This window comes from Flavobacterium sp. AJR (assembly GCF_002156885.1).
Lineage (GTDB): Bacteria > Bacteroidota > Bacteroidia > Flavobacteriales > Flavobacteriaceae > Flavobacterium.
Window position 1 is genome coordinate 1 of sequence record NZ_NCWQ01000017.1, and the last position, 83,048, is coordinate 83,048.

Sequence of the window (83,048 nt, forward strand, 5' to 3'; positions counted from 1 at the left end):
TTGAGCCGGCGGAGGGACTCGAACCCACGACCTGCTGATTACAAATCAGCTGCTCTAGCCAACTGAGCTACGCTGGCAATTTCAATAAAAAAGTCCGCTATTTCTAACGGACTGCAAATGTAGCTATTTTATCTTTGTATCAAAACTTTTTTTGAAAAAAATTTACATTAAATATGTGTTCTTACCTTTTCTTTCCTTTTTACTAACAATCGTTCAAGTGATTCCGCCGAAAGCTCAACAGCCTCTTCAAAAGTTTTACACTGTTTTTTTACCAAAAAATCATCACCAGGAACATTGATTTTTATCTCAGCAATTTTATTCTCTTTATCACTGGTTTTTTCAACTTTTAAAAAAACATCTGCCGACACTACCCTGTCGTAATACTTTTCTAACTTATCCATTCTCTCTTGAACGAAATCTACTAATTTTCTGTCAACAGTAAAGTTAACCGCATGAACATCTACCTTCATAATAATTATTTTAGAATTAAACATTTCAGAATTCTTATTTATTCCTAGGATGTGCATCGGCATATACTTTTTTAAGAGCAGTTAAACTGCTATGAGTATACACTTGTGTAGATGCCAAACTTGAATGCCCTAACAATTCCTTGACTGAATTTAAATCGGCCCCGTTATTTAATAAGTGAGTCGCAAATGTATGGCGGAGAACATGAGGACTTTTTTTCACTTTTTCGGAGACTTTACTAAAGTATGAATTTATTAATCGATACACAAAGGTTTCATTTAATTTTAACCCTTTTTTAGTAATAAAAAAATAATCTTTATCAATAATATTTTCAACACTTTCGCGCTCTTTTACATACAACAAAAACTGTTCGGTAATTACAGGCAAAACAGGAATAATACGTTCTTTATTACGCTTACCTAACACTTTAATAGTACAAGCCGACGAATCGACATTATTTACCTGCAACCCGATTAATTCTGCCCTACGTATACCTGTAGTATAAAACAAATCGACTATCAATTTATTCCTCACTTCTTCAAAACCTACAGAATTCCCCATTTGACTCATCAAATCAATCAATTCTTTTTCAGAAAAAGGAATCTGTATTGTTTTAGGAGTTCTCAACGCTTTATGTTTCAGCATTGGATTAACTTCTATTTGTTTGATTTTTAAAAGAAATTTATAAAACGCTTTTAAAGAAGCCATTTTGCGATTAACCGAAACGTTAGACACATTACTATCTACAAGCGAAACAATCCAAGACCTAATCTGACTATAATTTGCCTGATCAATATTTTCCTGTTCAAAATGAAGTTTATTAAACGACTCAAAAGAAACGATATCGTTCATATAAGCATTCAGGGTATGCGGAGAGTATTTTTTCTCCAACTGAAGATATTCCTGAAATGCTTGTTTATTTGTTTTCATAAAATAAAAAAACCGTTAGCATCAAAGTTATAAAATTTTGATGACTAACGGTATTTATTTGAATATAGATTTTATCTAACTCTCCAAGTTGTCTTTCATGTTTTGAATGTAAGCAGCTTTTTGAATTTTGATTCTATTTTTTACAGATGGCTTAATAAAAGCAGTACGTGCTCTTAACTGACGAACAGTTCCTGTTTTATCAAATTTTCTTTTATAGCGCTTTAATGCTCTATCGATATTTTCTCCGTCTTTAATTGGTATAATTAACATAATATTGACACCCCCTTTCGTTAAGTGTGCAAAAGTAAACATTATTTCCAATTACGAGTTATAAATTACGAATTATTTTTTTACAATATGTTTATTGAGAGAAGCGAGATGTAAAGTGTAAAATATTAAGACGTGAGTAACAACATCAATACAATTCTTTAATTTAATCTTTTCACATTTTACGAATCCCTTTTCACATATCTCTTTTTACGTATCTTAATCGTAATGGAGGATTGCGTGAGGGATTGCAGCGGAAATCCTTTTTTGTTCTTTCTTTTAGAACAAAAAAGATTATAGCGAAAAGCCCGACCTCAAAAAAAGAAGCCACTCAACGTAAAATGAATGGCTTCTTTTTTTGTGGGCACGCCCATATTATATAATTAGTCTTTTAGAATATTTCTTGAAATAACTAATTTCTGAATTTCGGTAGTTCCTTCTCCGATAGTACACAACTTTGAATCTCTGTAGAATTTCTCTACTGGAAAATCTTTTGTATATCCGTAACCTCCATGAATTTGAACCGCTTCATTAGCCACTTTCACACATACCTCTGAAGCATACATTTTAGCCATTGCTCCCATTGTGGTTACTGGCCTATGTTGTTGCTTTAAAAATGCTGCTTTGTGCAATAACAATTCTGAAGCTTCGATTTCGGTTACCATATCTGCCAACTTAAACGAAATTCCCTGAAAACTACTAATCGGTTGCCCAAACTGGTATCTTTCTTTTGAATATTTTAAAGCTGCTTCATATGCCCCTTTTGCAATTCCTAGGGATAATGCTCCTATTGAGATTCGTCCTCCGTCAAGAATTTTCATAGATTGTATAAATCCTTCTCCAACATTTCCTAAACGGTTTGCGTCTGGAATTCGGCAATTATCAAAAACCAATTCTGCCGTTTCACTAGCACGCATTCCTAATTTATTTTCTTTTTTTCCTGATGTAAATCCCGGCATTCCTTTCTCGAATACAAAAGCTGTCATTCCGCGAGAATCTCCTTTTTCGCCTGTACGTACAATTACTACTGCAATATCTCCTGATTTACCATGGGTAATGAAGTTCTTCGCTCCATTTACTACCCAATGATCTCCATCTTTTACCGCTGTCGTGTTCATTCCTCCAGCATCTGAACCTGTATTGTGCTCTGTTAACCCCCAAGCACCAATATGTTCTGCTGTGGCTAATTTAGGAAGCCATTTTTTCTTTTGTTCTTCATTACCAAATGTCAAGATATGATTTGTACATAATGAATTATGAGCAGCAACCGATAATCCTATAGATGGATCAACTTTTGAAATTTCTTCAATAATGGTTATATATTCATGATAACCTAATCCTGACCCTCCATATTCTTCTGGAACCAGAACTCCCATAAAACCCATTGCTCCTAATTCTTTGAATAGGGAGATTGGAAATGTTTGCGCTTCATCCCACTCCATTATATATGGACGGATGTTTTTTTCAGCAAATTCTTTTATGGACTGAGCAATCATAGACTGCGTTTCGTTATAATCAAAATTCATTAGTATATTTTTAGAACTCCAAATATAAACCAATTATTTTTGCTTTTTCAACAGGAAAGCCCTTAATTTTTATCAAATCCTCAATATTCTTTATATTTCCGTTCATACTTCGATAGGTGACGATTTGTTTTGCCAGCGCATATCCGAAATAAGGAAAGAGCGCCAGCTCTTTTAAAGACGCATCATTTATGGCTATTTTCTTGAAATTAGTGAGTTCTGAAATTTTAAAATGACTATTTAAATTTGAAATAACTTCTGGCGAAAGTCCCCAAATATCATCAAGCTGTTCCATAGAGACAAAATAACCATAACTTTCTTTCTGTTTTAAAATTCGCAAAGAAAGAACTTCTCCAATTCCTGAAACTTTAGTCAAATCTTCTTGAGTAGCACTATTAATATCTACCTGAATAATTTTTTCTTTTTTAGGGAATATCTTCTGATTTGGGTAATTTTTATATTCTTTTGTTTCTTTCTTATTGTTTACCCAATCTGGAAATTTAAAATACGGAGTCATTACATTTAATAATGAATCTGAAATTTTTGTTACATCCTGAAACTCCTTGGGAGAATTAACATATTTATTCTCTTTACGAAAAGCTAATAATCTATCTATTTCTTCTACTGACATACCTAGTTTATATCCTTTGTAATCTGTAATAAAATTAGGATTGAATAAATAAACTTTTTCTTCTCTATTATTATCTGCAGTTTTAATCGAATCTATTTCGCTTTGTAAAGACATCCATTTTTCTTTTTCGGGAAAAAACTGTGATGGGGAGCTAAAATCTGCAAAAAAGTAAACTAACTGCAAAATGATGATGATTGCAAATAGAAAAAAAATACCGATTCGTTGTTCTCGACTAAACTTAAAGTAAGGAGCAATTTTTCTAGAATTCATTTTTGATTAAAGCTTAATTCAACTTGGGGCTGTAAGTTATATCAAAAAACTTTATTTTCGTAGGAAAATATTTAAAATTTCATCACCAAATACAAAACAATTTAAATATCTTGCAAAGCAAAATATCCGATTAACAAACAATTTCGCAGAGTTTTAATTATTTTATAACTTAAAATGCACTAATTGTTTTTATTTTTTATAAAAAAGAATACATTTGGAGCTTAATAACAATTAACCAAAATAATATATGTCAATTTGGAAAACTAAACCACTTTCGGTATTGCTTAATGAAGCTTCCGAATCTGAAAAAGGCTTAAAAAGAACCTTATCTTCAGGGTCATTAGTGGCGCTAGGAGTAGGTGCAATTATTGGAGCCGGATTATTTTCATTAACTGGAATTGCTGCAGCTGAACATGCTGGGCCAGCAGTTACATTATCCTTCATTCTAGCTGCTATAGGATGTGCTTTTGCAGGTCTTTGTTACGCAGAATTTGCTTCGATGATACCTGTTGCAGGTAGTGCTTACACTTACTCTTATGCAACTATGGGTGAATTTATGGCATGGATTATAGGTTGGGATTTAGTTTTAGAATATGCATTAGGAGCCGCAACGGTCGGTGTAAGTTGGTCGCGTTATTTACTCGAATTACTTAATAAATATAATATTCATCTTCCGCATAATTTAATTTGTTCTCCCTGGGAAACATTAAAACTAAGTGACGGAACTATTATTGAAGGAGGAATAATTAACCTTCCTGCTATTATTATCGTTTCATTACTTTCTTTATTATTAATAAGAGGTACTAAAGAATCGGCATCTATAAACAATTTCTTAGTTATTTTAAAAGTAGCGGTTGTAATTGTTTTCATCGTATTAGGATGGAGCTTTATTGACAATGCTAACTATACCCCATATATCCCTAAAAACACTGGTGTTTTTGGTGAATTTGGCTGGTCTGGTATTGCTGCCGGGGCTGGAACTGTATTTTTTGCTTTTATTGGTTTTGACGCTGTATCTACTGCTGCTCAAGAAGCTAAAAATCCTCAGAAAGGAATGCCAATTGGTATTTTAGGTTCTTTGGTAATCTGTACTGTACTATATGTTTTGTTTGCTCACGTAATGACTGGTCTTGTGCCTTATTATGAGTTTGCTGGTGATGCTAAACCTGCTGCAACTGCATTTGCAAAAACCGGATATACTTTTTTACAAACTGGTTTAATCATTGCGATTTTAGCTGGATATACTTCGGTAATATTGGTTATGTTAATGGGACAAAGCCGTGTGTTTTATACTATGAGCAAAGACGGATTGTTACCTAAATTCTTTAGTGAAATTCACTCTAAATTCCGTACTCCTTGGAAAACTAACCTTTTCTTCTTAGTATTTGTAAGTTTATTTGCTGGATTCGTTCCTGTAAGTGACTTGGGTCATATGGTAAGTATTGGTACTTTATTAGCCTTTGTATTAGTATGTATTGGCGTTATGGTAATGCGTAAAAAATTGCCGGATGCTCCTAGATCTTTCAGAACTCCATTGGTTCCTTTTGTACCAATTGCTGGAATTGTAATTTGTTTGGCATTGATGTATTCTTTACCCAATGAAAGCTGGATAAGACTTGTTATCTGGATGGCTCTAGGTGTTGTTATTTACTTTACTTACGGCAAGAAAAACAGTAAATTAAACAATCCTGATAAATAATATATCTCTCAATACAAAAAAGGGATTATAAAGTAAGTTACTTTATAATCCCTTTTTTTATGGAATAAAATGAATTTACAAATCAAAAACAGAAGTTCTTTTAGCACGAACTAAATCTTTTAATCTAATCCAGAATGCTAGTGTTAAATATACTCCAAACCACAATCCAGCAGTAACAAAGGATATGTATATAAAAAACAAACGAACACTTGTTACTCGCATTCCTAATTTATCGGCTAGCCTAGAAGAAACATGAAAGCCGTATTTTTCAAAAAAGAATTTAAGTTTAATAATTGCTGACATATATTTGATAGTTGATTGGCAAAAGTACAAAATAAAAACAATTACCTAATTTTACATTTATCTCATTCTCTAACTTTCTAATTCCCCTTTAGTAATTCCATCCCTACAACACAATCAAGACATCTGCTTTTATTACAGTATTCATTTTTTAGTTGTAATAATGATTGAGTTTCAAAAGCATTTTGAGCATTAATTTTAAACAATTTAAACTTGTCTATGACGGAGTTTTTTTCTGGTTTAATTTCATTTAAAAGCGCAATCAAATCTTCCGAAATAGCTTCTCCTTGCTTTTTAGCATAAGCAAATTGCATCGGAATGATTGTATTTACGATAAGTAAATCGACAAAGGTTTGTGCCGTTTTTTTCGTCTTTACAGGGCTTATTTTATCAAACTGATAGTGGTTTTGCCAATATGGTGCAACGGAAACTAATAGTAAATCATAAATTTCTTTAACCGATTTTAAAGTAATAATCTTAGAAAATAAATTCTGATGTTTATGATATAAATTAGCTAATTGCGAAAGGCGAATCGTTGGAAAATTATCTGGTCTGAGTTTAAAAAACTGCACAGGCTCTATGTAATTTTTCTCCAGTTGGTATTTATGTAACAGATAAAAATATCTGAATTTTAAATCTTTAAAATAATTATCCTCTTTTTCAATATCTAACAAACCTGCATTTCCAAAAAGCAAGGCTTCTAAATTTTCAACTTCAAAGCTTTCTTTTCTTATTATAGTAAAGGGAATAGATAGGGCTATCTCTAAAAAGGAATTTCCGTTGATATTTAAGCCAAAGTTTTTAGCTAAAAAGCAAAACATTACTGCTTCCCAATCATTATTTGTTAATTCTAACAGCTCATAAATAGGCTGTGATTTACGCTCTAATCTTTCAAAAAACAAACGTTCTTGCCAATTTATGAATGAAAAACTATCAATATCTTTAATTTCTTTTTCGCAAAAAATCCAAGATTTAGGCGCAATTAAGGTTTTATAGTTTTTAATAATTTCTTCTGAAACGTAGTTTTTTAAAATCAAGACAGGGATTTCTGAATTGTTTCTATTAAAAATTTCACTATCATGCTCCCAAACTACATGAAGAATTACATTTTCGTACGCTTTATCTTTTTCATGATGATGCAAATACCAATCGGAAGATTTTAGGTGTATTTCAATATTTCCTGCCCATTTTTGATTTCCTATTATAACTTGTGCATTAAAAAAATCAGGACCAGCCAATTCCAGATACTGTCCTACATTAATAATGGTAAGTTCTTCATTATTATACGTTCTTAGATTTAAAGTATCAAACTTTTTATACTTCCATAGATAATGCAAAAAATCTTCTTTCATTTTTTTTAGCCATTTAAAGATTGACTAATGTAATTCAAAAAAAGCTAAAAATGAAAGAAAATTACTTCAATAAATATAATTTAGCACATGCCCGAGCATCTGACAATGCTTCGTGATGATTGAGCTGTATTTTCATTTCGCGACAGCAATCGCTCAATTTGGCAGGTTTTAATCCTTTGGCTTTATATATTTTAACTGTGCATTCCCAGCGTGAAGCGATATTTAAATCTTCATAGCTTAGTCCGCATAATTCCATAGACTTTGCTAAAACATTGCGATCAAAGCTTTCATTATGAGCAACCACGATTCTATTTTCTAAACGTTTCTTGATTTCCGGATATACTTGAGCAAATGATTTTGCATTTACTGTATCTCTTGGATAAATACCATGTACTCTAATTGTAAATGGTGAATATTCGTTATTAGGTGGCTTGATTAAAGTAACAAACTCGTCTACTATAACTCCATTCTCTACAGTAACTATACCTACTGAACAAGGATGATATCCTGTAGCTGTTTCAAAATCTATGGCGGTAAAAGTCATTATACTAAATTTATAAGCTAAAAATGCCACAAACTCAACGAGCTTTCTCGCTAGATTTGTGGCATTTTAATTTGTTTTGAATTATGTCCTATTTTATAGAACCTATAATATCGTATTTTGTTATAATATGATGGTTTCCGTTTTCTAAATCTACTAAAACTGCATCATTTTCTTTTGTAAACAATTTCGAAACTTCTTCTATCGGAGTCCCTAGTTTTACAATAGGGAATGGTTTCCCCATCACTTCTTTAATCGGTTTTTCGGCTACATTTTTATCGGCTACATAACTTCTAAATAAGTCTGTCTCATCTACCGAACCTACAAATCCAGTAATATCTACTACAGGTATTTGAGAGATTTTATATTTACGCATTCTTTCAATAGCATGCGAAACCAACTCTTCGGTACGTACAACTATTAATTGCTTGTCTAAATGATCTTTTATAACATCTTCAGCTTTTGTAACATTCTCTTCTAGAAAACCACGCTCACGCATCCAATCATCATTAAACATTTTACCTACATAACGGCTTCCTGAGTCATGAAAAAGCACCACAACGACATCATCTTTTGTAAAATGTTCTTTTAGTTGCAACAATCCTTTTATACAAGCTCCTGCTGAATTCCCTACAAAAATTCCTTCTTCGAGTGCAATTTTTCTTGTGTAAACAGCTGCATCTTTATCGGTTACTTTTGTAAATCCATCTATCAATGAAAAGTCAACATTTTTAGGTAAAATATCTTCTCCAATTCCTTCGGTGATGTATGAATAAATTTCGTTTTCATCAAAAATACCTGTTTCATGGTATTTTTTAAAAACTGAACCATATGTATCTATTCCCCAAATTTTGATATTTGGGTTCTTTTCTTTTAAGTATTTTGCTACTCCAGAAATTGTTCCTCCTGTTCCTACTCCAACGACAAAATGAGTTATTTTTCCATCTGTTTGTTCCCAAATTTCTGGTCCTGTTTGTTCATAATGTGCCAATGCATTTGATGGGTTATCATATTGATTTACATACCATGAATTTGGAGTTTCTTCTGCTAATCTTTTTGAAACAGAATAATAAGAACGCGGATCTGTTGGCTCTACATCTGTTGGACAAACTACTACTTTAGCGCCTACTGCACGCAAGATGTCCATTTTTTCTTTTGATTGCTTATCCGAGATTACACAAATAAGTTTGTATCCTTTTATAATTGCAACCAAAGCCAGTCCCATTCCTGTATTTCCTGAGGTTCCTTCGATAATAGTTCCTCCTGGCTTTAAGCGCCCATCTGCTTCGGCATCTTCAACCATTTTTACAGCCATTCTATCCTTAACAGAATTTCCTGGGTTAAAAGTTTCTACTTTTGCTAAAACCAATGCATCAATTCCTGCTACGGTTTTATTTAGTTTGACTAACGGTGTGTTGCCAATTGTTTCTAAAATATTTTTTGAGTAATTCATTATATTAAGTTTGGAAATTATACGGTCTGATTCCCATTATTATTAATTAATTTTATTGGAAGAAATTCCAAACTAAACCAAATCGGATGACAAAATCACGATATGGATTATTAGGTGCTGAATAGTAATTACTACTCGAAAACGATGAGTTAAAATGCTCTGCTTTTAAAAAGATTCGAGTTTGTCTAATTCTGGCGTTTATAAAAAAGTCAAAGTTCGGATAATTTCCGATTTCTTTCTTATTTTGAACAAAAAATTCACCAATTACAGGATTATAATCATTACCATAATAGCTGGTGAAATAATTAAACACAATTCCTGTTTGTAAGTAAAGTGCTTTCTTAAAGAAATAATTAGTGTAGTACAATGTATTTCTTGTAACAATTTCTGGCACATTCAAAATAGCATCTGTTTGATCTACTTTTTGGTATAAAACGGTATTATCTAATGCAAATCTGCCAAATTTAAATTCTTTACTTGCCTTTACCTCTAGATAATTAATTGTATTACTATATTGTGCTGGTCTTATAATTTGTGTTTTCAAAGCAGCTTCGGCAGCTGTTGATTGATCCTCAAAATACAAATGGTCATTCAAAACTGAATATTGAAATGACATATTAACCCATGGCGTAATAGCGCTAGCACTTAATGAATTAATTTTTTCGTTTTTAAAATTTTTCGACCAGTTATACTCTACATAACTACTTTGGTATAAATTATAGTTATTATTAGGTAGTTTGTTTATGTTTTGATACTCAAATAAAAATTTAATCTTATCGCTAAAATCATATTTAAGCTTTGCTTCTAAATCCGAAAGCGACTGACTTGTTATTGATCTTGAATATAAAAATCTTCCGTTCCATTTATTTTTTTGATATTCATATTGTCCACCAAAACTATTAATATCCTGACTTAATGAACTAGGGATAATTGTTCCATCATCAAAAAGCAAAACTCTTCCATAATACGAATTACTTCTAAAATCATCTACAAAAAAATGAAATTTCCCTAATAATACATTTTCATAAGCAACTCCTACCTTATTATACATTTTATTATAATGAGATTGATCATTGATATTACTTGTTACATACGAATTTCCAAATCGAAGTACATTTTCATTACCTACTCTTGATAAAACTGTTGGCTGATAGTATTCGAAAAATTTATTTTCATAATTAAACTGGTGCATTACATACAAATTATTATTTCCTTCTGTTTCATTTATTCTGTATGCGTGATCAAAAAACAGTCGCTTACCTTTTAAAAACGATTTTGCATCTGTTAAATACACTTCCAGCCTTTGTCGGTTTTTAAAATCTGGATCACCACTTTCAAAATCCTCAGGCGTTGTTATCCCTCCATTTTCTTCATTCGAAACATCTTGGTAGGTATAATGCGCATTAATATGATACTGTCCTTTTTTTGTGCTATAACTTGTTGTAAATTTAAAATTCCCTGTACTCGACAGTTGATTGATATAATTACCCTCAGACCTTAATCCCTTATATTCTGCGGACACATTAAATCGTTCTGACAGATTCAATGTTATAAAAGAATCTAATGTCTGCCCTTTATTAATCGTAGATTTAAAATACAATTCGGTTAATGGTGTTGCAACCGAGTAGTACTTAACATCATTCGCTTCTAGAAAATTAAAATGTTTGGCTTTGAACCCCATTTCTGGATAAGGAGTAAAGCTTGTTAAGCTATATTGTAATGTATTGTATGTTTGCCCGATATTAGAAAATGGCAAAAGGCCAAAATTATCCTTTCGTAAATAATTATGATTGTATTCATTTTGAATTGTAAGCGATGTATCTACGTAAGTTGTATCACGTTCCAGCGTTATATACCGGTATTGATCTATTCTTGCAACTTTCTTTTTGGCTTTTATAGTATCATTAAGACCACGATGTTCTCCATTCATGTCTAATGGTTTTACCTGAGAAAACAATAGTGTGGGTAGTACTAAAAGATAAATTAAAAAGAGAATTCTCATTTGAAAGGGTTATATATAGATATTATTTTTGACTATTTTAGTGTGGCAAAGGTAAATTATAAAAACGTATAAATAAAAAAACACAATAGATTAATATAAAAACGCAATGAATCCTATTTTATGCAAGAACCCCGATTACAAAAATGCAATCGGGGCTCTAAAAACTCAAAATATTTATTGTTTATTCTACCAAATCTATCCTTGATTTATTATAATCAAAACTAGAATTTATCCCAGAATATTTTAGTATTCATTAAATCACCACCAATAGCAGCAGCAGCTTTATTATAGTTTGTTCCGTTTATTGATTGCTCAACTCCTGGATATGTATATCTTACTGGAACAGTCAATATATTTTTATTTATAGCAGAAGTAGGTGATTTTAATTTTGGAAAATCTAACCTTCTGTACGAAGTCCATGCTTCAAATCCTCTGTTATAAAGAGCAAACCAAGCCTGTTTACCTATTTTTTCTTGCCAAGTTGCCCCACTTAGAATATTTAAATAATTCACATTCGGTTGACTTAAGTAAGTAGTAATACTAGCTGCTGGTACTCCCCAATCTGCCATTGAAGCCGTTATTCCTGCCTCATAATAAACTTTAGCCACAGCTGATCCTCCTGGAATTAAATTTTTCTCAGCAGCTTCTGCCAACAAGAATTGTAATTCTGAAAAGTCAAATATTGTTCCTGGAAATACAGGATTATTTAATGTAGCAGTTATGTGCGAATACGTTTCAAAAACGTTAGCTTCTCCATAAGTACCTCCTACAAAAGTTCTTCCTGGAGGAATAACTGGAGTTGGTTTTGTACCATTAACAAAATACTTCACCATTCTAGGATCTCCACCTGGAACAACAGCGTCCATTGCTGCAACAAAAGTTTCAGCTGGAATAAAATCATTTCTGTTTGCCGTAACTAAATCAGCATATAACGGATTTTGATTCCCTGATGTAGTTAAATATACCAACTTTGCATTTTCAGCATTACTTGTTAAAACACCTGAAGCCAAAGCTGCCTTAAGTTCTGTAGCTGCATAAGCAGGTTCTACATCCGAAATATTTACTGCTAATTTCACAATTAATGAGTTGGCAAATTTTACCCATTTTCCATTACTTGCTGCATCTCCTGCATAAATAATATCGGCACTACCAAAATTAGGGCTTGCAGCATTTTTTTTCAATATTACAACATCATCTGTCAATCTTTTTATAAGATCTTTGTAAATTGTTTTAGCATCATCATAAGCTGGCAAAGGATAATTTACAATATCTCCTACTTGACTATATGGAACATCTCCAAAAGTATCTACCAAGATACTATATGTATAAGCTTCTAAAATATCAATAAGAGTTAACCTATTTTGCTTAATAATAGCAGCGTCTTCAGTTTCAGTCACCTGACCATTAATCATCTTTTTAGCATCATAAAAATCAGCTAAAACATCTCTATACAAAATACGAAAATGATTATCTGGAATTTTTCTAGTCGTAAGATCAAACTGACTTTCACTAGGATAAGTAGTTTCTGCCCATTGTTGAGAAAACAATCTAAACCCGTTATTATTTACATTGGTACTTACCATCTGATCTACTAATTTCTTTTGAGCATTAGTAAACATATATTCTGGTTTGGTCGATGTTGGTTTTTTAGGATCAACATTCATATCTGTAATATCAGTACTACATGAGATAGCAATACTAACAAAAGATATTAATAAAAATATTTTTTTCATGATTTAGAATTTTAATGTTAGGTTACAACCAATGTTTCTTGTTGTAGGTAGTGAACCTCCTGAGTAACCTGAAGACAAGTTACCTGAACTAAGACCACTTTCTGGATCTGCATCTGGAAGATTTTTATGAATTATCCATAAGTTAGAACCTATTAAAGAAAGTCTTAAATCAGTTAAACTTAATTTAGAAACCAACGCTGATGGGAAACTATATGTAATAGTTACCTCTCTTAATTTTATATAACTTGCATCATAAATAAAAGCTTTCTGTGGATTTTTATTATATCCATAAATACCTCCTGCAACTTCTGGTCCTGGTGTTCTAGTTGTATTAGGAGTACCATCTACATTTACTCCTGGAAGTATAACTCCACCACCATTAGCTAATGTATTTCTTACTGGATTTCCTAACTCATTAAATCCTGCAGTAGACTCATATAAACCAGAGTTTTGTCCGTAGTATTGATCTAAAGAGAAAATATCTCCTCCTTTTTGCATATCAATTAAGAAACCTAATGAAACTTGCTTGTAAGTAAATTTATTACGGATTCCTCCAATCCAGTCTGGAGTAACATTTCCGATAACATTAGTAACCGACTCAGTCATTAAATAAGTACCTCCTTTAGTAACTTTTTGTCCATCGGCAGCATACACATAATCTTTACCAATAATATCACCAAAAGCGTTACCTGGTTTTGCAACTATACTCACACCCCCTTGAAAACTTCCTAATGTTAACACCTCAATTCCAGGTGCTAAATCTTTAATTGTATTTTCATTTTTAGACCAGTTTACAAAAACATCCCATTGAAAATCTTTCAATTTTACAGGAGTCAAATTAAACTGTACCTCGATACCTTTATTCTCAACAGAACCAGCATTTGCATATCTTGAAGAATATCCTGTTGCTGTAGAATAATCTACAGGGAATATTTGATCTGAACTTAAACTTTTATATACACTCACCTCAAATCCAGCTCTTCTATCAAAGAATTGCATTTCTAAACCAAGCTCTTCCGATTTAGTTTTTACAGTATGTAAGTCTGGATTAGCACTTATGTTTGGTCTTGAGTACAATGGATTTGAACCAAAATTATTGAATTTGCTAAAAACACTTTGTAATGAATACAAATCAATATTTCCTTGTGGGTTCTCAGCATAACTCGCTCTAAATTTACCGAAAGTTAACCATGGCTGATTAATATGATTTGTAAAAACATAACTCGCAGAAGTAGAGAATGTATTTACTGAGTTACTTCCTTTTGGTAATGTAGAGAATACATCATTACGTACCGTTCCATCTAAGAATAAAAAGTCTTTATATCCTAAAGAAACAGAAGCATAAGCACTATTTACTCCCGAATTATCTTCCTCTTCTACAGGATATGGAGAAGGGCTTAATGAATTTGATAATGCAAAAATTCCTGGTATAATAAGTCCACCATCCGTAGAAGCAAGTGTAGAAGTACGTCTTGTTCTTAAAGCGTTAAGACCTGCTAAACCATTTAATGAAATATCTTGTGTTATTTTCTTATTGAAATTCAAAGTAAGCTGATAGTTTTGCTCAGAAAACATACCCGCATATTTTTGATATCCTGAACCTACAGCTAATCTGTTTATTCCAAAAGTTGCATTTAAAGAACCAACTGCTTTTCTTTCTTCACGTAATTCAGAATAACTATCTGTACTAGCTTTTCCTGTTACAGATAACCAATTTGCTACCTTATAATCTAATTGAGCATATCCTATAAAACGGTTTCTCTCATCAGATTGGTAATTTTTATATCTTGTAAAATAAGGGTTATCTGCATACTTAGCACTAGTATTACCATTAGCAGGATTTGCCATATTCCAAGAAATGTTTTGTCCTCCAGAATTTTCAAAAACATCTTTTTGAGCCTGGATATCTACATTGGTAGCCCACCACTGACGGAATGACCCCATAATGTTGTCTCCTCCATATCCAGTTGTATTTCTACCAACCGTAGTTTGCGCCATATAATTTGCAAATGCACTAGCTGATAATTTATCTGTGAATTTATGGTTAATTTTAAGACTTATATTATTTTTCTTTAATTCACTATTTGGTAAAATCCCATTTTCTTTATAGTTGTTGTAATTCAAAACAAAATTTGTTTTTTCTGTACCATCCTCTATAGAGATCGAATTATTAAAGGTTGTAGCTGATTGAAAGAATGTAATAGGTCCATTCTCAGCTGCTTTCCATGTTGTTTTCTTTCCGTAATTTGGAGAATATTTAGTATAAGCATCCCATTGGTAAATAGAAAGATTTGGGTCAAAAGCAACACCGTAAGAAGCATCATCAGTTGTAGTAGCAACTTGATTTCCGTTACTATCTATAGTAAAGAATGCTCCTGTTGGTCCCACTGGAATTCCTTTTGGGTTACCAGCATCATCGTAAGTTGGTCCGTAACCTTGTCCGTATTTGTTTTGATAAACTGGGAAAGTTTTTTTATCAACAGTACCTACTGTAAATTCACTAGAAATAGTTACTCCCATTCCTTTTCTTGCTTTACCTTTTTTGGTCGTAATCATGATTACCCCATTTCCAGCTTGCCATCCGTATAATGCAGCAGCTGCAGCACCTTTCAGGATATTTAAAGTCTCAATATCATCTGGGTTAATATCCATCGCTGCATTTCCGTAATCATATGTATTACGAGCACCTTCTGTTTGTTTACCTACACTTGAGTTAGTGTTAGCATTATTAATTGGCATACCATCAATAACGATAAGCATTTGATTATCTCCTGTAAGGTTTTTAACCCCTCTGGATACTACGTTTGTAGAACCACCAAAGTTGGTATTCTTTCTGATGTTTACACCAGCTGCCTTACCAGAAAGTTCATTAAGAAAGTTTCCACTTGCAGCACCTGAATTTAAATCAGCACCTTTGATCTCTTGTGAAGCATAACCTAAAGATTTTTTCTCTCTTTTAATCCCTAATGCAGTTACAACAACGCCCTCAAGTTCGACTGATGAACTTGCTAACTTTGCATTTACTGTAGCTGAACTAGCTGTAATTTCTTGAGATTTCATCCCAATATAACTAAATACCAAGACTTGGCTTGGAGTTGCTTTGATAGAATATTTTCCATCAAAATCAGTTTGAGTTCCCGATTGTGTTCCTTTAACTAATACACTTACACCTGGCAAAGGCATTCCTGCATTATCGGAAACAATTCCAGAAACAGTTCTTTCTTGCGCAATGGTGAGTTGCGTCATAAGTACTACCAGTAGCACTAAGAATCCGTTAAACTTTAGTTTCATTTTTTAAATTTTGAATTAGTATGCCGCAAACATCATAATAATTTCTTAAAATAACAAGTAAAACCAAGCTCTTGAAAACTTTTTTTTTAATATTTCTTTAACACTACCACGTGTCAACTCAGTAAATTAGTAGATAAATAGCATTATCCCTAATTTTATCTTTAAAATACTAAACTTTATTTAATATTTATTTTAACAAATAATTAACAAATAAAGTAAGTTAATTCCTAGTTGTAAATTAAATATTTTAACACGTAAGTAGCTTTTAAACTACAATAAAATAGTAAAATTAAAACATTATAAACTGAAAATGTTTTTAATATAACTACTTTTAAAATTACATCTCTACTTTATCCTGAATCTGATTACTCAAATTTGTGGATCAATTTTCTAAGTCATGATATCTTCCTTAAAATATATTCTAAATATTACTATTTGAATTTGTACTAATTTTTATCCCAAAAAAAAACTGCCCAAAATATTTTGGACAGTTTTTAATAATTTAATTAAAACGTACTTAAAGTTCGTTTTGTTTTACCAACCTGGATTTTGACCTAATCCTGGATTAGTGTTCATTTCTAGTTGTGGTATTGGCCATAAAAATTTAAAACCTTCACTAGATATAGCTGCAACACCATAAGGTCCTGAATAAGCTGTCCCCAAAGTAAATAAAGTACCATCTGGTGTGCCATTAGCAATTTTTGCAGGAATTCCGTCAATTGGGGCAATATCATCATTTTGAAGTCTATGAATATCGGACCATCTACGTCCCTCAACTAAAAATTCAATTCGTCTTTCTATCAAGATTGCTTTAACCAAATCATTAGACGAACTAAATGAAGCTGCAGTGTATGCTTGTGTTTCTGGAATAGCAAGAGACCTATTTCTTACAGAGTTTAATAATGTCAATGAATTAACTAAATTAGGAGTTGCCATACGAGCCTCAGCTTCAGCCATATTTAAAACTACTTCTGCATATCTAATTACTGGAGCTGCATCAGTCATATTTGTGACATCTGTATATTTATTAGTATACTTTCTGCCAGAAACAGTTGTAACCATTACTCCATCTTCTCTTCTTTTATCATCTACTAACCAACTTGGGTTTCTCCAAATAATAGGACTAATAGCTACTAATTTTCTAGATTTAAAGACACTTGCTAAAGCACCATTAGTTTGAGGGTTGGATGTTGAAGAATGTTGTATAGAAAATATTGATTCTAAATTTGTCAAATTATTAGCCAATATAAATGGCTCAACTGGTTTTGCTGTTAAAGAATAAACTCCATTTAATTTATTTCCTTCAGTAATAACACTTTCCCAATCTCTTTTATGAAGATATACTCTTGTTTTAAAAGCGATTGCAGCACCTTTAGATGCCTTAGCAGTCGTTTTAGTTGTTATCAAGTTTTCAGCATCATTTAAATCTGCTAAAATTTTTGCATAACATTCTGCCACTGTATTTCTAGGTTTTAAAGCTTCCGAATCTATTTTCCCTTGAGTATTAATACCTACCTCTCTATATGGTATCCCAGGATGAGTGGCTGCTGGAGTAAAATTGTATGGTCTTGCAAAATAAGTTAATAATTCAAAATGTGTAATTGCTCTTAAAAACTTAGCCTGTCCAATATAATCATTTCCAACTGCTGCAGTAATAATTCCTTTTGATACAGCAGTATTAACTCCTTCAATCATTAAATTACATCTATTAATTAACCTGTAACCATCTACCCAATAATACACATTATTAGCAGTTGTAGCATCGTAAGTAGCCGTGTAAGTAAGTTGGTAAAATGTCGCTGTATTTACAACATCTTCACCTCTACACTCTCCTTGTTCCACAAAAGCAGCCCCCCATACATATCCTCTACCTCCATTTGAACTAGTTGAAGTGTACTGACCAATGGCCGCTGCATTATAAACTCCATTCATAGAAGACTCAATGAACGATGGTGTTGAAAACGCATCGCTCTCGGCTATATTATTTACAGGCTTAAGATCTAATATTTTCTCTTCTGTACATGCGTTCATCCCGAATACGATTACAGAAAATAGAAATGTTTTTATTACTTTTTTCATATATTTTTTATAAACTTACATTTATCCCCATTGAAATAACTTTACTACGTGGTGTACCATTAATGTCCACTCCCAATGTTTCCATTTCTGGATTGAGACCTTTATAATTAGTGATTAACCAAATATTTTGAGCCTGTGCAAAAATTCTAAAACTATCAACTTTTATTTTATCTAATAGCAATTTTGGTAAAGAATACCCAACACTTATATTATCCAGAGATATAAAATCTCCTTTTTCAACAAACCTAGAAGTTGCACTTCCTGAAAGATTCGTGAAAGTATTAGAGCTTGCATACAATCTAGGAGTCCAACCATCCCCAGGGTTATCAACGCTCTGCCATCTCCCTAAAATTTCAGTTCCATTATTATTTAAATTCTGGTTCATTAATTCTCTTCTTGTTCCATTAAATATTTTATTCCCACCGCTAAATCTAAACATGAATCCAAAATCAATTCTTTTGTATTTCATCGTTGAACTAAACCCTCCATAATAAGTTGGCAGCGTATTTCCTAAGATTACTTTATCAGTTGAAGCACTTAAAGAAGATGCAGTAGATAAATCAGTTGGATTATTTGGATCAAAAACTGAATAAGTTTCAGTAGAAATATTTCCTTGTACTAATGATCCATCTCCTTTATAGTAAACCGGATTACCATTTGCTTTATTCACTCCCCAATATTTATAGCCGTATAAAGAGTTTATTGATTCTCCCTCTCTGATTATTAAATTAGGGGCAATATTAACAAAATCGGTAGATGATCCTCCAATTATATCTTGTCCTTGATTCAAACTCACTACCTTATTTTTAGCAAGTGTCAAGTTGGTAGATATATCCCAAGAAAAATTCTCAGTATTAATTGCTTTAAAATTCACGCCGAATTCATACCCATCATTGTACATTTTTCCAACATTTTTATTAATCGTACTGCTAGGAATACCCAATGATGGCGCAGTCGGAACTGCCAAAACAATACCATCTATATTATTTCTATAATAATCAAACGTTAGATTAACACGATTTTTAAATAGACCTAAATCAATACCTAAATCTATTTTTTTACTAGCTTCCCATTTTAGTTGATCATTCCCGAATTGAGAATACCCTAAACCATTTAAATTTCCATAAGGAGAACTTATAGTAAGCCCTAAATAAGGATAATTAGCACCATCTAATATTTCAGTATTTCCTACTTCTGAATAAGATGCTCTAATCTTTAAATCTGAAACAGTACTACCAATTGAGTCCATAAAATTCTCCTTAGAAACTGTCCAACCAACTGAAACACCAGGGAAATTAGTCCATCTTGTATCTACTCCTAACTTAGAAATACCATCCCTTCTTATAGATCCCTGAATAAAATATTTCTCTTTATAATTATAGATGGCTCGTGCTAAATATGAAATAATTCCATTTTCTGTAACTGATCCCCCAGAATCTTTAGTTGTATAAGAATTAGTAACTAAATTCTCATTATAAAAATCACTTAATATATCACTTCCAGAACCATAAAAATATTGATACTTTTGTTTTTGGTATTCTGCAACTGCAGTAATTCCTATATTATGATTTTCAGCAAAGGTCTTCTTGTAGTTTAAGATATTCTGCCAGTTCCATCTAAAATATTCACTATTGTCATTTATTAAATATCCATTCGCATTACGTCCATCACCATGAATTGGATTCCAATACTGAAATCCTCCTGTATTGGAATCATCACTACTTAATTGTAATTTGAAGCTCAAATCAGAAGTGATTTTTGCATTTGCAAAAGCATTTACTAAGGTTCTGTTTACTTTTGAGTAATACTTATTATGGTCTAATATATATCTTATGTTTGTTATATTATCACCCGCTGGATCTGTATTCTCCCATTTTCCAACAGTAACATTATCATCTGAAAGATTATATCCAGTAGGATTCGCAGAGTTATAAATTGGTGTATTAGGTAATTGTCTAATGGCATTAAAAATGTTCCCTGAGATACCATTAGCACTAGTGCTTAATCCATTATATTCAGTTCTTGTTAAACTTATATTTGTACCAATACTTAGCCATCTATTTACTTCTTGATCAATATTAGCTCTTATAGAATATCTTTTCATTTCATTGGCTAAATTGATCCCTTTTTGATCAGTCAAACCCAAAGACAAATAATACTTTGTTTTGTCTGTACCTCCACTTAATGATAATGTATTATTAATTTGGGGTGCATTTCTTAAAACAGCACTTTGCCAATCTGTATTATAAGTATCTCCAATAGCCCACGGTGCTTGGCCACGGTTAGTTCTTTTTTCATTAGAGATTATTAAGAAATCAGGAGTTTGTAGTAAATCATATTTTTTAGCTGCACTTGCAACACCCAAAGTACTTGAATAATTTAGCTTCATCGTCCCTTTTTTACCAGTCTTAGTAGTTATTAAAATAACTCCATTAGCAGCTCTAGAGCCATAAATAGCTGTAGAGGCTCCATCTTTTAATATATCAAAAGACTCTATATCCTCAGGATTAATATCTGCCAATCCGTTAGTTGCAGATGCACCGCCAACATCTCCTGTAAATATTGGCATACCATCTACCACGATTAATGGATCTGTTTTTCCTGATATACTAGCAACTCCTCTTATTCTTATTTTTGGAGCTTGCCCAATTATACCTGTATTTGTTGTTACCTGAACGCCTGTCGCTCTTCCTGCTAACACTCCTTCAAAACTTGGAGTCACTAAATTTGCAATATCTCGACCTGCAATTTTAGATATAGAACCTGTTACTTCTCTTTTTTTCTGCACACCGTAACCTACAACAACCACTTCATCCAATTCATTCCCACCTTCTTGCATCTTTGTATTAATCACCGAAGAAGTTCCAACTGCAACACTCTTATCCTGTAATCCCATATAAGAAAACTCTAGCACATCTCCTGTTTTTGCCTTGATAGAATATTTACCATCAAAATCCGTCTGTACTCCATTTTTTGTTCCTTTAACGATAACATTCACGCCTGGTATAGGGCCTGTTGCATCTGAAACAATTCCAGAAATATTCCTTTCCTGTGAAAAAGAAAACTGCATGGTTAATGCTGTTAATAATGTTAAAATCCATTTAAATTTCACCCTCATTTTAAATTGTTTTTGGTTAATAATTCGTCAAAAATGATAAATTTTTCTTACAATAACAATTTTAACAATATTCTAATTATTATTTTTCCTACTTAAAAACGTTAACAAAAAAGAAAAAATTTACAAAAATAACAGTGATTTAGATTTTTTGACAATTATTGTGATAAATAACAATCCTTTAATAAGCCATATTAACAATAAAAAAAATGTTAAATTTTAACATTTACAGGTAAAAATGCTAGAAGATTAATTTGTCCTCATGTTATAAGTTTCGGTACTTTCATTAATCTATTTCCCAGAAAAAATTTAATCTTTGTAATTCTAAAAAAAGAACATGCTACAACTCAATTTTTCAGGATATGATTTAGAAACCGGAACCGACGAAGCTGGTCGTGGCTGCCTTGCCGGACCAGTAACCGCAGCAGCCGTAATTTTGCCCCTAAATTTTGAGAATAAAACACTAAATGACAGTAAGCAATTATCCGAAAAAACTAGAGAAAAATTAAAACCTATAATTGAAGAACAAGCCATTTCGTTTGCTATCACTCATTTACATCCCAATGAAATTGATGAAATAAATATCCTAAATGCTTCAATGAAAGGAATGCAGGAATGCATCCTGAAACTTAATCAAATTCCTGAGTTTATTATTGTTGATGGAAATAGAATGCTAAATGCAAAACTAGGTTTGAAAAATACCGTTGGGAAGCAATTTTCTGAAAAGGAAATTGAGTTATTAAAATCGATTCCAAATCAAAGCATTATAAAAGGCGATGCCAAATTTATGAGCATTGCTGCTGCATCTGTACTTGCAAAAACCTATCGAGACGAGTATATGGATAAAATTCATGAAGAGTTCCCGATGTACAATTGGAAACAAAACAAAGGATATCCTACCAAGGAACATCGCGAAGCAATTAAGAAATATGGACCTACTAAGTATCATAGAATGTCTTTTAGGTTATTGCCAGATCAATTGGAGCTACTGTTTGAAGATTAGTCTTTGTATAGAATTATAGCTTTAATTTGTATTTTAGTTTTCTAAATGCTACAATAATTTAAATCCCGTATATCGAATCTAGCTAAGCGCAACATTTACAAAAACCTCTTTGATTATTCTAGACAAAAACCAATAAAAAAACACTAATCATGACTAAACGCGCAAATAAATACAGACTTACTCTGGAACAAGTTTCTTTAATGAAAGAAGATGCAACTTTAGCTGAACCTTTATCATTGGAATTTGAAAATCACGATGAAATTTTTACAATTATCGAGAAAATTAAAGAAAAGAAACTATTTGGAGATGAGAATCAATCTACAGAATTTGCCATTGGTTTAAAAATGTTCAGTGAAGTAATGCTTAAAAACAGAAAGCATCCTCTTTTTGAAGATTTTTTCCCTGCATTTGGAGAATTTATGAAAAAACTAAAAAGTCAATAACAAACTATAAACCTAGATTATAACCTCAAATAAATCCTTAAAACTAAAATGCTTAAACAGAAATACGCTGCTTCAAAAAAGAAGAAAAACAAGCCATTTGAAATTAGGAAGGAATTTTATAGACGATTTCTTTATATTGGACTCTGTATAATTCCTATTTTTTTATTTGGAGACGAGAAGGGAACTTTTAGATTAGTTCCTCTGCCATTTTTTTTAGTTGGAATGTACAACTTACTCTTAATAGTAAGTTTTTCGCAACTAATAATTGATGATTTTTTCCCACCCAAAATAGCATTCGAAAAAACGGCTAAACCCTTTGATAAGTTTATATATTATTTTTCTTCAGCCTTGTTTTTTGCAAGTTTAGTATTTCTGCTTTTTGAAATAAGAAAAATTGACAACACTATAAACGGTACTCAACTATTTTGGAGAGCAGGTTTTGCAGGAATTGCTTTAGCCATATTGCTTACAATAATTTTAAAGATTACAAATCCTTCTGTATATTTTGAAAGCAAAAGAAGGTACACAGTCCACTTTGGGCTATTTGTCGGGTTGTTTTTATTTACAGCTGCTTCAACTAGTTTTATAAATCATTTCTATGCGACTACCGATAAATCATGTAAAAACTATACAATTATAAGAAAAGGAACCAGTGGATCGCGTAACAAAGAACACTTTATTCATATTATCACTGAAAATAATACAGAAGAACGCTTTTCGATAAAAAAAGCACTTCATGAAGAACTAACCGAAGGTGGCGAAATTGAATTATGTATGGTAAAAGGGAAACTTGGATATGATTATGTAACAGGATTTAATAAAATTAAAAACTAAAACAATTCATAATTTTCTATAACAAAGCTAACTTTAAAAAATGTTAGCTTTTTTTATGCCAAAGATTTAAAGTGAACTTTTCAACAAAGTAAAATTGGACTTTTAAACAAAGTGACACAATTTATTTTGATGCAATTTTGTACCATCAATTCAGATACTTATGGGGAATTTAATTAAAAAATGTTGCAACCACAAATAGTTTACTTGAATTTGATTCCATAAAACAAATCAAAAATAAAATAAATCGAATGAAACGATTTCTAAAAATCACAAAAAGAATTATGATTATAGTAATAAGCATTTTGGCTCTTTTAACCCTGGTTACTTTTTTATATATGATGCATCCAAAATTTGGTAAAGCACCAGAAGGTAATCGTTTGGAATTAATAAAAAAATCTAGCAATTATAGCGATGGAAAATTTCAAAACACGCATGACACACCTAATCTAACAAACGGCTACAGTTTTGGAGGTATTCTTTATGATCAATTATTTGGAAATCATCCAAGACGCGAACCTGTTGATTCTATCCCATCTATAAAAACCGATTTGCATAATCTTTCTCCAGATGCCGATGTATTGGTTTGGTTTGGGCATTCGTCTTATTTTATGCAAATAGATGGAAAACGTTTTCTGATTGATCCTGTATTTAGCGGAAATGCTTCGCCATTACCAGGAACTGTAACTGCATTTAAAGGATCAAATGGTTACACCGTGGCTGATTTACCTACAATTGATTATTTGTTTATTAGCCACGATCATTACGACCATCTTGATTATGAAACTATAGTTGCTTTAAAATCTAAAGTAAAAAAGGTTATTTGTGGTCTTGGAGTTGGAGGACATTTTGAACGTTGGGGATATCCTACAGATAAAATAATCGAAAAAGATTGGAATGAAACAATTGTCTTAGAAGATGGTTTTAAAGTACATACAACTCCTGCAAGACACTTTTCGGGAAGAGGTTTTTCTAAAAATAATACCTTATGGCTGTCTTATGTTTTACAAACGCCAAGTATTAAAATATACATTGGTGGCGATAGCGGCTACGATACACATTTTGCCAAAATTGGAGAACAATTCGGCCCAATAGATTTTGCAATTCTGGAAAACGGACAATATAATCTGGCTTGGGAAGCCATACATATGCTTCCTGAACAAGTACTTAAAGCAGCGCAAAATTTAAAAGCAAAAAGACTTTTCCCTGTGCATTCTTCAAAGTTTAAACTAGCAATGCATTCTTGGGATGAACCATTGAGTAAATTATCGACACTTAGCAAAACTGCTCATTTACCACTAGTAACACCTATGATTGGTGAAGTTGTAAATTTAAATGATAGTACACAAGTTTTTAAAGAATGGTGGAAAGGTGTAAATTAGCACTAACTTAAGCTGAATCAAGATGAAAATTACCGAAATAAAATCGTGTCATATTGGCCCTGAAATTTCACCTGAACAATTTGTTCCAGAGCATATCTTTTTATATCTGGCAGCGGGAGAAATCGAAGGTTATGACGGACATGAAATGCATACTATTAAATCGGGAGATTATTGTATTGTAAGGAAAAATCATCTGGCTAAATACAAAAAACAAAAAGATAACGGACAATTTGAAAAGGTTGTAATCATTTTTGATGAAGCATTTTTGACCGAATTTAAAAAAAATCACGCTATTGCGAATGTAAAATCAAACTCTAAAAATGCATTTGTCATTCTTAAAAAAGATGTTCTGATTCCCAATTTCATACGTTCATTAATGCCTTATTACAACGAAGGTGGAGTTATAGACGAAACGTTCTCTAAAGTAAAAAGGGAAGAACTTTTATTGATATTATTACAGACTAACCCCGAAATTTCGAGTATTTTATTTGACCAAAATATTCCCGAAAAACTAGATCTAGAAGCGTTTGTATATCGAAATTATAAGTTTAATGTAAGTCTGGAAAGATTGGCTTTTTTAACTGGCAGAAGTTTGTCTTCTTTTAAAAGGGATTTTAAAAAGATTTTTAATGACACTCCTAATCGCTGGTTGATGCAGAAAAGATTGCAGGAAGCACATTTTCAAATTCAAAGAGAAAGAAAAAAACCATCTGATATTTATCTTGATTTAGGCTTCGAAAACATTTCTCATTTTTCATTTGCTTTCAAAAAACAATTTGGATACAACCCAACAAGTCTTATAAAAGAACATACATAATTCTTGAGTCTTCAGAGTAAAATTATTCAAACGCGTTCCATTCTTAGACAATGTCTATTTTGGAACGCATTACGAAAATCATATTATTTTAAACAAATTCGGCTTCGAATAATTCTGTCAGATGCTTTAGGATTTTAGCTTTTACTTCGGCTTCATCTACTTTTTCTACACCAAGCTCTACCTGAAGTGAAGTAACGGCTTTACCGCGAATTCCACACGGAATAATATTATCAAAATAACCTAAGTCGGCATTTACATTTAATGCAAATCCATGCATTGTTACCCAGCGTGAAGCACGTACACCAAGTGCACAAATCTTACGGGCAAACGGCGTTCCTACTCCTAACCAAACACCCGTTTCTCCTTCGCTTCGACCGCATTCTAATCCGTATTCTTTTAGCGTAAGAATAATAGATTCCTCGAGGAAACGCAAGTATTTATGAATATCGGTAAAGAAATTTTCTAAATCCAGAATAGGATATCCTACAATTTGTCCTGGGCCGTGATACGTAATATCACCACCACGATTTATTTTATAAAAAGTAGCTCCTTTGGCTTCTAGTTGTTTTTCGGATAAAAGTAAATTGCTCAAATCGCCACTCTTACCCAAAGTATATACATGCGGATGCTCTACAAAAATGAAATAATTAGGAGTTGGTAAATCAAGTTCTTCTCTCCTATTTTTAATTTTTAAGTCAACAACATCCTTAAATAATTGTTCTTGATATTCCCAAGTCGATTTATAATCTTTTTGACCTAAATCTTGTAGTTGGATTTTTTTGTTCATTGTATTATTTTTCAAACTCTACCTCAAGTCCCAGTTTAGTTGGATTTTCCATATAATCTGTAAACGGATATTGGATAGTTATTGTTTTTCTGTCTTCACTAAACAAAGCATTTGCATTAGATACTTTTTTTACTTTTTTAGGGAAACGATATTTTATAACATAGTTCGAAGATGCAAAAATCATTTTATACATTCCTAATGAATCCTCTGCTGGTTTATTAGTTTCTTTTGGGTTCAAAATGACTTTACGATTAAACTTTTTCCCGTCATAGCTAAAACTTACGGTACTATTGTTACTGAAATCTCCGTTAAAAGGCATTTTATTATCTGAAGCTTTATTTTTCTCGATATTCTGAAGCGCACTCATAGTTTTCATCATATCCTGTAATTCATTTACATTTTTGAAATCAGTTTTTAAATCTAACATAAACTGTTTCTGTTCTGTATTCATTTTCATATGAACGACGAAATTCTCTAGTTTTTTTAGCTCTTTTTGCTCTTCGGGAGAAAGTTTTGCTATACTGTCTTTCTTGTTCTTGAACATTTCTTTAAATGAAAAAGTAGAATCTATACTTTTTGTTGCATCACCAACTTCATTTCCTAGTTGCTGTCCTGCCATTGCCATAAGTGCAGAACCATCCATATCTAACGAAAATTTACCCGACCCATTATCTGCAATATCAATGTTTTCGGTAAAAGTACAACTTGTTAACGTCGCTAATAAAAGGGAAAGACTGAGGAATTTTATTAATTTCATGAGTAGATTATATTTTTTCTCAAAGATACGAAGTCTATTTAAAAAAATAACGGCAAAGATTCTAAGATATAAAGACCTTATTACATCTAAATTTTACTCTAAAACAACTTCCAGATTTGTACTTTCAGGATTCTCTAAACAATCGGAAAGCTGGAATGTAATTGTTACTGTTTTTTTGTCTGAACTAAGAATTGCCGCTGAATTAGAAACCGACTTTATTTTACGAGGAAAATTGTACTTAAGTGCATAGGTTTGAGTAAGACTTAAGATATTGAATTTAGATTTAAAATTATTTATTTGCCTTTTATTCTTCTCAATTTCAGCCTCATTAATAACCTTAACAATACGTTTAAATGTTGTTCCGTCAAAGCTATATTTTAAATCAAAAAAATGACTTTCTGCCGCAAGTGCATAATTGTTTTCAAGATCATTTGCATAATCTTCAGTATTGTATAAATTAGGAACAGCATCTATTTTGGTAAAAGAAAATGTAATAGAAGTTTTAAATTCCTTATCGAAAGAACTCTTCTTTGCATGCACTTTTGCATTTGCATATTTTTGGAACAACTGCTGTTCTCGTTGGGTATATTTTAAAAATGTTTCGTTATATTTTATGATATAATCTCGAAAAATATAGGTTGTATCTTGAAATTTATCTTCTTTAGAATACTTTTCTCCCATCAAAAGCATATAACTATGTTCATCTCTAAGTTGTATTGCTTCGATAGTTCCACTTCCATCTTCGTTTAGATTTATTGTTTCGGTAACTTGACAACTTGTAAAAAGTATTGCGAGCAAAAAAGAGAAGAAATAATTTTTCATTTAAAAAGCTTAGAATTTAAAATGCTAATGTAAACAAGTTTTGTAAGAAAAAACTATTTCGCGAAGTTTCGCAAAGCTTCACAAAGAAAAAATACAGAGAGTCGCAAAGTTTTATTTCACGCAGATTTTAGAGATTTTAGCTGATTTTATCACACAAACATTATCCTCTTGAGCGGAGTCGAAGGATTGCGCGTTATAAAACCAATTACTCGTAAAAATAATCTGTGTTTTACACACAACCGGAATCTTTGCGCCTCTGTACCTCTGTACCTTTGCATCTCTGAACCTTTGAACCTTTGCACCTTTACTCCCAAGAGAATTGAAATACAATAAATTGCTGCTACAAAAAATCTAAAATCTGCATTCTAAAATCTACATTCTTTTCTTTATCTTTGCACTCTTATAAAAAAAGCGCAAAATGGCATTATCAGAACAAGAAATTATCCGAAGAGAAAAACTTCAAAACTTACGCAACTTAGGAATCAATCCTTATCCAGCTAATCTTTTTCCTGTAAATCATACTTCTAAGCAAATTAAGGAGTCTTTTGAAGAAGGTAAGAAGGTTATCGTTGCAGGACGTTTGATGAGTGTTCGTGACCAAGGAAAAGCTTGTTTTGCTGAATTGCAGGATAGCGAAGGACGTTTGCAATTATACGTTAATCGTGATGTTTTGTGCGAAGGTGATGATAAAACTTTATACAACACGGTATTTAAAAAATTAACCGATTTAGGTGATTTCATTGGTATCGAAGGAGAATTGTTTACTACAAAAGTTGGTGCACAATGTGTACGTGTAGATGGATTTACTTTCTTAAGTAAAACATTGCGTCCGCTACCTTTACCGAAAGTTGATGAAGACGGAAATGTACACGATGCATTTAATGATGCTGAGTTACGTTACAGAATGCGTTATGTAGATTTAACAGTGAATCAACACGTTAAAGAAACGTTTATTAAACGTACAAAGTTATATACTGCAATGCGTGGTTATTTTAACGATGCAGGTTATCTTGAGGTTGAAACTCCGGTTTTACAATCTATCCCAGGTGGTGCTTCGGCAAGACCTTTTATCACGCATCATAATTCGCTTGACATTCCGCTATATATGCGTATTGCAAACGAATTGTATTTAAAAAGATTAATTGTTGGTGGTTTTGAAGGTGTTTATGAGTTCTCTAAAAACTTTAGAAATGAAGGGATGGACAGAACGCATAATCCTGAATTTACCGCAATGGAAATATATGTAGCCTACAAAGACTACAACTGGATGATGGAATTTGCTGAAGGTTTGCTTGAGCATTGTGCAATTGCTGTAAACGGAACTAGCGAAGTTACTTTTGGTGAGCATAAAATAAACTTTAAAGCACCTTACGCTCGCGTTACAATGACTGATTCTATCAAACATTTTACTGGTTTTGATATTTCTGGAAAAACAGAAGAAGAGTTGTTTGAAGCTGCAAGAGGAATGGGAATTGAAGTGGATAATACAATGGGGAAAGGAAAACTAATTGATGAAATTTTTGGAGCTAAGTGCGAAGGAAATTACATTCAGCCAACTTTCATTACTGATTATCCTAAAGAAATGTCGCCCCTTTGTAAAGAGCACCGCGATAATCCTGAACTTACAGAGCGTTTTGAGTTAATGGTTTGTGGTAAAGAAATCGCAAATGCTTATTCTGAATTGAATGACCCAATTGATCAACGTGAGCGTTTTGAAGATCAAATGCGTTTGGCTGCAAAAGGTGATGATGAGGCTAATGGTATCATCGACGAAGATTTCTTAAGAGCGCTTGAATACGGTATGCCTCCAACATCTGGAATGGGTATTGGTATGGATCGTTTGATTATGTACTTAACAAATAATGCATCTATCCAAGAAGTATTATTGTTCCCACAAATGCGTCCTGAGAAAAAATTAGCTCAGATTGAACTTTCTGATGAAGAAAAATTCATCGTAGATTTATTGAAAGGAAATGAAAATAAAATGGATCTTCAGCAATTAAAAATTACTGCTAATTTAAGCGGTAAAAAATGGGATGCTTCTATGAAAAACTTATCTAAACACGGTTTAACTAAAGTTGCTGTTGAAGGTGAGTTTAAAACTGTAGAATTGGTAGGATAGTTTTTTACTCGTTACAATATTCAAACCCGACAGGTTTTAAAACCTGTCGGGTTTTTTATTCAAATTTAATGACTCAAAAATATTCATGTCAAAAATTAAAGATTATTTTATTTATACTATTTTCATCTTATTTACTATAATTAGTTCCTATCAATTAATCGATTCATTTATACATCCAGATATTGAATTAAATGATTCGTTTTTATTTAAAGACAGATTAAAACAACTTAGCGGAATAGTACTTTTCGGCGGACTTGGATTGATCTATTTTCTTATTAAGGAGAATAAATTTAACCCGAATAAAAATTCTATTAAAACATTTATCATCATGTTTTTTGGCTGTTTAATTTTTGTTATTAGTAGTTTATTCTTGATTTTATATCCTGAAGAATTTAGGAGAGGGAATAAATTTGTCAAAATAATTATTGGCTATTCTGGAATCCTGTTTTTTGGAGCTGGCTTAATTATGTCAGTATATAAATTAATTAAAGAGATTTTTAAACCTAATAAATACTAATGATATAATTAAGAAAATCATCTAATGAATAAACCTGAAAGCACTAATTCTATTAATCTATCCTCGGATAATTGAGTTAGAAAAAGTAAAGAAGATATAAAATATGGCAGGCTTATTTCGCAAGAAGACTTAGATGAAATGGATTTAAAATGGCTTTCAAAACAAGAAAAATCAAACTAATTCTAATCACATTTTTAAAAATATTAAGATAAAAAAAGAGCTTCAATTGAAGCTCTTTTTTATCTATTTCTCTAAGAATATTTTCTCTTTAAAAAGAAATTTTCTCTAGTTTTTTATTATCTATATCAAGGATTGCTTGAGATTGATCAGGAACAGCGCCTTTCCATTTTTCCTGAACTGATGGATTAGAAGGATACTTACCATTTTTCATTTTTACACTATAAAGAATTCCTTTACTACTCACTATAAGATCCTGGAATTTTTCGGAAGCAGTTGTTCCAACAAAAATAGGAAAATCGGTTACTGTAAATTTATTCAATAAGCTTCCGTCATTGTTCAAGATAAAACCAGAACATCCGCCTGTACCACAAAAATAAGGATTAGAGAAACCTACAAAGTACTCGTCTTTTTTATCATTATTTAAATCGAAAGCATCATAGTAAAAAAATCGATCTTCTTTTGTCATTGCTGGCAAATCCTTGTTTAACAAAACTGTGGTTAATTGCTTACGAATCATATCGACTACTTTAGAATCTATTGGAGCTGTTTTATTATTTACTGCCGTTGAGTCCTTATCGGTTTCCGTAGTTACTGATAAGTCAATGGCTGTTGAGTCCACTCCTTTTCCTGTATCTGTAGCCGTTTCTTTTTTCTGGCAAGAATATAAACTAAGCATTGCTAAGCCTATTAAAAATGTCTTTTTCATGATTTTATTATTTTTTTTATTACCGTTAAATTTACAAAAAAATAAAATAAATACGTTTGTTTTAGAGGGTTTCTTAAAGTCATTCATTGACAATAATCGTACTTTAAACCAATAAAGCCGATTTATTTTCGAGATCTTTTCTTATCAGCAATTCTTTGATATTATTATACGTTACAAGCGCAATTTGAGTTAATGCCTCGCTCGTAAAAAAAGCCTGATGTGCAGTTACCAATACATTCGGAAAACTCATTAATCGCTGAATTGCATCATCTTTTATAATATCTTCAGAAAGGTCTCTAAAAAACAATTTTTCCTCCTGTTCATATACATCAATTCCCAAATATCCTACTTTACCATCTTTTAGCGCTTCTATAACACTAGCTGTTTCTATAAGTCCGCCACGGCTAGTATTAATTATCATAACACTGTTTTTCATTTGCGTAAGCGAATCTTTATTTATGATATGCTTTGTTTTTTCGTTTAATGGGCAATGTAACGAGATAATATCACTTTCTTTAAAAACTGTCTCTAAATCGGTAAATACAACTCCCTCTTTTTCCATTTCGGGATTACTCACAATATCATAAGCAAGAATCCGGCAACCAAAGCCTTTTCCTATTTTAGAGAAAGCTTTCCCTATATTCCCTGTTCCTATTATACCAATTGTTTTACCATGCAAATCAAATCCTAATAACCCATTTAGCGAGAAATTTTGTTCACGAACTCTATTATACGCTTTATGTGTTTTGCGATTAAGTGTAAGAATCATTGCCATAGCGTGTTCGGCAACAGCTTCGGGTGAATAAGCAGGAACGCGACAAACATGAATTCCGTGTTTCTTTGCAGCTTCCAGATTTACATTATTAAAACCAGCACAACGTAAAGCAATAATCTTCACACCCTTTTCTGCCAATTGTTTTATCACCGCTTCATCCACAATATCATTTACAAAAACACAAATAATATTCGAACCCTGAATTAAACTTACTGTATGTTTATTAAGCTGTGTTTCAAAAAATTCTAAGTCAAAACCAAACTCGCAATTATGTTTATTAAAGAAAGTCTTATCATAAGGCTGAGCCGAGAAAAACGTTATTTTATTCATACCTGCTACTCTATCTAAATCCATATATGCTTTCTTTAAAATTATAATTGTTTATTCATTAAAATTAAACAAATAATCGCAAAGTAAATTTCCAGTCAAAAAAAAAAGAGCTTCAATTGAAGCTCGTTTGATACAAAAACTATAAATCAATCTTAAACACGAATTTCACGAATTGTCACTAATCCGTTTGTGAAATTAATTTCACAAACTAAGCTACTCATTAAGATTTGTGCAAATTCGTGAAATTCGTGTTTGTTATTTTATTTTCTTAATTACAATATGTTTCGATTTTAGTTTTTTATCGGTTGCATATTTTAATAGTTGTTTACCAGCTTCTACATTACGATCTGATGATAACACGTTAGCACCATTGGCAACAAGTTTATAATATAACTCATCTCCTTTTGCAGCAGCACTTTTATCTAGATTCCCCATAGTTCCTAGAATACAAGAAATTTTTCGGCTGTGTAAATACTCATATACTTCTGGTTTTGGTTCTGAAGTACCTACAAATGCAATCATTTTATTGGCTTTTACACCTAATTTCTCCATACGTTCCACATCTTCTTTTCCTCTTGCCGAAACCGAAATCATTAAGTCTGGTGCAAGTTTAGCAGCCTCAGCAGCTTGTGTCGCTGTATAAGTAATAATTACCGAATAAGCCTCGGCTTTATTTCTTCTTACAGCATCGATAATCATTTGCATCGGAACACCTTTCTTGATATCCAGATTGTAAATTACTTTACCCTTACCCCATTGTAGGATTTGATCTAAAGTTTCGATTTTATATGGAGTTACTTTTCCTTCAGTATCTTTTAAGAAAAGCTCTTGTAACTCTTTATACGTATATCCTTCGATAACACCCGTTCCAGTTGTTGTTCTGTCTAGTGTATTATCATGCATCATTACTAAAACCGAATCCTTACTCAAAGCAATATCAGTTTCTACAATCGTAGGATTATATTTTATTGCATTGGCAAATGTTGGTGTACAATTTTCTGGAAATCCAACTGTTGGACCACCTCGATGTGCACTTACCAATGGAATTGTTTTCTTAGAATAATTTAAAAACTTCTGTAATTCTTTAGAAGTTTTAAATTTTAATAAATATTCATTTTCCTGGGCAAAACCAAAACTAAAAACGAAAGAAACTAAAACTGCAAGCCACAAACTTTTATTCTGAAACATATTATATTTATTAAAATTGGATTGCAAAATTAAGCAATTCCTACTATGCAAAGCCCTATAAAAAGTGAAATTATTTTAACCATATAAGTAATTTAAGTAAATATAAGCGCGACTTAATCAGCCTAAAATTTAAATGGACTTACATTACTTATATGGTTACCTTTTTTTATTACAATCTTAAATATACAATTCTGTTGAAAAATTATAAAAAAAAATCAAATTTTAGTAAACTTTCGTCCAGGTTCAAATATTATAAATCAATTTTACTTAAAGATTTCTTTTCATTTCAAATTGCGAAATTGTATATGGTATATTTAAATTTTTTATAAATCCTTTTGCTTCTGCAGAACTATTCTGAACATTATATACTAATAATTCATTTTGATCCAAAGCATTGTTAATGTGATTAAATAAACTCGTACCAATTCCTTTACGACGATAATTAGGAGCTACAGCTACTTGATTAATTTTTTTGGATGTAGGATTATATATTGCATAACCTACCAATGCGTCATTTATATAAGCTCCAAGAATTTGGCTAAATTCTATACTATTGCTCACTGCCATAATATCGTTTTGCCATGAAGGTTCTATATCCCAAAAAGATTTAAACAATTCCCATTGAGTTTCTTTAAGATTCTTTATATCAACTTTAGGATTTATATCTAATGCCGGTACTTTACCTTTAAAACAATCTAGTTTTCTATGTATTGTATAACCCATCTTTTCGTAAACTCGTATTGCAGGATGATTTCCTTCTATAACTTCTAAAACCATTTGCTTTACGCCAAGATTTTCTAATTTCGGCACTAAAATATCATACATTTTACCAACTAAACCTTTTCCTCTATAATCTGGAACAACACCAGTTGCAGCATTATAAGCAACAAATTCTTCGTTTGTAGTATTTAAAGCATGCAGCATAAATCCAACTAATTTATCTTCGGCATAAACTCCGATAGACAAATCTAATTTAATATTTTCGGCAGAAATCTTAGTTTTAAGTTGCTCTAAATTAAGACTAAAAGGCACGATATAATCTGAAAAAGATAAATTAATAACCGCTAATAGATCTTTAATATCAATGTTTTCTAAACTTTTTACTTCCATTTTTTATGCAAAATTTTTTGAGTTTAAGATTGAGTTTCTCTAATTTATAAAGGTTTTCTAAATATTGAAATAGAGAAAATCAAATATACATTTTATGTAAAAAACAATGATGAACTATTTTAGATTTTATTAAAAAATAGAAGGTAACCACATGGATGTCGAAACATCGAGATATTGTTTTTTTACAAGAATCGTCTAGTTTTCAAATTGATATATTGTCATATTTTTAAATTTATTGGATATAAATGAAAATTATCAAATTAGCAGATTATACCCTTGTTTTATTGTCTTAATTGTAATTAAATTAAATAAGAACTTTTTTTCATAAACTTATGTTATATATTTGCTCAAAATTTTGGTCTACTTTTTCTTAAAATTTTAAGAAGAAATAGTTAAAAGGGAATCAGGTGTAAATCCTGAACAGACCCGCTACTGTAAGTTCTATATAAGTCTTTAAACGTTACTAATGCCATTGTCCCGATTCTCGGGATGAGAAGGTTGTTTAAAGATGGAACAAGTCAGGAGACCTGCCAAAATCACATAGTTTAAAACTTTCGAGGAATAAAGTTGAAGAACAAGAAAATTAGCCTGTTATTTTATAGCGGGACTTTCTTATTATGCTTCTTGATTATTACATCGCGAAAAGTTTTTATAATTTATTTAGTGATGTATAATACAAACAAAAAGCTTTTATTCGTTTTTATCTTATTTACTCCATTTTTGCTTCATTCGCAAGCAACCAATGATAGCATTCGCAAACTAAAAGAAGTAATTCTTAAGGCAAAACCATACCAGGAAGTAATTCCTGTGCAAAGTCTTTCGGGGAAATTACTAGAAAATCTTGCCAGTCATAATGTTGCTGATGCGCTTCGTTATTTTGCCGGAGTCCAGATTAAAGATTATGGTGGTCTTGGCGGACTTAAAACTGTAGATGTCCGTAATATGGGAACGCACCATGTAGGTGTTTTTTACGACGGAATCCAATTAGGTAATGCGCAAAACGGAGTTACTGATTTGGGTAAATATTCGCTAGACGACATGGAATCTCTTACCATGTATAACGGTCAGAAAAGCGAAATATTCCAGTCGGCAAAAGACTTTGCAGCTGCATCTACCATTTATTTAAGAACCAAACGTCCCGTTTTTGAAGGGGATAAAAAAACAAATTTATTGGTGCGGTTTAAAACCATGACTATAAATTATTTTGATCCGTCTTTTAGATGGGAACAAAAGCTGAGCAATAAAGTAAGCATGAGCGTAAGTTCTGAGTATATAAAATCTAACGGAGAATATAAATTTAGATACAAAAGAAACAATCAGGATGGTACTGTAGCTTACGATACTACTGCCACAAGACATAATAGTGATATTGAAGCTTTCAGATTTGAATCTGGACTTTACGGAAAAATAAATAATGGTTCCTGGGATGCCAAAGTTTATTATTACGACTCAGATAGGGGAGCACCAGGAGCAATTGTCGAAAATAAGTTTTCTGACGGATTTAGACAGTACGACAAGAATTTCTTCACACAGGCATCTATAGTAAAGGATTTTACAAAAAAATACAAATTTCAGGCAAAGGCAAAATACGCTTACGATTACACGCATTATGTTGCCAGAGATACTACCAATATTTTAGGAGAAACAGTAACCGAAGGAGCACAATCTGACGATAGTTATTACCAACAGGAAATATATTTCTCGGCAGTAAATATGTACAACATATTACCTACATGGGATGTTTCGTTATCTACAGATTTTCAATACAATAAACTAAATGCTACAAGAAAAGGAATACAAACTCAATTTTCTTTTCCGCAACGCTATACTGCCTTGTTTTCTTTGGCAAGTTCTTTCAGACTTGGGCAATTTAAAGCTTTAGGTAGTGTTGTGGGTACTTATGTTCAGGAAGAAGTGCGCTATAATGCAAAAGCTCCCGACAAAAAAGAGTTTACTCCTGCATTATTTCTTGGGTATACACCATTTAAAGACTACGATTTTAATTTACGAGCATTTGCAAAACGTATTTTCAGGATGCCCACTTTTAATGACTTGTATTATACCATGGTCGGATCCAGTACTTTGAGACCTGAATATATGAACCAGTACGATGTTGGGTTTACCTATAATTTACCTGTAAATAATTCTTTTTTAGACAAACTTTCTATTCAGGTTGATGGATATTACACCAATACCAAAGATAAAATTGTGGCTGCTCCAACAGGAAATTTATTCCGATGGATGATGACCAATATGGGACAAGTAAAAGGAAAAGGTATAGAATCGGTACTTAATATAGGAATGCATATTGGTAATGTAAATTTAGCTACAAATCTTACCTACACTTATTCAGAAAGTAGAGATTATACAAAATTTGCAGGTTTGGAATTATCCTCTTACGGAGATCAGATTCCTTATACTCCGTGGCATAGTGGTTCTGGGATATTAAATGCTGATTATAAAACCTGGAATTTTAACTACAGCTTTGTTTATGTAGGAAAACGATATAATGGTAATGTCAACAATATCAAAATCAACGAAATTCAGCCTTGGTACACACACGATTTAGCGGTACAAAAGTCTTTTGCTTTAAGCAAATATTTAATAAAAGGGACAATAGAGCTAAACAATGTACTTAATCAGCAGTATGAGGTTATATACAATTATCCGATGCCGGGACGTACAATGAAATTTATAATAAGTATTGCGCTATGAAAAAGATAACTACACAATTAATCCTCGGTTTATTTATAGCCCTTGCTTTTGCTTCTTGTAGAGAAGAAGAAACCATTTTCCCATCTTCAGATAAAAGCGTTGCTGCACCAAGAAGTGATGGTAAGATAGAAGGTTTTTATCTGCTTAACGAAGGTAATATGGGGATGAACCGGGCAAGCATCGATATATTTAATTATAGAACAGGAAACTATACAACCGATATTTATTCGGAACGAAATCCTACAGTTATAAAAGAATTGGGTGACGTAGGCAACGATATCAAAATTTATGGCAATAAGGTTTATGCTGTAATAAACTGTTCTAATAAAGTTGAAGTAATCGATAAATGGTCGGCAAAACGTATCAAAAAAATTGATATTCCTAATTGCCGATATGTAGCTTTTTACAAAGACAAAGCCTATGTAAGTTCCTATTCTGGTCCTGTAGCCATAGATCCTAACGCAGAGATAGGTTTTGTGGCTGAAATTGATACCACATCATTAGAAATAAAACGAAAAGTAAATGTAGGTTATCAGCCAGAGCAAATGGTGGTAAGTAACGGAAAATTATATGTAGCAAACTCTGGAGGTTATAGAGTTCCTAATTATGACAGAACCGTATCTGTGATTGATCTTGAGACTTTTACCGAAATAAAAAAGATAGATGTTGGTATAAATCTTTACAGTATGCAAATAGACAGTAGAGGAGATATTTATGTGAGTTCCAGAGGAGATTATTACAATACACCATCAAATCTTTTTGTAATTGATACCAAAACGGATGAGAAAAAAATGCAACTCGATATTCCGGTTCTAGGAATGTGTTTAGTAGATGATTTACTCTATTTCTATAGTGTATCGTGGAGCTATCTTACTAATAGTAATAAAGTAACCTACGGAATATTAGACACTAAAACCAAAAAGATAATAAGCGACAAGATAATCACTGACGGTACAGATAAACAAATAATGATTCCTTACGGACTACAGGTAAATCCCGAAACCAAAGAAATTTATATCACCGATGCACAAAATTATGTCGTAACAGGCTATATCTATTGCTTTACACCCGATGGAAAATTAAAATGGAAAACTACAGCAGGAAATATACCTGCACATATTGCTTTTATAACCAAAAACTAAAATAGTAAAATCATGTATAACAAATCTTTAAAACATTTCCGAACGCTATTGCTTATACTCGCAGCAGCATTGGTAACCAATTGTTCCAGTGGCGACGATAGTTCAGATAATAGCAATCCGCCAACAGGTGGTATTGGTAACAATGAGTACAATGCGCAAAGAGCTACAATTGTACCAATTACCGTAAATAGTACCGTAAGCGCAAATGCAACTTATAGCTGGAGTGTAACAAATTCTCCTTCAGAAAATTATTCTTTGGCAAACAACACTGCAAAAGAAGCCTTATTTGCAGCAACAGAAATAGGAACGTATGAACTTACTGTAGTTATAACTGATAACGGAAATACGCAAACACAAAAAATTAAAGTACACGTAAGCAAGGAAGCTAAGGATTATAAAACATTTATTGCCAAAGTATTTGATTTTAAACCTGCTCCGGGACAGTTTATAAATGATTTGCCTGCAGCGAATGACGGTGAAACGTATGATAAAATTTTAAGCAGAGCTAATACGTATCTAGCCAAGAAAAATGGAGATCTGATTTCGCTAGGAGCCTTTGGTGGTTATATTGTTTTTGGTTTTGATCATACAATTGTAAACGTAAAAGGCAAACGCGATTTTAGAGTTTTAGGGAATGCTTTTTGGGCAGAGGCCAATCCTAATCCTGATAAAACTATGCGTGGTGGGAGTAGTGAAGCTGGAGTTATAATGGTTTCTTACGACAAAAATAAAAACGGTCTTCCGGATGATGAATGGTACGAAATAGAAGGAGCTGGGCATAAAATGGAAAAAACAGTTCAGAATTATGAGATTACCTATTATAGACCTGATCCTAATAAAATTCCAGTTCCAGGAGGTGGTACAGGAACAGTACAATTTACAGATATAGAATATATATACTGGAAAGATAATCAAGGTAAAGACGGTTATTTAGCCCAAAACAACGCTTATAATCATTCCTTAGATTATTGGCCAAAATGGCTCAAAGATCAGGAAAAAATCACTTTTAAAGGTACGAGATTACCAGATAATGCTGTTGATGAAAGCGGAACTGGAAGCTATTTTGTTCAGTACGCATTTTTATACGGATATGCAGATAATGCCCCAAACAATGATAATGATTCTGCAATAGATATTGATTGGGCAATAGATAAAAATGGAAACAAAATTCATTTGCCAGGAGTTGATTTCGTAAAAGTTTATAATGCACTTAATCAGCAAGCCGGATGGTTAGGAGAAACTTCTACCGAAATAATGGGTGCTACAGATTTGCATCTTTTAGGAGAAAATATTCCTACCAGACCATAAAAAAAAAGGATTTTAAATTAAAACTATAATACCAGAAACCATGAAAAAAAATTTAACCCATTTATTATTCCTTGCATTCTTAGTTATAGGATGCAGTAGTAATGATGATGACTCAAAACCAGTAGACGAGGCTAAGAATACAATAGCAATTACACTTCAAGAAAAACATGAGATAGGGACATTTAGTGTCTTAAATATAAATGCTTCAGCTACTGCAACAAACCCAACATATCAATGGGTAATGACCAAAAATCCAGTTAATAAAACTACAGATTCTATTGTTGGAAATTCTAAAGATTTAAGATTCATAGCACTATACTCAGGTGCATATGAACTGACATTAAATGTATCGGCAGATGGGAAAAAAGGAAGCAAAAAAACACTAGTAAATGTTACTAATGAGACTAAAAATTACAATCCTTATATAACAGCAATCTACGATTTTGATCCTGCACCGGGAATGTTTGCCAATGATTTATTTAAAATTGGTTTTACAAAAGAAGATATAATGCGAGTAGCATTAGGCAGGATTAATGAAACCAGTGTTGGTTATCCATTAGACTTAGGTGGTTTTGGAGGATCTATTATTGTTGGGTTTGATCATACTGTTATTAATAATGCAGGACAAAAAGATTTTAGAGTTTATGGAGGAGATTTAACCGATAAAGGGAATCCCCCAGCTCCAGGATTACTATTTGTAGCCTATGATAAAAACGGTAATGGAAAACCAGATGATGATGAATGGTACGAAATAATAGGTAGCCAGCATACTAAAGAAAATACAACCAAAAATTTTAAGATTACATACCATAAACCTGCCATAGGAAAGCCTGTAGTAGTAAGTGGTCCTAATGATCCCTTTATAGATCGCGAACACATTTATTGCGAAAACAATAACTCTGAAACGTATTATTTACCACGATCTAAGACAAAAAAGGAATATTACCCTGCTTGGGCAACTCAAAATACAGCTGTATATGAAGGAACCAGACTAAATGTAAAATTTACACCACTCCGTCCCGGACAAACTACACTATGGAATTTTGAAGCTCCAGAATGGGGATATGTAAATGCTGTAAATCCTGATATTGATATAGACTGGGCTGTAGATAAAAATGGAAATAAAGCAAATCTACCAGGAATAAATTTTATAAAAATTGTAAACTGTGTTAGTGAGCCAATGGGTCTTTGTCATCAGCAATCATCAATGGCAACAAGATTCGCAGGAGCAGCAGATCTTCATATATTAAAAAAATACAATTTAAGAAAAGTAAAAGAATAAGAAAATGAAAAAATATTTAAAATATAGTTTGATTTTAGTAGCTATTGGTGCTTTTTATTGCTGTAGTAACGATGATGATTCAAAGCCTGAAATAACTCCTGAACCCGTTAAAAATGCTTCTGTTACATTAAAATTAGAACCAAATTTTACAGTAGAAAGATATAGCGTAGTAAATATAAATCCAGAAGTTGTTATTGAAAACGCTAGTGAAGCTGTTGCAAAATACAAATGGACTGTTAAAGTAACCGGTACTGATGGAATTGTCAAGGATTCTATTATTGGCGATGCAAAGACATTACAATTTATTGCTCCTAAAGCGGCTGATTATGCTGTAGAATTTACTGTAACATTGGATAAATTAGTAAAACAAGCTTCAACGAAAGTTAAAGTTTCAGAAACAGGTAAAACCTATACAGCAAAAGCGCTATCACTTATAGATTATTTACCAGCACCAAGTTATGCTCTTGATAATTATGAGTTTACTACTAAAACTGAAATTTTAGAAAATATTCAGGCAAGTCTTAATCAGGGAGAAGATATTAACCTTGGAACTTTTGGCGGGTACATTGTTACAAAATTTGATCATACTGTTATTAATTCTTATGGCAAACGAGATTTTACTGTTCAAACAGTTGCTAACAGTACTACTGTAAAAGTTTTCCCTGTAAGTGTATATGTAGCGTATGATGCCAATAAAAACGGTATTGCAGATGATAATGAATGGTATGAGATAGGAGGAAGTGAGCATAATAAATCTACGACAACAAAAAATTACGAAATCACTTATTTCAAGCCAGATCCAGCCAAAGTGGCTGTAACAGGCAAAGCCGATTGGCAGTTTGATAAAGAATATTTAAAATGGACAGATAATAAAAACACATCCAACTTTATTACTAAAACAAAAAAATGGAGACGTTTAAATTATTACCCACAATGGATAGGAGATTCTTATACCCTAAAAGGAACAAAACTATACTTGCCAGTAAAAGATGTAAGTGATGGAGAAGGGACTGCTTTTAATGTAGGAACTTTTGAATGGGGTTATGCTGGTATCAAAGATCCTTCGATAGATATTAGTTGGGCTGTAGATAGTAACGGAAAAAAAGTGCACTTACCTGGAATCGATTTTGTTAAAGTATATGTTTCAACATATACAGAGCTTGGAGCTTCAGATTTATTAACAAGTTCTTTTAAAGAAGCTGAGGATTTGAATTTTGCAAAAAGCAAATAATTAAAACTGCATATTCTTAAAAAGTATGCTATTGCAAAAACATTAAAGAAGAATTATTAACCCCTAATTTTATAAATAATGAAGAAAGTAATTTATTTTTTGACCGTTGGTTTACTTTTAGGACTTTCGTCCTGTAGCAACGAAGACAATGTTTTAATTGATGGTGGTGCAAATGCAACAGCAAACAGCGCAAATGCATCTACAAGCAGAATCCTTGCTGATCCGGCAATAGGAACTACAACAACTCTTAATCTAACGAGTTCTTTACTGGCAAGCGGAATCAGTACAACTGGTGGTAAGTATTGGGAAAACACTTATGTATCTAACACAAAACTAAATGTAGATATATTTACGTTTTCGCACACAGCTACATCTGCGGGATACAACTACTGGGATGGTTTTATAGTATCTAACGTAAATGATATTAAAGATTACGGTTCTGGTGCTGCTCCGGGTGGATCAGATGGTTGGGTGCCTCACCAATGGGGAACTATGGCAGGAAGTGGTTTTAATACTTCTTCTACAATTGCACCGGGAACTCCGGGAACAACAGGAGATCCTTATATTGTAGCTTATTGGTCTAGTTATTTAGATCCTAAAAATCCACAAGGAACTACTTTTACTGAAGGTGGTTTTTCAAACTGGGTAAAAATAGGAAATACAGGAACATACCAAGTTAAAGGATTGAAAATTAATATGCATCCGTGGCCTTATTATGGTTGTTTAAATGGAGATGGTTTTGCTAAGAAATTTGTTTCTGGTGATCATTTCGAATTATTAATTTATGGTGTTGATGCAAGCGGAGTTATCTCTGCTCCAGTAACACATACATTAGCAAATCATACAGGAACTTCTCTTGTAATGCCAACAGGCTGGGTAGATGTAACGGCTCTTAAACTAGCTAGTTTGGGAGATGTTAAATATCTTATTTTCCAGATGGCTTCAACAGACTCAGATCCCATTTACGGAATCAATACTGCAGCATACTTTTGTTTAGACAAACTTTCGGTAAAACGAATAGACTAAAACAAATTGTTTGTAATACAAAAAAGAGCCATTCAAAAGATGGCTCTTTTTATTATCTAATTTTTCATATCTGTTTAAAATGACCCGTTTTTAAATAATACTACCCGTAATAAGCAAATCTCCTGGGCAATTTACATCCTTTAATTCAATGTAATTTCCTTGCGGGAAAATCAAATTCTTTAATGCAAATACAGAAACATCATTAAAACTTACATTGAGTTGCTTCGTTAATTTTGGCGGAATTTGTTCATTCAATTGAATATTGAATAATGCCTGCAAATCATTCCCACAACCACAAGGGCCACCACCCGAAAGATGCCCGCTAATTTTAACATCCTGATTAGTCATTTTAAATGAAATATTTTGTTCTCTGCCAGTACCCGATATGGTAAGAGGCATAGAAGCAGAAATATTTAAGGTATAATCAGATGAATGGTCTTTAGTACCAGACTCAGTACGGAACCAAATAATTGTTTTCCAGTATTCTGTAAAATGTTGCGTGCGCTGCTGATTAAAATCTAATTTTATATTTGTTCCATTAGGAGTTAAAGTCATTCCTGAAATTGGTTCAGAAATTATTCCTCCATCAACAGCATACTTGGATATTTCAACAACACCTCTAGGACTTGTATAGCTACTATCCAGAGCACTTAAATTTACTTCTGCAGTAAGCGCACCTTGATTAAACTTTCCCGACCATGCCTTCGACTTATTAGTATCTTTAGGATTAGTACCTTCTAATTGCCAACCCGATTTATCCAAACTTTGTGGCAACACACTCTCAAATAAAACTTTACTACTTACAATCATACTCACATCTGATCCCATTGGGATAGGTTCGGGTAAATCATTAAGAAATGTTTGACTACTTTCCGCAATTCTATCATTAGTCATAATGAAAAGCTGTAAAATTTGATTAGCAGAATTGCGTGTAATCAGCGTTTTAAATAAAAATTGGTTAGGTTTCATATCGCTAATTTTACCAATCTTACTTTTATCTAGTGAGCTAACAACAAAAACTACGGGATTCTGCGTAAAATAAGAAATGAGTTCCAAGTTGAATCTTGCTTTTTCATCATTTCCTTCAATATTAATGTTTTTGGGAACAAAAGTTCCCTGTGACATGTCCAGAATTACGCTTAACACATTCTCGCTTGCAATTGTACCTGATCCTACAATTCCTTTTGCCTCGCTTAACGGAATCTGTGCTTGAATAAGAGCCCCAGGATTAGATACTTCTGGTTCATCCCATTCTATAGGTTCTGATTTGTATTGTGATCCTTTCGTTATCTTTCCAGAATGGATGATGCATTCCATCTTTACATTGGATGGATTGTTGGGAAGAAAAGAGAGTTTAGGATATCCATATTCGGCTTCAAACTTTACCCAGGTTTTCACTTTAGATGTGGCATCATAATGATACTCTAATTTAATTTTTCCTCCGTATGATTTATCTTTTTTTAATTCATCATACTGTTTGTTAATAGTTTCCTGAATTTTGGTAAGCCCCATATTAAAAACAACATCCCAACCATTTGTAACCGTTTTTCCTTGCATTAATACCAGCATATCCTGCAAAGAAGGAGCGGAGGTAAGAGCATTACCAAGAAGTCCTTTTTTAACTCCCGATAACAATCTACCAGGTAGATCCTCTATTCTTGCCTCAAGTACAAACTCTAGTGTTACGGGTACAAATGCATCTTCTAACTCTATTCCTTTATTAATTTCTGTTTTAGGAAAACTAATATTCCACTTACAGAATGGCGTAATCGGGCTAACCTCTTTAGACCATGTATCGCCGCCGTCTGTAAAATTAGGTGTGTTAGTATCACATTTATATTCATAGATGCGTTCACGAGAAGGCGTTTTAAACATACGCGGAATCCTATTGGGAGCACGATCAAAAAACGGATTACCTTCATACGTTAATTTTAAAAGGTATTTACCACTTTTTGTTTTTACCGAAGTTCCAACGCTTGCCACTACAGACTTAACACGACAATTAATGTATTCGCTAAAATTCACATTATCAAGACCAATATCCAGAATATAAGCATTACCATTGATTAATTTACCTACAGGCACTTCTACCGTTATACGTATCGGACTAGTTACAGATTGATGAATAGAATTTAGCAAATTCAAAGCAGTTAAGGTATTCTGGCTTTGCTTAACAATTGTACCTTTAAAACTCAGCAAATCAAATGCTGTCATTAATGTAGGCGCTTGAAGATTCTCATATTGAAGTGCCTGATCTTGTAAAATCAGTGTTTTAGAAAGCATGCTCAACATACGATTTCGTAAGAATTGAAGTGAAGCAGTCATACCAATCAAATCAAGATTAAGCGGTTCTAGCGACGGAATATTACCCGGTTTTAGTTGGTCTTTTATTCCATCGAGTCTTTTTTGCTGCGCTTCGCTCAATACGTTTAATCTTTGCTGATTATAAATATCTTTGGCGAGTTGGTTTGCTGCATCTTTTGCGCTAAGTAAAGCTTTTCCGCGAAGGAGCAAAATTTGGAATGCATTTATCAAATCATTCTTTTCTTGTACAGGCGGTCCAGAATCGATTATAAGCTTCATATTAGCACTCATTTCATCCCATGCCAGATTCGATTCGATAGCAAACGAAGCATTTTTTAGTTCATTAAGAGCTTTCTCCGCATTTAGCAATTCCTCAACACCTTTAACCCCTGTTGTAAATACTTTATAGGATGCATTCAGAATATTAAGTAATTTCTGCATCTGTTGCACTTTAAGTCCTAATTCCTCTACAGCTTTGATTGATTTGGCTGGAATAGCAATAGATGTAGCTACGGAAAAAATAGTCGTCGCCATATCAAGACCAAATTGTATCGCTTGTCGAGTTTGCCAATCTCTTACAGCCTGCTTATAGTTTAGTACGGCAGTTTGCAAATCAGATTTTTGACTGTCAACATTTTTCTGAAACGTAGCAATTTTAGCTTCTAGACTTTTGAGTTCTTTTTCTTTCTGACTAATAATTTCTTTGTAATACGAACTCAAATCACGTTGCTGGTCGGCATTTGCCTGAATGAACTTTGTAAGCAATTTACCCGATTCAATTATATTCTCATTCAGCGATTTACCTACATCTATAATTAGTTCCTTTGTCTTTCTTGCCTCAATAATATCCTGATATTTTTGTATCTCAAGAGCAATACCGTCAGAATATTGTATAATAGTTTCTATATGTTTTTTGTATTCTTTAGCCGGTAATAGTGGTACATAAGCAGCATATTCGGGATTCATAGCATTTCGGACACTATCCATTGCTCGTACTCTCAAATCTAGCACATTTGCATTACTACTTACTTGAGGAAGAATACTGGTAATCCAACCCATCGTGTCTGCCACAAAGTTTAATGCATTTTTTTGATTCGTATCGTTAAAATCAGTACAACCTGCCATAATAGATTCGGCAAAAGAATAAGCAAAAGATAAATTTTCTTCCATGTCTGGAAATACATCACTTTCTTTAGGTTCCTTACGAACATCATCTGTAATTAGTACAAGAGATCTACCGTGTATTTTGGCTGTATCATGCATAAATTTTAGTCCGTCTACTATGGTAAAATGCTCCGTAAAATCGTCTTTTGTAACAACCATTCCGCCATAAAAAACTTTACTATTGAGGTTAAATGATTTATAACCGTCTTTACTTAGTTTGCAAACAACAACGCCTTTATCAGTTTCCATATTAGTACTTTGAGTAAGTATATTAATATAGTTTCCGGGAATGCTTATCGTGCCAATTTTTGAATATAGATATTGCGAACAAAGTATGAATTTTAATGCCTTATTACTGGCTATAAACTGCATTTCATCCAATGCTAGTTTGGCTTTATACGTATTTATGTCTTTTGTTACAATTGTACTAAGAAATCCCGGAATTTCGGAGTCAGGGATAACATTCTTAATATCATACGGGAAATATTTTTCGAAGTTAGGAACAACACGATCCGTAAATTTTTGGATTAACGCCCCTTTTAAGATACGCTTCATTACCAAACGGCGGTTATACTCTGCAAAAATGGACAAGGTTGTAAGTTTGAATCTTGTAACTGCGTTTTCTTTATAGTTAGCAAGATTTATTTTTCCATCTAAAAACGGTTCAAAAATACTATTGGTTTCTGACCATCTTTGATCATGCCAAAGATTCTTTTTGATGTCGCTTTCTAAGAGTTTGCTATTACCAAAACTAATGAGTTTACTATATTCCTTTACAAAACCAAAAGCTCCTGTAAGGGCATTTGTTGTAAAATAGCAAAAATTAACAGAGTCTTCATCTGTGTATTTATTTTTAGAAAAACTAGCCGAAACCTTCTTAAAGGAGTCTTTATTGTATGCAAACACCTGAAAAATAATATCTCCCACATTTACACCAGATACAAAATGAGTTCCCCATTCGTTAAAATGCTTCATGCAAATATTTGCCTGATTTAAAGTCGTTTCTGCAGGATTGTATTGTCCTTTTTCATCATCAGAAGCTCTTACTTTAATCAAACTTTTGCGAAAATCTTCCTCAATCTGATATTCTGTCGAAGGTAATAACGGATTAGGATGTAATATTGTTCCAGATTTATTGATAGGATGAAAAGCCGCAGCTGATAAGCGTTCTAGCTTAACAAGAGCATACGAGGTATCTGATGCTTTTAAATCTAAACCTAGATTCTCAGAAAGTTTTTTTAGTGCTTCATCGCGATCCTGATCACGCAATAACATAGTTCCCGCAGCGACTTCAGCATCTGGAGCACCATCATTAGGGTTATCAATTTGATATGGAAATAGAGCATTTAAAAGATTTTCTGCATCTTCGTGAATAGAAACTATTGGGTAATTCCATTCCAGTTTTTTATCGGGATTTATATCTATTTCTAGCTCTTTCAAAGCTTTTTTATCTTGCAGAAACAAGCCTTGATTATCTACAGACGAAGGATTCCAAGAAGGGTTATATCCAAAGATTAAATTAGTTGTGGTACCTAGTGTAATTTTACTTTTTATAATTGCCATAATACTATAATTGGGGTATTAGTAAATAATCGCGTGCCACATATAAATCAATAATTTATAAGTAGCCGCTTAGCTCAAAGTAAATAAAAAGGAAGTGTTTTTTTATAGGTAAAAATACCTGAATAATTTACCGATAAAATAGCATATATTTATAATCTGTATCCGTATATAAATTGTTTTCTGTATCTGTACCTGTTTTTATTTAGTACGTAGGTTTGTAGTAAACAAATCCTCCTTATGAATACTCAAACAAATAACGCTCAATATCTAGAATTTGGAACTGTAAATATCTCGCACCTTGGTAGCATATTAAATATATGTAATCGTGCAAAAGAAAGGACTAAAAACAATCCAAATCTGATACAAAATATAGACGAAAACAATATGAATCATTTTGGACTTCCGCTAAGTGTTGCTCATTACGGAAACCAAATGTTAGGCTACGGATTTGTAACAATTAATACTTCTGGAGAAACTGAATTTAATTATTATTTTGAAGAAAAAGAACATAATGCATCACAAATAAAAGATGGTTTAGAACTAGAAGCAAAAAAAGCATTTAAAGTTTTATTTAATGATAATGCTACCAAAGAAAATGCAGTACAAAATGCGATTGATAAACTAGCAAACTGGATTGATCAGTGCTAGTTTTTAGAACAAAATAATTAAGCTTTGTTTACACAAAAAAGCGAACCATGTAAGTTCATTTAAACGAAGTGTTTTAAAACTTATATTTTCTTAAATCACTTACATGGTTTAAAATGTTTTTTAATAAAATATTAGTCAATAAGGTTATATAACTTGTTAAGATAAAATTAAAGAAATGGCTAAAGAAGTCTTATATATAAAAATTGCCCACATAATTCAGGAACAGATTTTATCTGAAACGCTAAAAATAGGGGATAAGCTGCCTTCAATTCGTGCGCTACAAAAATTATATAACGTAAGTATCAATACTGTTAAGCAAGCATTTTTAGAATTAGAAAGTAAATCCTTGATAGAATCAAGACCTAAATCTGGCTTTTATGTAAGTAATACATCTAATAGAAGATTTTCGATTCCTTCGATGAATAAATTGAAAGTATCAGAAACCCAAAAAAGTCCTGATGACTTAATTACTAAGGTGTTTAATACTTTTGGTGATAAAAGCATTACCCAATTTTCTTTGGGAGTTCCGCATAAGAGTTTGCTTCCTATTGCGAAACTCAATAAAGGAATTATTAAAGCTACGCGAAATCTGGAGGAGAGTGGAACTGATTATAATTTGGTTCAGGGAAATTTAAACCTGAGGCGTAATCTCGCAAAATGGTCACTTGTATTAGAAGGTAAACTAACCGAAGATGATTTTGTAACTACTTCTGGAGCTATGAATGCTATTTACAGCTGCTTAATGGTCACAACCCAACGAGGAGATACCATCGCTATCGAAAGTCCCGTTTATTTTGGAATACTCCAAATTGCAAAGTCTATGGGACTTAATGTTATCGAGCTGCCTACACATCCCACAACTGGAGTAGATCTTGATGCTTTAAAAAAAGTAATCCCAAAGATTAAAGCATGTTGTTTTATGAGCAATTTCAGTAATCCATTAGGTAGCTTAATGCCTGATGAAAATAAAAAAGAATTGGTCGAATTGCTTACTTATCATAACATTCCGCTTATAGAAGATGATTTGTATGGTAATCTATTCTTTGGTGCCGCCAGACCAAAACCTTGTAAATATTATGATGAAGCCGGAATTGTAATGTGGTGCGGATCAGTATCTAAAACACTTGCACCAGGATATAGAGTAGGGTGGGTTGCTCCGGGACAGTTTAAAGAGAAAATAATCCGACAGAAATTAGTACAAACAATCTCTACGCCATCATTGTATCAGGAAGTAGTTGCCGATTTTATGGAATTTGGAAGATATGATCATCATTTGAGAAATTTCAGGCACACTTTGCATACAAATTGCTTGCATTTTCAGCGTGCTGTCGAAGATTATTTTCCAGAGAATACTAAGATTTCTCAACCACAAGGAGGATCTTTTCTTTGGCTTGAACTTGACAAAAATATTGATACCGCTTCATTATATGATATTGCAATAAAGCAAAAAATCAGTTTTGCACCAGGCAGAATTTTTACCCAACATGATCAATACAATAATTGCATGCGTCTTAATTTTGCTTTAGAGTGGAATGATAAACTCAATAGTGATATAAAACGACTTGGCACAATTGTAAAAAATGCTTTGTAATACTGTTACCCATCAAAACTCTGAACTGTCATTGTGACAGCTCGTTTTTATTAGCGTTAATTTTTAATCAAAACAACTATATATCAGTAATTTAAACAAAACTACTTAAACTAATAAGTTTAATATAAAAACAAATGAATCAAGATATAATTAACTCTCAATCAAGAATAAAAATAATAGATTACACAGATAAATTTAAAGAATCTATCAAAATTCTGAACTACGCTTGGCTAGAAAAATATTTTAGAATTGAAAAAACGGATGAAGTTTCACTCTCAAATCCAAAAGAAGAAATCATTGATAAAGGTGGTTTTATATACTACGCTACATTAGATAATGAAATTGTTGGGACAGCTTCACTTCTAAAAAAAAGCGATACTATTTTCGAATTAGGAAAAATGGCGGTCAGTGATAAAGCACAAGGTTATGGTATTGGCACATTATTATTGGAGCATTGCATTACAACTGCAAAGGATATGAAAATAGAAAAGCTAATTCTGTATTCTAACACAAAGTTAGAGTCAGCAATACATCTTTATCGCAAATATGGATTTGAAGAAATCCCATTGGAGCAGGGACTTTATGAACGAGCAAATATTAAAATGGAGAAGAAGCTACCTTAAGAGGAGGAACAAAGAAAAAAAGCAACAAAGGCTCAAAGGTTGAAAAAAAAGAAACAGACCAAGATTAATTTTAACCACAACATATCCCCAATCTTGTCTCCCTGACACAGGAAGGGTCTCCACAAGTAGTTCAAGAATAAAAGGAAAAATATTAGAATGGAGAAGGCACTAGTGCGTTTTTAACCGCAAAGTAAGCAATCCCGACGCATCGGGATACGTAAAGGTCACAAAAATTGAAGCGTTTAATCCTATCTGACTCAAAAGGAACGCAGATGACGCGGATTTACAAAAGTAAAGACGCGGATTAAAAACAGATTTTTAAAACAATAGATAAAAAATCCGTTTTTAATCCGTGTTTTCGCCTTAGCGAATCTGCTTTATCCGCGTTCCTCTATAGACAAACTTTTAAAAAGCTTCTCCGATTCGGAAATAAAGTCCCCAATCGCCTTTTCCAACAGCTGCATCCAAGCCAACATTAAATTTTTCGTGTTTAAATGCTCTGTAGCGATAACCAATTCCTGCACCAGGATATAAATTCCAATTAAAATCGGATGTATCAGAACCATAAATAGTTGCTACACCAGCAAAACCTACAAGCCCCATTTTTTTATTAAAGTTATAACGGTATTCCGCTTGTAAAGCCATTAGTCCGTCGCCACGGTATTTGCCTTCAGAATATCCTCTAATATCCTCACCGCCAATAGTTACTTGCTGCTCAAAAGAAATATTCCCTAAACCAAACTTACCCGAAAAACGAGCTGCTAGTACATCGGTTCCACTTCGCATAGGAAAGTATTTATTGTACTCTGAGAGAATTTTATTGGCACTAACATCATTACCAACCCACGTGGGATAACCAATCCAACGCAATTTTACTTTATCACCTTTGGTGGGATAATAAACAGCGTCACGAGTATCATACATCATATTTAGCTGCAAACCATTTGTTTGAGTAACAGAAGATGGTTGTATATCATCTTCATATTTTGTATCGTAATGCGCATACGAATAACCGATACCAGCATACAGCGATTTAACAACTTTTCGTTGAAGAGTCATAGCTACAACTGTTTTTTTAGTTGCATAATCGTAAAAATCTGGTGTGTCGATATCATCCACATAAAACTGGGCATTTTGATCACCCGTTACAAAAATAAATTGAGCTCGCCACTTGTCTTCGTTAAAATACCATTTATTAAAAGAGGCCACAAAATAGGATTTATTAGTCGTATAAACTGCAGATATACCCGATAGCGATTTAGGCGAAATAGTATCGGCTTTATTGAGTTTATACATCATCATAGGAATAGCACCAAACATAAAATCCAGCGTTCTATTATAATTAAGATAAGGCATTATATTAAAATCTATATTCTTTGGTTTTGCCTTTGTTGTAACTGAGCTATCAATTGGTTTTGTTTGAGATGAAGCACATAAACAAAATATAAACAGCATTATAGTAGGTAAGATTTTATGCATTTTGGATGTATTTTTAAGTTACTTTATAAACTATTTAATGTATTCCAGAAGGTATGCAAATGGGGTGTTTTTGGTATGAATAAATAAATTTACTCTTCATAAAACTTAAAGGTAAATTATTTTTTTAAAGCAGCAAAATCATCTCATGACAGATTCAAATATTTTAAATCACACTGATTTTCAAGACCCTAAAAATTCATTAGGTCTTTTGTTTAGAATCTGAAAAAAACTAGTACTAAATGCTTGTATACTTTTGTAACCCACAAGATAAGCAACCTGAGAAACTGTATATTTCCCAGTACTTAAAAACTCAATTCCTTTTATAATTCGCACCAATTGAATATACTTTGAAATCGTAATTGTTGTTTCTTTCTTAAATATTCGTTCTAAGGATCGCAAAGACATATTGTTGTTTTCGGCAATGGTACTTATATGTATATAATTTGCCATATTATCCAGAATAAAATTGCTTATTTGTAACAATCGCTCATCGTTTGGGATAACGATATTTAAAGTTATTGCACCTTTAAAAAAGCTAGGCAACTCTACAAAAATGGCATTCAGAAAAGCTTCCTCTTCAATCGAATATTCTTCTTTTTTACTCCATTTTACGCAATAAGATATCATCTCTCGAAGTACTGGAGGAACAGAAAAAATTCTTAGCTTATCATAAAAATTATCTTCCTCATTAATGGAATAAAAAATGGTTCTCAAATTTATATCTTCAGAAACTGCAGTTGTTCTGTGTGATAGGTTAGAGGGAATCCATGCAGCATGATTTTGAGGCAAGAGATAGATACGCCCAGCCACATGTAAATATTGAAAACCTTTCTCTACATAAACAAGTTGTGCCCTATTATGAGAATGCTCGTTGGAGTCATGTATCCAATTATCTTCAAACCAAACGTAGGCTTTTTTGGCAATACGATCTACTAATTCATGGTTCTTCATAATGCATTATATAATTTACTTTTGTCGTTTTAGATTAAATATATGGCAAATTTAATTATAATACGCATGGTAAATTTGCAGCAGAAAAAAATATTATGAATAAGCATAAAAAAGACTGGAAAAGTAAGACAGGGGTTTCTTTCGGAATCGTACTGCCATTTATCGGAATATTATTTGTTGCCTCCACATTGCGAGCGCCATTAACAGCACTAGGGCCTGTATTAACCGAGATTAGTAAATCACTAAATCTTTCAAATAGTGAGGCTGGATTCCTTACAACCATTCCATTAATGGCATTTGCATTCCTATCTATTCTTGTTGGGCAATTATCTAAAAAACTGAGTCTGGAGAAATTTCTACTTTTTTCGATTGCACTTTTAATCGCAGGATTATATATAAGAATAATGGGTACGGTAGTAACCCTATTTCTAGGATCTGCCATACTTGGTATTGCAATTTGCATAGGAAATGTTTTAGTGCCAGGATATATCAAGAAAACATTTCCTAATAAATCCGGAATGGTTATCGGTTTCTATTCTGTATCGATGAATCTTACAGCAGCTCTAGCATCTGGATTTAGTATAGCAATTGGTAAATTAAGCGGTCTTGGCTGGAAAGGCTCTTTAGGAATCTGGATTTGGATTGCTGTATTTTCTTTTTTAATATGGTTACCAATCGTATTAAAAAGAACAAAAAACATTGAAGAGACAGGAATAATAAAGAGCAATCTAAATATCTTTAAATCACCATTGGCATGGCAAATTAGTATATTCATGGGGCTTCAATCATTAATGTATTATTCTCTTGTAACCTGGCTTCCGATGTTGTTACAGGGTTTTGGTATGGTAAAAGAAGAAAGTGGATGGGTTTTGTCTTTTATGCAAATGGCGATGTTGCCTTTAACTTTTCTTGGGCCAATTATTGCATCTAAACTTACTAACCAGAAAAGCTTAATTTTTGTTGTTGCTGCAGGAATGTTTATTAGTGTTTTGCTTATACTATTCTTTCAATTACAATATATCTATACTGCAGTTATCCTTTTCGGAATATCTTCAGGATTATCTTTTAGTCTGTCAATGATGTTTTTTGTTCTTCGTACTGCAGATAGTCACACTGCTACAAGAATATCTGGTATGGCACAATCGGTAGGTTATTTATTGGCTGCATTTGGACCTCCTATATTTGGTAGTTTATATGAATACGGTGAGACATGGAATTTATCTTTATACTTTCTTTTAATAATGATAGTTATAATGTTTTTTGTAGGGCTTAAGGCGGCAAGAAACCATCTTATAAAGTAGTCTTAACCTACATACTTAAGTTTAAAACAGGCGTAATTGCCTGTTTTTTTTATGTATATAATCATCCTTATTTGTATGAATTTAACATTTTCAAAATAGGTATAAATACGGTATTGATATTTAAATTTTCGTTTTAAATTGTATTTAAATTAAAAATCCATAAACCAAATATTATTAGGGTAAGTAAAAAAGGAAAGTTCAACCCCCAAATTATTATGATAATGGACAAAATTAAATTGAATTTCATCAACAAATCTAATGACGCAAATAACAATAATGTCATTATTTTTCAACAAAATGTTGCTCAGGAATTTGAAAAAAGTGCTATTGCCTGGAAAGTAATAGAAAATAGTAGCAGACTAGACAACCATCCTTTTGCATTTTCAATGGGCTATGAAGTAGCTACTTGTGATTCATACGGCAATTTTACCCCAATGCTTTACACTTATGAAGGAACAGCGTATGAAATGGTCAAGGATAACGCTGGCAGTGTACTGAGAGTTGCATCAAAACCAGCTACTAATCTTAGCCAAATAGAAGTAAAAAACGCACTTCCGTCTGGAATAATCAACGCAAATTGCTACAGAAACAATAGATTAATTGCTACAAAAACAAACCTAGCTCCTGGAGAAAAAGCAGTTTTTGAATTTTACCCAAGACTTTTTATAGGTGTTGTTCCTGAAATAGAAGAAGGAGATGTATTAGACTCTGCAATAATCTCACAGATTAATTCACAAATAAATTTATTTGGTATAACTAGTGCAGACATTGTAATGACAGGTGGAGGACCTGGTAATCACTCGCCAGCATTCAATTTTAGTTTAGAAAACATAAATAAACAATGAATAGAGAAATAAAAACATTAGATTTTTTTCAGTACAAACCTTTTACTAAAGACTCCGCCAGTTTTTCTTTCCTAGCGAAATTAGCGTCGTTAAAAATAAGAGGACATAGGGAACAAATACAAAATGAAGCTATTGCTTATATTGACGGAATTGCCCCTTATGAATTGCAATATGTATCTAATCCAAGCGACTTACAAGGAAATATTAATAAATTCAAATCATTTTATAACATCTTAAATAAAGATAAAAATTTCACCCAAATAGTAGAACAAACCTGTGTGTTTTTTAATACTAATGTAAATGATTTTTTAATATATCTAAAAAGTGATTCTTATCTGGAAAATAAAGAAAAATTATGGGAATCTTATTTTGCTTTGATTATAGAAATGGGGTTTCAAAGTGAGAATCGTTCCGCTATAATAAAAGTATTAGGAATTTGTAATTTTCTTGAAGTAATCTTTAATCACCTGGATGATTCCCAATTAAGTACTACACTTAATACAAGTAAATTAGTATCTCTGTTTAATGCGAGTATCATTTTAGATAAAGATATATTCCCGCTCCCTTCTTCATCCTATATATCTTTCAATTAAACTATATAAAGAGTCGTCCTAAAAAGATGGCTTTTTTTATTGTGATAGTTCCTGTAAATAATTAAGCGTAAATCTATAAAACAGACATAGCGTAATATTAATAAATTATTAAATGACTAAACCACAAAATATTGATAAAGGTTTAATCTTACTTTTGTAAGGGTCTTCTTTAACGATTTAAAATTACAATATGAGTTCTAATTTAGTAATAAGGTTAAGAGAGGGAGATGATTCCTGCTTCAAAGAAATTTATGATCTATATCATTATAAAGTTTTTTGTTTTATAAAGAAATACACCTCGCAGCTTGCAGATTCTGAAGATGTGACTCAAAATGTATTTATTCACCTTTGGAAATATAGAACCAAATTGGACCCAAATGTAAGCTTAGAAGCTATTTTGTTTAAAAGTTCAAAACAAGAGATATCGAAATGGTATAAAAAACAAAACAGAATCTTTTCTGTAGAAAATGACCAGTTAATTAAAGAACTTGATAGCGCATCTGAAACGGAAGATGATATAAGTTCCAAGCTGGAAAAAATAGAATACCTCCTGAATAAAATCCCTCCAAAAAGAAGGAAAATCTTCAATCTACATAAATTTGAAGATCTTAGTTATAAAGAAATAGCCGTAGAGATGGATATGTCGCCAAGCGCGGTTGCTAACCAAATCTCAAAGACCTTACAATTTCTTAAAAAGAATTCAGTACATAATCATGAATTATACTGGTTTGCATTATTTTTTATAAGTCAGCCAAGCTTGATAAATTGATTGGTGGTTTTCAATTAACAATTTTTGATTTCAGAACTCTGAAACCTCAAAAAATTGGATAATCTTACTATCTGCAACACTAAATCTTCAATGGCTAATCTTCAATCTCAAATCTCTTAACTTAATGACATTACAGTAGCTCGTTACTCTCTCTTTTTTCTTTTTGGCTAAGCTATTTTTGGTTTATCACTTCAAAAAAAATCCTCCTCAAATGGTTACTTAGATTAAGAAAACGTTAATAGTAATATCGCCCCATGATATTTGCCCGACTAGGAATCTAATGTAATTGAATTGATAAAATTCATGTATAATTTTCAATAGTAAACTTAATTGTAATGAGATCTAAAAAATTAAAAGAAGAATGGAACGCAATACCTAATAGAGGTATTCTTCCTGACCAAATTGCATCCCGAATGTGGGATAACATTCAGAGCGTTACAATTAATAAATACAAAAGCTTTTATAATTGGGTTGCAGCAGCGTGTGCAGTAATAATTTTGTCTTTTATTGGATATCAGGTTTTTACTCCATCGCATAATGCTACAGTAGCAATTACTTCAACAAAAACATTTAACAAAGATATACGCCTGATAAGTTTACCTGATGGAACACGTGTATGGCTAAATCAAAATACTCTAATAGAATATCCTACAGAATTTGCTAAAAATGAAAGAGCAGTAAAATTAACTGGTGAAGCTTTCTTTGAAGTTAAGAGAGATGTATCACGACCTTTTGTAATTACATCGGGAGCTATAAAAACGACTGTTTTAGGTACATCATTTAATATTAGTTCTTATGCTAACAAAGAACCTCAAGTAAATGTAAGAACAGGTAAAGTAAAAGTAGAAAGTAAACAGAATTTAGTTTTCTTGGTAAAAGGGGATAAGGCTATTTATAATAATGCTGATGCAAAAATTGAAAAGCAAAAAACTACTTTGCTTGAGCCTGAGTGGAAAAAAGTTTTAATTTATGTAGATGGGTTAACTCTCGCACAAGTTATAGAGAAACTAAAACTTGACCATTCTTTTACGGTTGACTATCTAGAGGAAAATCTAAAAGACCTTAAAATACAGGGAACCCTCGATACTAGACAAGGGTTTTATGAAATGCTTCAAACTGTAGCGTTTGCTCTGGAAATTAAAATAAGAACAACCGGCAAAGACACCTATCTCATAAGTAGATAATCCGTTCTACAGTTTTTTTAAACAGACTTTGACAGAAAGAATACAGCAGTATTAAATCAATAAGAAAAATGATTTAATGACTAGCTGCTGGGAAGCTATTAAAATTTTATAAAAATATTAACCCTAAATATCATATTAAAATAAATACCAATAACAAACTAACAATTATCAATTATGAACAATGATTACTCCAGGCAATTTGCCTTTTGGATTTTGTTTTTCGGATTATTCTTCGGAACAAACATTATTTACTCACAAACCGGAACAGTTTCGGTTGATTTTAAAAACTCTACACCACAAAAAATTATTGATAATTTAAAATCCAGAACTCCATATCAATTTATTTATCAAAAAGATTTGGATCTAAGTTTACCTCTAGTTACACTAAAAAAAGAAAATGTTACAATTGATGAAATTTTAAATGATTTACAAAATCAGACAAATTTAAATTTCAGAAGAAATGAAAATAATATAGCTGTAAATAGTAAAGATTCGGGCAAAAAAAAAAAGAAGGGCAAAATCGTAGGTAAAGTTGTCGATGCAAACGGACTTTCATTGCCCGGAGTAAATATAAAAGTAACCCAACTGAGTTTGGGAGCACAATCGGATATTGATGGTAATTATGTTTTAGAATTAGAGCCTGGCGAATATACTATTGAGATTAGCGCCATTTCGTTTCAAACACAAAAAATTACAGGCATAAAAGTGCTTGAAGGTGGTGAAACACCATTAGTGGTTTCATTAAAAGAAGATGCGCAATCGCTTAATGAAGTAATTATTATTCAGAATTATAAACAAGCAACAGCATCTGTTCAGGGCATGCTAATACAGCAAAAAAAAGCAGCACAATTCTCTGATGGAATTTCAGCAGAACAAATCGCAAGAACACCGGACAAAGATGTGGGTAGTGCGCTTAAGCGTATCACAGGCGTAACAACAATTGATAATAAATATGTTGTAGTTCGTTCTATGGGAGAACGTTGGAACCAAGCTGTTATGGACGGAATCACGTTACCAAGTACAGATGCATACCAACAAAACTTCTCTTTTGATATTATCCCGACTGCTATGGTAGAAAGTATAGTAGTTAGTAAGTCGGCAACGCCAGATATGTACGCTAATTTTGCAGGAGGATATGTTGAGATAAAAACAAAGGATATTCCTAAAGAAGATTTTACAAGTTTTTCGGTAAGTACCTCGTATAACAGTCGAAGCGCTTTTAAAGAAAGACTTACCAAACAAGAAGGAGCTTATGATTATTTGGGTTTTGATGACGGAAGACGTGATTATCCTAATATGTTACCTCTAGAGCCACCAACTAGTGAAGCAACCTCCGGCCCATTTATAGAACAGTCTAAAAAGTTTACCGAGGATAATTTTTCTACCTATAAAACGTATGGTGCACCAGGAACTACATTACAATTTGCATTGGGGCGATCATATAATTTAAAAAATAACAATAAATGGGGATTTGTGGGATCCATACTTTTCAAGAATACACAAGAAAAAATAGACATCGAACATACACAAAGAGGAAGATTTATTGAAAACTCAAGATTTGCACAAGAAGGAGAAGGAGGAAGAGCATATTCGATTTTTGAAAAATATGGATTTAATAACTCAGGTGCAAATTATAATTATAATTCTACTTTGGGAGGAATGTTTAATGCTGCTATTCAGCTAGGTAAACATAAAATTACTACTCGTAACACCGCAATGCATATCTATAACAATCAATTGACTCAAATTACGGGTTGGGAAAAAGGGAATACTATTACCGGAATTATAGACGGTAGTGATCTTCCAACAACAATTGAAACTAATTATCCTATTTATACAACTTTTATTCAAAATAAAATTGAGGGAAATCATCGTTTTGATCAACTTGAGATTAATTGGTATACTAGTTATAGTAATATCACAAAAGACACAAAAGATGCTACTTTTCTACAAACCTCATATAAAAAAGTAGGAGACGATGTATTAGCTTATAATACAGTCTACAACAGCGGAAATAGATTACCATTTAGCAGGGACAATTATTCCAATGATGAAACGGATTATAACTGGGCTATTAATTTAGATTATTCTTTTGATCTGGGCGAGATAAGCAAAAATGATATTAAAGCAGGTTATTTCGGAACATATAAAACAGCTACAAATCAGCAAAGATCGGCTAAACTTATAACTGTTGGACAAAAGAGTGAAACAGCTGAAATTTATATGCCGCTTTCAGAATTTTTGAATGGTTCGCAATATTATTATGGTGGTTTTGGCTGGGATGATTACGGAAAATATGGAGATAAATATGAAGGAGATGTAAAAGTACATTCCCCTTTTTTAATGCTTGATAATAAAATTGGTCGTTTTGTAAGACTCGTTTGGGGAGCAAGAGCCGAAAGTTATATTTATAGCGAAACATCGAATCAGTTTGAAGGTTCTGGCGTTTTTTCATTCATAAAAGAAGACAAAAAGTGGCAATTTTTACCATCCGCTAGTTTAACAATTAGTCCAACCAATAAAATGAATGTTAGAGTTGGATATAATAGATCTGTATTACGTCCTCAATTTTCGGAACGAGTAGGTACTCCGTATTATGATCCCATTCGTAACGCCAAAATTCTAAACTGGTCTGGAGGAATGATTTCTAGTGTATCTAATAATTATGATTTAAAATTAGAATGGTTTCCATCAGGTGGTGAAATTTTGTCTTTTGGAGTTTATCATAAAGACATTAAGGATCCTATAGAAGCTATTGGTACTGTAAACGGAAACTCAGGTATTATTTATAATCTTAATTCTTATAACGCCAAACTGTGGGGGATAGAAGCGGAATTTTATAAAAATCTTACTTTTTTAGGAGAAGGACCAATTTTAGAAAAATTATTCGTTTCAGGAAATGTTTCTATTAATGATACAAAAGTAACATCATACGTACGTATAGATGGTGAGGGTGGACTTTATGAGGCTAACAGACCACTTTACGGACAATCACCTTATACCTATAATTTAGGATTAGACTATATAGGAGACCGCATGGGATTTAGTGTGAGGCAAAATGGAATTGGTGACCAATATATTTTGGTAGGATTTGAATATTCCAGAGAAGAAATCAGAATGCCTTATGCTGTAACTGATGCTCAGGTAAGTTATAAGTTTTTTAAAGAAAAAAATCTGGAATTAAAATGCAGTATAAAAAACATGTTTGATGCTGGTATTCAAACCTATAATAATGCTAATAGCTATTCACATCTTGAAGATTTTTCGATGGGGAGTAATCCTAGAAGCCAATTTTCATTAGGAGCCAATGCTAGTAAAAAATATGATGAAGACATAGATCAGGTTATGTTTAAAGCTTGGAGCGGTAGAACTATAAGTGTATCAGTTAATTATTCGTTTTAAGTGAGATTTTTATCAAAAAACTAAGGAAAGATATTTTGCTGCTCTTTCTAAGGTTTCTTCTTAAGAGCGGCAAATATCTAATAAATATACTTTTATGAAAAAATTACTTCTATGCGCAATGATAGCTCTATCAGTGAGCTCTTGCCAAAACAATGATGATGCTGTTGACTCCTCTTTTTCTATGAAAGCTTCTGGAGCAGATTACACAGAATATCCTGCAACGGTACAAACTGTAAGTGGCGCTATTACAACCAATACTACCTGGACAAACGACAGAGTATGGGAAATTAGCGGAATTGTTACTGTAAAAAACGGAGCGACCCTAACCATTCAGGCAGGTACATTTATTAAAGCAAAATATTTAGGAAGTTATGTAGCAACAGGAGTACTCCTTATTACTAAAACGGGAAAGATTGATGTACAGGGAAATGCAACTGCTCCAGTAATTTTTACAAGTTATAATTTATTAGATGGCAACGCCAATACTGTAGCAGTTCCTGGGGATTTTGGAGGTGTAGCAATATTAGGAGATGCAAGAATTAATACTTTCTCTACTACAAATGTTGTCGAAGGATTAGATGACCAACCTACTTGGTCTGATTTTTATTATGGAGGAGCCAATGATACTCATAATTCAGGAGCTTTACATTATGTACGAATCGAATTTGCAGGAAGGCTTATAGATTCAAATTACGGATTAAGCGCATTAACATTTGCAGGGGTAGGTAGCAGTACTATAGTAGATCATGTTCAGGTATCTTATTCTAAAGATGATTCTATAGAGTTTTTTGGAGGAACGGTTAATGCAAGCCATTTGGTATCTTTTGCTCCAGATGATGATAATTTTGATTTTAATTTAGGATATAGAGGAACTATTACAAAAGCTATTGCAATTGCTGACAGTAATTCAACTCACAGTTTAAGCGGAGGAAAACCTGATTCTAATGGAATCGAATTAGATAACAACCCAAATGGACAAGCAACAGCACTTATTACACGTCCGGTTATTTCACAAATGTCTATTATTGGAGTTAGCTCTAATACAGTAGCAGATTTGTACGAAAATGCTATTCACGTACGTAGAGCGGGTAACATAAGCCTTACAGATGTTACCGTTACAGGATACAACAGAGGTATTAACTGGGAATCTCCTTCGGTTCCTAGCAATTCTTCTTATTTAAGAATTTCTATCCACGGATTTGATAACCCAATATTGCCAGTTGGAACAACTATTACAGGCATAGGTTCTAGTACTTCTGTAGTAGATCCAGCTACAAAATGGAACCTTCTACAGCCTTTCTTTAACAATGGAACATTAAATTTTGCAGGCGCAACAGGTGCATTTAAAACAGAAGCTGTCTGGACAAACACTTGGACCAAGTTTATAAACTTTTAATTTCAATAATCAACTTATAATAATTATTAAAATACACATTAATAATCAATTACATATTTTAACCTAAAGTATAACAGCACATTAAAATTTCTGAATATTAAGAAACCGTTAACAATAAAATCAGGCATGATATTTTGGTTTTTCAAAATCTAATATAAGTAGTTGTAAGTATTGAATTTGATTTTTGTTTTAATGCATTAAGCAAAAAAATGACGAAATACTTTATATGGTCTTTTAGAATTTTAAACAATAAAATTTTTAAAAGAATGAAAAGATAACCTTTTGTTGCGGTAAAAAATCCTAAGAGCAAAAGATGGAAATAGTAGGTACAAAATCCGATGGTAAAGCGGGGAAATTATAAAAAAATCTTTACCAAAAAAGAGAAAGACCTGAGGAAAGATATTTTGCTGCTCTCTCCAAAGGCCTAGATTGTAATAGCGGCAAATATAGCAATAATTAAATTATTTATGAAAAAATTTTTTCTATTCGCAATGGTAGCTCTAGTTGTGAGCTCTTGCCAAAATGATGATTCATCTACAGATTCTTCTTTTTCTATGAAAGCTTCTGGAGCAGATTACACAGGGTATCCAGCAGCAGTTCAAACGGTAAGTGGTGCTATAACAACCAATACTACCTGGACAAACGACAGAGTATGGGAAATTGATGGAGTTATTACTGTAAAGGGTGGTGCTAAACTTACTATTCAGCCAGGTACTTATATTAAAGCTAAGCCACTTGCTGCTGGTGTAGCTACAGGAGTTCTTGTAATTACAAAAACGGGACAAATAGATGCGCAGGGAACTGCAACTGCTCCGGTAATTTTTACAAGTTATAATTTATTAGATGGTAACGCAAATACAGGAGCAGCTCCTGGAGATTTTGGAGGTATAGTACTTTTAGGAGATGCAGAAGTTAACACTGGTTCAGTTACTAATATCGTTGAAGGATTAGATGATCAGCCTAATTTTGCTGAATTCTATTATGGAGGTACAAATAATGCTCATAGTGCAGGAGCATTAAACTATGTACGTATCGAATTTGCAGGACGTATCTTAGATACTGATGTTGAAATTAACGGTCTTACACTTGCAGGAGTAGGTAGCGGAACTGTAGTTGATCACATCCAAGTATCATACGGTAAAGATGATTCATTTGAATTCTTTGGTGGTAAAGTAGATGCTAGTCACTTAGTTTCATTTGCACCAGATGATGACAACTTCGATTTCGATTTTGGTTACACTGGAAAGATCACAAAAGCAATTGCAATTGCAGATAGTAATTCAACTCACAGTTTAAGCGGAGGAAAACCAGATTCTAATGGTATAGAATTAGACAATAATGCAACAGGAACTGTTACTACAATTATTACACGTCCTGTTATTTCTCAATTATCAATTATCGGAGTTAGCTCAAATACAGTAGCAGATTTATATGAAAACGCTATTCACGTACGTAGAGCAGGTAACATCAGCCTTACAGATGTTACAGTTACAGGATACAACAGAGGTATCAACTGGGAATCTCCTTCAGTTCCAACTGGTTCTTCATACTTAAGAATATCAATCCACGGATTTGATAACCCATTATTACCAGTAGGAACAACTATTACTGGTGCAGGTACAAGTACTTCTATAGCAGATCCAGCTACAAAATGGGCTCTTAGCCAACCATTCTTTAATGATGGAACGTTAAACTTTACAGGTACTACAGGAGCATTCAAAACTGAATCTAACTGGACTGGAACTTGGACAAAGTTTACAAATTTTTAATTGCATTAGGTTAATTATTAAAATTCTACATGGGCAGTACTAAGCTGCCCATGTTTTTAAAAAACTAAAAAAATGAAAAAAAATCTACTTTTATTATTACTTATCATGGTTACAGGAACATCATTTGCTCAATATACAATTTGGGAAGATGATTTTGATGATGCCGATGCTTCAGACTGGACTTTATTGGACAAAGATGGAAATGGAAGCAATTGGAACGCCAAAAAAAATTTAAAATGGGATAATGCTTTAGGTGGAGTAGATGGCACTATTGATGTTTTAGCAACTTATAATATCGATTTTGCAACTGGAGCACAATTAGAAAACTTAGAAGATAATTTAGCAATATCACCTCTTTTGGATATATCTTTTTACTCAGGAAAAATTAACCTGATACTAAATGCACAAACTAGTATTTATGATGGCAATCAGGATTTATTTGTATATGGATCTACATCTCCTGATCCAGCTTCATTTGCACTCTTAGGAACAGTTACATTAGAAAGAGCAAACCCTGATGATGCTGTATTTAAAGATTATATTGTTGATATTTCACAATTTTCTGGTAAACCAGCAGTATATATTGCTTTAGGGAATAACACAACAACTGGTTTTATAGGATACGAAATCGATAAAATTTCAGTGACAGCAGAATCATTGCTAGGTGTAGATGAATCAGAATTAAAAGCACAAGTTTGTAAATTAAAACAAAATCCAGTTGAAGGAAATTTACAATTAGAATTAGGAGAAGAATTTAAGACTGAAAAAACAACTTTAAAAATTTACAATACAAGCGGAATGTTAGTTGCAGCGTCTGCATATAAAGAAGAAGGTATAGCAGTAGATAATTTATCACAAGGCGTATATTTTCTTTTAGTAACCAACAATAACATTTCTAAAAAATTAAAATTCATTAAAAAATAATATTAGAGAAAGTTTTCGCGCTTTTCAGATAAACAGAGTTTCTACAATAAAAAAACAAATATGAAGAATACAGTAACAAGAGCATTATTTTTTACGATTACAATGGCTTTTTTTGGATCTTGTGCCAATGATGAGCTAACGCCTTATTATAGCAATGAAACCAACCAACCCGGAAAAGTAGTTATAGTAGGATATAGCGCTTTAGCAGATTCCATTCAGATAACTGCAAATGGCAAACTGATTGAAATAGGGAAGGATAAAAAAACTGCCTTTGCAAAAAAAATTGAAAAAGAGTATGAATTTGTTTATTACGGAAACAGTGAGAAGACTTTTGAATTTACAAATAAAGTAACAAAAGAGTTATTACGTACGTATCGTTTTAACTCTAAAACACCTATTGATACACTTTCTTTTTTTGCTAAAGAAAACATTTGGATTGATAAAATTACATCCATAAAACCAGGTGTATTAAGTAAACCAAGTAATAGTGGCTTTAAATTTATTTTCCCATCCAAAAACAAATATTCGAATAGTGGATACGATGGAAAGCTCGACGGAATTATCCGTAAAATTAACGGGCAGGTTCTGGGAGTTGTTGAGAATATTGATAAAGATAAATTTAGTTCGTTTATAGAGTTTCCTTTTAGTTCACCACCTACAATCATAATGGAACTAGTAAAACATGGCACAACAGAATCTTACATTACAGGAAAAAAAGTTACTGTTATGATGACTATGTCGGTAAATAAATCACGATTAATTGTACTCGATGAAAAGAAAGATGCAAGCGGCGCATTTTCAGGAGTAGAGGGAACTTTAAATTTAGTTGATTTTTTTACTTTTAAATAGTTAATAAATAAACCTACACTTATAAATTTCAAGCATAAAATATGAAACGCCCCTTTATTTTTATTACCTACTTATCTTTTTTTCTATGGTGTTTATTTATTTCCTGTACGCCAGATGATCATTCGACGCAAGTCTATAATGAAGGGACCAACGAATATGTAAATGAATGGATGTACCAACAAATGAAAAAATATTATCGCTGGAATGAAACTATGCCATCCCAAGGCGATTTGTCGGCTACTCCAAAAGAGTACTTCGCAAAACTGTTACAGAAAGATGATATTTTTTCTTATGCTTTACATCCTGCATTACCAGATACAGCACCACAAAGTCTAAGGCGGAAATTTGGTTTTGATGTAAGCTTTGTTGAGTCTGATGGAAAATACTATGGTGTTGTATTATACGTATTAGAAGATTCTCCAGCCAAAAACAACGGACTGCAAAGAGGAAATCTTATTACTCAGATAAACGGGACAGATCTTAATCAGGGTAATTATGATCGTATGTATACAAACATGATAGCATCGTCCCAATTAAGCTTACGTATAAACTCTTATACAGCACAATCAGGTTTTTCTAAAACAAAAGATATTACTTTATCATCAGGGCTCACTTTTTCACAACCTATATCATATCAAATAATTACTGATAAAAACATAAAAATAGGATATGTTCAAATTCCACATTTTGATGTTGGGCAATCACAACAAATCCTGCAAATTTTTCAGGAGCTAAAAAGTAAATCAATAACAGAACTCGTTCTGGACCTACGATATAATGGAGGAGGAGATATCGCCTCGGCAACTGCGCTGAGTATTGCCATAGCTCCAAATGTTCGTGCCAATGATCTTTTTATAAAATTTAAAGGAAATAAAAATGGAGGAAATGTAGATCAATCCTTTATGCAGGCATTAGAAAGTAATGAATCTAAAATAAGTTTTGAAGCATTACAAAATGCGCATCCTCTCATTAATAGAGTATATATATTATGCGGAAATCGTACAGCATCTGCTTCAGAATTAATCATAAATAATCTTAGACCATATATGGATGTAATTACCATTGGCGATAAAACCTTTGGTAAAGATGTAGCGGGATTTCCTATAGAAGATAATCGAATTACAGGAACTAAAGGTTGGGTATTATATCCTTCGATTTATAAATTATTTAATGCTAAACATGAAGGTAATTATTCAAAGGGAATAAACCCATTGATATATTCAGATGAACTACAAGAACTCGAAGTCTTTCCTTTAGGCAACCGTTCAGAAGTTCTGTTAAGTGCAGTATTAGGAAAAATATCGGGAAATGTAAGCAAAAGAGAGAGCACAAAATTGCGATTGTTGCCTACATCCAGAATTTATACCGATATAGATCCCTTATTGCGGTTTACGCCTTAAATTCTAGTTTTATAAAAAAATAAAGCAACCATATAAGTGATGTAAGTCTATTTAAGTGAAGTGTACAAAAACGTATATTCTCTTAAATGACTTATATGGTTTAAAAAAGGTTAACCATGTAAGTCTATTTAAGCGAAGTATACAAAACTTACATTTTCTTAAATGACTTATATGGTTTAAAAAGGTTAACCATGTAAGTTATATAAGTCCATTTAAGCGAAGTATGCAAAACTTATGTTTATGGCTTATATAGTTTAAAACAGTTATATAGATTATCAATATTTTAGATTACCATATTATGCAAGGAATAAACTCAAGAGAGCATCGAATTTTGCTAACAGCATTTCATAAATTTGAATATCTGTCTAAGATATCCCAAAATAAAATCGAAGAAACTGAAGACGAAAAGACGCGAAAAGCCATGGAAGAGCTTGATGCGCTGTACGATAAGTTTCAGTTATTATATGTTGAACTCGAGAAATGCACCAAAGCTTATGAGTTCAAAAAGAAATCAGTACGTAGCATTATCAATAAAAGCATGCGAAGATTAGTTCCTGAGGCGCAAAAAAGAGACCAATATAGTTAGAAATATTTCCTAAAATATTCAAAGGCCTGGCACCACTGTCGGGCTTTACTGTTTATATAACCAAAAGAAACAAATGTTTACATCTATGCAACTTTTGCGATTTCCTAGGCTTAATTGTTTTATCAAACTTATCAATAATTCTACATTTCTTAAACTAAGCAATAAAGTTATTATTGAATAATCCCCAGTAAACACTCCATAATTCAAGATTTCTTAACGAATAATTAAGAAAATAGACGCTTTAAGTTTTCATTTTTTTAACAATTAGATAAAATCATTTTTTTTACTATTTATAAAATTGAATGTTTATTTGCATAGTAAAATTTAATATTTGTAAACATTTGAATTATGAAAACAATATATAAGGTATTTATTATCTTTTCGATTACACTACTAGCGCAAAAAATTACTGCACAAAAAGCAACAATTAGCGGAACGGTTACAGATGCACAATCTCCATTACCTGGAGCAACTATTACATTATCTAATAAACAAAATGCTACAACCGATTTTAGCGGAGAGTTTACTATTAATGATGTAAGATCTGGAAGCTTAGAATTGCAAATTTCTTATATAGGTTATGAAGTAAAAATTATTAAAATTGAAATAAAAGATAATCAGCGATTGAATTTAGGAATCATTTCTTTAAAGACAAATTCAAAAGAATTAAATGAAGTTGTAGTAAGCGGAATGAGTCTTCGCAATAGCGAAGCAAGAGCACTAAATATGCAAAAAAAATCCATGAGTATCGTAAATGTAATTGCTGCTGATGGAATAGGAAAGTTACCAGATCGTAATGCTGCCGAAACTGTACAACGTATGTCGGGAGTTTCTATCGAAAAAGATCAGGGCGAAGGACGTTTCGTTTCCGTAAGAGGTTTACCACCTTTTTGGTCATCAACTACAATAAACGGAAACAGAATTCCAACAGCCGAAGAAGAAACTACATCCAGAGCCACAGCTTTTGATTTTTTTCCATCAGACCTTATCGCTTATGTTGAAGCTACAAAAGCAATCACGCCCGATATGGATGGGGATGCCATTGGCGGAAGCGTAAATTTTACCACACAAACTGCTCCAACCAAAAAAACATTTAAAGTAAGTATTTTCAGTGGATACAATCAAAAATCGGATAAAGGAATCTATAGTGGTTCGCTTACTATTGGTGATAAAAGTAAAAATGGAAAATTCGGATACATTGTAAACGCTACTTATTGGGACAGAAACTGGGCTACAGATAATTACGAAGCAAGAAGAAATGGAGATCAGGGTGTTTATCGCTTAGAATTAAGAGATTATACAGGAGTTAGAAAAACGACAGGTTTAAATGGTGCTATGGAATTTAACCCATCATCCAGAGATAAAATATTCTTGAGAGCTACCTACGGCGGTCTTTCTGATAAAGAAACTCATTACAAACACCGTATTAGATTTGATAAATTTAACTCTGCTACAAATGCTTTAACTGTTGAGCAACAAGATATTCACAATGAATTAATTACACAATTTATAGGTATTGATTTAGGAGGAAAACATCAGTTGGCAAATGGAAATTTAGATTGGAGTTTGGCTTCTTATAGAAATAGTTTTAAATATGGTAACATACCAACTGCAGAAAACAATAGTTATTTTTTAATTCAGTTCAATCAAACTGGAGTTGGCGTTAAACCAGAATACTTTAATACTGTACCACTAGCCAGTGGTGGAGCAGGAGGGCCAAGAGCTTATTGGGCAGCAGATGGAGGAATGCTGGATCCTAATAATCCAAAATCAATATTTGATTTCTATTCAGATCCAAATTTTAAAACTGACCCTACAAAAATGAAGTTTTCTACTTTGGAGTTATATAAAATAAGTATTACGGAGAGAGATAATATTATTGCTGCTGCAAACTATGAGCACATTTTTAATGAAGATCTTAAAATGAAATTTGGTATAAAACTAACTGACAAAGATCGTATTGCAACTTTTAGAGATGAATATTACAATTGGACAGGATCACCAACACCTTTTTTATCCGACTATAGTCAGGATTTAATTAATCAGCCTGGCGGAACAGATTATTTAAGAAAAGAAATTGGAACCAATATAGGAAATAGTTTTGGTCCGGTTTTGTCTGCCAACGGAATGAACAATTTATATAATTCTTCACAAGGTAATTTGGTTTTAAATCCTGCAGATTCTCAAATTCCAGAATTAGGAAAAGGATTAGGAAGAAACTTTAATGTAGGCGAAACTACTTCATCTGCATACGCAATGTCAACTTACTCAATATCTGATAAATTAACAGTTTTAGGAGGAGTTCGAGTAACTAATACCATTACACAAGTTACAGGTAAAACGGTTGAAAACAATGTTGTTGTTGATGCTAAAAACACAAAAAGTTATACATCTGTACTTCCAATGCTTCATTTAAAATATACTCCAATTGAGAATTTAAATCTTCGTTTTGCAACTACAAGAACATTTGCCAGACCAAATTTTGGAGATATTTCGCCAGCAGGTTCATTAAATACAATTGATGGTGAATACGCAGGTGGTAACCCAAATTTAAATCCAACCTATTCTTGGAACTTTGATTTATTGGGAGAATATTTCCTGGATGAAGTAGGGGTAATCAACGCTGGAGTGTTTTACAAATCAATCACTGATCCAATTTTTGATGATACGTATCAAGGTACAATAAATGGAATTCCTAATATAGAGATCAGTTCTCCTACAAATGGTGGAAATGCGTGGATTGGTGGAATCGAATTCGGAATCACAAAACGTTTTAGTTTCTTACCTGGATTCTTAAAATATTTTGGAACTCAAATAAATGCAACATTAATGAACTCTGAAATGACCTTGGGAGAAAATACAAATAATCCTAACGGAAGAAAAGTTTCAACTCCATACCAAGCCAAAGAGTTATATAATATACAGTTGTTCTACGAAAAAGGAGGTTTTAATGCCCGAGCAGCATTTAATCATAAAGGTGCATATGCAATTGGGTTTGATGCCAATGCAAAAAACACCGACATGAATGATATTTATTATGGAAAATATAATTCTCTTGACATCTCTGCATCGTATAGAATTGGTGAGCATTTTACAATTTTTAGCGACGTAAATAACATCTTAAATGAACCGTTGATGTATCATTTTGGTGAAACTCCAAACAGACCAAAGCAAGTAGAATATTATGGCGCAAGATTCAATTTAGGTCTTAAATATAATTTATAGACAACATTATGTTAACCAATGGGATTTTAAATTAAAAGATTTTTGAGTACTGACTAACGCTTTTTGAATTTGCATGAATAAATAATTAAGGATATTCATTTTATAGAATTTCACACATCTGCAATCAAAAAACGTTAGTCAAAAATCTTAAATATTTTTTATCATTTCTTACTCTAATAACAATGAACTAATGTCAAAAAAAGCATCCAATTTTCGATTTATATTAAAAACATCAATAGCTGCTTTTGGTACCTACTTTTGTATGTATGCATTCAGGAAACCCTTTACAGTAGCAACATTTGATAATTTATCCTTTTGGGGAATTGATTATAAAATACTACTTATTTTAGCACAGGTTTTAGGGTATACATGTTCTAAATTTTTAGGAATTAAAATCATATCCGAATTAAAATCGTCCAAAAGAACCTTTTATCTTATTGGTTTTATACTAATATCTGAGTTGGCATTACTTGGCTTTGCAGTAACACCAGCTCCATATAATATCTTGTTTTTATTTATAAACGGATTGCCATTAGGAATGATCTGGGGAATTGTTTTCTCTTATATCGAAGGTCGAAAAGTAACTGAATTACTTGGTGTTATATTATGTTCCAGCTTTATAGTTTCTTCTGGCGCAGCAAAATCTGTGGGTTTATTTGTTCTGAAAGTTTTAGGTTGCAATGAATTTTGGATGCCTTTTGTATCAGGCTTAATTTTTATTATTCCATTAATAATATTTTCTCTTTTTTTGGAAAAAATACCAAATCCAACAGACGAAGATTTACTCTTAAGATCAAAGCGGAAACCACTAAAAAGCAAAGAACGTATTGTATTGTTTAACCAGTTTGCATTCCCGCTTACTATCATTATCATTTTTTATGCAATGCTTACTGCAATGCGCGAATTCAGAGATAATTTTGCCAGAGAATTATGGGACACTTTAGGATATAAAGAAAGTATCTCTATTTATATGTACTCAGAAATTCCGATTGCAATATCAGTTCTTGTTATTCTGGGCTTTTTAGGAAGCATGAAAAACAACTATAAAGCATTCAAGAATTATCATTTGGTACTGTTTTTAGGTTCATTACTTATTGGAGTAACTACATTTTTATTCCAAAAAAACATGATAGCGCCTTTGCCATGGATGATAGCATCTGGATTTGGCATGTATGTATGTTACATTCCTTTTAACGGATTGTTTTTTGAAAGAATGATAGCAACCTACAAAATAAAGGGAAATGCAGGATTCTTAATTTACATAGCCGATGCCTTTGGTTATTTGGGAAGTGTCTTGGTTTTATTATTTAAAAACTTCGGAAACAAAGATATTTCACTGCTAAGTTTCTTTACTACTTGCATTTATCTCTTGTCATTTATAGGAATATTAACCACCGTGTTATCTTATAACTACTTTAAACGAAAATTCAAAAAAACATTCAAAATCATCGTTGCTCCTTTATATTCTTAAATAAAAGTAGCACATCTATATAAAAATAAAACAATTACACATGAAAGATAAATATGATTTAATCATCGTAGGATCAGGAGTTTTAGGAACATTTCATGCCTATCATGCCTTAAAAAAAGGAATATCGGTTGCTATACTCGAAAAAAACACAAAACCAGAAGGGGCAACAGTAAGAAACTTTGGTCAGGTTGTTCCATCAGGAATGGACAAAAAATGGCAAAATTTCGGTAAAGAAAGCCTAAAAATATATAGAGAAATCCAAGATAAATTTGATATCAATTTACGCCAAAACGGGACAGTATATTTAGCTTCTAATGAGGAAGAAATGCAACTTATAGAAGAGTTGAATCTAATAAATAGCGCCAATGATTACCAATCAGAATTGCTGTCTAAAAGTCAATGTCTGGCTAAATATCCAGGATTACGTTCTGATTATTGCAAAGGTGGTTTGTTTTTTCCTCAAGAAGTTACGGTCGAGCCTAATACAATGATTCATAAACTTCATGAATATATGATAGCACATTTAGGCTTGGATTTATACACCAATACTACGGTTGTCGCTACTGAAGATCACACTAATGAAGTGGTTGCAACAACTTCATTAGGAATAGAATATAAGGCTTCTAAAATCATTATTTGTAATGGAAGTGACTTTAAAATATTATATCCGGAAATTTATAATAATAGTGATTTGATAGTTTCTAAGCTACAGATGTTGCAAACCAAGCCTCAAAACAATTATAAATTAGATGGCTCGATCTTAACGGGATTAACGATAAGAAGATACGAATCTTTTGAGGAATGCCCATCGTATCAAGCAATCAAAGCCAAAGAAGACCCTAATAGTTTTGAGAAAAAATATGGTGTTCATATCTTATTTAAACAAGCTATCGATGGCTCCGTAATTCTAGGAGATTCACATGAATATGCTAGTGCAAAAGAAATAGATACGCTAGGATTTGATTTGAATATGGACATCGATAATTTTATGATTGAGGAAGCTAAAAAAATTATTGATTTGCCTACTTACGAAATCCAAAGCAGATGGTTTGGAATGTATTCTCAATGCAAAACCAAAGATATCTTTGAACATACTATTGGCAACAACATCCACATTATAACAGGAATAGGAGGGAAAGGAATGACAGGAAGCGCAGGATTTGCAAAGCACAATATCGATAAAATTTTCAATGCTTAAGCTATCCCTTTATTGAACCATTAAGAGATTAAGAAAATTAAGTATTGCTTCTTTATCAGTAATATTAAAAATCTGCTTGATCTGCATAATCTGCGTGAAAAAATATCGCACAGATAAAAAAATGAACCATTAAGGGATTAAGAAAATTAAGTATTGCAAACTTGAATTGTCTATAATGGAACGCGGATGATACGGATTTACAAAAGTAAAGCTGCGGATTAAAACTGATTTAAAAATAATCAAAAGAAAATCCGTTTAATCCGTGTTTTCGCCTTAGCGAATCCGCATAATCTGCGTTCCTTCGACAAAGAGTCAGATAGCATTGAAAATATAAAATGTTTAGAAAAACAAATAATACACACAAAATGAAAATTAATGAAATTGAAATGGTTGTTTTTGATATGGCAGGAACAACAATTAATGAGCAAAATATAGTTTATAAATCTCTACATAAATCCATTAACAAATTTGGTATTGATGTTTCTCTGGAACTGGTCTTAACGATAGGAGCAGGGAAAGAAAAATATCAGGCAATAAAAGATATTTTGGCACATATAAACAATATAGATGAAGAAAAAGCCAAAACAATATTTGAATATTTTAAAGAACTATTAGATCAGGAATATCTTACTGCTCCAGTTTCTCCAATTGATGGTGTAGAAAATACACTTTGTAATCTTAAAAAAGACGGCATAAAAATAGTCTTAAACACAGGATATAATAGTAAAGTTGCCAATGTTTTATTAGAAAAATTAAATTGGAAAAAAGGCGAACAATACGATGCATTAATAACTGCTGATGATGTTGAGCGCGGACGTCCTTATCCTGATATGATAATTAAAGCAATGCAATTGTTTGAAATTACAGCTGCCTCAAAAGTATTAAAAGCTGGAGATTCGGCAATAGACATCAATGAAGGGAAAAATGCTGAATGCGGGATTACCATTGGAGTTTTATCGGGGGCACAAACGAGAGAACAATTAGAAAATGCAAAACCAGATTATATATTACCCTCTTTGGCTTCATTATACAGCATTTTTAATTAAGTAAAACTTGTTGTAGCTAAAAAGAGTTTCACACAGTAATTAATATAGTAACCCCTAAAACAATTAAATAAAATGAAAAAAATTTTAAAGTTTAGTTATGTTACCATTCTTGCAGGTATGTTTTTGACCATTTCCTGTACTAAAGAATCTTTACAAGAAGAACCAGTAAATTTAGCTGCAAATGCAAAATCAGTAAAAACTACAAAATTAACTGGCGGAGTAAAAAAGTTACTTATTATAGGTATTGACGGCTGTAGAGGAGATGCCTTAATGGGAGCAAACACGCCAAATGTACATGGCTTACTCAGTAACTCGGTTTATAGTCTTGATGCCTTAACCGAATCTCCAACCTGGAGCGGGAACGGCTGGTCTACAATGCTAAGTGGGGTTACACATTTAAAACATAAGGTTACAGATAATTCTTTTTTGACTCCTAATTTTACAACATATCCAAGTTTTTTAAAACGTCTTGAAACGTATAATTCTACGTTAAAAACCATGTCTATAGTACACTGGGCTCCAATTAACACCTATATTGTTGATGGAATTGATGTTGAAAAAACGCTTACAACCGATCTAGCTGTAAAAAACGAAGTAGTAAATGCACTTACAAATGATAACCCAGATGCGTTATTCATGCATTTTGATGATGTAGATCATGCAGGACACAGCTACGGATTCTCTTTAAATGTTCCTCAATACAAAGCCTCAATAGAAACTACGGATGCTTATATTGGAGAAATCCTGACTGCCTTAAAGAATAGACCCAATTATGCCAATGAAGATTGGTTGGTTATCATTGCACCTGATCATGGCGGAATAGTAACAGGTTCTAGCGGATCTCATGGCGGTTCATCTTACGAAGAAAGAAATATTTTTACAATTTTCAATAATAAAAACTTTACAGCTAATAAAATTGAAAAAGCAGCAGATGTGACAACATCAATAACTGGATCATTTGCAAATTTTAATTCCAATGCAATTTATGCGAGTACAAATAATGCACTTTATAATTTTGGTACTTCAAGCTTTACAATTGAGTGTAGAGTAAAAACTTCGGGTTATACAAGTGATCCGTCTCTGGTTTCAAATAAAAACTGGGCTAGTGGTAAAAATCGTGGATTTGTAATTTCGGCAAATACTGGTGGAAGCTGGAAAGTAAATATTGGCGATACTCAAAATCGTGTTGATATATCAGGAGGAGTAATTAAAGATGGAAAATGGCATCATTTAACTCTAGTAGTTGATCGTGCAGCAAAATTGGTTAAAACATATCAGGATGGTGTATTTGTAGGACAGGCAACTATTATTAACGGATTTGGAAGTTTAACCTCTGGATTACCTTTTGCAATTGGTCAGGACGGAACATTGGCTTACCCTGCAAATGTAAACGGGAATATTGCCGAAGTACGTGTATGGAATAAGGCTTTATCCGAAGCTGCAATCTTAAACTATACCTGTTCATCTATAACAAGTTCGCATCCCGATTATGCAAATCTTATAGGATACTGGAAAGGAAATACGGGTTCTGGAAACGTTTTTATAGATTCTAGTTCTAATGCTATTTCAATTCCTTTTGCAAATAATCCAACTTGGGTTTCAAGTACAGCTTCTTTAAAATGCGGAAGTACTGCCGAAACAGTTGTTCCAAAAATGGTAGATATAGCTTATTCTTCGCTTGAATGGTTTGGTGTACCAATTAATTCAGCTTGGTCACTAGATGGACGCTCTTGGCTTCCTGCAGCAAACTAATATAAATAGTGTTTTTTGTTTTTTTTTGAAAGGTTATCTCCATTTTGGAGGTAGCCTTTTTTAATTTTTACTTAACCGCAAAAGACGCAATGAAGTAAAACGCAAAGTTCGCAAAGCTAGGATTATTTAACTTTGCGAACTTTGCGAAAAACTTTGCGCCCTTTACGGTTAAATTTTAATTATTGCTTTCAGAATAAAAATAAAGCACTAACATAATACAATTTTCCTGAGTTCTGTTTTCGGGAACATGTGGGTGTCTTCCGTTAAAACATAAAGAATCTCCCTCATTAACAATAACTTCTACATCATCAATAATATAGGTAACACTGCCTTTTATAATATATTTAAATTCCCAGGCATCGGTTATAACTTTTTCTCGTTTGCAGTTTGGTTCAACTTCTAATATTACAGCTTCAAAGCCAATAGAATTAATGCTTTTGCTAAAAATATGATAGTAATTAAACCCTTTAGTTTCTGCTCTGTCTTCCTTTTCTATTTTTTGATAATCGGTTTTCTTTATATGGATGTATTTGGCATTTTTAGTGTTCTCGACACCTTCAAAAAAATAACTTACATCGGTATTCAAAGATTGAATCAACTCTATTAAAACTGGTAATGAAGGAATTGTTCTGCCATTTTCAATTCTGGAAACCAAACCATTACTAACTCCGGCTCTATTGGCAACTTCGTTTATAGTTAAGGCATTTTTTTTTCTTATTTCTTTTAATCTTTTTCCAATACCAATTAAAAAATCTTCCATAGTAAGTAACTTCCGTTTAAAACGTAAATATAATATATTTAGTCCTAAACTTTTTACATAGATTCTTTATCAATGAATACTTATAATTAATCTCTTTTTAGACGAAAAGGAGGGAAGCGATTAGAAAAAATGCTGGTTTTATTCTTTAACTAATACAATTGTAGCTTTATAACCTGTACCAACATTCCATTGGCTTGACTCAATTACAGCTCCTTTATCATCATAAACCTGAAACTCGGCTGTATTTGGCGAAGCGAAACCTTCGTTCAAAGCTTCAAAATCAATTTTATTAATTCCTGGTACTAGTTCGATTTTAAATTCCTGAAAATCTCCATTCAAACTCACTTCAGGAACAACTATTTTATCATTTAAATATACTTTTATTTTATCGCCATCTACAAAAGCTGCATCGCGATAACGTATTGTAGATGTAAATGATTTTGTTTTAAAACTTCCTAAAAACTGGTTTCGTCTATAAAATATACCTTCTACATTAGCGTCTTTTTTATATAAATTGCCATCCTTAAAAAGTTCCTCAGGATTAATTTGTAAAGGATCTGGTTTCTCTACAATTACTGGTGGATCAACTTTTGGTTTAATTTCTTTTGGAGGAATAACTTCTTTAATTTTCGAATCTTTTGGAGGAATCGGTTTAAATTTACCATTAAGTTCGTCCTGTGCATATCCCTTTAGAGAAACACAAATTATAATTATTAAAAACAATATCCTTTTCATGACTTTTCTGTATTAAATTAATCTCATTAACTCTTAATTAAAACAAACATTTAATTATAATATTTATTGTATTTATAGAAAACTAATTATCATAAAACTCAGGGAACGATTCTTTGCATTTTAATTTATTATCTATTTACTTTTTTACAAAAAAGACAACGAGTTCACTATAAAATAGCATTCGATTATTACCATAATTTGTATATTTGACAATCAGTTTTTTAAATAAACTAAACCCTACAATGTCCGAACTTTTATTGTTAGATTCTAAAACTGTTTTCCATCTTTACTTTTGGGCAAACTTTTTTATCTGCATTCTTATTTTTAGCTATTCTATTTCGTATGCTACCAGCGAGAACAGGCAAATAATACAAAAATTAGGATATGGAAAATTTTTACTATCAATAGGTTGGATCCTGATTGCTTTAAGGACTATAGTCCCCGATTTTATCTCTATAAATGTAGCCAATACAATCATTTTAGCTTCTTGTTGTTATGAAACGATAGCAATGCTATCGATGCTTAAATCTGAAGAAAAAAAGTCTTATAAGCTTCAAATAGGGATTACTATTGTTACTGCAATAGTTTTTAACATCGCAGTATTATTAGGGAGCACAATCAATACTCGCATTATAATTATGTCTTTGGCGGTATTTGCCATTTATTTACCTCCTACAATTAGTTATTTTACAGAAAAGCGATATACCTTTTTTAGGACTTTCTACGTGCTATGCTATGCAACATTTGAAGTTCTGGTTGTTATGCGAGCAATCAACAATTATCATAATCCACAACAGGATTTTTTCTCCCATAATATTTTTGACTCTTTGTATAATATTAGTTTGTTTTTGCTTACTCTCATTGGTACAGTTGGATTTTTATTATTAGTGAAGGAAAAACAAGATCTTAGAATCCGTAAACTTCTAAAAGATAGGAACCAGTTTTTTTCTATCATAGCACATGACTTAAGAGGGCCATTAGGATCGTCGTTCAGGCTTTCGAAAATATTGACTAAAAACATTGAAGAATATAGTCATGACGAAATTAAGGAAATCATAGAAATGTTACATCAATCGAATAAAAACAGTTACAAACTACTAGAAAATCTCTTAGATTGGTCGCAAGTACAAACAGGAATGATAGAATATAGTCCTGAAAAAATTGCATTAAACACATTAATTAAAGAAAACGTAGAACTAAATAAAAATTTAGCATTAAATAAAAATATCACTCTTTCATTTGAATCTACTGAACTAATTGAAGTCGATGCAGACAAAAACATGATAGATACCATCGTGCGTAACTTACTAAGTAACGCTATTAAATTTACAAAAAAAAGCGGAGAAATTATTGTCAAAATTCAAAAAACTCCTAAAAAGGCCGAAATTTCTATCACAGACAATGGCATTGGAATCCCTGATAACATAAAAGGAAAATTATTTAAGATCAACGAAATTGTCACCCAGAAAGGAACAGAAAATGAAACTGGAAGCGGACTCGGACTTTTACTTTGTAGTGAATTTATAAAAATGCATCAAGGTGAAATCTGGACTGAAAGCGAAGCGGGGAAAGGAAGTACCTTTAAGTTTACTTTGCCATTACTCGAAACCAATAAATAATTAAACGGAAATTTATCTGTTTTTTTAATAAGCAGAAATAAAATTCACTGCTAATTAAATAGAATTAGAAATATATACTATAATTGTTTAATACCCAATTTTATAGATTATTGCTAGGGAAAATAATTCAATCTTCATACCCTTCAAAAATCATACAAATGGATTATTGAAATTGCTTTAACATTTTTTAGCAAAAAATAACTTAGAAAAAATATAATTTTCATAAATAAAATGAGAATTAACAATGCTGGGAACAGAACTATATTATAAATTATATAAATTAGCAATTCCCTTATATAATTTATTAAAAAATGATTTCTAGATTACCTCTCATTAGCTTAATTAGCATAACAATTCTATTCCTAAGTACAACTGTAAACGCACAAACACAAAACACATTTACCGGATGGAGTGCCGTATTTTTTACTTATAAACTTAATGATAAATTCAGTCTTCATTTTGATGGACAAGCAAGATCTACAGATGAACTAAAAAATCTTCAATCTTATATTATACGCCCAGGTTTAAATTATCATATAAAAGATAATATGATTGCTACAGTAGGGTATGCTTATATAGGAAATAACAGAAGCGTTATGGATATTGATGGTTGGATACCTGAGCACAGAATATGGGAACAATTTATTTTCAATCAAAAATTCACACTAGCTAATCGTCCAGTTACTTTGCAACATCGTTTTAGACTAGAACAGCGTTTTATGGGACAAGCAATAATTGAGCAAAACGAGCTTGTAACCGACAGTTATGAATTTGCACAACGTTTACGTTATTTTGCACGTTCTATCTTTCCGCTCTCTAAAACAGACAATTTTACCAAAGGAGCTTTCTTAGCATTACAAAATGAAGTTTTCTTGAATGTACAAAATGCTCCAAACGATAGTTTTTTTGACCAAAACAGAGCCTATCTGGCATTAGGTTGGAGATTAAGCCCAAAATTTGATCTTGAAGCAGGTTACATGAATCAGTATGTTCTTGGCAAAAGCAATAATACTGTAAATAATATAGTGCAAGTAGCAGCCTATGTAAGGTTGTAAAAACACATCATTCTATAAATAAAAAAGGGTTACTCAATTTTTAGAGTAACCCTTTTTTTATGATTTAATGTTTTCCATTACCGTGTCCTTTCCCATTCCCATTATTACCATTACCATTATTCTTATGTTCTTTGTTATTCCCCTTACCTGGTTTTTGACCAATGGTTTTTTGTGGTTTACCTTTATAACCTTTACCATATTTTTCTTTATGAGTTCTATAATTATCATATGGTGAATTTCCTCTGTAATCCGTAAGAACAACTTTATATTCGTTATAAAGATCATAATTTCTATAGTTTCTAGGAAGATATTTTGCTCTTATCCATTTTCCGTTACTAATATAAATGTAATTAGATGCATTTATATCGTAGTACATTTCCAAATCTGGCAAATAATAATAGCGTACATCTGTATATCCTACAGGTCCCCATGCTGGTGGAGTACCAATATTAACATTAACTGATACTTGAGCAGATGAAAAACTAATCGTAAGAAATGCTATTCCTATAAATAAATGTTTCAATATTTTCATGATTTCAAATTTTATTAGATTAATAATAGATATGTAAAAACAAAAATCGAACCTAAAATTGTTTTTTGAGAATATTTATTAAAATAAAATAATGAATATCTCTTGTCAATGTGATTAAATTTATAAAATATTCTGTTGCAAAATTATATTATAAAGGCATTTTTTGCTCCAGTCTAGCTCTTCGCT

63 protein-coding genes, 1 tRNA gene and 1 riboswitch are annotated in these 83,048 nt (G+C 32.3%); of the genes, 36 read left to right on the plus strand and 28 right to left on the minus strand.

The genetic code is table 11. From position 1 onward, the window contains the following. Positions 1-3: 3 nt before the first annotated feature. From B8T70_RS05925 to B8T70_RS05950, 6 genes are all read right to left on the minus strand, one after another. Positions 4-77 (minus strand) — tRNA-Thr (locus B8T70_RS05925). Positions 78-167: 90 nt separating this feature from the next. Then, complete coding sequence (gene hpf, locus B8T70_RS05930; RefSeq protein ID WP_035619362.1) at positions 168-470, minus strand: ribosome hibernation-promoting factor, HPF/YfiA family; 303 nt, start codon at positions 468-470, stop codon at positions 168-170. 34 nt (positions 471-504) lie between these two features. Further along, complete coding sequence (locus tag B8T70_RS05935) at positions 505-1,398, minus strand: tyrosine-type recombinase/integrase (RefSeq protein ID WP_086894248.1); 894 nt, start codon at positions 1,396-1,398, stop codon at positions 505-507. A 75-nt stretch (positions 1,399-1,473) separates the two neighbouring features. Continuing rightward, on the minus strand, positions 1,474-1,668 hold the full coding sequence (rpsU, locus tag B8T70_RS05940) for a 30S ribosomal protein S21 (protein ID WP_039111382.1): 195 nt from the start codon (positions 1,666-1,668) through the stop codon (positions 1,474-1,476). A 380-nt stretch (positions 1,669-2,048) separates the two neighbouring features. Further along, positions 2,049-3,191 (minus strand): acyl-CoA dehydrogenase family protein, encoded by a 1,143-nt coding sequence (locus tag B8T70_RS05945; RefSeq protein WP_039111384.1) that lies wholly within the window; start codon positions 3,189-3,191, stop codon positions 2,049-2,051. 10 nt (positions 3,192-3,201) lie between these two features. Beyond that, positions 3,202-4,089 (minus strand): helix-hairpin-helix domain-containing protein, encoded by an 888-nt coding sequence (locus tag B8T70_RS05950; RefSeq protein ID WP_086894249.1) that lies wholly within the window; start codon positions 4,087-4,089, stop codon positions 3,202-3,204. Positions 4,090-4,336: 247 nt separating this feature from the next. Here B8T70_RS05950 and B8T70_RS05955 point away from each other — a divergent pair, with 247 nt between their 5' ends. Then, positions 4,337-5,788: an amino acid permease gene (locus tag B8T70_RS05955; protein WP_039111388.1), complete on the plus strand. Its 1,452-nt coding sequence runs from the start codon at positions 4,337-4,339 to the stop codon at positions 5,786-5,788. 75 nt (positions 5,789-5,863) lie between these two features. Here the strand turns inward: B8T70_RS05955 and B8T70_RS05960 are convergent, their stop codons facing one another. The 9 genes from B8T70_RS05960 to B8T70_RS06000 all read right to left on the minus strand — a co-directional run bounded on the left by B8T70_RS05960 (position 5,864) and on the right by B8T70_RS06000 (position 21,657). Continuing rightward, complete coding sequence (locus B8T70_RS05960; RefSeq protein WP_035619202.1) at positions 5,864-6,091, minus strand: hypothetical protein; 228 nt, start codon at positions 6,089-6,091, stop codon at positions 5,864-5,866. A gap of 77 nt (positions 6,092-6,168) precedes the next feature. Further along, positions 6,169-7,440, minus strand: a complete 1,272-nt coding sequence (locus B8T70_RS05965) for a DUF2851 family protein (protein WP_039117572.1) — start codon at positions 7,438-7,440, stop codon at positions 6,169-6,171. A gap of 61 nt (positions 7,441-7,501) precedes the next feature. Continuing rightward, the gene (locus B8T70_RS05970) at positions 7,502-7,984 is read right to left on the minus strand and encodes a 3'-5' exonuclease (protein ID WP_039111389.1); all 483 of its coding nucleotides are present in this window, start codon (positions 7,982-7,984) and stop codon (positions 7,502-7,504) included. Between the two features lie 88 nt (positions 7,985-8,072). Next, entirely contained in the window at positions 8,073-9,434 is a 1,362-nt protein-coding gene (locus B8T70_RS05975) for a pyridoxal-phosphate dependent enzyme (RefSeq protein ID WP_039111390.1), read from the minus strand. A gap of 52 nt (positions 9,435-9,486) precedes the next feature. Further along, on the minus strand, positions 9,487-11,436 hold the full coding sequence (locus B8T70_RS05980; protein ID WP_039117571.1) for a putative porin: 1,950 nt from the start codon (positions 11,434-11,436) through the stop codon (positions 9,487-9,489). Positions 11,437-11,657: 221 nt separating this feature from the next. Then, positions 11,658-13,169, minus strand: a complete 1,512-nt coding sequence (locus B8T70_RS05985) for a SusD/RagB family nutrient-binding outer membrane lipoprotein (protein ID WP_039117570.1) — start codon at positions 13,167-13,169, stop codon at positions 11,658-11,660. Positions 13,170-13,172: 3 nt separating this feature from the next. After that, positions 13,173-16,460, minus strand: coding sequence for a SusC/RagA family TonB-linked outer membrane protein (locus tag B8T70_RS05990; RefSeq protein ID WP_039117569.1), 3,288 nt, complete (start codon positions 16,458-16,460; stop codon positions 13,173-13,175). Positions 16,461-16,994: 534 nt separating this feature from the next. Then, positions 16,995-18,539, minus strand: a complete 1,545-nt coding sequence (locus B8T70_RS05995; protein ID WP_086894251.1) for a RagB/SusD family nutrient uptake outer membrane protein — start codon at positions 18,537-18,539, stop codon at positions 16,995-16,997. 7 nt (positions 18,540-18,546) lie between these two features. Beyond that, positions 18,547-21,657 carry a TonB-dependent receptor gene (locus B8T70_RS06000; protein ID WP_086894252.1) on the minus strand — a complete coding sequence of 1,037 codons (3,111 nt, stop codon included), beginning with the start codon at positions 21,655-21,657 and terminating at the stop codon, positions 18,547-18,549. Positions 21,658-21,991: 334 nt separating this feature from the next. Here B8T70_RS06000 and B8T70_RS06005 point away from each other — a divergent pair, with 334 nt between their 5' ends. From B8T70_RS06005 to B8T70_RS06025, 5 genes are all read left to right on the plus strand, one after another. Further along, entirely contained in the window at positions 21,992-22,657 is a 666-nt protein-coding gene (locus B8T70_RS06005; RefSeq protein WP_086894253.1) for a ribonuclease HII, read from the plus strand. A 149-nt stretch (positions 22,658-22,806) separates the two neighbouring features. Beyond that, positions 22,807-23,100, plus strand: a complete 294-nt coding sequence (locus B8T70_RS06010; RefSeq protein ID WP_086894254.1) for a DUF3861 domain-containing protein — start codon at positions 22,807-22,809, stop codon at positions 23,098-23,100. A 48-nt stretch (positions 23,101-23,148) separates the two neighbouring features. Further along, a complete protein-coding gene (locus B8T70_RS06015; RefSeq protein WP_086894255.1) occupies positions 23,149-23,934 on the plus strand; it encodes a hypothetical protein in 786 nt (261 codons plus the stop codon). A 248-nt stretch (positions 23,935-24,182) separates the two neighbouring features. Next, complete coding sequence (locus B8T70_RS06020; RefSeq protein WP_086894256.1) at positions 24,183-25,313, plus strand: MBL fold metallo-hydrolase; 1,131 nt, start codon at positions 24,183-24,185, stop codon at positions 25,311-25,313. A gap of 22 nt (positions 25,314-25,335) precedes the next feature. Continuing rightward, entirely contained in the window at positions 25,336-26,130 is a 795-nt protein-coding gene (locus tag B8T70_RS06025; RefSeq protein ID WP_086894257.1) for an AraC family transcriptional regulator, read from the plus strand. A gap of 88 nt (positions 26,131-26,218) precedes the next feature. On the opposite strand, the gene lipB is transcribed toward B8T70_RS06025, so the two are convergent. The 3 genes from lipB to B8T70_RS06040 form a co-directional block, all read right to left on the minus strand. Further along, positions 26,219-26,917 carry a lipoyl(octanoyl) transferase LipB gene (gene lipB / locus B8T70_RS06030; RefSeq protein WP_039117561.1) on the minus strand — a complete coding sequence of 233 codons (699 nt, stop codon included), beginning with the start codon at positions 26,915-26,917 and terminating at the stop codon, positions 26,219-26,221. A 4-nt stretch (positions 26,918-26,921) separates the two neighbouring features. Beyond that, on the minus strand, positions 26,922-27,674 hold the full coding sequence (locus tag B8T70_RS06035; RefSeq protein WP_086894258.1) for a hypothetical protein: 753 nt from the start codon (positions 27,672-27,674) through the stop codon (positions 26,922-26,924). A 93-nt stretch (positions 27,675-27,767) separates the two neighbouring features. Next, on the minus strand, positions 27,768-28,496 hold the full coding sequence (locus tag B8T70_RS06040; protein WP_086894259.1) for a hypothetical protein: 729 nt from the start codon (positions 28,494-28,496) through the stop codon (positions 27,768-27,770). 418 nt (positions 28,497-28,914) lie between these two features. Here B8T70_RS06040 and lysS point away from each other — a divergent pair, with 418 nt between their 5' ends. Both lysS and B8T70_RS06050 read left to right on the plus strand, forming a co-directional pair. Then, a complete protein-coding gene (gene lysS / locus B8T70_RS06045; RefSeq protein ID WP_039111405.1) occupies positions 28,915-30,618 on the plus strand; it encodes a lysine--tRNA ligase in 1,704 nt (567 codons plus the stop codon). An 85-nt stretch (positions 30,619-30,703) separates the two neighbouring features. Further along, the gene (locus tag B8T70_RS06050; RefSeq protein WP_086894260.1) at positions 30,704-31,135 is read left to right on the plus strand and encodes a hypothetical protein; all 432 of its coding nucleotides are present in this window, start codon (positions 30,704-30,706) and stop codon (positions 31,133-31,135) included. Positions 31,136-31,403: 268 nt separating this feature from the next. Here the strand turns inward: B8T70_RS06050 and B8T70_RS06055 are convergent, their stop codons facing one another. The 4 genes from B8T70_RS06055 to B8T70_RS06070 form a co-directional block, all read right to left on the minus strand. Continuing rightward, complete coding sequence (locus B8T70_RS06055; protein WP_086894290.1) at positions 31,404-32,021, minus strand: hypothetical protein; 618 nt, start codon at positions 32,019-32,021, stop codon at positions 31,404-31,406. 103 nt (positions 32,022-32,124) lie between these two features. Then, positions 32,125-33,150: a 2-hydroxyacid dehydrogenase gene (locus tag B8T70_RS06060; RefSeq protein WP_242667431.1), complete on the minus strand. Its 1,026-nt coding sequence runs from the start codon at positions 33,148-33,150 to the stop codon at positions 32,125-32,127. A gap of 231 nt (positions 33,151-33,381) precedes the next feature. Continuing rightward, positions 33,382-34,314 carry a glycerophosphodiester phosphodiesterase family protein gene (locus tag B8T70_RS06065; RefSeq protein ID WP_086894261.1) on the minus strand — a complete coding sequence of 311 codons (933 nt, stop codon included), beginning with the start codon at positions 34,312-34,314 and terminating at the stop codon, positions 33,382-33,384. Between the two features lie 267 nt (positions 34,315-34,581). Beyond that, positions 34,582-35,424 (minus strand): GNAT family N-acetyltransferase, encoded by an 843-nt coding sequence (locus tag B8T70_RS06070; RefSeq protein WP_086894262.1) that lies wholly within the window; start codon positions 35,422-35,424, stop codon positions 34,582-34,584. Between the two features lie 339 nt (positions 35,425-35,763). After that, positions 35,764-35,974: riboswitch (cobalamin riboswitch) on the plus strand. Positions 35,975-36,090: 116 nt separating this feature from the next. Here B8T70_RS06070 and B8T70_RS06075 point away from each other — a divergent pair. From B8T70_RS06075 to B8T70_RS06100, 6 genes are all read left to right on the plus strand, one after another. Beyond that, the gene (locus tag B8T70_RS06075; protein WP_086894263.1) at positions 36,091-38,139 is read left to right on the plus strand and encodes a TonB-dependent receptor; all 2,049 of its coding nucleotides are present in this window, start codon (positions 36,091-36,093) and stop codon (positions 38,137-38,139) included. After that, complete coding sequence (locus tag B8T70_RS06080; protein ID WP_086894264.1) at positions 38,136-39,281, plus strand: YncE family protein; 1,146 nt, start codon at positions 38,136-38,138, stop codon at positions 39,279-39,281. Before B8T70_RS06075 ends, B8T70_RS06080 begins: the two co-directional genes overlap by 4 nt. 12 nt (positions 39,282-39,293) lie before the next feature. Next, complete coding sequence (locus B8T70_RS06085; RefSeq protein ID WP_086894265.1) at positions 39,294-40,589, plus strand: hypothetical protein; 1,296 nt, start codon at positions 39,294-39,296, stop codon at positions 40,587-40,589. A gap of 40 nt (positions 40,590-40,629) precedes the next feature. Continuing rightward, on the plus strand, positions 40,630-41,871 hold the full coding sequence (locus B8T70_RS06090; RefSeq protein WP_086894266.1) for a hypothetical protein: 1,242 nt from the start codon (positions 40,630-40,632) through the stop codon (positions 41,869-41,871). Between the two features lie 4 nt (positions 41,872-41,875). Further along, on the plus strand, positions 41,876-43,102 hold the full coding sequence (locus B8T70_RS06095) for a hypothetical protein (protein WP_086894267.1): 1,227 nt from the start codon (positions 41,876-41,878) through the stop codon (positions 43,100-43,102). Positions 43,103-43,180: 78 nt separating this feature from the next. Further along, positions 43,181-44,128, plus strand: coding sequence for a DUF4465 domain-containing protein (locus tag B8T70_RS06100; RefSeq protein ID WP_086894268.1), 948 nt, complete (start codon positions 43,181-43,183; stop codon positions 44,126-44,128). A gap of 90 nt (positions 44,129-44,218) precedes the next feature. On the opposite strand, the gene B8T70_RS06105 is transcribed toward B8T70_RS06100, so the two are convergent. Further along, positions 44,219-49,159, minus strand: a complete 4,941-nt coding sequence (locus tag B8T70_RS06105) for a hypothetical protein (RefSeq protein ID WP_086894269.1) — start codon at positions 49,157-49,159, stop codon at positions 44,219-44,221. Positions 49,160-49,396: 237 nt separating this feature from the next. Between B8T70_RS06105 and B8T70_RS06110 the strand changes: the two genes are divergently transcribed. The 3 genes from B8T70_RS06110 to B8T70_RS06120 all read left to right on the plus strand — a co-directional run bounded on the left by B8T70_RS06110 (position 49,397) and on the right by B8T70_RS06120 (position 52,021). After that, positions 49,397-49,807, plus strand: coding sequence for a hypothetical protein (locus B8T70_RS06110; protein ID WP_086894270.1), 411 nt, complete (start codon positions 49,397-49,399; stop codon positions 49,805-49,807). 175 nt (positions 49,808-49,982) lie between these two features. After that, positions 49,983-51,398, plus strand: a complete 1,416-nt coding sequence (locus B8T70_RS06115) for a PLP-dependent aminotransferase family protein (RefSeq protein ID WP_086894271.1) — start codon at positions 49,983-49,985, stop codon at positions 51,396-51,398. A 134-nt stretch (positions 51,399-51,532) separates the two neighbouring features. Then, positions 51,533-52,021: a GNAT family N-acetyltransferase gene (locus tag B8T70_RS06120; RefSeq protein WP_086894272.1), complete on the plus strand. Its 489-nt coding sequence runs from the start codon at positions 51,533-51,535 to the stop codon at positions 52,019-52,021. Positions 52,022-52,426: 405 nt separating this feature from the next. Here B8T70_RS06120 and B8T70_RS06125 read toward each other — a convergent pair whose 3' ends face one another. Both B8T70_RS06125 and B8T70_RS06130 read right to left on the minus strand, forming a co-directional pair. Then, positions 52,427-53,500 carry a BamA/TamA family outer membrane protein gene (locus B8T70_RS06125; protein WP_086894273.1) on the minus strand — a complete coding sequence of 358 codons (1,074 nt, stop codon included), beginning with the start codon at positions 53,498-53,500 and terminating at the stop codon, positions 52,427-52,429. A 180-nt stretch (positions 53,501-53,680) separates the two neighbouring features. Then, positions 53,681-54,451, minus strand: a complete 771-nt coding sequence (locus tag B8T70_RS06130) for an AraC family transcriptional regulator (RefSeq protein ID WP_086894274.1) — start codon at positions 54,449-54,451, stop codon at positions 53,681-53,683. A gap of 95 nt (positions 54,452-54,546) precedes the next feature. Here B8T70_RS06130 and B8T70_RS06135 point away from each other — a divergent pair, with 95 nt between their 5' ends. The 17 genes from B8T70_RS06135 to B8T70_RS06215 all read left to right on the plus strand — a co-directional run bounded on the left by B8T70_RS06135 (position 54,547) and on the right by B8T70_RS06215 (position 78,161). Next, positions 54,547-55,752 (plus strand): MFS transporter, encoded by a 1,206-nt coding sequence (locus tag B8T70_RS06135; RefSeq protein ID WP_086894275.1) that lies wholly within the window; start codon positions 54,547-54,549, stop codon positions 55,750-55,752. 221 nt (positions 55,753-55,973) lie between these two features. Next, positions 55,974-56,597 (plus strand): hypothetical protein, encoded by a 624-nt coding sequence (locus B8T70_RS06140; protein ID WP_039119756.1) that lies wholly within the window; start codon positions 55,974-55,976, stop codon positions 56,595-56,597. Continuing rightward, positions 56,594-57,190: a hypothetical protein gene (locus B8T70_RS06145; RefSeq protein WP_086894276.1), complete on the plus strand. Its 597-nt coding sequence runs from the start codon at positions 56,594-56,596 to the stop codon at positions 57,188-57,190. Before B8T70_RS06140 ends, B8T70_RS06145 begins: the two co-directional genes overlap by 4 nt. A gap of 190 nt (positions 57,191-57,380) precedes the next feature. Next, complete coding sequence (locus B8T70_RS06150) at positions 57,381-57,959, plus strand: RNA polymerase sigma factor (protein WP_039119752.1); 579 nt, start codon at positions 57,381-57,383, stop codon at positions 57,957-57,959. A 335-nt stretch (positions 57,960-58,294) separates the two neighbouring features. Next, positions 58,295-59,143 (plus strand): FecR family protein, encoded by an 849-nt coding sequence (locus B8T70_RS06155; protein WP_086894277.1) that lies wholly within the window; start codon positions 58,295-58,297, stop codon positions 59,141-59,143. Between the two features lie 174 nt (positions 59,144-59,317). Continuing rightward, positions 59,318-62,545, plus strand: a complete 3,228-nt coding sequence (locus tag B8T70_RS06160) for a TonB-dependent receptor (protein WP_086894278.1) — start codon at positions 59,318-59,320, stop codon at positions 62,543-62,545. A 94-nt stretch (positions 62,546-62,639) separates the two neighbouring features. Further along, positions 62,640-63,941 carry a hypothetical protein gene (locus tag B8T70_RS06165; protein WP_086894279.1) on the plus strand — a complete coding sequence of 434 codons (1,302 nt, stop codon included), beginning with the start codon at positions 62,640-62,642 and terminating at the stop codon, positions 63,939-63,941. 467 nt (positions 63,942-64,408) lie between these two features. Continuing rightward, positions 64,409-65,710 (plus strand): hypothetical protein, encoded by a 1,302-nt coding sequence (locus B8T70_RS06170; RefSeq protein WP_086894280.1) that lies wholly within the window; start codon positions 64,409-64,411, stop codon positions 65,708-65,710. Between the two features lie 72 nt (positions 65,711-65,782). Then, on the plus strand, positions 65,783-66,634 hold the full coding sequence (locus tag B8T70_RS06175) for a T9SS type A sorting domain-containing protein (RefSeq protein WP_086894281.1): 852 nt from the start codon (positions 65,783-65,785) through the stop codon (positions 66,632-66,634). A 60-nt stretch (positions 66,635-66,694) separates the two neighbouring features. Next, positions 66,695-67,483, plus strand: a complete 789-nt coding sequence (locus tag B8T70_RS06180; protein ID WP_086894282.1) for a hypothetical protein — start codon at positions 66,695-66,697, stop codon at positions 67,481-67,483. 41 nt (positions 67,484-67,524) lie between these two features. Further along, positions 67,525-68,883 carry a S41 family peptidase gene (locus B8T70_RS06185; protein WP_086894283.1) on the plus strand — a complete coding sequence of 453 codons (1,359 nt, stop codon included), beginning with the start codon at positions 67,525-67,527 and terminating at the stop codon, positions 68,881-68,883. A gap of 298 nt (positions 68,884-69,181) precedes the next feature. Beyond that, positions 69,182-69,469: a hypothetical protein gene (locus tag B8T70_RS06190; RefSeq protein WP_039112105.1), complete on the plus strand. Its 288-nt coding sequence runs from the start codon at positions 69,182-69,184 to the stop codon at positions 69,467-69,469. Positions 69,470-69,817: 348 nt separating this feature from the next. Then, positions 69,818-72,694, plus strand: a complete 2,877-nt coding sequence (locus tag B8T70_RS06195; RefSeq protein ID WP_086894284.1) for a TonB-dependent receptor — start codon at positions 69,818-69,820, stop codon at positions 72,692-72,694. Between the two features lie 190 nt (positions 72,695-72,884). Continuing rightward, entirely contained in the window at positions 72,885-74,165 is a 1,281-nt protein-coding gene (locus tag B8T70_RS06200; protein ID WP_086894285.1) for a DUF5690 family protein, read from the plus strand. Between the two features lie 40 nt (positions 74,166-74,205). Next, complete coding sequence (locus B8T70_RS06205; protein WP_086894286.1) at positions 74,206-75,363, plus strand: TIGR03364 family FAD-dependent oxidoreductase; 1,158 nt, start codon at positions 74,206-74,208, stop codon at positions 75,361-75,363. 365 nt (positions 75,364-75,728) lie between these two features. Further along, positions 75,729-76,409 carry a phosphonatase-like hydrolase gene (locus B8T70_RS06210; protein WP_086894291.1) on the plus strand — a complete coding sequence of 227 codons (681 nt, stop codon included), beginning with the start codon at positions 75,729-75,731 and terminating at the stop codon, positions 76,407-76,409. Positions 76,410-76,481: 72 nt separating this feature from the next. Next, the gene (locus B8T70_RS06215; RefSeq protein ID WP_086894287.1) at positions 76,482-78,161 is read left to right on the plus strand and encodes a DUF4983 domain-containing protein; all 1,680 of its coding nucleotides are present in this window, start codon (positions 76,482-76,484) and stop codon (positions 78,159-78,161) included. Positions 78,162-78,336: 175 nt separating this feature from the next. Here the strand turns inward: B8T70_RS06215 and B8T70_RS06220 are convergent, their stop codons facing one another. Together B8T70_RS06220 and B8T70_RS06225 are read right to left on the minus strand one after the other, a co-directional pair. After that, a complete protein-coding gene (locus tag B8T70_RS06220; RefSeq protein ID WP_086894288.1) occupies positions 78,337-78,921 on the minus strand; it encodes a helix-turn-helix domain-containing protein in 585 nt (194 codons plus the stop codon). 138 nt (positions 78,922-79,059) lie between these two features. Continuing rightward, positions 79,060-79,656 (minus strand): hypothetical protein, encoded by a 597-nt coding sequence (locus B8T70_RS06225; protein WP_039112100.1) that lies wholly within the window; start codon positions 79,654-79,656, stop codon positions 79,060-79,062. A 242-nt stretch (positions 79,657-79,898) separates the two neighbouring features. Between B8T70_RS06225 and B8T70_RS06230 the strand changes: the two genes are divergently transcribed. After that, positions 79,899-81,275 carry a sensor histidine kinase KdpD gene (locus tag B8T70_RS06230; protein WP_086894289.1) on the plus strand — a complete coding sequence of 459 codons (1,377 nt, stop codon included), beginning with the start codon at positions 79,899-79,901 and terminating at the stop codon, positions 81,273-81,275. A gap of 311 nt (positions 81,276-81,586) precedes the next feature. Further along, a complete protein-coding gene (locus tag B8T70_RS06235; RefSeq protein ID WP_207621518.1) occupies positions 81,587-82,330 on the plus strand; it encodes a DUF2490 domain-containing protein in 744 nt (247 codons plus the stop codon). 64 nt (positions 82,331-82,394) lie between these two features. On the opposite strand, the gene B8T70_RS06240 is transcribed toward B8T70_RS06235, so the two are convergent. After that, positions 82,395-82,862 (minus strand): hypothetical protein, encoded by a 468-nt coding sequence (locus tag B8T70_RS06240; RefSeq protein ID WP_039119736.1) that lies wholly within the window; start codon positions 82,860-82,862, stop codon positions 82,395-82,397. Positions 82,863-83,048: the final 186 nt, after the last annotated feature.

Bases quoted from the DNA above. Each gene is read 5' to 3' on its own strand.
- hpf (WP_035619362.1), bottom strand. From the start codon at position 470: ATGAAGGTAGATGTTCATGCGGTTAACTTTACTGTTGACAGAAAATTA.
- B8T70_RS05935 (WP_086894248.1), bottom strand. From the start codon at position 1,398: ATGAAAACAAATAAACAAGCATTTCAGGAATATCTTCAGTTGGAGAAA.
- rpsU (WP_039111382.1), bottom strand. From the start codon at position 1,668: ATGTTAATTATACCAATTAAAGACGGAGAAAATATCGATAGAGCATTA.
- B8T70_RS05945 (WP_039111384.1), bottom strand. From the start codon at position 3,191: ATGAATTTTGATTATAACGAAACGCAGTCTATGATTGCTCAGTCCATA.
- B8T70_RS05950 (WP_086894249.1), bottom strand. From the start codon at position 4,089: ATGAATTCTAGAAAAATTGCTCCTTACTTTAAGTTTAGTCGAGAACAA.
- B8T70_RS05955 (WP_039111388.1), top strand. From the start codon at position 4,337: ATGTCAATTTGGAAAACTAAACCACTTTCGGTATTGCTTAATGAAGCT.
- B8T70_RS05960 (WP_035619202.1), bottom strand. From the start codon at position 6,091: ATGTCAGCAATTATTAAACTTAAATTCTTTTTTGAAAAATACGGCTTT.
- B8T70_RS05965 (WP_039117572.1), bottom strand. From the start codon at position 7,440: ATGAAAGAAGATTTTTTGCATTATCTATGGAAGTATAAAAAGTTTGAT.
- B8T70_RS05970 (WP_039111389.1), bottom strand. From the start codon at position 7,984: ATGACTTTTACCGCCATAGATTTTGAAACAGCTACAGGATATCATCCT.
- B8T70_RS05975 (WP_039111390.1), bottom strand. From the start codon at position 9,434: ATGAATTACTCAAAAAATATTTTAGAAACAATTGGCAACACACCGTTA.
- B8T70_RS05980 (WP_039117571.1), bottom strand. From the start codon at position 11,436: ATGAGAATTCTCTTTTTAATTTATCTTTTAGTACTACCCACACTATTG.
- B8T70_RS05985 (WP_039117570.1), bottom strand. From the start codon at position 13,169: ATGAAAAAAATATTTTTATTAATATCTTTTGTTAGTATTGCTATCTCA.
- B8T70_RS05990 (WP_039117569.1), bottom strand. From the start codon at position 16,460: ATGAAACTAAAGTTTAACGGATTCTTAGTGCTACTGGTAGTACTTATG.
- B8T70_RS05995 (WP_086894251.1), bottom strand. From the start codon at position 18,539: ATGAAAAAAGTAATAAAAACATTTCTATTTTCTGTAATCGTATTCGGG.
- B8T70_RS06000 (WP_086894252.1), bottom strand. From the start codon at position 21,657: ATGAGGGTGAAATTTAAATGGATTTTAACATTATTAACAGCATTAACC.
- B8T70_RS06005 (WP_086894253.1), top strand. From the start codon at position 21,992: ATGCTACAACTCAATTTTTCAGGATATGATTTAGAAACCGGAACCGAC.
- B8T70_RS06010 (WP_086894254.1), top strand. From the start codon at position 22,807: ATGACTAAACGCGCAAATAAATACAGACTTACTCTGGAACAAGTTTCT.
- B8T70_RS06015 (WP_086894255.1), top strand. From the start codon at position 23,149: ATGCTTAAACAGAAATACGCTGCTTCAAAAAAGAAGAAAAACAAGCCA.
- B8T70_RS06020 (WP_086894256.1), top strand. From the start codon at position 24,183: ATGAAACGATTTCTAAAAATCACAAAAAGAATTATGATTATAGTAATA.
- B8T70_RS06025 (WP_086894257.1), top strand. From the start codon at position 25,336: ATGAAAATTACCGAAATAAAATCGTGTCATATTGGCCCTGAAATTTCA.
- lipB (WP_039117561.1), bottom strand. From the start codon at position 26,917: ATGAACAAAAAAATCCAACTACAAGATTTAGGTCAAAAAGATTATAAA.
- B8T70_RS06035 (WP_086894258.1), bottom strand. From the start codon at position 27,674: ATGAAATTAATAAAATTCCTCAGTCTTTCCCTTTTATTAGCGACGTTA.
- B8T70_RS06040 (WP_086894259.1), bottom strand. From the start codon at position 28,496: ATGAAAAATTATTTCTTCTCTTTTTTGCTCGCAATACTTTTTACAAGT.
- lysS (WP_039111405.1), top strand. From the start codon at position 28,915: ATGGCATTATCAGAACAAGAAATTATCCGAAGAGAAAAACTTCAAAAC.
- B8T70_RS06050 (WP_086894260.1), top strand. From the start codon at position 30,704: ATGTCAAAAATTAAAGATTATTTTATTTATACTATTTTCATCTTATTT.
- B8T70_RS06055 (WP_086894290.1), bottom strand. From the start codon at position 32,021: ATGAAAAAGACATTTTTAATAGGCTTAGCAATGCTTAGTTTATATTCT.
- B8T70_RS06060 (WP_242667431.1), bottom strand. From the start codon at position 33,150: ATGGATTTAGATAGAGTAGCAGGTATGAATAAAATAACGTTTTTCTCG.
- B8T70_RS06065 (WP_086894261.1), bottom strand. From the start codon at position 34,314: ATGTTTCAGAATAAAAGTTTGTGGCTTGCAGTTTTAGTTTCTTTCGTT.
- B8T70_RS06070 (WP_086894262.1), bottom strand. From the start codon at position 35,424: ATGGAAGTAAAAAGTTTAGAAAACATTGATATTAAAGATCTATTAGCG.
- B8T70_RS06075 (WP_086894263.1), top strand. From the start codon at position 36,091: ATGTATAATACAAACAAAAAGCTTTTATTCGTTTTTATCTTATTTACT.
- B8T70_RS06080 (WP_086894264.1), top strand. From the start codon at position 38,136: ATGAAAAAGATAACTACACAATTAATCCTCGGTTTATTTATAGCCCTT.
- B8T70_RS06085 (WP_086894265.1), top strand. From the start codon at position 39,294: ATGTATAACAAATCTTTAAAACATTTCCGAACGCTATTGCTTATACTC.
- B8T70_RS06090 (WP_086894266.1), top strand. From the start codon at position 40,630: ATGAAAAAAAATTTAACCCATTTATTATTCCTTGCATTCTTAGTTATA.
- B8T70_RS06095 (WP_086894267.1), top strand. From the start codon at position 41,876: ATGAAAAAATATTTAAAATATAGTTTGATTTTAGTAGCTATTGGTGCT.
- B8T70_RS06100 (WP_086894268.1), top strand. From the start codon at position 43,181: ATGAAGAAAGTAATTTATTTTTTGACCGTTGGTTTACTTTTAGGACTT.
- B8T70_RS06105 (WP_086894269.1), bottom strand. From the start codon at position 49,159: ATGGCAATTATAAAAAGTAAAATTACACTAGGTACCACAACTAATTTA.
- B8T70_RS06110 (WP_086894270.1), top strand. From the start codon at position 49,397: ATGAATACTCAAACAAATAACGCTCAATATCTAGAATTTGGAACTGTA.
- B8T70_RS06115 (WP_086894271.1), top strand. From the start codon at position 49,983: ATGGCTAAAGAAGTCTTATATATAAAAATTGCCCACATAATTCAGGAA.
- B8T70_RS06120 (WP_086894272.1), top strand. From the start codon at position 51,533: ATGAATCAAGATATAATTAACTCTCAATCAAGAATAAAAATAATAGAT.
- B8T70_RS06125 (WP_086894273.1), bottom strand. From the start codon at position 53,500: ATGCATAAAATCTTACCTACTATAATGCTGTTTATATTTTGTTTATGT.
- B8T70_RS06130 (WP_086894274.1), bottom strand. From the start codon at position 54,451: ATGAAGAACCATGAATTAGTAGATCGTATTGCCAAAAAAGCCTACGTT.
- B8T70_RS06135 (WP_086894275.1), top strand. From the start codon at position 54,547: ATGAATAAGCATAAAAAAGACTGGAAAAGTAAGACAGGGGTTTCTTTC.
- B8T70_RS06140 (WP_039119756.1), top strand. From the start codon at position 55,974: ATGGACAAAATTAAATTGAATTTCATCAACAAATCTAATGACGCAAAT.
- B8T70_RS06145 (WP_086894276.1), top strand. From the start codon at position 56,594: ATGAATAGAGAAATAAAAACATTAGATTTTTTTCAGTACAAACCTTTT.
- B8T70_RS06150 (WP_039119752.1), top strand. From the start codon at position 57,381: ATGAGTTCTAATTTAGTAATAAGGTTAAGAGAGGGAGATGATTCCTGC.
- B8T70_RS06155 (WP_086894277.1), top strand. From the start codon at position 58,295: ATGAGATCTAAAAAATTAAAAGAAGAATGGAACGCAATACCTAATAGA.
- B8T70_RS06160 (WP_086894278.1), top strand. From the start codon at position 59,318: ATGAACAATGATTACTCCAGGCAATTTGCCTTTTGGATTTTGTTTTTC.
- B8T70_RS06165 (WP_086894279.1), top strand. From the start codon at position 62,640: ATGAAAAAATTACTTCTATGCGCAATGATAGCTCTATCAGTGAGCTCT.
- B8T70_RS06170 (WP_086894280.1), top strand. From the start codon at position 64,409: ATGAAAAAATTTTTTCTATTCGCAATGGTAGCTCTAGTTGTGAGCTCT.
- B8T70_RS06175 (WP_086894281.1), top strand. From the start codon at position 65,783: ATGAAAAAAAATCTACTTTTATTATTACTTATCATGGTTACAGGAACA.
- B8T70_RS06180 (WP_086894282.1), top strand. From the start codon at position 66,695: ATGAAGAATACAGTAACAAGAGCATTATTTTTTACGATTACAATGGCT.
- B8T70_RS06185 (WP_086894283.1), top strand. From the start codon at position 67,525: ATGAAACGCCCCTTTATTTTTATTACCTACTTATCTTTTTTTCTATGG.
- B8T70_RS06190 (WP_039112105.1), top strand. From the start codon at position 69,182: ATGCAAGGAATAAACTCAAGAGAGCATCGAATTTTGCTAACAGCATTT.
- B8T70_RS06195 (WP_086894284.1), top strand. From the start codon at position 69,818: ATGAAAACAATATATAAGGTATTTATTATCTTTTCGATTACACTACTA.
- B8T70_RS06200 (WP_086894285.1), top strand. From the start codon at position 72,885: ATGTCAAAAAAAGCATCCAATTTTCGATTTATATTAAAAACATCAATA.
- B8T70_RS06205 (WP_086894286.1), top strand. From the start codon at position 74,206: ATGAAAGATAAATATGATTTAATCATCGTAGGATCAGGAGTTTTAGGA.
- B8T70_RS06210 (WP_086894291.1), top strand. From the start codon at position 75,729: ATGAAAATTAATGAAATTGAAATGGTTGTTTTTGATATGGCAGGAACA.
- B8T70_RS06215 (WP_086894287.1), top strand. From the start codon at position 76,482: ATGAAAAAAATTTTAAAGTTTAGTTATGTTACCATTCTTGCAGGTATG.
- B8T70_RS06220 (WP_086894288.1), bottom strand. From the start codon at position 78,921: ATGGAAGATTTTTTAATTGGTATTGGAAAAAGATTAAAAGAAATAAGA.
- B8T70_RS06225 (WP_039112100.1), bottom strand. From the start codon at position 79,656: ATGAAAAGGATATTGTTTTTAATAATTATAATTTGTGTTTCTCTAAAG.
- B8T70_RS06230 (WP_086894289.1), top strand. From the start codon at position 79,899: ATGTCCGAACTTTTATTGTTAGATTCTAAAACTGTTTTCCATCTTTAC.
- B8T70_RS06235 (WP_207621518.1), top strand. From the start codon at position 81,587: ATGATTTCTAGATTACCTCTCATTAGCTTAATTAGCATAACAATTCTA.
- B8T70_RS06240 (WP_039119736.1), bottom strand. From the start codon at position 82,862: ATGAAAATATTGAAACATTTATTTATAGGAATAGCATTTCTTACGATT.